This is a genomic window from Acinetobacter sp. NS-4, assembly GCF_037402435.1.
Classification (GTDB): Bacteria; Pseudomonadota; Gammaproteobacteria; order Pseudomonadales; family Moraxellaceae; genus Acinetobacter.
Window position 1 is genome coordinate 57672 of the sequence record NZ_JBBEUE010000006.1, and the last position, 97595, is coordinate 155266.

At 42.2% G+C, this 97595-nt stretch carries 88 protein-coding genes and 7 pseudogenes (1 of these 95 only partly in view); 42 read left to right on the top strand and 53 right to left on the bottom strand.

The annotated features are described in order from the left end of the window. The 14 genes from WAE57_RS06625 to WAE57_RS06690 form a co-directional block, all read right to left on the bottom strand. A protein-coding gene (locus tag WAE57_RS06625) for a TonB-dependent receptor (protein ID WP_337709577.1) crosses the window boundary here: on the bottom strand, positions 1–392 show its beginning. 1660 nt of this gene lie to the left of the window's left edge; 392 of the gene's 2052 nt are visible here — the first part of the coding sequence; it begins with the start codon at positions 390–392; the stop codon falls past the left edge of the window. Between the two features lie 149 nt (positions 393–541). Further along, positions 542–2971, bottom strand: a complete 2430-nt coding sequence (locus WAE57_RS06630; RefSeq protein WP_337709415.1) for a glucose/quinate/shikimate family membrane-bound PQQ-dependent dehydrogenase — start codon at positions 2969–2971, stop codon at positions 542–544. 179 nt (positions 2972–3150) lie between these two features. Further along, the gene (locus tag WAE57_RS06635; protein ID WP_337709417.1) at positions 3151–4467 is read right to left on the bottom strand and encodes a carbohydrate porin; all 1317 of its coding nucleotides are present in this window, start codon (positions 4465–4467) and stop codon (positions 3151–3153) included. 60 nt (positions 4468–4527) lie between these two features. Then, positions 4528–5988 (bottom strand): NosD domain-containing protein, encoded by a 1461-nt coding sequence (locus WAE57_RS06640; RefSeq protein ID WP_337709420.1) that lies wholly within the window; start codon positions 5986–5988, stop codon positions 4528–4530. A gap of 44 nt (positions 5989–6032) precedes the next feature. Continuing rightward, positions 6033–6893 carry a type I 3-dehydroquinate dehydratase gene (aroD, locus tag WAE57_RS06645; protein ID WP_337709422.1) on the bottom strand — a complete coding sequence of 287 codons (861 nt, stop codon included), beginning with the start codon at positions 6891–6893 and terminating at the stop codon, positions 6033–6035. 156 nt (positions 6894–7049) lie between these two features. Continuing rightward, complete coding sequence (pcaG, locus tag WAE57_RS06650; RefSeq protein ID WP_337709424.1) at positions 7050–7679, bottom strand: protocatechuate 3,4-dioxygenase subunit alpha; 630 nt, start codon at positions 7677–7679, stop codon at positions 7050–7052. Positions 7680–7694: 15 nt separating this feature from the next. Further along, on the bottom strand, positions 7695–8420 hold the full coding sequence (pcaH, locus tag WAE57_RS06655; RefSeq protein WP_337709426.1) for a protocatechuate 3,4-dioxygenase subunit beta: 726 nt from the start codon (positions 8418–8420) through the stop codon (positions 7695–7697). A gap of 20 nt (positions 8421–8440) precedes the next feature. Continuing rightward, positions 8441–8875 (bottom strand): 4-carboxymuconolactone decarboxylase, encoded by a 435-nt coding sequence (pcaC, locus tag WAE57_RS06660; RefSeq protein ID WP_219189746.1) that lies wholly within the window; start codon positions 8873–8875, stop codon positions 8441–8443. A gap of 14 nt (positions 8876–8889) precedes the next feature. Then, entirely contained in the window at positions 8890–10245 is a 1356-nt protein-coding gene (locus tag WAE57_RS06665; RefSeq protein WP_337709431.1) for an MFS transporter, read from the bottom strand. Between the two features lie 42 nt (positions 10246–10287). Further along, a complete protein-coding gene (gene pcaD / locus WAE57_RS06670) occupies positions 10288–11076 on the bottom strand; it encodes a 3-oxoadipate enol-lactonase (RefSeq protein ID WP_337709433.1) in 789 nt (262 codons plus the stop codon). Beyond that, on the bottom strand, positions 11073–12428 hold the full coding sequence (locus WAE57_RS06675) for a 3-carboxy-cis,cis-muconate cycloisomerase (RefSeq protein WP_337709435.1): 1356 nt from the start codon (positions 12426–12428) through the stop codon (positions 11073–11075). Before WAE57_RS06675 ends, pcaD (WAE57_RS06670) begins: the two co-directional genes overlap by 4 nt. 22 nt (positions 12429–12450) lie before the next feature. Further along, positions 12451–13656: a 3-oxoadipyl-CoA thiolase gene (gene pcaF / locus WAE57_RS06680; protein WP_337709437.1), complete on the bottom strand. Its 1206-nt coding sequence runs from the start codon at positions 13654–13656 to the stop codon at positions 12451–12453. Positions 13657–13725: 69 nt separating this feature from the next. Next, the gene (locus WAE57_RS06685; RefSeq protein WP_337709439.1) at positions 13726–14379 is read right to left on the bottom strand and encodes a 3-oxoacid CoA-transferase subunit B; all 654 of its coding nucleotides are present in this window, start codon (positions 14377–14379) and stop codon (positions 13726–13728) included. A gap of 13 nt (positions 14380–14392) precedes the next feature. Next, positions 14393–15073, bottom strand: a complete 681-nt coding sequence (locus WAE57_RS06690; RefSeq protein ID WP_337709441.1) for a 3-oxoacid CoA-transferase subunit A — start codon at positions 15071–15073, stop codon at positions 14393–14395. Positions 15074–15362: 289 nt separating this feature from the next. On the opposite strand from WAE57_RS06690, the gene pcaU reads away from it, so the two are divergent. Further along, positions 15363–16175: an IclR family transcriptional regulator PcaU gene (gene pcaU, locus WAE57_RS06695; RefSeq protein ID WP_337709579.1), complete on the top strand. Its 813-nt coding sequence runs from the start codon at positions 15363–15365 to the stop codon at positions 16173–16175. 60 nt (positions 16176–16235) lie between these two features. On the opposite strand, the pseudogene WAE57_RS06700 reads toward pcaU, so the two are convergent. Then, positions 16236–16502: pseudogene (locus tag WAE57_RS06700) on the bottom strand (IS5/IS1182 family transposase); the annotation flags it as partial. A gap of 86 nt (positions 16503–16588) precedes the next feature. On the opposite strand from WAE57_RS06700, the gene WAE57_RS06705 reads away from it, so the two are divergent. Beyond that, on the top strand, positions 16589–16837 hold the full coding sequence (locus WAE57_RS06705) for an ATP-binding domain-containing protein (RefSeq protein WP_330848260.1): 249 nt from the start codon (positions 16589–16591) through the stop codon (positions 16835–16837). A gap of 173 nt (positions 16838–17010) precedes the next feature. On the opposite strand, the gene WAE57_RS06710 is transcribed toward WAE57_RS06705, so the two are convergent. After that, positions 17011–18489, bottom strand: a complete 1479-nt coding sequence (locus WAE57_RS06710; protein WP_337709443.1) for a PLP-dependent aminotransferase family protein — start codon at positions 18487–18489, stop codon at positions 17011–17013. Positions 18490–18605: 116 nt separating this feature from the next. Between WAE57_RS06710 and WAE57_RS06715 the strand changes: the two genes are divergently transcribed. Continuing rightward, a complete protein-coding gene (locus WAE57_RS06715) occupies positions 18606–19250 on the top strand; it encodes an FMN-binding negative transcriptional regulator (RefSeq protein WP_337709446.1) in 645 nt (214 codons plus the stop codon). Positions 19251–19276: 26 nt separating this feature from the next. Further along, on the top strand, positions 19277–19873 hold the full coding sequence (locus tag WAE57_RS06720; RefSeq protein ID WP_337709449.1) for a GNAT family protein: 597 nt from the start codon (positions 19277–19279) through the stop codon (positions 19871–19873). A gap of 515 nt (positions 19874–20388) precedes the next feature. Here WAE57_RS06720 and WAE57_RS06725 read toward each other — a convergent pair. Further along, on the bottom strand, positions 20389–20955 hold the full coding sequence (locus tag WAE57_RS06725) for a recombinase family protein (protein ID WP_337709451.1): 567 nt from the start codon (positions 20953–20955) through the stop codon (positions 20389–20391). A 572-nt stretch (positions 20956–21527) separates the two neighbouring features. Here WAE57_RS06725 and WAE57_RS06730 point away from each other — a divergent pair. After that, on the top strand, positions 21528–21968 hold the full coding sequence (locus WAE57_RS06730; protein ID WP_337709453.1) for a helix-turn-helix domain-containing protein: 441 nt from the start codon (positions 21528–21530) through the stop codon (positions 21966–21968). Positions 21969–22019: 51 nt separating this feature from the next. On the opposite strand, the gene WAE57_RS06735 is transcribed toward WAE57_RS06730, so the two are convergent. Genes WAE57_RS06735 through WAE57_RS06750 form a run of 4 tightly spaced genes read right to left on the bottom strand, consistent with a single transcriptional unit; the run spans position 22020 to position 25626 of the window. Beyond that, the gene (locus WAE57_RS06735; protein WP_337709455.1) at positions 22020–23273 is read right to left on the bottom strand and encodes an NADH:flavin oxidoreductase/NADH oxidase family protein; all 1254 of its coding nucleotides are present in this window, start codon (positions 23271–23273) and stop codon (positions 22020–22022) included. A 9-nt stretch (positions 23274–23282) separates the two neighbouring features. Then, positions 23283–23669, bottom strand: a complete 387-nt coding sequence (locus WAE57_RS06740) for a helicase (RefSeq protein WP_337709456.1) — start codon at positions 23667–23669, stop codon at positions 23283–23285. 52 nt (positions 23670–23721) lie between these two features. Further along, positions 23722–24585, bottom strand: coding sequence for an alpha/beta hydrolase (locus WAE57_RS06745; protein ID WP_337709458.1), 864 nt, complete (start codon positions 24583–24585; stop codon positions 23722–23724). A gap of 24 nt (positions 24586–24609) precedes the next feature. After that, positions 24610–25626, bottom strand: a complete 1017-nt coding sequence (locus tag WAE57_RS06750; RefSeq protein WP_337709460.1) for an alpha/beta hydrolase — start codon at positions 25624–25626, stop codon at positions 24610–24612. A 48-nt stretch (positions 25627–25674) separates the two neighbouring features. On the opposite strand from WAE57_RS06750, the gene WAE57_RS06755 reads away from it, so the two are divergent. The 3 genes from WAE57_RS06755 to WAE57_RS06765 are packed head-to-tail and all read left to right on the top strand — an operon-like array spanning position 25675 to position 27717. Beyond that, the gene (locus WAE57_RS06755; protein WP_337709462.1) at positions 25675–25848 is read left to right on the top strand and encodes a hypothetical protein; all 174 of its coding nucleotides are present in this window, start codon (positions 25675–25677) and stop codon (positions 25846–25848) included. Between the two features lie 14 nt (positions 25849–25862). Further along, positions 25863–26666, top strand: coding sequence for an oxidoreductase (locus WAE57_RS06760; RefSeq protein ID WP_337709464.1), 804 nt, complete (start codon positions 25863–25865; stop codon positions 26664–26666). A 52-nt stretch (positions 26667–26718) separates the two neighbouring features. Further along, a complete protein-coding gene (locus WAE57_RS06765) occupies positions 26719–27717 on the top strand; it encodes an NADP-dependent oxidoreductase (protein ID WP_337709466.1) in 999 nt (332 codons plus the stop codon). Positions 27718–28300: 583 nt separating this feature from the next. On the opposite strand, the gene WAE57_RS06770 is transcribed toward WAE57_RS06765, so the two are convergent. The 3 genes from WAE57_RS06770 to WAE57_RS06780 form a co-directional block, all read right to left on the bottom strand. Next, on the bottom strand, positions 28301–28498 hold the full coding sequence (locus WAE57_RS06770) for a hypothetical protein (RefSeq protein WP_086174675.1): 198 nt from the start codon (positions 28496–28498) through the stop codon (positions 28301–28303). Between the two features lie 67 nt (positions 28499–28565). Beyond that, positions 28566–28793 carry a hypothetical protein gene (locus WAE57_RS06775; protein ID WP_337709469.1) on the bottom strand — a complete coding sequence of 76 codons (228 nt, stop codon included), beginning with the start codon at positions 28791–28793 and terminating at the stop codon, positions 28566–28568. 99 nt (positions 28794–28892) lie between these two features. Continuing rightward, complete coding sequence (locus tag WAE57_RS06780; RefSeq protein WP_337709471.1) at positions 28893–29108, bottom strand: cold-shock protein; 216 nt, start codon at positions 29106–29108, stop codon at positions 28893–28895. A gap of 428 nt (positions 29109–29536) precedes the next feature. On the opposite strand from WAE57_RS06780, the gene WAE57_RS06785 reads away from it, so the two are divergent. Next, positions 29537–30232 carry a DUF1826 domain-containing protein gene (locus tag WAE57_RS06785; RefSeq protein WP_337709473.1) on the top strand — a complete coding sequence of 232 codons (696 nt, stop codon included), beginning with the start codon at positions 29537–29539 and terminating at the stop codon, positions 30230–30232. Positions 30233–30533: 301 nt separating this feature from the next. On the opposite strand, the gene WAE57_RS06790 is transcribed toward WAE57_RS06785, so the two are convergent. The 4 genes from WAE57_RS06790 to WAE57_RS06805 form a co-directional block, all read right to left on the bottom strand. Further along, positions 30534–31334 carry a sulfite exporter TauE/SafE family protein gene (locus WAE57_RS06790; protein ID WP_337709475.1) on the bottom strand — a complete coding sequence of 267 codons (801 nt, stop codon included), beginning with the start codon at positions 31332–31334 and terminating at the stop codon, positions 30534–30536. A gap of 44 nt (positions 31335–31378) precedes the next feature. Continuing rightward, positions 31379–31873: a flavin reductase gene (locus WAE57_RS06795; protein ID WP_337709477.1), complete on the bottom strand. Its 495-nt coding sequence runs from the start codon at positions 31871–31873 to the stop codon at positions 31379–31381. Positions 31874–31975: 102 nt separating this feature from the next. Then, positions 31976–33019: a methionine synthase gene (locus tag WAE57_RS06800; RefSeq protein ID WP_337709479.1), complete on the bottom strand. Its 1044-nt coding sequence runs from the start codon at positions 33017–33019 to the stop codon at positions 31976–31978. A gap of 40 nt (positions 33020–33059) precedes the next feature. Continuing rightward, complete coding sequence (locus WAE57_RS06805) at positions 33060–34058, bottom strand: putative oxygenase MesX (RefSeq protein WP_237787408.1); 999 nt, start codon at positions 34056–34058, stop codon at positions 33060–33062. A gap of 416 nt (positions 34059–34474) precedes the next feature. Between WAE57_RS06805 and WAE57_RS06810 the strand changes: the two are divergent. Then, positions 34475–34873: pseudogene (locus tag WAE57_RS06810) on the top strand (epoxyqueuosine reductase QueH); the annotation flags it as partial. 25 nt (positions 34874–34898) lie between these two features. Here the strand turns inward: WAE57_RS06810 and WAE57_RS06815 are convergent. Then, positions 34899–36293, bottom strand: coding sequence for a methylenetetrahydrofolate reductase C-terminal domain-containing protein (locus WAE57_RS06815; protein WP_337709482.1), 1395 nt, complete (start codon positions 36291–36293; stop codon positions 34899–34901). A gap of 402 nt (positions 36294–36695) precedes the next feature. Between WAE57_RS06815 and WAE57_RS06820 the strand changes: the two genes are divergently transcribed. Next, positions 36696–36881, top strand: a complete 186-nt coding sequence (locus WAE57_RS06820; RefSeq protein WP_301433350.1) for a hypothetical protein — start codon at positions 36696–36698, stop codon at positions 36879–36881. Positions 36882–36938: 57 nt separating this feature from the next. Here WAE57_RS06820 and WAE57_RS06825 read toward each other — a convergent pair whose 3' ends face one another. From WAE57_RS06825 to WAE57_RS06835, 3 genes are read right to left on the bottom strand one after another with little or no spacing between them, the layout of a single operon-like run. Beyond that, positions 36939–37667 (bottom strand): ABC transporter ATP-binding protein, encoded by a 729-nt coding sequence (locus WAE57_RS06825; protein WP_337709484.1) that lies wholly within the window; start codon positions 37665–37667, stop codon positions 36939–36941. Further along, the gene (locus WAE57_RS06830; RefSeq protein ID WP_337709486.1) at positions 37660–38883 is read right to left on the bottom strand and encodes an FtsX-like permease family protein; all 1224 of its coding nucleotides are present in this window, start codon (positions 38881–38883) and stop codon (positions 37660–37662) included. The genes WAE57_RS06825 and WAE57_RS06830 overlap by 8 nt, the downstream gene beginning before the upstream one ends. Next, the gene (locus WAE57_RS06835; RefSeq protein WP_337709488.1) at positions 38880–40103 is read right to left on the bottom strand and encodes an efflux RND transporter periplasmic adaptor subunit; all 1224 of its coding nucleotides are present in this window, start codon (positions 40101–40103) and stop codon (positions 38880–38882) included. The genes WAE57_RS06830 and WAE57_RS06835 overlap by 4 nt, the downstream gene beginning before the upstream one ends. A gap of 513 nt (positions 40104–40616) precedes the next feature. Between WAE57_RS06835 and WAE57_RS06840 the strand changes: the two are divergent. Together WAE57_RS06840 and WAE57_RS06845 are read left to right on the top strand one after the other, a co-directional pair. Then, positions 40617–40826 (top strand): annotated as a pseudogene (locus WAE57_RS06840) (biotin/lipoyl-binding protein); the annotation flags it as partial. Further along, a pseudogene (locus tag WAE57_RS06845) lies at positions 40816–40968 on the top strand (efflux RND transporter permease subunit); the annotation flags it as partial. The pseudogenes WAE57_RS06840 and WAE57_RS06845, both read left to right, overlap by 11 nt. Positions 40969–41111: 143 nt before the next feature. On the opposite strand, the gene WAE57_RS06850 reads toward WAE57_RS06845, so the two are convergent. From WAE57_RS06850 to WAE57_RS06870, 5 genes are all read right to left on the bottom strand, one after another. Beyond that, positions 41112–43310, bottom strand: a complete 2199-nt coding sequence (locus tag WAE57_RS06850; RefSeq protein ID WP_337709490.1) for an OsmC domain/YcaO domain-containing protein — start codon at positions 43308–43310, stop codon at positions 41112–41114. 257 nt (positions 43311–43567) lie between these two features. After that, positions 43568–44683: an ABC transporter permease gene (locus WAE57_RS06855; protein WP_337709491.1), complete on the bottom strand. Its 1116-nt coding sequence runs from the start codon at positions 44681–44683 to the stop codon at positions 43568–43570. Positions 44684–44687: 4 nt separating this feature from the next. Continuing rightward, entirely contained in the window at positions 44688–45815 is a 1128-nt protein-coding gene (locus tag WAE57_RS06860) for an ABC transporter permease (RefSeq protein ID WP_337709493.1), read from the bottom strand. 13 nt (positions 45816–45828) lie between these two features. Further along, entirely contained in the window at positions 45829–47592 is a 1764-nt protein-coding gene (locus WAE57_RS06865) for an ATP-binding cassette domain-containing protein (RefSeq protein ID WP_337709494.1), read from the bottom strand. Beyond that, complete coding sequence (locus WAE57_RS06870; protein WP_337709497.1) at positions 47585–48610, bottom strand: HlyD family efflux transporter periplasmic adaptor subunit; 1026 nt, start codon at positions 48608–48610, stop codon at positions 47585–47587. Before WAE57_RS06870 ends, WAE57_RS06865 begins: the two co-directional genes overlap by 8 nt. A 417-nt stretch (positions 48611–49027) precedes the next feature. On the opposite strand from WAE57_RS06870, the gene WAE57_RS06875 reads away from it, so the two are divergent. After that, entirely contained in the window at positions 49028–49468 is a 441-nt protein-coding gene (locus tag WAE57_RS06875) for a DUF2147 domain-containing protein (RefSeq protein ID WP_337709499.1), read from the top strand. Positions 49469–49541: 73 nt separating this feature from the next. Here WAE57_RS06875 and WAE57_RS06880 read toward each other — a convergent pair whose 3' ends face one another. Further along, complete coding sequence (locus WAE57_RS06880) at positions 49542–49889, bottom strand: hypothetical protein (protein ID WP_337709501.1); 348 nt, start codon at positions 49887–49889, stop codon at positions 49542–49544. Positions 49890–51216: 1327 nt separating this feature from the next. Between WAE57_RS06880 and otsB the strand changes: the two genes are divergently transcribed. Together otsB and WAE57_RS06890 are read left to right on the top strand one after the other, a co-directional pair. Then, positions 51217–52065: a trehalose-phosphatase gene (gene otsB / locus WAE57_RS06885; protein ID WP_337709582.1), complete on the top strand. Its 849-nt coding sequence runs from the start codon at positions 51217–51219 to the stop codon at positions 52063–52065. Then, a complete protein-coding gene (locus tag WAE57_RS06890) occupies positions 52053–53486 on the top strand; it encodes a trehalose-6-phosphate synthase (protein ID WP_337709503.1) in 1434 nt (477 codons plus the stop codon). Before otsB ends, WAE57_RS06890 begins: the two co-directional genes overlap by 13 nt. Positions 53487–53587: 101 nt before the next feature. On the opposite strand, the gene WAE57_RS06895 is transcribed toward WAE57_RS06890, so the two are convergent. The 4 genes from WAE57_RS06895 to WAE57_RS06910 all read right to left on the bottom strand — a co-directional run bounded on the left by WAE57_RS06895 (position 53588) and on the right by WAE57_RS06910 (position 58766). Then, a complete protein-coding gene (locus WAE57_RS06895) occupies positions 53588–54778 on the bottom strand; it encodes an MFS transporter (RefSeq protein ID WP_337709505.1) in 1191 nt (396 codons plus the stop codon). Between the two features lie 709 nt (positions 54779–55487). Further along, positions 55488–55988 carry a pyridoxamine 5'-phosphate oxidase family protein gene (locus WAE57_RS06900; RefSeq protein ID WP_337709507.1) on the bottom strand — a complete coding sequence of 167 codons (501 nt, stop codon included), beginning with the start codon at positions 55986–55988 and terminating at the stop codon, positions 55488–55490. A 353-nt stretch (positions 55989–56341) separates the two neighbouring features. Continuing rightward, entirely contained in the window at positions 56342–58033 is a 1692-nt protein-coding gene (locus WAE57_RS06905; RefSeq protein ID WP_337709510.1) for an AMP-binding protein, read from the bottom strand. Positions 58034–58130: 97 nt separating this feature from the next. Next, entirely contained in the window at positions 58131–58766 is a 636-nt protein-coding gene (locus WAE57_RS06910) for a TetR/AcrR family transcriptional regulator (protein ID WP_086175649.1), read from the bottom strand. Positions 58767–58913: 147 nt separating this feature from the next. Here WAE57_RS06910 and WAE57_RS06915 point away from each other — a divergent pair, with 147 nt between their 5' ends. The 8 genes and pseudogenes from WAE57_RS06915 to WAE57_RS06950 all read left to right on the top strand — a co-directional run. Next, the gene (locus WAE57_RS06915) at positions 58914–60086 is read left to right on the top strand and encodes an isovaleryl-CoA dehydrogenase (RefSeq protein ID WP_337709512.1); all 1173 of its coding nucleotides are present in this window, start codon (positions 58914–58916) and stop codon (positions 60084–60086) included. Between the two features lie 35 nt (positions 60087–60121). Then, on the top strand, positions 60122–61723 hold the full coding sequence (locus tag WAE57_RS06920; protein ID WP_237787392.1) for a carboxyl transferase domain-containing protein: 1602 nt from the start codon (positions 60122–60124) through the stop codon (positions 61721–61723). Positions 61724–61734: 11 nt separating this feature from the next. Continuing rightward, positions 61735–62529: an enoyl-CoA hydratase/isomerase family protein gene (locus tag WAE57_RS06925; RefSeq protein ID WP_337709515.1), complete on the top strand. Its 795-nt coding sequence runs from the start codon at positions 61735–61737 to the stop codon at positions 62527–62529. Between the two features lie 19 nt (positions 62530–62548). Beyond that, positions 62549–64543: an acetyl/propionyl/methylcrotonyl-CoA carboxylase subunit alpha gene (locus WAE57_RS06930; RefSeq protein ID WP_337709517.1), complete on the top strand. Its 1995-nt coding sequence runs from the start codon at positions 62549–62551 to the stop codon at positions 64541–64543. Then, positions 64540–65442, top strand: a complete 903-nt coding sequence (locus WAE57_RS06935) for a hydroxymethylglutaryl-CoA lyase (RefSeq protein ID WP_337709519.1) — start codon at positions 64540–64542, stop codon at positions 65440–65442. The genes WAE57_RS06930 and WAE57_RS06935 overlap by 4 nt, the downstream gene beginning before the upstream one ends. A gap of 101 nt (positions 65443–65543) precedes the next feature. Next, positions 65544–66248 carry a CoA transferase subunit A gene (locus WAE57_RS06940; protein ID WP_337709521.1) on the top strand — a complete coding sequence of 235 codons (705 nt, stop codon included), beginning with the start codon at positions 65544–65546 and terminating at the stop codon, positions 66246–66248. Positions 66249–66250: 2 nt separating this feature from the next. Beyond that, a complete protein-coding gene (locus WAE57_RS06945) occupies positions 66251–66889 on the top strand; it encodes a CoA transferase subunit B (RefSeq protein WP_237787387.1) in 639 nt (212 codons plus the stop codon). Between the two features lie 42 nt (positions 66890–66931). Continuing rightward, positions 66932–67108, top strand: a pseudogene (locus WAE57_RS06950) (DUF4198 domain-containing protein); the annotation flags it as partial. Between the two features lie 91 nt (positions 67109–67199). On the opposite strand, the gene WAE57_RS06955 reads toward WAE57_RS06950, so the two are convergent. From WAE57_RS06955 to WAE57_RS06965, 3 genes are all read right to left on the bottom strand, one after another. Continuing rightward, the gene (locus WAE57_RS06955; RefSeq protein WP_337709524.1) at positions 67200–68528 is read right to left on the bottom strand and encodes a DcaP family trimeric outer membrane transporter; all 1329 of its coding nucleotides are present in this window, start codon (positions 68526–68528) and stop codon (positions 67200–67202) included. 108 nt (positions 68529–68636) lie between these two features. Then, positions 68637–70007, bottom strand: coding sequence for an aromatic acid/H+ symport family MFS transporter (locus tag WAE57_RS06960; protein ID WP_337709526.1), 1371 nt, complete (start codon positions 70005–70007; stop codon positions 68637–68639). 292 nt (positions 70008–70299) lie between these two features. Continuing rightward, the gene (locus WAE57_RS06965; RefSeq protein ID WP_086175659.1) at positions 70300–71214 is read right to left on the bottom strand and encodes a LysR family transcriptional regulator; all 915 of its coding nucleotides are present in this window, start codon (positions 71212–71214) and stop codon (positions 70300–70302) included. Positions 71215–71329: 115 nt separating this feature from the next. On the opposite strand from WAE57_RS06965, the gene WAE57_RS06970 reads away from it, so the two are divergent. The 14 genes and pseudogenes from WAE57_RS06970 to WAE57_RS07035 all read left to right on the top strand — a co-directional run bounded on the left by WAE57_RS06970 (position 71330) and on the right by WAE57_RS07035 (position 84217). Beyond that, positions 71330–72439 (top strand): muconate/chloromuconate family cycloisomerase, encoded by a 1110-nt coding sequence (locus WAE57_RS06970; protein ID WP_337709529.1) that lies wholly within the window; start codon positions 71330–71332, stop codon positions 72437–72439. A 21-nt stretch (positions 72440–72460) separates the two neighbouring features. Further along, positions 72461–72751 carry a muconolactone Delta-isomerase gene (gene catC / locus WAE57_RS06975; RefSeq protein WP_086175661.1) on the top strand — a complete coding sequence of 97 codons (291 nt, stop codon included), beginning with the start codon at positions 72461–72463 and terminating at the stop codon, positions 72749–72751. A gap of 139 nt (positions 72752–72890) precedes the next feature. After that, on the top strand, positions 72891–73811 hold the full coding sequence (gene catA / locus WAE57_RS06980; RefSeq protein ID WP_337709533.1) for a catechol 1,2-dioxygenase: 921 nt from the start codon (positions 72891–72893) through the stop codon (positions 73809–73811). Between the two features lie 81 nt (positions 73812–73892). After that, positions 73893–75281 (top strand): benzoate 1,2-dioxygenase large subunit, encoded by a 1389-nt coding sequence (gene benA, locus WAE57_RS06985; protein WP_337709535.1) that lies wholly within the window; start codon positions 73893–73895, stop codon positions 75279–75281. Further along, positions 75278–75769 (top strand): benzoate 1,2-dioxygenase small subunit, encoded by a 492-nt coding sequence (benB, locus tag WAE57_RS06990; RefSeq protein ID WP_086175664.1) that lies wholly within the window; start codon positions 75278–75280, stop codon positions 75767–75769. Before benA ends, benB begins: the two co-directional genes overlap by 4 nt. Positions 75770–75859: 90 nt before the next feature. Continuing rightward, on the top strand, positions 75860–76876 hold the full coding sequence (gene benC / locus WAE57_RS06995) for a benzoate 1,2-dioxygenase electron transfer component BenC (RefSeq protein ID WP_337709540.1): 1017 nt from the start codon (positions 75860–75862) through the stop codon (positions 76874–76876). 27 nt (positions 76877–76903) lie between these two features. Next, a complete protein-coding gene (gene benD / locus WAE57_RS07000) occupies positions 76904–77689 on the top strand; it encodes a benzoate diol dehydrogenase BenD (protein WP_337709542.1) in 786 nt (261 codons plus the stop codon). Between the two features lie 57 nt (positions 77690–77746). Then, on the top strand, positions 77747–78976 hold the full coding sequence (gene benE, locus WAE57_RS07005) for a benzoate/H(+) symporter BenE (protein ID WP_337709544.1): 1230 nt from the start codon (positions 77747–77749) through the stop codon (positions 78974–78976). Positions 78977–78996: 20 nt separating this feature from the next. Further along, positions 78997–79668 carry a 3-oxoacid CoA-transferase subunit A gene (locus WAE57_RS07010; RefSeq protein WP_300046250.1) on the top strand — a complete coding sequence of 224 codons (672 nt, stop codon included), beginning with the start codon at positions 78997–78999 and terminating at the stop codon, positions 79666–79668. A 19-nt stretch (positions 79669–79687) separates the two neighbouring features. Next, positions 79688–80341 carry a 3-oxoacid CoA-transferase subunit B gene (locus WAE57_RS07015; RefSeq protein ID WP_337709548.1) on the top strand — a complete coding sequence of 218 codons (654 nt, stop codon included), beginning with the start codon at positions 79688–79690 and terminating at the stop codon, positions 80339–80341. Positions 80342–80481: 140 nt separating this feature from the next. After that, positions 80482–81687 (top strand): 3-oxoadipyl-CoA thiolase, encoded by a 1206-nt coding sequence (pcaF, locus tag WAE57_RS07020; RefSeq protein ID WP_337709550.1) that lies wholly within the window; start codon positions 80482–80484, stop codon positions 81685–81687. 93 nt (positions 81688–81780) lie between these two features. Beyond that, the gene (gene pcaD, locus WAE57_RS07025) at positions 81781–82557 is read left to right on the top strand and encodes a 3-oxoadipate enol-lactonase (protein ID WP_337709552.1); all 777 of its coding nucleotides are present in this window, start codon (positions 81781–81783) and stop codon (positions 82555–82557) included. 149 nt (positions 82558–82706) lie between these two features. Continuing rightward, positions 82707–83423 carry an NAD-dependent deacylase gene (locus tag WAE57_RS07030; RefSeq protein ID WP_337709554.1) on the top strand — a complete coding sequence of 239 codons (717 nt, stop codon included), beginning with the start codon at positions 82707–82709 and terminating at the stop codon, positions 83421–83423. 82 nt (positions 83424–83505) lie between these two features. Next, a pseudogene (locus WAE57_RS07035) lies at positions 83506–84217 on the top strand (HAD family phosphatase). Between the two features lie 77 nt (positions 84218–84294). Here WAE57_RS07035 and WAE57_RS07040 read toward each other — a convergent pair. The 4 genes from WAE57_RS07040 to WAE57_RS07055 all read right to left on the bottom strand — a co-directional run bounded on the left by WAE57_RS07040 (position 84295) and on the right by WAE57_RS07055 (position 89538). Continuing rightward, positions 84295–84636 carry a hypothetical protein gene (locus WAE57_RS07040; protein WP_337709556.1) on the bottom strand — a complete coding sequence of 114 codons (342 nt, stop codon included), beginning with the start codon at positions 84634–84636 and terminating at the stop codon, positions 84295–84297. Between the two features lie 224 nt (positions 84637–84860). Beyond that, positions 84861–86360 (bottom strand): acetyl-CoA hydrolase/transferase family protein, encoded by a 1500-nt coding sequence (locus tag WAE57_RS07045; RefSeq protein ID WP_337709558.1) that lies wholly within the window; start codon positions 86358–86360, stop codon positions 84861–84863. Between the two features lie 121 nt (positions 86361–86481). Beyond that, on the bottom strand, positions 86482–87651 hold the full coding sequence (locus WAE57_RS07050) for a thiolase family protein (protein ID WP_337709560.1): 1170 nt from the start codon (positions 87649–87651) through the stop codon (positions 86482–86484). Between the two features lie 105 nt (positions 87652–87756). Beyond that, positions 87757–89538 (bottom strand): acyl-CoA dehydrogenase C-terminal domain-containing protein, encoded by a 1782-nt coding sequence (locus tag WAE57_RS07055; RefSeq protein ID WP_337709562.1) that lies wholly within the window; start codon positions 89536–89538, stop codon positions 87757–87759. A gap of 605 nt (positions 89539–90143) precedes the next feature. Between WAE57_RS07055 and WAE57_RS07060 the strand changes: the two genes are divergently transcribed. Continuing rightward, positions 90144–90743, top strand: a complete 600-nt coding sequence (locus WAE57_RS07060; protein WP_237787369.1) for a TetR/AcrR family transcriptional regulator — start codon at positions 90144–90146, stop codon at positions 90741–90743. Positions 90744–90767: 24 nt separating this feature from the next. Here WAE57_RS07060 and WAE57_RS07065 read toward each other — a convergent pair whose 3' ends face one another. Together WAE57_RS07065 and cysK are read right to left on the bottom strand one after the other, a co-directional pair. Beyond that, entirely contained in the window at positions 90768–91703 is a 936-nt protein-coding gene (locus tag WAE57_RS07065; protein ID WP_337709564.1) for a LysR substrate-binding domain-containing protein, read from the bottom strand. Between the two features lie 346 nt (positions 91704–92049). Then, positions 92050–93048 carry a cysteine synthase A gene (gene cysK / locus WAE57_RS07070; protein WP_337709566.1) on the bottom strand — a complete coding sequence of 333 codons (999 nt, stop codon included), beginning with the start codon at positions 93046–93048 and terminating at the stop codon, positions 92050–92052. Between the two features lie 267 nt (positions 93049–93315). Between cysK and plsB the strand changes: the two genes are divergently transcribed. Next, positions 93316–95817 (top strand): glycerol-3-phosphate 1-O-acyltransferase PlsB, encoded by a 2502-nt coding sequence (gene plsB, locus WAE57_RS07075; protein ID WP_337709567.1) that lies wholly within the window; start codon positions 93316–93318, stop codon positions 95815–95817. A gap of 197 nt (positions 95818–96014) precedes the next feature. After that, the gene (locus tag WAE57_RS07080; protein ID WP_237787366.1) at positions 96015–96332 is read left to right on the top strand and encodes a metalloregulator ArsR/SmtB family transcription factor; all 318 of its coding nucleotides are present in this window, start codon (positions 96015–96017) and stop codon (positions 96330–96332) included. Positions 96333–96380: 48 nt separating this feature from the next. Here the strand turns inward: WAE57_RS07080 and WAE57_RS07085 are convergent. Both WAE57_RS07085 and WAE57_RS07090 read right to left on the bottom strand, forming a co-directional pair. Beyond that, positions 96381–96577 (bottom strand): annotated as a pseudogene (locus tag WAE57_RS07085) (IS5/IS1182 family transposase); the annotation flags it as partial. Beyond that, entirely contained in the window at positions 96516–96707 is a 192-nt protein-coding gene (locus tag WAE57_RS07090; RefSeq protein ID WP_337709570.1) for a hypothetical protein, read from the bottom strand. The gene WAE57_RS07090 and the pseudogene WAE57_RS07085, both read right to left, overlap by 62 nt. 213 nt (positions 96708–96920) lie before the next feature. Between WAE57_RS07090 and WAE57_RS07095 the strand changes: the two genes are divergently transcribed. Then, positions 96921–97595, top strand: a 675-nt coding sequence (locus WAE57_RS07095; protein WP_337709572.1) for a GAF domain-containing protein, incomplete at its 3' end; no start/stop codon positions are given.

Here is a 97595-nt window from a genome sequence, read left to right on the forward strand (position 1 = left end):
CCATAAATGGCAGAAAATGGACCTGTTAAAACTTCAATATTGTCTAAACTGTCTAAATCAATATTGGAGCTTTGTCCCTGACCATCTGGCATGGTTGCAGGAATACCATCGACATACAGTCGTATCCCACGCACACCAAAAGTAGAACGCGCACCAAAGCCACGCATAGAAATTTGCAAATCTTGCGCGTAATTTTCACGGTTATTAATTTGTAAACCGGCTACACCTTGCAATAGTTCAGACACATTCACATGAGTGTTGGATTGCGATTGCGCAACTTCTACTTTCTGTATTGAAGCTGGTGCCTGTAATAATTTACTTTCAGTGCGCACTGCTTGGACTTTAATCACAGGAAGTTGATATTCGGCTATATCTTGAGCATGCAATGCCATCGACTGTAAAATAACCGTTGTCAAAAACGCATAGTTAAAGGGAAATGGATTGCGATTATGTACTTTCACAAGACATCCTTTTCTTATCATCTTGGTAGGAATGTAGAAAGCCCCTCTTTTCAGAAGGACTCTCACAACAATAATATGTTTTAGTTTTCTAAACTGTAAGCAATCACATAATCACCATGATCAGGCGATTGACGCGCGCCACCAGCAGAAATGACCACATATTGCTTACCCGTTTTTGGTGAAATGTAGCTCATTGGTGTACCTTGACTACCAACAGGTAAACGTGCTTTCCACAACTCTTCACCATTGGATGAATTGAAGGCACGTAAATAGTAATCCTGCGTTGCAGCAAAGAACACTAAACCACCCTGTGTTGCCATTGGTCCACCAATGGTTGGCATACCAATTGGTGCTTTTAAGCCCATCTTAATACCCATCGGACCTGTATCTTCGACTGTACCCAAAGGAACCTGCCATGCAATTTGACGAGTTTTCATATCAATTGCGGTCATGGTGCCAAAAGGCGGTTTTTGACAAGGAATACTTAACGCTGACCAGAAACGGTTTTTGTTGACTTTGTATGGTGTACCTTTCATTGGTACTGCGCCCATACCTGTATTTACTTTCTCACCACCATTGGCTTGAATCGCCAAGTCTTCAGGCGTTTGTTTGATCAACTGAATCCACAGCCCTAAACGCATGTCGTTCACAAACATATAACGATGGGTTGGGTCGAATGCAATTGAACCCCAGTTCATGCCACCGAGTGAACCCGGAAAGCTCAATGAAACATCAGTACCCGGTGCAGTGAAAAGCCCCTCATAGCGCATTGATTTGAAATTAATACGACACATCAATTGATCAAATGGTGTAGCACCCCACATGTCTGATTCAGTCAGAGTTTGATTACCAATTTGTGGCATTTCAATAGAACGTGGTTGGGTCAAACTATATTGTTCATTTGGAATATCAGCGGCTTTAACAGGCTGTTCAATGACTTTGGTCAATGGTTTACCTGTAACACGGTCAAGTACAAAGAACTGACCAGACTTGGTGCCAATGACTACAGCAGGTTTAGTCGAACCATCTTTCAGTGGGAAATCCACCAAACTTGGTTGCATAGGTAAATCAAAGTCCCATAAATCATTATGCACTGTTTGATAGACCCACTTTTCTTTACCTGTGGTCGCATCAAGTGCCAATACCGAAGTATTGTATTTATGATCTAAGGGTTGACGATTTGCACCCCAAAGGTCAACTGATGAACTTCCCATCGGTAAGAACACGGTATTCATTTGTGGGTCATAAGACATTGCAGCCCATGAGTTGGCTGAACTACGCTTATAAGTTTCACCTGGTTTAAGTACATAGTTCGGATCTGGATTACGCGGATCGAACGCCCAACGTAGTTTACCTGTAATGACATCGTATGCACGAATTACACCACCCGGCATGTCTGCACCTACGTTATCGGCAATACGGCTGCCAATGACAATCGACGTACCTGCAATGGTCGGTGCTGAAGTCACTTCAAAACGTGGTGCTTTGGTGCCATCACCTAAGCCTTCAAGTAAATTTACCGTACCATCAACACCAAAGTCTTTACAACGCTCACCTGTATCAGCATTGACTGCAATTAAACGACCATCAGGTGTGTTGGTATATACACGACGAGGGCAAGCTGTATTGGTCGCGACTGCGGTTACGGCTGTTGCGCCTACCAAGGTTGGCTGTACCAAGGCTTGCGTTGAGTCGAAATAAGCAACACCACGGCAACGCTCCCAAGCATCGGCTTTAGAGTTGACTTCTGCTTTCCAAATTTGTTTACCTGTGTCCGCATCTAAAGCAATCATGTTGTTATGCGGGGTACATAAAAAGACTTTATTGCCGACCTGTAATGGTGTCATTTGATCTTCTGCACCATTACCCGAACCTGTAGTCATATCGCCCGTTTGGAAGCGCCAAGCTTCTTTAAGTTTAGATACGTTATTTCGGTTAATTTGATCGAGTGCAGCAAAACGGCTACCACCCGCATCACTACCATAATGATCCCAATTGACTTGCTGTTTATTTGGTGCCACTGGGACAAGCGGTAATTCCTGACCAGAAGCTTCCACTGTTGGATGTGGAATAAACATACCGTACATACCACCCAACATACCTAGGACAGTCAGACCACCTACAACATAAGCAGGTGCAGACATTGCAGTTTGTTGCTGATATTTACGAATAGATGGCAAGGTAAATAGCACGGCAGCAAATAAACCTGCGGGGAACATTAAGCGTGAATGCAGTGGCCAAAATTCGAAGCCAGTATCAATCAATGCCCAAATGACAGTGCCTACAAAGACTAAACTGAATAATCCAACCCCAAGGGCTTTTTTTATAAAAATGAAAATCGCTGAAACGATGGTCACTAAGCCTGCAATAAAGAAGTACCAAGAGCCACCTAAACTGATGAGCTTTCCGCCACCAATTAAATAAAATAGGCCTGTTAACAATAAGGCCAAACCAAGGATAAAGCACCATATTTTAAATATGGCTCCTGGCTTAGATTGAGCTTCAGACATACATCTTACTCCAAGTGCCGTGAGTTTAAATGACCACTCCCTCTCTCCTTTGAGTATCATTTATCATCACAAATAAATTCTTATGCTTTCACAGGTTAAACCTGTGAAAGCATCGACTAACGTATTTAAACTAGACAGCAACATTGATTATATTTTAATCATTTTCCATCTAAATACTGTTAAAAATTCACTTTCATGGTTAAACCAGCCACCCATGCATCCTCTACTTCTTTTACCCCTGTCAGTTGGTAGATGTATTGCAAGTTTGGTCTGAGCATGACCGCAGGTGACCATTGATAGGTATAATTCAACTCAACATTGAGTTCGTCATGTTGAATTGGGACATAGTCACTGGCAAGCGCATCGTAACTGTAATAACCACGACCTTCGTTGGTAGCGATTTGCTTGTCCGTCGCACGGTCATTCACGACATAATTGGCTAAACCAAAACCGATGGAATCATTTGGGCGACTATCGAAAGGACCTTTGTACCAAAGTGCGAGTTGTTGTGTACTTTCTACAAATGTTGTGGCCTTATCGTTCACTACACCATTAAAACTAATATATAAACCGCGCTTCGGATCTGCCCCATGTTGTGTGAGTTGTTGTTGTGCATTCAGCCAAAAACTGTATTTTCCATCTTGCATTTCACCACTGCGAATGTCTTTTGCCTCAGCCGTGGAATACAGTGCACCGAGTTTATATTCGCCTGGTAAGCTATTAAATGCGGCTAACTTTGGTTTCCAAGCCAACTCTAAAGGAATGGTTGCCCCCTCAACATTGTCCATGTCAAGGTTAAAACCATCACTATTGGATTGTGTTTTTACATTGTCTGGATTGACTTCATACACGCCCAAACCAAGTGACCATGCAGGTGCAAATTGGTATTTAATATTGGTGCCCCAGAGTCCTACAGGCCAGTTGTACCAGATCGAACCGATGGATTTACCTAACTGACCACCACAAAGCAGCAAGTTCTGGAATTCACATTGTGAGCTGTTAAAGTCATCCGACATGCCCATACGACCAATCTTGAATTGGACGCGGTTATCATCAAATCCCGTTTTGATCCAAGCCTGAGTTAAGCGCCAGATTTTTCCACGCCCGTAAATTTCTTGAGTATTGCCTAAAGTGCTGGCACGCGGGTCTTTAATCCGCTCTAACGTTAATGAGTTACCATCACGTTTGGTAATCATTAAGCCTGCTGTGGTATTTTCCCAACCTGCAATTTTACTTAAATCAAAATTAGCGCCTAAAGTCAGTTGTCCCGCATTTTCCAAAGTGTTGTCATCGTTATAACCACCAGCCAAATTGGTCGCTGCCTGACTCATAATTGCTGCTGTAAATTTATAACCTTGATCTTCCAGTTGCTTCCGTTCACCGTTCCAATCACCGAATAACCATTGACGGTCTGCCGAATAAAATTCATTGGCTGAAGCCAATTGGCAAGTTAAAAGCGCCAAAGATAATGTGCCTAGCTTTAATAGTTGTTGCATACCAAACATCCTTTTTTGTGAGGAAAGCTCAACTCACATGAGCTTTCCATGCGGTTTTTATTATTTAATGCGAACGGCTGGACTCAGTTCAGAAGTTGCACCCAAATGGTCGGTCACATTGGCTGTGACATTGGCCACACCACTTGCCACTTTCCATGTTGCTTGACCTTGACCTTGTGCATTCGTTGTCACAACTTGCATCCCTAAATACTGCTCTGCTTCTTGACTCTTCGCTTGACGATTGGCAAAGAACTCAACCTGATAGCGTTGATTCGGTTGCGCTTGCACTTCTGCCGTGACTTGACCTTTGCTATAACTTAAACGCGGTGCTTGGATATTTTGGTTTGGCATCGCATTACAGCCTTGTTCATTCGGCTGTGTACAGGTTTTTTGCAGTTTCGCCGCTTCAATGACCACGCCACCACCACGAGAACCGACAAAGCCAGCATGTTCAAGCGCAGGCACAGCAAAAACAATTGCGCTTAAACGCTGATTGGGTACACACGAACCACCCGCTTCACAGCGTTTAATATCTTTGCCATTGTCCCAAATGAGGTTTTTGGTCAACGTTGTACGTGCATTGGCATCTTTTTCTGAACGAATGGCAATGCCAAGACGGTTACCATGAACTTTGTTACTGTCAAAAATGTTGCCATCACCGGTGAGGTTAAAGCCTATCGAGTTGTTGGTCAGTTCGTTATAAGCGATGTAATTGCGCTTACCCCAGTTTATTTGCAAACCATCAGAGTAGTTTTCAAATTTGTTCCCCACCACCGCATTGTCATTACCCCACAGGATTTCGATACCTTGCGACGGTTCTGGATTAGCTTTGGTTGAAGTAAATAGATTGTTGGCCACAAGGTTAAATGCCGCGCCACGGGTAAGCTCAAGACCATCGCCGTTATCCACAAACAAGTTGTTCAAAACTTTGTTGTTATTGGTGGTGGTCGAGGTCGGATTGCCCTTACCGTCATCACCCGTCAACATCACGCCTGAACCACCGTAGTTATTACTGATACGGTTATGTTGAATCAAGTTATTGCTTGAACGGTTCACTAATACACCAATACAGAAACGATGAATATCGAGACCTTTTAGCGTCACACCATTCACATCTTGCAGAACTAAACCCGGTAAAGTCGTGGTACGGACATTGGTGCCATACTGTTCAGGGTTTGCCCCCGGGCAGGCTTTCGCGCCTTCACCTTTAATATAGTTTGAACCATCAATCGCAATAAACTCGCCTGTTTTGTCCCATTGCGTCCCAATGATCTTCACTGAAGACTTAATTGGCGGTAAAGCTTGATTCAGTTTAATTACATAGGGTGCTTTACCCACGGCCTGGATTTGAATTTCATTTTCTTGCGTCGCATTGGCATTCGATTGTTCAATCGCCCAACGCAGTGAACCTTTTGCAGTATCGTCCTGATAGCGGTCCACAATATAAGTTTCTGCACTGGCAAAACCTGAAGCCGCTAAACTCAAAACCAGTGTGGTGAAGCGTAAGGTTGATGGTTTCATTTTTTAAATCCTTTTCTATCCTTGAAGATGAATATCGCAGTGCATTAAGGGGTCGGTTGTACTGTTTTCAGCAACTGCTTCAATTGAGTCACATCAATTTGACCTGGGGCAGACGCTTCACCAATCATGCCGAAACTTAGACTGCCGCCCATATTGGCAGTTGCCACACGTGAAATGGTGCCCAACTGCCCCATCGACATGGTCAGCAGTGGTTTTTGACTTTTTTGACTAACTGCCAAAGTGGCATTCATGAGGGTAAAGACATCTTGTTTCGACTTCGGCATTACCGCAATTTTGAGAATGTCTGCGCCCATCTGATCTTGTTTCAATAAGCGGCTTTCTATGTCTTGTTGATCGGGTGTCTTGGTAAAATCATGATTTGACATGATCACCAACACTTTCTTGTCATGTGCCAACTTCGTTAATTTCGCTACACTTCCAGCATTGCGGAACATTTCGATATCCAGCAATTGCATAAATGGCTTTTTCAGGTATTCACGATAAATCTTTTCATAGTCTTGATCAGACACCGTCATTTTTCCGCCTTCGTTGTGGGTACGAATGGTGGCAATCAACGGTTTGTCTTTTAAAATTTGATTCAGCTGCTGACCCAATGCAATTACTTTTTTGGTGTCGGCAGAAAATTCCAATAAGTCGATGCGAAACTCAGCCAAATCTGCATCTGGATTACTCGCAATTACTTTGGCTTGTGCAATGGCTTGCTCTGCTGTTTTTGCTGTGATCGGTACAATGGTTTTGACAGGTAAGTCGCCAATATTGAGGTTTTTCACCATATAGTGTTGTGCGCTTGATTGAGCCGATTCAGCTGCAAATGCAGATGGCATTGCTGCGATAACAGCGCTGCTTAAGCAGAGTTGCATTGCTAATTTTTTGATGGTAATCATTACATTTCCTTGTATTTTCAAACTATTGCCTGACTTTTGTCATCAGCCGCAAACATACGTGGGATGAATGAAATGGGTCATAGCATCACCACGTATAAACTTGGATCATTGCAGCAAGAGCAGCAATCAAATAGCTGCTCTTGCCAATTCTGACAATTAGATGTCTAAGAAGACCGTTTCATCTTCACCTTGAATACGAATGTCAAAGCGATACACCACTTCACCATCACGCTCTTCACATTTTGCAATGAGGGTTTGACGACGAGGTGCCCACTCAATGCCTTTCAGTACAGGATCTTGTGCATTGGCTTCAGCTTCATCTTCGAAATACACACGGGTATTCAAGCCCATGTTAATCCCGCGAGCAAAGATGATCAGTGCAATATGCGGTGCCTGAGTTGTACCTTTACGTCCCGGAACCGAACCCGGTTTAATGGTATTAAAGCTCCAAAAGCCAGTATTGAAATCTGCACCTGTACGGCCCCAGCCCAAGAAATTAGGGTCTACTTGTTTATCCTGAATATCGGCATCACTTGGATAGACACCATTGGCATCAGCCTGCCAGATTTCAATCAATACATCACGTAACGGCAAGCCTAAACCGTCGAACACTTGACCTTCTAAGCGAATACGTTCACCTAAAGTATTTTCTTTAACTAGCTGGTTATTAAAGTTATTTTCAAAGACTTCAATGTTGGCTTGTTGTGGTAACAAGCCAATGTGAACATATGGTCCACCCGTTTGAGATGGCGTTTCATGCAATTCCTGAAAATTCCAATGGTTCATGTTGTTCTCCCTGAATTAAGTCAAATCATTTTCGAAATATGTCGCACGACGACCACGTAAAGTGATGTCAAAACGATAACAACGACTGTCTGCTTCAATAAAGTTGCTCTTATCTTCAAGGGCAATCAGCGCACGACGTTGTTCTTCCGAAGGAATGGTTTTAATAATCGGACAGCTGTCAATTAATGGATCACCTTCAAAATAGAACTGAGAAATAAGGCGTTGCGCCCAACCATCGGCAATCAAAGAGAAATGGATGTGCGCAGGACGCCATTCATTAATACGGTTACGCCATGGGTAAGGACCCGGCTTAATGGTACGGAATACAAAATAGCCGTTAGCATCAGTCATCATACGGCCACAGCCGCCAAAGTTCGGGTCCATCGCACCAATAAACTGATCATTTGGATGACGATAACGACCAGAAGCATTGGCTTGCCACACTTCGAGCAAAGCATTTTTGACTGGACGACCGAACTGATCACGGACAAAACCATGAACCACAATACGCTCACCAATCGGTAAACCGTCTTTGGCATAGTTCAAAATCAAATCGTTGTCTTTTGGACCAAACTGCTCTGCACTAAAATGTGGTGCTGTGACTTCAGTTAAAGTTTCTGCAATTGAGATCAATGCATTTTTTGGCGAGCGTAACACACTGGTTTTATAGCCGGGTGCATATGCTGGCGGGTGATCATCGGTATTGCGTTGTGCATAAGCACCTAAAATAAGTTGCGACATGTGACGTCCCTCTTAATCCATTACTCTTGATTGGTTTGTTCTTGGTTGAGCTGCTGTTCGCTCAGCTTTTGCGGGGCAATGCCCAAATCTGCAAAAACTTCTTCTGCCATGTGCATAGCTGCATTGGCTGCAGGTAAACCGGCATACAGTGAACAGTGCAAAATCAACTCTTTTAAGTCGTCCTTGGTCACACCATTGTTAAAACAAGCACGTAAATGCATACGTAGTTCGTCTTCACGGCCCAGTGCCAATAAAACCGCAATGGTGACTAAGCTACGGGTGTGGCGCGGCATACCTGGTCTAGACCAGACTTCGCCCCACGCAAAACGGCTAATAAAATTTTGAAAGTCGGCATTGAAATCATTCAAGTTCTCAAGTGAACGACCGACATGCTTTTCACCCAGCACTTCGGTGCGTACGGTGATTCCTTGTTCATAACGTTGTTCATCATTCATGGGAGAAACCTCAATTAGATCGCATCGGTATGTGCAACCAGTGATTTAACAAAAATAGCGACTGCTGCTGCTGTTGCTGGAATTAACAGCAGACTTAAAATAGCTGTAAACGACCAGTCATTGCCCAGTAAAACTGCGCCAATCCATGCACCAAATACCGCACCAAAACGTCCAATCCCAGACATCCATGCCACACCTGTTGCACGGCATTGGGTTGGATAAAAACGTGCACTCAGTGCTGGCATTGCTGACTGCGCACCATTAATTGCAACACCTGCACAAAGCACTAAAATGGCAAGTAAGGTTGGATTTGCTAAGCTCTGACCAACGGCAAAGGCAAAGATCCCAGCGACAAAGTAGAAGCCTGCAATAATGCGGTTCGGATTGAAACGGTCCATTGCCCAGCCAATAAATAAAGCACTGAGTACACCGCCAAACTGGAATAAACCACCAATAAATGCAGCGCGTTCCATGGTTGCGCCAGTTTCACGCATTAAGGTTGGTAACCAACTGGTGAGTAGATAAATCATCACCAAACCCATGAAATAGGTCAGCCACAATAAAACCGTACCTTTGACATATTTCTGAGAGAACAGCATGCCAAACACACCTTTCTTCTCTGCACCTTCGGTTTTTTCTTCAGGTACATGAAACTCAGTAACACCCTGTACTTTTTCAGGTGCAATACGCGTCAAAATTTTGCGGACTTTTTCGCTGTCACGACCTTTCACAATCAAGAAACGATAGGATTCTGGCAGGAAGAAAATCACCAAGATCATCAAGATCAGTGGCGACCAACCGCCCAATAAGAATAAGCTGTGCCAACCAAAGGTTGGGATCAACCAACTGCTGATGAAACCACCTGTCGCCATACCCAAGTTGTATCCACAGAACATACAAGTCACGAGTAACGAGCGTGAGCGCTGCGGGCAATATTCAGAAAATAGTGTGGTTGCATTCGGCATCGCAGCACCCAAACCAATACCGGTTAAAAAGCGCAGTATTACCAAGGTATTTAAGTCAGCTGCATATGCCGATGCCAAAGTAAAGCCACCAAAAATCAGCATCGAAACACTTAAAACAATCTTTCGCCCAAAGCGGTCAGCAGTTGGACCAGACACCAAAGCACCAATAATCATGCCGCCTAAAGCCGCACTCATGACTGGACCCAGTTGCGATCGGTCTATTCCCCAGTCTTGTGCCAAGGCTGGAGCAATAAAACCCATTGCTGCAGTATCAATACCGTCAACAAAAACAATGAAGAAACATACAATTGCGATCAACCACTGATATTTGCTAATCGGTGCATCATTAATCAGTGCTTGTGCGTCTATACTCGTTTTTTGAGTAGCGTATTCCTGAGACGCCATACCTGCCTCCTTGGGCTGAAAGTCCTTTTAAAAATCCTTAAACTATTGAATCGATCCAATGAACTGACTGAGGGTTTGGGTAAACAGCTCAGGTTGCTCAATATTGGAAAGATGCGATGCATCAATCACCGCTAATTCACTATTTTGAATCTGTTGTTGCATAAAGACTCCATCTGCCACTGTCGTAACTGGGTCAAATGCGCCTGCAATCACTAAAGTTGGAATCTGAATCTGTTGAATTTGAGTAGATAGATCTGCTTGCGCGAGCGCTCGGCAAGATTCTGCATAGCCCAGTGCTGGCGTAGTGGCTAAAGACTGAATAGTGCGCTGCGCCAAAGCATCGTGTTGATAATCAAACTGCTCACTAAACCAGCGTGTATGCGTAGTCGCGACCAAATCTGCTAAGCCATTGGCTGTCGCAGCATCTGCACGAGTATTCCAACCTTCTTCAGTCCAAATTTTGGCTGCTGAATTCGCCACAGTGATGCTATGAAAACGATCTGCATGGTGAATACCGAGCCACAAAGCCGTCATGCCACCCATTGAAATGCCGCAGAAATGCGCTTTTTCAATGTTTAAACCATTCAGAATATCAATCACATCTTCTGCAAGATTTTGTACAGTGGTCTGCTCAATCACATCACTTTGCCCATGACCACGCGTGTCATAAGTCACCACTTTGAACTGCTGTTCGAAGGCAGCAACTTGTGGCTGCCACATGCCTTGATCGGTACCGAGCGAGTTTGAAAATACAATCACAGGTGCATGGTCTTGCCCACTGATTGCAACAGATAAAGTCTTGCCTTGACGATTGGTCATCGTGATATTCACTTTGCCTCTCCTTTTGCTTCCTGCAAAACCGCATCAATTTGGTCTTGAATATTGCCGAGATATGATGCTGGTTTAAAAATTTCTGAAATCTGAGCTGCGCTAAAATAGGCTTTGACTTGATCGAGTTCAGTAATGACCTCTTTTAAGTGCACGCCTTTTGCAACAGCTGTTTTACACGCGTCCTCTACCAGATGATGAGCCTGTAAGCGTCCCATATGCGGTGCCAAAGCCATCATCACCGCTTCTGCCATGATCAAACCCTGCGTGCAATCTAAATTGCGTTGCATATTTTCAGCATTGACTTGCATGCCTTGTAACACGTCTAAAGTCCGCTCTAAAGCGCCTGCACACAGTTGGAAAATTTCAGGCAATGCCAGCCATTCTGCATGCCATCCACCTAGACTACGCTCATGTTCCTGCACCATGCTTTGGTACAAACTTGACATCAGTACAGGTACACGATTGGCTGCTGCCAAAACGGATGCCGCAGCAACAGGATTACGCTTGTGTGGCATCGTCGATGACCCACCACGCCCTTTCGCTGCCGGCTCAAACACTTCAGCAATTTCAGTTTGCATCATCAAAGACCAGTCACGCGCCATTTTGCCCAGACTACCTGTCACTATTGCTAGAACACTCGCCACTTCGACAATACGGTCTCGTTCACCATGCCAAGTACAGCTTGGAACAGAAAGTTGTAACTGTGCTGCAAATGCTTGTACAACTGCTGTGCCTTGATTCTGCAAAGATGCCAATGAACCCACAGCACCGCCCAACTGAGCAGTAAACACGCGTGATTTCATGGCTTCAATACGGGCCAAATCACGACGAAAGGCCGAAGCCCAACGCGCTAATTTATGACCTAACGTAATGGGTAGGCCTTGCTGCAACCACGTGCGCCCAATCATGACTTGTGAGCGATACTGTTCAGCTTGGGTCAATGCAGTGCGGTAACATTGGTGAATTAAAGCTTCAACATGCGTCATTGCAGCACGACATTGCAAAATACAGGCAGTGTCTAAAATGTCTTGACTGGTTGCGCCCCAATGCACATAACGCGCAGCATCTTCATCACTTTGTTTCACAATCGCAGTCAATTGCTTCACAAAAGGAATCGCGATATTGCCCGCCAAGCCTGTTGCAATAGCTAAAGCATCAAAGTCAATCTGATCAATTGCAGTTGCTGTGATGTTTGAAATTGCTGTTGCCGCAGATTCTGGAATGACACCGACTTGAGCCTGTGCTTGTGCCAAGGCAACTTCCGCCTCAATCATGTAAGACACCAACGCGCGATCACTGAAAATTTCAGTCACCTCGTTTTGGTAAAATAAGCTGGCATATAACTGGCTCATGATCGCTATCCTTAACTCTGCTCTAAACGCGCTGAATAATCATTGCAATACCTTGACCGACACCAATACACATTGAACATAGGGCATACGTGCCACCCGTTTGTTCTAATTGGTTTAAAGCTGTGGTGACTAAACGCGCACCCGATGCACCCAGTGGATGACCAATCGCAATCGCCCCACCATTGGGATTCACTTGTGTCGTGTCATCTGCCAGACCTAAATCACGGGTAACGGCCAGTGCCTGTGCCGCAAAAGCTTCATTCAGTTCAATCACATCCATCTGCTCGATGCTGAGATTGGCTTGTTTGAGTAGCTTTTTGATGGCAGGCGCAGGTGCAAAGCCCATAATGCGCGGTTCTATACCCACTGACGTTGAAGCAATGATTTTGGCACGTGGTTTAAGCTGGTACTGTTCAACCGCTTGTTCTGAGGCAATCAGCACAGCAGCCGCACCGTCATTGATGCCTGACGCATTTCCCGCAGTGACGCTGCCCTCTGCTGTCACGACTGGCTTAAGTTTTGCCAAACCTTCTAAGGTAGTCGATGCACGTGGATGTTCATCGGTATCCACCACAATTGGATCACCCTTACGCTGTGGAATATTCACAGGAGTGATCTCTTGTTTAAAAAAGCCTTGGGCCTGAGCGGCTGCTGTACGCTGTTGACTTGTCAAGGCAAACTGATCTTGATCTGCTCGACCAATATTAAATTGTTGCGCCACGTTTTCAGCCGTCTGCGGCATGGTGTCTACACCATACATCGCTTTAAGCTTTGGATTGATAAAACGCCAGCCCATGGTGGTGTCTTCAATCTTCTGGCTACGGCCATATGCTGTTTCTGATTTACCCATTACAAAGGGTGCACGAGACATGCTTTCTACGCCACCTGCAATGATCAGATCCGCTTCACCCGCTTTAATCGAACGGGCTGCCATCGCAATGGCATCCAGTGATGAACCACATAAACGGTTCACAGTCGTCGCAGGAACTTCAACGGGTAAACCTGCAAGCAGTGCCGACATACGCCCGACATTACGGTTGTCTTCACCCGCCTGGTTAGCACAGCCGTAGATCACGTCATCGACTTGTTTCCAATCTACGCTTGGGTTGCGTTGCATCAGTGCTTGAATCGGCACTGCACCCAAGTCATCTGCACGTATTGGTGCAAGTCCACCGGCATAACGGCCAAATGGGGTACGAATGGCATCGATAATATAAGCGTTTTTCATATTTCATTTTCCCTTTGATCCCCCCTAGATTTCCCCTCTCCTTTTAGGAGAGGTTCAGGGAGGGTTCATTTATCCCTGCGTCGCATCCACCAAAGTGGCACCCGTCATCCCCTGCAATTCTGCAAAACTCAAACCGTCGACTTTTTCAATCACTTTTAACCCTGTCTTAGTAACATCAATCACGCATAGATCGGTGTAGATCCGGTCTACACATTTCAAACCCGTAGCTGGGTAGCTCAGTTCAGCGACGATTTTCGGTTCACCTTGTTTGGTGACATGATCGGTGGTGATGAAGACTTTCTTGGCACCTACGGCTAAATCCATCGCACCACCTACCGCAGGAATCGCATCCGGTGCGCCTGTATGCCAGTTGGCCAAATCACCATTCGCCGCCACTTGAAAGGCACCGAGTACTGCAATATCCAAATGCCCACCACGCATCATGGCAAAAGAATCACCATGATGGAAAAAGCTGCCGCCTTGCAGCATGGTCACATATTCTTTACCTGCATTGATCAGTTCAGGGTCTTCTTGGCCTTTTTCTGGTGGTGGACCAAAAGCCAATAGGCCATTTTCAGAATGCAGGAACACATCCTTGTCTGAAGGGAGATAGCTGGCAATCTTGGTCGGTAAGCCAATGCCTAAATTGACATAAGCCCCATCAGGGATATCTTGTGCCACACGTTCAGCGATTTGGTTACGACTGAGTTTTTGATAGCTCATGATGTTCTCCCGATTACAGAGCAACGGGTTCAGGTTGAACCTGTACCACGTGTTGAACGAAAATGCCTGGGGTGATGATGTGCTCTGGGTCTAAAGCACCTAAGTCCACTACTTCAGAGACTTGTGCAATGGTCACGCCTGCTGCCATTGCCATAATCGGGCCGAAGTTACGTGCCGATTTGCGATAAACCAGATTGCCCCAACGGTCGCCTTGCTGGGCTTTAATCAGAGCAAAGTCCGCTTTGATTGGATATTCAAAAACATAATCTTTACCGTCGATGTGACGGGTTTCTTTGCCTTCAGCCAATAAGGTGCCATAGCCGGTTGGCGTGAACACTGCACCCAGGCCCATACCAGCCGCTTGAATACGACAGGCCAGATTGCCTTGTGGAACCAGCTCTAAATCGATTTTGCCTGCACGATAGAGTTCATCGAAGACCCAAGAATCGGACTGACGCGGGAACGAACAGATGACTTTTTTTACTGCACCAGCTTTGAGTAGCTTCGCGAGACCATAGTCACCATTGCCTGCATTATTGCTGACGATGGTGAGGTCTTTAATACCGAGTTGAATTAAGCCATCAATTAGTTCAGCAGGTTGTCCTGCTGTACCAAAACCACCGATCATGATGGTTGAGCCGTCGGTGATTTGGGAGAGCGCTTCCGTTAAGGTCGCTGCACTTTTATCTATCATTAGATAACTCCATTGTGCATCATGCAAATTTGAAAAGGCGACAAAACCTAACTTATACTGGAGAATGATTCAGCTAAAACAACATTCCCTAGTCTTTTAGTTCGATTTCCTTATACGTTCATTTTTTATCATTTTCTGGCGTTGGACTAGATAGTTATATGTTCTTTTGTTCGATGATCGAACAATTTATCTACATATCGAACAAAACCTGATTAATACAGTCTGATTTCACGCTATAGTAAAAATATGCATGCAATAAAATGGAGAAAGAGACAATATGAGTAAAGCAATACAGCACACTGAAAAGCAGCTGCACAATAAAGACAATAAAAAAAGCATTCGGCACGAAGACTTTGTCGCTGGCATCAGTAAAGGCATGGCGATTCTGGACAGCTTTGGTACTGACCGACATCGTTTAAATATTTCTATGGCAGCAGAACGAACAGGCATGACACGAGCTGCTGCACGACGCCATTTACTCACCCTTGAATATTTAGGTTATTTAGAATCTGATGGTCATTATTTCTACCTAACCCCTAAAATTTTAAAATTTTCAGGTTCTTATCTTGGTGGTGCTCAGCTTCCTAAAATGTCTCAACCCTTACTCAATTTGTTGACCAATCAGACATCTTTGATCTTTTCGGTTATGGTGCTAGATGGATATGAGGCTATTACGATCGCTCGCAGTGCAGCACATCAGCAAACAGATCGCGTTAATCCCTACGGTTTACATTTAGGAAACCGTTTACCTGCACATGCAACCTCTGCAGGAAAGATTTTATTAGCAGATTTAGAACGCAATCAGCAAATAGAATGGTTAGAAAAATACCCTCTGCAACGACTGACTAAATATACTATTGTTGACAATCAGCTCTTTCTAGAACTTCTGTATAAAATAAAAGAGGATGATTGGTGCTATTCATGTGAGGAACATGAATTGGGAGTACATGCCCTTGCTGTACCAATTTATGATCATAAGTTTAAAGTAATTGCTGCATTAAATATTGTTTCTCCAACCATTCGAACAAATAAAGACTACTTAGTTCAAAATATTTTACCTTTACTTCAAGAAACAGCTCGAGAACTGCGTAATATTTTATAATTTATCAAGGCTTTGTTGCACAAAGATTTAAAGATTATAGCTACCTGAATCTACTCAGGTTTAAGTGACAATTTGGGTATGAGATCGGCCTAATTCCGTAAATTTATTTAATACTGTCACACGTGCATGAATCTCATTCACTTGGCTTTGAAAGTTCCTAGCACTGAGTTTATCTCCCAATAATTTGATGCAATGCATCTTAGTTTCTACCAAGCTTCGGCGATGATACCCAGACCACTTTTTCCAAATTGTTCTTCCTAGGAATTTGACCGTTTTCAATAATTAATTTCTCTCTAAAGATCTCAGCTTTTTGTCTTTCCAAGGTTCTCATTTTTTCTTGGTGGAATCACTGGACTGAAAGGTGTCTAGGAGAGTGGTGGCAGTCCATTACCTAACTAAAAGGTGTCTGCAAAATCGGTGGCTATTCACATAAAGCTCAAGGACTTGAATATGACTCAGTGAAGATAGTCATTACTGATGCTAATGAAGATGAAATAACTCATAGTATTTTTTATACAGCTATTACAAGGGCTCGTGAACATTTGAAAATTTATTGGACTCCCGAAACCCAACATAATGTTCTAAGAAAACTTTCTCGCATTTCTAATTCTAAAGATATCTATCTTCTTGCTAGTCGAAAACATTTAAAACCAGTAAATTGAAATGAAGGGCTTATATAAAAGCCCCTATTTCCAAATTTTTAACACTCAACTAAAAATTAGAGTCTGTTGACATTTACTGTTCACAATTAAACCTATAAAGGTAGCCATAAAAATATACAGGCTAAAGTAACAGAACTTTGATAATTTCTTTTGAGCTTGTCATAATTTAATGTTTAGTTTAAACAGGTTTGAATCACTTCAGATAAAATTTGAATTGCTCGTTCTAATTGATTTAAATCAAAGTCACCTAGCCCAAGAATCAGTCCAGGCCGTTTACGCGCTTGAGAAAAGGTAGGTGATACAGCTTTGACTGAAACCCCTGCTTCAAGCGCTATTTTTGCAATTTTTAGATCATCCGCAGAGGCTGTTAACCAGAGCACCATGTGCATGCCTTGATCCCCTGACTCAATAAAAGCATATTGTTTTGGAATATAGCGATCAATCAGTTGAATAATCTGCTGACGATTTTCAGCATAAACATTGCGTATGCGGCGAATATGCCGCTCTAAATAACCTTCTTGAATAAATGCAGCCAACACATGCTGATCTGCTGAGGGGGGATGGCGGTCGATCAGTGCTCTAAGGCCACAAAAGGGTGCCACCAAGACTTTCGGTAATACCGCATAGCCTAGCCGTAACGAAGGAAAAAGGACTTTACTAAATGTACCAAGGTAAATGACTTGATCAGGTGCCATGCCTTGCAGTGCGGGAAATGGTTGACCAGTGTAGCGAAGCTCACTGTCGTAATCATCTTCAACAATCCATGCCCGTTGCTGTTTTGCCCATTCAATCAGTTTGTTTCGTTGAGCCAAACTCATCGGCATACCAAGCGGATATTGATGTGAAGGGGTAACAAAGGCAGCGCGAGCATGAGGTGCGAGTTCAATACCTTTTTGGACTTGAATACCTTCTTCATCAACAGGAACGCGGGTGATTTGAAGATGGTGCAACGAGTTTTCAAGAATGGCTGTTGTGCCACGATATGCAGGGTCTTCAATCCAGACAGAGTCATGGTTGGTAAATAAAATTTGGCCACAAAGATACAGTGCTTGCTGAATACCGCTGGTAATCACAATTTGCTCGGGTTCACATTGGACTGAACGGGAGCATCTGACATAGCCAGCAATCGCTGAACGTAAGGCATAGACACCTTGAGGGTCATCATAACCCGAGGGTGCTGCCACACCTCGTGCACGAAAGCGATTTCCAAATTTTCGCCAAACATCACTGGGTTGCGTACGTCCTGTAGGAACAGAGATGGCAAATGGACGGTGAGCTAAGGGCTTAAATTCTTTGAAAATCTCCGCATAAGTTCGCGCAGTATCGGTAAGAAATTCGGCATCAATCTGGTGAGTTGATGCTGTTTGAGGACTTGAGCACTTTAACGCATGAGAGACAAATGTTCCCTGACGTGATCGAGCTTCTAAAACCCCTTCAGCAATTAGTTGATCATATGCCTCAATAATCGTACCACGGGCGATGCCTAAGGTTTGTGCCAGTTCACGGGAAGAAGGTAATGGGTCGCCAGAATGTAAATCACCTTTTTGTACGGCTTCTCTCAAGATATGAATCAGTTGAGTGGTAATCTGCCCATCTGCTTTATTCAGTTTCATAATCGAGGGAAGGTCGATCACTTTTGCAATTCTTGCCATAATTCTGGTCTACTTAAATTAAAACAAACTGGTTCTTTTAATAATCCAGTGAATAGAGGAAATTTACAACAATGAAATCATTTTTGTTTTAAATCGCAATTAAAAGAGTGTAAGCCATGTATATTCCAGCAGATTTTGAAATCCCACAAATTGACGTTATGCATCAGCTTATCAAACAGTACGCATTAGGCATTTTGTTTACGCATGGCATGAGTGGGTTGGATGCGAATCATCTTCCTTTTGAACTTAGTACTGAGCAGTCCGAACTTGGGGTCTTACATGCGCATGTATCGAGACAGAATCCTATTTGGCAAGACATCAAAGATGGTGATGATGTCTTGGTAGTATTTCGAGCAGGAGATGCCTATATCTCTCCACAATGGTATCCGAGTAAACATGAACATCATCAACAAGTTCCAACTTGGAACTATATGGTGATACATGCCTATGGCAAAGTCAAAATTCATGATGATGAGCGTTATGTCCGAGGTGTGGTGGCTCGTTTAACGCGCACACATGAAGCCACACAAGCTGAACCTTGGAAAATGTCAGATGCACCAAAAGACTATTTAGAACCAATGCTGAAAGAAATTGTGGGAATTGAAATCAAAATTACTAAATTGCAAGGCAAAGCAAAATTAGGTCAAAACAAAGAATACCGAGATGTTTTAGGTGTCGCCAATGCCTTAACGCAAAATGGACAGCATGCTATCGGGGGTGCCATGCATCAGGTTGCTGCATCAAAAAAACATAGTCTATAAAATCACAATGAATTGAGGAATCCGGAATGCAATGGATAGAACCAGTGACATTGGTTGGGCAAAATGTCATTTTAAAACCACTTGATGAATCGCATCATCTTGAATTGATTGAGGCTGTACAAGATGGTGAATTATGGAAACTTTGGTACACCTTTATCCCGACCCCAGAGCGGATGTTGGCTGAAATTCAAAGGCGTTTAGATTCGCAACAGAATGGTCAAATGCTGCCTTTTACGGTATTTGAGCGCCACAGTGGCAAAATTTTAGGCATGACCAGTTTTATGAATATTGATGTTGCTCACTGTCGACTAGAAATTGGCTCAACTTGGTATAGACAGTCAGCCCAGCGTAGTGCGGTCAATACCGAATCTAAAAAACTACTGTTGAGCCATGCATTTGAGGTTTTGAATTGTATTGCAGTTGAGTTTCGTACATCCTCATTTAATTTTAAAAGTCGTGCTGCAATTGAACGATTAGGCGCTAAATTAGATGGTATATTGCGAAGCCATCAAATTGTTAAAGACGACATTTTACGAGACACTTATGTGTACAGTATTTTGCGAAGTGAATGGCCAGCAATAAGACAGAACTTGGAGTTTAAATTACAATTATCTTCAAGTTAAGATGAATCATCAAGCTATATAAAAACATGACACAATATTGAGCTTCTATTGTGCTAAATAATGTGAAATCAGTGAGCTAAATGAGCTCACCGATTTTTTATAGCTAATATAATTTACAGCTCGAATAAGATGTTTAATAACTCAGCATCCCTTACGGCACTGTTGCAAATAGAAATTTGAGTCATTGTATTAGCTCTAAATTAAATCAGACACTTCACAATTATGACCTGGTCATAGCACTAGGGTTAAGTAAGGAGTTTCTTATGGAACATATCAAAATCATTACATCTGTTCGATGTAATTTAGGTCAAGAAAAAGCTCATCTTGTTGCCCTATAGTATGCGAACAGGCTCATCAGCTTCTTTTACTGCCAGACATTTATTTTTTAATAGAAAAAATTATGTAAAATTATGAAAGAAACCTATGATAAACAATGCTTTTTACCCCTCGAATGGGCTTTTTTATGGATTTATCATTTGCATAAGTAAATTATAGAATTACCAATTTAAATTGAGTTAATCATCAGCTTTTAAATACCGATAAACAGCCTGCCGGCTAATTCCAAAAGCCTTCCCCAAAGCAGCCTTCGAACTATATTTCCCTTCTGCCCAAGCCTGACGTAAAGCATTCGCCTGATCAGGTTTGAGTTTATGGACCCGACCTTTATATTTACCTTGAGCCGCTGCCAGTTTAATGCCTTCTTTTTGTCGTTCTAAAATAATTTCACGTTCGAACTGAGCAAAAGCCCCCATCAGTTGCAACATCAGGTTATCCATCGGCGTGGCTTGGGCAGTAAAGGTAATTTTTTCTTTGATAAATTGAATCGCAATACCCCGCTTAACCAATTTGTCTACTTCTTCAACTAGATCTTTTAAGCTACGCGCAAAACGATCCATCGAATGTACCACCACCATGTCCCCTTCTCGAACATAGTTCAGCATTTCCTGAAATTTGGGGCGGTCGGTATTTTTACCCGAAGCTTTGTCTATGAACAGCCGATCAATTTCGATGCCTTCAAGTTGGCGTCCCGTATTTTGCTCGACTGAGCTGACTCGGACATATCCCACCTTATGACCTTTCATCTTGCCCTCTACCAGACGCTTATTTCTGTTTATTGTAAATAATAAATATTATATTTCAAAGTTACATGTAACGTATGGATAAAATTAATTTAATTGATACATAAATTTTGGGGTGTTGTCAGTGTTACTTTAGGGTGTACCCTAGATATTTACCATTCTTCGAATGTTTCTGGATTCATCTCATAAAAATGTGAATGGTGTTGTTCAATTTTAAAAATGTATGTTAAATCAAACACATTTTCTTGTTATTATGAAAAATTTGATTATTTCTAACGGATTCATTAACCAAATTTTTCAGTAAAAATGAAAATTATTTTCAAGCTATTAAATTTTATAAATATATTTATGAACTAGACTTTAGGTGAACATAAGTGCAGTAAATAACACCTGCAACTTAGTTCATTAATATTGATATACGGTAAATTTTATTCTTCTTTATATCAAGTTTTACATGATAAAATTTATGAGAACCTATAAGCAAAAATAGAAGTTATTGATGAATAGCTTTTCTTTAATAAGTCAGAGTATGTTACTATTGTTATAGTAGTTACTTTTCAGTTTGTTAATTCCCTATGAGTACAAATACCAGTCTTGAAATCTGCCCAATTGCCAGAAGTTTGTCTGTTTTAGGTGATGCTTGGAGTATGCTGATATTACGAGATGCACATGCAGGTTTTACTCGATTTGACCAATTTCGTAAAAATTTAGGCATTGCTCCGACAATGTTAACTAAACGGTTGTCTGTTTTAGTTGATGAAGGATTACTTGAAAAAAGACAATATTCAGAACATCCTCCTCGTGAAGAATATGTACTCACTCAAGCTGGTCAGGATTTTCTCCCTGTATTATTTGTGATTGGTGCATGGGGACGTAAATACAAACCTTATGAGCATCCTGAAGAAATGGTAACGTTTCTTGATGCTGAAAAAGGTACTGAAATTAAGCCTATTGTGATTGATCAAGTGACAGGAGCCGAAATTGGTACACGACCTATTCGCCAACAAGGTGAATAAAGCTAAAAAGCACCCAAAATGAGTGCTTTTTTCATAGCTTCAACGAATGGTTTAAGATTTTATCCGGCTACGCTGGGTCGCATACGCTCCCCAACCGCTACGTAAAACAGATTTAATAAATGCCCATAAACCACTTTCTTTAGGTTTTGGTGCTTTACCTTGAGCAATACGGTTAAGTTGTTGGGTGTACCAAAGAACTTCCATAATCCCCAGACGATCAATCTTTTTAATTCCTGTTTTAATCGGTTGAACATTTTGTTTGCTATTGGTTCCTGCTAACAAATATTTTGCTGCATCAGGGTCTATTGCCATCAGTCTTGCAATTCCAACCACATCAAATGCATTGGATTCTAGCGCTTGATTCATTCCCTCTGCACTTCTAAAACCACCTGTCACCATTAATGGTGTTATTACATGCTTTCTCACCTTTTCAGCAAAATCTATAAAAAATGCTTCACGGGCAATGGTTGAATATTTCTCTGGTGCTTTAGCTACACCAGATTCGTAAGTACCACCTGAGATTTCAATCAGATCAATTCCTGCGTCCGCTAATGCCTTAATAACCTCTAAAGAGTCTTCTTCCGTAAATCCACCTTTTTGAAAATCAGCGGAGTTGAGTTTAATTGCGATTGGAAAATCTGTACCGACTTGTTTGCGAATCTCTTTATAAACTTCCATTAGAAATTTACGACGTTTTTCAGGTGTACCACCCCACTCGTCCTTTCTTAAATTATGTAATGGAGATAAAAATTGATTAATCAAATATCCATGTGCAGCATGGATTTCAACACCACTAAATCCAGCCTTTTTACATATCAGTGCACTGCGACCAAAACGTTGAATGATCTCTATGATCTCCTCATGAGTTGCTTCATCTGGAGTCGCAAATAAAGATTGCATTTCAACCCCAAATGGCACAGCCGATGCAGAAATATTACGGACATTTAAGCCTTTCGGGGATTGTTTTCCCGGATGGTTGAGTTGCGCCCACAATTGAGAACCTTGCTCGGTAACGCTTTTTGCCCATTTCTGTAAAATTGCAAAATCACGCTCATCCTCGACCACCACATTGCCAGCCTCACCTAAGGCACGTCGGTCGATCATAATGTTACCCGTGATAATCATACCAATCCCTAATGATGCCCAATGCTGATATAACCGTATATGCTTTTCAGTTGGATTATTGGAATAGGTGGCTAAAGTTTCACTGGTTGCTGCTTTTGCCAACCGATTTGGAATCACCACACCATTAGGTAAAGTTAAAGGCTGATTCAGGAGATTCGTTTTTAATTGCAAATGAGTCATGGGCTTCGCTCACACAGTGGAAGATGATTGAGAATGAGGTTGAATAAAGTCCACTAAACTTTGAAACCACATGACATCTACAAAGTTTCCAGTAATCACAAGATCCTCTGTTCTAAGAGCAGTTAGAAACGTATTGACACTATCTTTAGCTGATAACACCGCAAAACCCTTATTACCTGTTTTAAAGGTAAAGGTAAAACTTGGGGACTGGGTTTGTCCTGCGTGAGAACTTAGCTTGCCATTTTTGACTTCAAAATAACGCCCTTCACCACTTGCCGTTTGAATTTGAAATGTGACATTTTTATCTTTCACGTATGCAGCACATTTTGGATTGGTTTTCACAGCCCGTTGTAACAGCTTGGTCAGCATCCACAGCAATAATTTAAATTTCATCATTTTAGCTCTCAGTTCATCAATATATAAAAAACACTAAGGAAATTTAGATCGATTACTCATCTAAAAACTGTATGGCATGCTTCACGAAGCGTTCTGGATACTGAAACTGTGCGCCATGCCCTGCATCTGGGTAAATGAATAGCTGTGCATTTGGAATATTCAGTGCCATCTGATAGGCATTAATGGTCGGAATCATCACATCATCAACACCATTTAAAATGAAAGTAGGTTGTTTAATCTCACGTAAATGTGCAAATGGATCTTGTTCATCAAGCTTCGGTAAAAAGTGCATATTGGCTTCAATCTGAGCCTGCATCACATCAACTGAACTTGCAGGATCCTGATCTTTACGCTGATGTCGACGTTGCCAAAACTCACGCCCTGCTTGAATTGCTTTTGGTGATCGACCAAAGAATAAAAATAGAAAGTCCTCTTCAGAAGGCACAGCAGTTGTTGCATGTTTCAATACCAATGCAGCCACTTCTGGGTCATCACCACGTGGTTTACCGCCTCTTGGCCCCGTACCTAAAAGCATCAGCTTTCTTACAAGTTCAGGATGACGACGTACTAAATCTTGTGACTGAAACCCGCCGAGTGAAAAGCCTAATAAATCAACTTGTTTTAGACCCAATGCACGAATGACTACGGCTGCATCATCTGCCATATCTTCAATACGGGTACGAGGTTGACCTGTAGATGAAGCAATGCCTCGACCATTAAACAAAATGACTTCACGCCCTTGTGCCAAACCATTGGTAATGATTGGGTCCCAGTTGTCTAAACCACCTCGAAAGTGCTGAAGAAAAAATAGCGGTGGTTGCCCTGTGTTTGAGTTACCCCATCGACGATAGGCAAATTTTGCTCCATCTACTTCAATGAATTGGGTCTCGGCTGTTTGGTGTGTAATTGTTGTCATCGTCATTGTCCTAAATTTAAGTTCTTATTTATTTAAGAATGTAAGTGATTGTTTTACAAAATCTTCATGGAACTGGAAAATTCCACCATGACCAGCATCGGGGTAAATAACAAGAGAGCTATTCGGCAAACATTTTGCCAAATCATAGGTGTTCACGGTTGGGACCATTCGGTCATGATCACCATTAGCAACTAAGACAGGTTGTTGAATCACAGAAAGGTCGGAAGGTTTCTTACTGCCCCATTTTTTGAGTGCTTTAAGCTGAGCACGATAGGCAGAAATGGTGATTTCTTTATCGCGGTTTTCGGTACGTTCGTTAATACGTTGAATAAACTGTTTTGCAGCAGCTTTACCATTTTCTGTACGTGTGAAGAAAAGATAAACCTTAGGGTCTTGACCGGTAGCCATTCCACGGACTAAATCCCAATTAGAAATTCGCCCTACGGTACTAATGCCTGTACCTCCCGCAGGGCCAGTTCCCGACAAAATCATTTTTCGAACTAAATTCGGCTGCTTCAAAGCAATCTCTTGTGAAATCATACCGCCCATCGAGAAGCCAAATAAATCAACTTGCTTAAAGCCTTTTGCTTGAATGAAAGCAATCGCATCGTCTGCCATTTGCTCAATCAACTGGGCTGGTTTACCTGTAGAAGCACCGACCCCACGATTATCAAACACCACCACATGATGTTTAGCGGCAATTCCATCAATAATTCGTGGGTCCCAATTATCTAGAACAGCCGCTAAATGATTTAAGAAAATGACAGGTGTTCCACCGTTCTGTTGACCATATTCTCGGTAAGCGAAGTTAACGTCACCTGCACGAATAAATTGAGTCGGTACATCATTCTTCCAATTTGTATCTTGCTCGGCGTGTTGCCCTGCTTGCAGATTGCTAAAGGCACTTGATGACACTTTATGTGCCTGAATTGATGGTTCATTAAAAGAAACCGATGGCACAACCTCTGCCTGAGTTAAGGGAGCACTAAAAATAGATATCGCCGTCAAACTCATAGCCACTGTATTTAATAAAAACTTCATTTCTCTAATCCTCAAATTTAATTCATTGATCTGATTCATCTGTTTTTTATGAGTGATCTTTTAAAGGGAGAAAAGATAAAAAACAGAGTTGGTATCGATTTAGTACCAACTATACACAGGCAAAAATATATTGTCACTATCTTTTTAGTAGTAACTATTTTATTTTTAGATTATGATGAAAAAATCAAGCCGGAATTGATTGGTTCAGGCGACAAAGTTTAAGTAAGGAACATGATATGACCAGTAAAGTAGTTCTCATTACAGGAGCATCATCGGGTATTGGGTTAGCAACCGCAGACCTTTTACATGAGGCAGGATTTATTGTTTATGGCACAAGCCGACAAGCAAAAAACTCATCAAACTATAAATTTCATCTGATTGAGTTAGATGTAAATCAAGATGATTCGGTCACTCAGGCCATTGAAAAAGTGATTGCCAATGAAGGCAGAATTGATGTCTTAATTAACAATGCTGGGTTTGCAATATCACCCGCTGGTGCTGAAGAAAGTTCAATGCAACAAGCACAAGCTATTTTTGATACTAACTTTTTCGGTGCCATTCGAATGACTCGCGCAGTTATGCCACACATGCGTCAGAAAAACTCAGGACTTATTTTAAATATCAGTTCAATTCTTGGACTTGTGCCTATGCCTTTTGGCGCTCTTTATGCTGCGTCTAAACATGCACTGGAAGGTTATTCTGAATCTTTAGACCACGAGTTAAGATCACAAGGCATTCGTGTATCTCTGATTGAACCTGCTTATACCAATACTTCTTTAGGAGTAAATTTACTGGAAGCAGACAATAAAGTTTCTTTTTACGATGAAGCACGTGAAAAGCTACACAAACAAATGATTCATTCAATTAATAAGTCAGATGACCCAAATGTGGTTGCCCATACCATTTTAAATGTCATTGAGAGTCAACATGTTTTACCACGCTATACAGCAGGTAAAACTGCAAAAAACTTAAAAGCCCTTCGACGCTTTGCTCCTGTAAAAGTCTTTGACAAGTTAATTCAGCGAAGCATGAATGTGTAGTACAGAACCAAAATCTAAAACATTAAAAAGTTCAAAATAATAGAGGTTCCAAATGAAAGCAGCTTATATAACCCGCTACGGCAATATTAATGATGTACAAATTGATGAACAACCGAAACCATCTCTAACCGAAAATGCGGTTCTTGTTAAAGTGCATGCAGCCAGTATTAACCCACTCGACTTAAGAGTTTTAGAAGGTGAATTTAAAGCAATTCTGCCCGTCCCATTTCCTTTCATCTTAGGCAATGACTTTGCAGGTACTGTCGTAGAGGTAGGCTCGAAGGTGTCGCAATTTAAAGTCGGAGATGAAGTCTATGCCAAGACAGATCTAAACGGTGCTTTTGCAGAATATACAGTCGTTCAACAGTCATCACTAGCGCTTAAGCCACAAAATATTTCTATGGAACTCGCTGCTTCTCTCCCTCTTGTTTCATTGACTGCATGGCAAGCTTTGGTCGAAATTGCGAAAGTTCAAGCAGGCCAAAAAGTATTGATTCATGCTGGTTCAGGCGGTGTTGGATCAATTGCTATTCAGCTTGCAAAATACTTAGGTGCAACTGTTGCAACAACCACAAGTGGAAAAAATCTCCACTGGGTCAAAGCATTAGGTGCAGACACGATCATTGATTACAAAACGACAGATTTTGAGCAAGTCCTGAAAGACTATGACGTAGTTTTAGATACGCAAGGTGGAAAAACTTTAGAGAAGTCTCTAAATGTCCTTAAACGTGGTGGTCGTATTATCAGTATCTCAGGTCCACCTGATCGTGAGTTCGCAGAAGCAATCAAAGCCAACTGGTTACTGAAATGTATTATCCCTCTTTTAAGTTGGTCAATCCGCAATAAAGCAAAAAAAAGAGGCATCACCTACTCATTTTTGTTTATGCAGCCGAATGGTCAACAGTTATCTGAAATTTCAAAATTAGTCGAGTCGGGGAAAATAAATCCAGTAGTCGATAAGACTTATGAATTCAGTGAGATTAAAGATGCTTTCAAATATGTGAATACTGGTCGAGCAAAAGGTAAAGTAGTGGTAAAAATTTCAGAATAAATTCAGGGAAAAGAGAAAAAAGGCATCTTTTGATGCCTTTTTCTCAATAAACGAGAGTAGGCTTCAATCGAAGGAAAGAACTTATGATTTTAATTTTAGTTTAAAAAAAAAGCTTAGGTTCATGAACTATGATTATTTAAGTAAATTAATTTATCGAAATAAATTATTGAAAATAAAATATAAATTTTAATAATTTATTGTGAACTAGAATTTAGGTGAACATAAGTTAAATAAGATATTACGTAAAACGCTTACCTCTTATGATGTTGTTCATAAAAATTAATTATGAAATTTTCAGCAGAAATTAAAGCTAATTATGAAAATAAAACCCACTTTGACAAAATTTCATAATTAGCTTTAAAAAATCAATCAGCCCAGTTTATAAGAACTGGGCTGACGGTGGTTCTTGTATAGCCTGCATATAAGAGAAACGCATCTGAAAAGGATTTTTGACTTGTATATTTTACTTGTCTAAAAAATAAGACTGTTCTCCCACTCTGAAACTTGGCAGATCCTTTGCACACACTGGATCATACGCAACATATACTTGTGGTAATAATGATCTAACATAAATTATTATTATCTATAAGATTTTAAAAATTTTTCCACTCAAAGTACTTTGGAAAAACATTTCAAAACCAGGTCGAATATCTTCACCATCAACGGTGATATATTTTATATTCGAATGAGATTGCGTGTTGGCAAACTGATGATCCACTGTTGCTTGAATAGCGTGTTTAACACCAAACTGATCTTTCACGCTGAGACTCTGTTTAAACATATATACCCTTAATAAAATTGTAGTGGGAAAAATAAACTCAAATTATTGATGTTTATTAATTTTATCTCTAAATAACTTTATTATTTAATTTAAATAACTGATTTAGAGAAGTGTAAAATGTACGGCCATCCAAATTTAAATCAACCTCGATTCCCGATGAAAGAAGAACTCTTTTACCGACTTCAATTTGTTTAAAACCTTGACGTGTATTCTGCATTTTATTGAGGGGAATTAATGAAACAATAATTTCAGTACCATTTTTAGATTTTGCAATTAAATCATTTATTTTTAACAACTTATATCCTATTTTTTAGAGATTTTTTCAATTTTGAAAACAAATTTTAAAGTATAAAAAAAGCACTCATGAGTGCTTTTTATTACTTCCTATTATTACTTAGATAGCAACAATATTTACAGCATTCGGTCCTTTTTGACCTTGAGCTATACTGAATTCAACTTGCTGGCCTTCAAGTAAGGTTTTGAAACCTGAACTCGAGATTTCGCTGAAATGAGCAAAAACGTCTGGACCTGATTCTTGTTGAATGAAACCAAAACCTTTAGTTTCGTTGAACCACTTAACAGTACCTTTAACAATATTTGAGTTTGACATAATATATCCTACTAATTTTTAATAATTTTTTAGTCATTTTGTTGACCGATTATAACTTTGAAATAATAAAGAATGAGACTTAAAATCTGAAAAAAACGAAGGATTATGACTAAAACTGCGATACTTAAAGAAGATTTACCGAAACAAGACTTTTTTCTAGTTAAGTTAACTATACACTAAAAATCGATTTAATCAAGTTTTTTTATATGCATATTTATTTTTTTTATAAAAAAGTATTGCCTATCCACTTAGTAAGTTTGATAAGTAATGAATGCGATTTTGTGCCAAATGGCACTTTTATTTTTCACGATCTGAAAAACCGAAAATGCTGTCGTCTATAAAATTGTCCTATGTCCTTAATCATTCTCCATCTCTATAGCGCTGAGTGTATATAATTAGACATGATTAATGAGTAATTTCATTCGGGTATGACGAATACATTTTCTGGCAACAATCAAATTAGTGTGGTTTCAACTTTTTCTGAACTTGTTCATTCAAATTTTCAAGACGATATAAATGCCATTTGCTGGTCTAGAAATTTGGCGGGTGATTTTAAAGAGATTGTCGCTAAACTTTATTTAAAAGAGAACATTACGGAAGTTTCTATTGAAGATCTTTTGGCGCTTCAGCTTTCAGAAAATGGTCATCTGGCTAGAGAAATTATCTTAAAGGATATGCAACTTTTAACCGATTTTGGTGCATCCCCTTCTCTGAATTTGCTTAAAAGTTATGAACGGGATGATGAACTGGATTTTATTTCGACAGATGTCTATTCCTTTCATGTCGATCGCTCACCGATTGGTACAGATACCTTTTTATGTACCTATTACGGTGCTGCAAGCGATATTTTGCCGAATGATCAGGTCGAGCAAAAGATTTTGATTCCTGAAATTAGAGAAAAACTTCAAGCACTATATGACGGCGCAGAAGCAGGATTTGAAAATTTTTTAGAAGAATATTTCTTTGATCTGCATTACCAACCTAAAGCTGATGCAAAACCTGTGAATTTAGGCCTAGGACATCTTTGGCGCTTGGCAGTCGATCATCCAGCACAGCAAGTTTTGCCTTGTGTACATAGAGCGCCTGTAGAAAACAATGTATATCGTCTGCTGTTGATTTGTTAATGATTTATTAGAATTTTTTCTAAAGTCAAAAATGCTCATCAATTGACTTTAAATTAATATTGAAAAGTCCCTTCTCCCACTGGGATGAGCAGCAACGCTGTGCAAGAGGATGAGGGGAATTTCTCATACAAATCCTCTCCCTCTTGCGCGTATTAACGCTCATCCTTTTCAAAGGAGAGGGAATTCTCATTGTGAATCAAATATTTTTCAAAACTCGACTTATGCAAAAAGCCTAATACAAATTTAATTCCTATAAAATAATAAAGCCCAGATATAGTGAGCTTTATTTGCTGATAATGATTTAATTGAAGCCCTTAAACAGGAAAAAGCATCCTACAATAACTAACAATAAGGCAAAACATTTTTTAAGCACTTGTGGTGATAATGCATGCGCTGTTTTTGCACCCAACTTTGCGGTAAAGAAACTCATGAGGCTGATGCCTAAGAATGCATAAGTATGTACATAGCCTATACTATTGGGAACAGCCGCATGCGCTTTCATCCCAAAAATCATAAAGCCCAAAGCACCTGCAATCGCAATTGGTAAACCACAAGCAGCCGATGTTCCGACCGCCTTTTGCATCACCACACCATAACGGGTGAGATATGGCACAGTGACACTACCACCGCCAATCCCAAAAATGGCTGAAGCCACACCAATCACAGAACCTGCAGCAATTTGTTTACCTGTTGAAGGCAAAGACTTTGTTGGATCGACTGCCTTTTTAGCACCAGTAAACATGGTATATGCTACCCAAATCAAGAATAAACCAACAATGAGTTGAAGATGTATTCCTGAAAGCCATCCTGCAATGGCTGCTCCGGCAAAACAGCCGATCGCCATCGGTGGCGCCAGGTTTTTAAATACCGGCCACATCACCGCACCATTTTTATGGTGTGCCATCAATGAGCTAATCGACGTCACCACAATCGTCGCGAGTGAAGTCCCTAACGCCAAATGCATAATGACATCAGGACTGTAATCCATTTGGGTAAAGACGATAAACAAGAGTGGGACGATAATCGTACCACCACCGACACCGAAGAGACCTGCTGCAAATCCAGCAAGTGCCCCGATGATTAAAAAAATAATAAGTTCCACGATATGCTGACTTTTAAAGAATGGAGTATTGAAGCAATGAGTAATTAAGCGAGTTCGAGTTGACTGACTTGATGATAAGCACGGTTAAAATAGACTAGGCTTTCTTCTTGCTGACTTTGTTTAATCGCTACGATACGACATAAAAATATACTATGCGTGCCCACGTTTTGAATCTCTTCAATTTGACAATCAAAACTAACAAGTGCATCTTCGAGAATCGGAGCACCTGTTTTTAGTGTTGTCCAAGCACCTAATTGAAATCGCTGTTCAGAACTGAACTTGCTCGATGCAAATGCATTGGAGATCTGTTCGTGCTGTGTGCTGAGTACATTCACAGACAGAACTTTATTTTCAATAAAATGTGCATGTGAGCGAGATGATTGATTCATGCAAACCAGTAATGTCGGCGGTGTATCGGTCACACTACATACGGCGGATGCGGTAAAACCATGCATCCCGGCCGACCCTTGTGTGGTGATTACATTCACAGCAGTGGTTAACAAGGACATTGCATTTCTAAAGTCGGTTGCTTCAATCATCTCTTCTATCTCAAATGTATATATGGCTTGTCTCTTACTCAAGTCAGGGAAATGGATAATTTGATATATCATCCACCCTGCACTTATTGAGACAGCTTAGAATTAAGCGGTCAGTTCTTGACGAACAATGGCAGCACCTGCGCTTAATGCTTCGAGTTTGCCGCGAGCGACTTGACGAGATAAAGGTGTCATACCACAGTTGGTTGAAGGATAAAGTTTGTCTGCATCGACGAACTGAAGCGCCTTACGTAAAGTATTTGCTACTTCTTCAGGGGTTTCGATTTGGTTGGTCGCCACATCAATCGCCCCAACCATGACTTTTTTGCCACGAATCAGTTCAATCAAATCCATCGGTACACGTGAATTTTGACATTCAAGAGAGATGATATCCAACTTAGATTGTTGCAGCTTAGGGAATGCTTGCTCATATTGACGCCATTCATTGCCTAAAGTCTTTTTCCAATCAGTATTGGCTTTAATCCCATAACCGTAGCAAATGTGTACCGCAGTTTCACATTTCAAACCTTCAAGCGCACGCTCTAAAGTTGCCACGCCCCAATCATTCACTTCATCGAAGAACACGTTGAACGCAGGCTCATCAAACTGAATGATATCTACCCCAGCTGCTTCTAGTTCAAGTGCTTCCTGATTCAATATTTTGGCAAATTCCCACGCCAATTTCTCACGGCTCTTATAGTGACCATCATAAAGCGTGTCAATCATAGTCATCGGACCAGGTAACGCCCATTTGATGGGTTGATTGGTTTGGCTACGCAAGAATTTCGCATCATCAACAAAAACTGCTTTTTTACGGGAAACTTCACCCACCACTGATGGCACGCTAGCATCATAACGGTTACGGATACGCATGGTTTCACGCTTTTCAAAATCCACACCTTCAAGATGTTCGATGAACGTGGTAACAAAATGCTGACGGGTTTGTTCACCATCACTGACAATATCAATGCCAGCATGCACTTGTTCATGCAAAGACAATTTTAATGCATCACGTTTTGCCTCTAAAAGCTCTTCACCTTCAAGTTTCCAAGCTGACCAAAGCTTTTCAGGTTCAGCGAGCCAAGAAGGTTTCGGTAAGCTGCCTGCTGTTGATGTTGGAAGTAACATTTTTGGTTGTACAAGTGCCATGTCTAATCTTCTTTCTCTAAATTTGTTTATATGTGATGTATTAGGCAGCTTGATTTTGCTGAGCATTGGCTACAGTGAAGTTAGCAGCCCACTGTTCAAGAATGTCTTTATAGGGTTTGATGAAGTTTTCTTCTGTCCATTTACCTTGTTTTACCGCCAATTCACTACGTTCAACACGGTCATAGACAATACGAGTCAATGAATAATCCCCATAGCTCAAGCTTGGCTGATACACCACACCTGCAGGTGAATTGGTATTATAAATTTCAGGACGATAGATTTTTTGGAAGCTTTCCATGGTGCTGATCGCACTGATCAATTCGAAATCGGTATAATCACGCAACAAGTCGCCTGCAAAATAGAATGCCAACGGCGCATTACCATTTTCAGGTTTGAAATAACGCACGCTTAAACCCATTTTTGCGAAGTATTCATCGGTACGTGAGTAATCATCGTTGGTATATTCCACACCTAATATCGGGTGAACATTGGCAGTACGGTAATAGGTTTTAGTCGTTGAAACACTTAAACAGATCACAGGTTGTTTGTTAAATTCCGCTTTAAAGACCTCTGAATTCACGAGATGTTGATACAGCTTGCCGTGCAGGTCTCCAAAGTCTTCAGGCTTTTCATTGAACTTGCAACCAAGTGATGGCAATACCACACTAAAGTCATAATCACGCACATAAGATGAAAAGCTGTTGCCAATCATGCCTTCAATACGTTCATTGGTATGATGATCGATAATGGTACTTTTTAAGGTTTCAATGAATGGGAAAGTTTGACCATTGCCTTCGATATCAATTTCTGCAGAGATGATATCGATTTCAAGTGAATAACGATCACCCTTTGGATTATCGACCGTTGCCAAGCTATTGAAACGATTGTTGATCATTGCAAGTGTACGACGAAGATTTTCTTGGCGGCTTTCACCACGTGCCAAATTGGCAAAGTTGGTGGTTAAACGTGTATTGTTTGCTGGCTCGTAGTTCTCATCAAAACGGATTTTTTTAATTGAACATGCAAATTTATTGCTCATGGTATTCACTGCCCTAATTTCTAAAAAACAAAATCAAAATTTCTGTATGGAGCAATTTATACGTGAATTCAAAGATGAATAAAAATGATTTAACCTCAATACAAAGTGAGTAAAATTCATGTTTAGCAGTATGATTCAATGAAATTCATTCAAACAGCTGAAATTAAGAGAGGATTATCCGAGTAATAATCACTACTACAACAAAATACAATTAATTAAATAACAATAACTTATTATACTTTTATCAATAAAACTTAATAGCAGCATCTAAAGCCTACAAACTGAATCCAATACATGTTTATTCAGATTTAAGTTCTAATGAGGAAAGCTTGAATTTCATTCAAAGTGAATCTAGCTCATTTTAAGATGAGAAAAGATCAACCTATTCATTCTTTTTAGACCAAGCAAATCACTAGAAAGGTATGGAGAATGAACCTGAAAAAGGCATCCGCTGTACCATGTGTTTTGATATGCGCTTTGAACGCACTGCCCTGTATGTAGCAGAAAATGGTTTTAGCCTGATCAGTAGCTCATTGGGTATTTCACGCTGGAAAAATATGAAACAGATTAATGATTGTGGTCATCGTTCTGCTTCACATTACCCAGGTATTACTTATTGGGACTATAACTGGCGTAAAAATGGCGGTGCTGTGCGTATGCTAGAAATCAGTAAAAATGGAGAATTTTATCAACAGGAATACTGTGGTTGTGTGTACTCACTTCGTGACACTAACCGCTGGCATATGAGCCAAGGGCGTGATCGTATTAAATTTGGGGGGAAATTCTATTCTAATGCCATGGATGATGAAGATTAACAATGATCCTTTAAGTAATAGTCCTTTAAACCTCTGTCGCTAAATACCAATTCTTCCAAGAACTGGTTCCGCGCACTTCAATCGGTACAGTTGGAATCAGTTTTTCTTTTAACACTTGGGTTTGTTCTACCGCCTTGGCGAGTCTTGCTTTAACCGAATGAATACATTCTCGATCACCAAATTCACAGCGGTCTAAGCTTGTCCCGCCGCACGGCCCATTGGCTAAACCTTTCGGGCAAGTTTCAGGACAGATATATAATGTATCTCCCAAACGACACTGCCCGCAGCTTTCACAGCCGACAATACTATGTTTGCTGATGAATTCAGTTTTCAGCAAGGTTTTTGCAGCAGCCTTGCGTTCCCAAAATGGCGCTTTAAAAATAAAGCGGCCGACACCCTTAGCAATTTTTGAATCAAATAAAGCATCATGCATTAAATGTAATTGATAATATTTAATCATCTGACTAGATGATGGCTGGCGGGAAAAAGAAGATAGTTCCGGTATGAACTCCTTCCCCGTTTTAATTTTCCATAAGGACATCCATAGCGATTCAAGCGCATCTAAACCCAGATGCCGATATTGCTCAATATAGCTTTCTAGCAGCATCTGTTCTTCAGGCTTATGACAGGCAGATAAATCAACACCGGCAAATCCAAGCTGTTTGCACATCAAAATTTGTAAAGCACAGCGCAAATAAACCCGCTCGCTCAGTCCGGCTTGTTTCTCATCTGCCAATACTTTGAGCATATGCGGCGTAATGACAATCCCTGCAACTTTATTTTTTACCATAAAGTTGGCGCGCGCCAAACTGAGCGGCATCACACATGCGAGGATTTTCTGTGCGTAATGGTGGCGTTTTAAAAATGCCTTAACCTGCTTGAGCGCATCAATGTCATAACCCAATTGCGTGATAATAAAATCAGCACCCGCTTTAATCTTCTTATGCAGTTTTAAGTACTGGGCATCGCGTTCTGCTTCAACATATTTAAATGGGTTAAATGCAACGCCAATGCAAAATCCGCCAAATTGTTTGGCCGCCATAACAGCATTCACCGACTCCAGGTATCGGCTACGCTCTGCTCCGTCTTTTCCATCATGATGTTCTTTTAGCTTGTCGCCTGTCAGCAATAAAAGATTGTTGATATTAGCCGCCTTAGCTTGCTGTAGGAATAACTCAAAATCCTGAATATCCCGTCCTTTGCCAGCAAAATGCAGAACCTTTTCCACTGAGTTTGGATATCGCTTACTCGCTTCAAGCGGCGCCATATCATGATCTGAATGAACACGGTCTGCCAAAGTCATTACAGCAGGATAGCCAGCAAATGCCGTTTTTACGGGAAAAATCTCATTTAATGAAGTGAGATATTCCACCAGAATACAAAACTGGTTTTTTTGAAAAAAGGAGGATAATTGGGGCATATACAAAGTAGATCTAAAGGATCAGAAAGAGATTGAACTGAATTATAGGCCAGAAAGATTGAAATACCACTTGTCACTACCAATAAATAGCGGTGGCAGAAGTTATACCTATTAAATGGTAGTTATTCCCAAATCTCTTTTGTTACCTCATTCATCAGCTTGATTTTCTTGCATTGGGTAAAACATTCATCTAAAAAAACTATCAAATGAAAATCAAATTATGCTGAGCTGCGTAGACCAGTCATCCACGAACACCAACATTAACACAAGCCACAATTTATAAAATCAAGCAGCTTATAAACACAACAGTGTAATTACAGCTCTCCAATACAATAACAAGAATATTCAGATAGAGATGCAGCTAAGCGTACCCGGTATCCATATTTTAGAAGGTAAATTCTTATGATTAATCCAGATAAAGAAATCGATGAAGAAGTGAATGAAGAATTTCCAGAAGAGGAATTAGACCCGCAAGAAAAGCAGGATCGGGAGATTCAGCGTGGTCAGTTAGGCGTAGACAAAGACCCACAGATAAAACGAGACCAGATCCGTCAGAGACATGAGGACGAAGAGGATCAGAATTTATAATCCTCGATGAGTTGATTAATCTGAGTCAAAAATGAATGGTTACCTACTCTTCAGCTATTACTCAGATACTTCTTCAACCGGCTGCACTCTCGTATCACTTTGAATCAGGCCATCGACCAAGTTAATGGTTCGATCACACATCGCTGACAGACGCGGATCATGAGTAACCAAAAGTACAGCGCAATCCCGTTCCTGATGCACTTTACGAAATAGTGCAAACATATCTTCAGCGGTTTGCGTATCCAGATTTCCGGTCGGTTCATCTGCCAGCAATAAAGCCGGATTGGTAATTAAAGCCCGGGCAATGGCAACACGTTGTTGTTGTCCACCAGACAACTCATTTGGTTTACGGTCAGCAAACTTTTCCAGTCCGACAGCTGCCAGTAATTCAAGTGCCCGCTCAATCATCTGCTTATCAGGTCTGCCGTGGGTCAACATTAAAGGCATCAAGATATTATGCAGTGCAGTAAAAGCCTGAATCAGGTGATGAAATTGGAATACAAAGCCAATACTGTTACCTCGTAGTGCAGTCCGTTCAGTATCATGCATTTTACTGGTTGGCTGCCCCAGCAAATACAATTCCCCACTACTCGGCTGATCCAACAGCCCCAAAATATTTAATAAGGTACTTTTTCCGGAACCTGAAGGACCAATCAGCGCAGTAAAATCTTGCCGTTCTATACATAGATCAATGCCGTGCAAGACTTCCACCTCATTGGGCTGACCGATGTTATAGGATTTTCGCAGCGCCTCTAAACGCAAGACCTCCTGAAACTGCTCAGACATGACGAATTGCCTCCACTGGATCCAGCGCTGCTGCACGACGAGCAGGAACTGCTGCTGCCAATACCCCCGTCAATGTTGCCAATAACAATGCTAAAAATACCAGTTCAATTGGTACTGGAATATAAAACAGGCCGGGACCAAAATTATTAAATATCCACACAAGTCCATAGCTGGCAGAACTACCAATTGCGGAGCCAATAAGGCCAAAAATCGCGCCCTGAAATAGAAATACTCTTAAAATTTGCGATTGAGTCGCACCAGTCGCACGCAAAATACCAATTTCCCGGGTTCGCTGTACCACGCTCACCGACATGACGCTGGCAATACCAAAAGCCACGGAAACGGCGACGAAGATAATAATCATATTGGTGGAAAGGCTCTGTGATGAAATCGCATTCATCAACTGGGCATTGCTTTCAATCCAGCTTTCAGCCTGTAAGGAGGTTAAGCGCCCTACCTGATCCGCAATCTGATCGGCCTGAAAAAGGTCATTCACTCTCAGATCAATCACGGTCACTCCACCCGGCAAATTCAGCAAGGATTGTGCCTGTTTTAAATCCAGATACACGTAGCGAGCGTCTAGTTCACGTACCCCAAGCTCAAATATCCCGGCAATATTGACCAAGGTACTCTTTTCCTGTCCGGTATCCAGCCGCAACTTGCTACCGACCTGAACACCGAGGTCATTGGCCAATTCACTGCCAATCATCACATCATCCGCACCTACTCGCAGCTGACCACTTTGCAAGTATTCCTTTAAAGGAATAATCTGCTGATAACGTTCTAGATCAATACCGACCAGCGCGACAGATTCTATGGCTTCACCACGCTGCACCAGTGCGGGACCAGAAACCGTCGGGGAAACTGCAGTCAATATTGGCAACTGATCCAGTGTGGTCATGATTTGCTGCCAGTTATTAATCGAACGGAGTCGCTGGGCACGTTTATCTTCCAGTAGAAGCTGGGTCACCCCTTCTTTAGTCGGTGCCACCTGATTGACTTCATCCGGGGACAATAGGCGAATATGCGCCTGCGTACCTAAAGTCCGGTCGACCAGATTGGATTGCAGGCCTTGAATCAAGGCAGTAACAAACACAATCACAGCCACGCCTACTGCAACACCAACAGTAATCATGATGGACTGTGCCCGGCCTTCACGTAAGAAACTGACCGCAATTGTCCATTCGGTCCATAGCCGTCCGAAAAAGTTTTTCAATCGAATTTCACCGGTATTTCGTTTTTGGTACTGCTTTGGTTCGCAGGATTTTTAGTTAAGCTATTTTGTGGCTTTAAACGCACCCGCGTGCCATCTTCCAAAGAAGCATCTGGATTAGCCAATACCTGATCACCTTCCTTTAAGCCAGAAGTGACTTCTGTGCGATCCAGTCCGCGCATCCCCAAAGTCACCTGCTGGCGTTGGACTTTGCCATTGCGTACCAGTAGTACCGTGGCTTTATCTCCTTTTAGTCCAGTTAAAGCATCATTTGGAATGACTAAAGCCCGCTCGCGGCTACCCGTTTCTATATTCACCGATACGGTCATATCCTGACGTAGAAAATCAGGTACTGGATTTACTGTGAGCTTAAGTTCTACTGTACCGCGTTGAGGATCGACACTTGGAGCAATAAAATTAATCCATGCTGGGAAAGTTTGGTCAGGATAGGCATCGGCAATCACCGTGGCTTTTTGCTGTAAAGCCAGGCGGGATAGATTACGTTCATCCAGAGGTACACGGATTTCGGTATTACCATCGAGTGCAATGGTAAATAAGCTCTGGCCGGGCTGCACCAGATCGCCCGGTTCAACATTCCGGGTCAGCACAGTGCCTGCCGCCGTTGCACGGATTTTTGTCTTGTCCAGTTGGGCACGTGCCACAGCGAGCTTCTCGCGTAATGAAGCCTCTTCAACCTGACCCGATGCCAGTGCGGCTGCTTTTAAACGTGCTGTTTCAAAGTTATTACGTGCAACTCTTTCAGCTTCTACCGCCTTTTCAATTTCCTCAGCCGAAAGGATGCCTGCCTCGGCATTTCGTCTACGGTTGGCTTCACGGCTGGCCTGTTCAAGCTGGGCTTTGGCGGATGATAATTCTGCTACTGCCTGCGGATGTCGGCTTGTGGCTAATTCGGTCAACGCAACTTCTGCCTGGCGGACCTGGGCAGCCAATTCATCTGATTTCAGTACTAACAACAGGTCACCCGGCTTAACTTGATCCCCTTCCTGAACGCGTCGCTCTAACACCACACCAGTAATTTCACTGCCGACATCGGCACGCGAAACGGTAGCAACACGTCCTGTCGCCACCACATTTTGTACCAACGGCATAGCGCTTAAGGTATAGCTCGGTAGTTCTGGACCTCTCCACCAGCGGAAAAGTGCAAAACCCACTGCCAGTATCAGCAGAAGAACAATCAAAATTTTATAGCGGGCAGCACGCAAATGGACATCTCCGATAGGATTTTTAACTGCATATTCAATTAAAAAGATGTAGAAGTATTTAGTGTTTTCGTAATATGTAATTTTATTAAAAAAATAGTAATTTTGAAATATTCTTTTTTATCATAAATTTAGATTATTAGAATTTAATGAATAGTAGGTTTTTATATTATTAAAGTCTCGTTTTAAGGATTGTTCAAAGATGTCACCAATATTCTCATAGTCATCTTCAGTCACAAGGATAGTTTTATTTTAGTTGAGAGAAAAATACGGATACATAATAATTTTCCCTCCCAAAACAAAGCATGCTATTAAAATTGCTGTGCTTCTTGCTGTCTCCAGACAATCTGCATAATTTAAACACCACATTTAAACAAACAGAATAATAATTGTAGGTGCTTTTCTCATGGATAAACGAGTGTACTCCCCTTTGCTCTTGTTGCTGTGCATCTGTATGGGCTTGACGGCTTGTCATAACTCAGAAGACTCTTAGCAGCAAACGGCGATAGCACTGCGGCGCAAGTGAGTATTTTCAAAGTACAGCCGCAAAGTGTGAATTTCAGTGAAAACCTACCGGCGCGTGTTCAAGCCTATAAAATTGCAGAAATTCGTCCTTAAGTGGGCGGGATTATTGAAAAAGTATTATTTACTTAAGGCTCTGTAGTTAAAGCAGGCCAAGCTTTATTTAAAATTAATTCAGCCACCTTTCAGGCAAATGAGCATTCCTCAATTACCGATTGCACGTTATCCCTCTGTCGCACCGCTTCAGATCAGTATCACTGCCATATATCCAGGCGCGACACCACAAACGCTGAATGACAGTGTGATTTCTTTAATTGAAGATGAAATTACATCTTTACGAGCTTTATAAGATTTTAAAATTCAAGAATAAACGTTATTCAATCTTCTCATTTTAAACCACGAATTTTTAAAAAGAAAACGGCTTAATCATCATGATTAAGCCATTCTTGGATTTACCTTAGAGGAAAATTTGAGTCATTCTCAATGAGTTCACTCTGATAAAGCTTTACCACGTGCCATATGCAGTTTTTTGTAGCTGTCAATCAGACGTAAATGACGGTCCAAGCCTTCCAGTTGCATGCTGGTTTCAGTTAAACCATAGAAACGGATACTGCCTTCCATAGAACCGATCACCGCATCCATACGTTCATCACCAAACATACGGCGGAAATTGGCTTCATAATCATTCAGGTCCATGTCATCATCAAGTTCTACTTCCAGAACCACATTCATGCACTGATAGAACAAGCCACGCTCAACGGTGTTGGTATTGTACTGAAGGAAGGTTTCCACCAGTTCTTTGGCTTCTTCAAACTCTTGTAAGGCAATATAAATCAGTAGCTTTAACTCGAGAATAGTGAGCTGACCCCAAACGGTGTTGTCGTCAAATTCGATCCCGATCAAAGTGGTGATATCGGTGTAATCATCCACTTCCACTTCTTCTAGACGTTCAACCAGAGCCACCAGCTGGTCTTCATCTAGACGATGCAAGTTCAAGATATCTTCACGAAACAATAAGGCTTTGTTGGTGTTATCCCAAATTAAATCTTCAACCAGATAAATTTCCGAATAATCGGGAACCAAAATACGGCAGGCTGTCGCACCTAAATGCTCATACACTGCCATATACACTTCTTTGCCCATCTCTTCGAGAATACCGAACATCATTGCCGCTTCTTCGGCATTACTGTTTTTGCCTTCATTAGTGAAGTCCCACTCCACAAACTGGTAGTCAGACTTGGAACTAAAGAAACGCCATGACACGACACCGCTAGAATCGATAAAGTGTTCAACAAAATTATTCGGCTCGGTGACAGCATTGCTGCTAAAAGTAGGTTTTGGTAAATCATTTAAACCTTCAAAACTACGACCCTGCAACAATTCAGTGAGGCTACGCTCTAAAGCCACTTCCAGTTTAGGATGCGCACCGAAAGAGGCAAATACACCACCGGTACGTGGGTTCATCAAGGTCACGCACATAACCGGATACTTGCCGCCTAAAGAGGCATCTTTCACCAGTACCGGAAAGCCTTGTTCTTCCAGACCTTTTATGCCTGCCACAATACCCGGATATTTCGCCAAGACTTGTTCAGGTAGATCTGGAAGTGCAATTTCACCTTCTAAAATTTCACGTTTAACGGCACGTTCAAAGATTTCAGATAAACACTGCACTTGTGCTTCCGCCAAGGTATTCCCTGCACTCATCCCATTAGAAAGATACAGGTTTTCAATCAGATTGGATGGAAAATAAACCGTTTCACCATCAGAGTGACGTACAAATGGCAGTGAACAGATCCCGCGCTCAGTATTGCCTGAGTTAGTATCATACAAATGTGTGCCGAGCAGTTCATCTTCAGGGTTATAAATGTCTAAGGTGTATTCATCCAGAATTTCTTTTGGCAATTCACCATTCGGACCCGGCTTGAACCATTTTTCATCCGGGAAATGCACAAATTCTGCATTGGCAATGTCTTCACCCCAGAACTGGTCGTTATAGAAGAAGTTACAGTTTAAGCGTTCAATGAACTCACCCAGGGCAGAAGCCAAAGCACTTTCTTTGGTCGAACCTTTACCATTGGTAAAACACATTGGAGATTGCGCATCACGAATATGCAAAGACCATACATTCGGTACAATGTTGCGCCATGAAGCGATTTCAATCTTCATACCCAAGTTCGCCATAATGCCGGACATATTGGCGATGGTTTGTTCCAATGGCAGGTCTTTACCCGGAATATAGGTACTGCTTTCTGTCGCCAAACTCGGCATAAGCAAGGCTTGTGCATCGGCATCAATGCTTTCTACTTCTTCGATCACAAATTCCGGACCGGTCTGGATCACCTTCTTAACCGTACAGCGATCAATTGAGCGCAAAATGCCTTGACGGTCTTTTTCGGAAATATCGGCTGGCAGCTCAACCTGAATTTTAAAAATCTGCTTGTAACGGTTTTCTGGGTCTACAATATTGTTTTGCGACAAACGGATGTTATCGGTCGGGATATCACGCGCTGCACAGTACACCTTTACAAAGTAGGCAGCACATAATGCAGAGGACGCGAGAAAGTAGTCGAATGGACCCGGCGCTGAACCGTCGCCTTTGTAGCGAATGGGTTGATCGGCGATTACCGTGAAATCATCGAACTTGGCTTCTTGTCGAAGGTTGTCAAGATAATTGACCTTAATTTCCATGCTGGCACCTAAATATTCTTATGTGTCAGTGCAACACATAAAAATCAAAAAAATAAAATATAAGCCGAATCAGGGATGAGAAATTGACTTAAGCAATAGTGTGACTAGTGCCATTCGTGCAGCGTTCCGAACGACTGACCCTAGAAAGATGGACGGTATTATAGAGTGATTTTGCCTGATTGATAACTTTTGTCTGTGTTTCTCACCGATTTATGAGAAATGCTGATACAAAGAGAATTTATTTATTTATTTGTCCTTTATAAACGGTTTCTAAACAGCCAGGCCGCTAAAGGCAAGCTCACTACTCCCATCATTAGCATGGGAATAAAATCCCTTTTCACCTGACTAAATTGTGCCCCTTCTAAATATACGCGTTGCACCAGATCAATAGCGAAGCGTAAAGGATTCACATAGGTCGCTATCTGTAAAAATTGCGGCATGTTTTGCACGGGAGTAAGCAGCCCAGATAGCAACATCAGCGGCATAATCAGCAAGAAGGTAAACAGCATGGCTTGTTGCATATTCACTAAAAGCGCCGATATAGATAAGCCAATTCCCACCACGGCAACATTGAAAACCGCCAAGCCAAAATACAATAATCCCAGTGAACCATTCATGGGAATCTGGAACCAGAACAATATAATCAGCAGAATAATGGTGGATTGCATCATGCCGACAAAAATCGGCGGTAAAGCCTTGCCAATCATAATATGCAACGGCGTATAAGGCGTGACAAGCAGCTGGTCAAAGGTGCCCTGTTCACGTTCACGTGCAACCGATAAGGCCGACAGCAACAAGGTTTGAATCATGCTTAAAGCAGCAATCAGTGAAGGCATCAGTCCCCAGCGTGACTGCTGATTCGGGTTATACCAGGTTCTGGTTTCAATATTAACCGGTGAGACAGAACCCAATTGTTGCTGATTAAATTGATTTACGACCGCATTGATATAAGCCCCCGCAGCCGCAGCGGTGGAAGAATTACGCCCATCCAGAATCAGCTGAATGGCAGAGCTTTGTCCCTGATTCAGTTTAGTTTCAAAATCTTGCGGAATGGAAATTACAGCCAGGGCCGTTCGGTCACTGATCACCTGCTCAATTTGCTGATTATTTTCCAAGGTGGCTGTACGGATAAAAATACCGGAACCATCAAGCTTAGACAGCAATGCTGTAGAAGCCTGTCCTTTGCTCTGATTCAGTACCGCATAATTGACCTGATTGACATCATAACTCGCCGCATAACCAAAAATCAGTGCTTGCATCAGTGCCGGTGCAAACAGAATAATGCGGTTGGCCGGGTCGCTAAAAATGCTGAGAAATTCTTTTTTGACCAGACAGCTTAAGTGGTTTAACCAGGCGACTAGATGAGTAAGCATGATCTTATCTCAGCTGTTTTTTGAGTGATTTACAGGCCACTGTGGTCAGGATCACCACATACAGCATTAAGATTCCGCATTCTTTTAACCACAGCATCCAGTCATCTCCTGCCAAAAATAAAGTTTTAATCAGTGACATAAAGTGGGTCGTAGGTAAAATCTGGCTGATGATCTGTACCAATACCGGTAAGTTTTGAATATCAAAGACAAAACCGGACAACATTAGCGCTGGCATAAAACTGGCCAATAACGCAATTTGACTGGCCTGAAACTGGCTTTGTGCCAGACCTGAAATGGCCAATCCCAGCAACAATGAAACCAGCAAGTACATCAATGATGCGCCCATAATGGCAAGTAAAGAACCACGCATGGGAACTTCAAATAAGTAGTGTGAAGCGAGCAGACACACCACAATATCCAGCATGCCAATAACGAAATAAGGAACCAGTTTGGCAATGACCATTTCCAGCGGGCGTACAGGAGTGACAAATAAGGCTTCTAGAGTCCCGCGCTCACGTTCACGGGCAATCAGCAAGGCCGTTAAAAACGCACCGATTAAAGTCAGAATCAGCACAATCAGCCCGGGAACCAAAAACCAGCTACTATCGCCAGATTCGTTAAACCACATGCGTTGTTCCACCGTGACCATTGCGGTTGAGCCAGCGATATTTTGCCGATCGGCATTAATGGCAAATGCAGTATTGATTGCCCCGCTGACATAGCCCTGTAAAGACGAAGCAATATTGGTGGATCGTCCATTCAGCAATAATTGCAACTTTGCCTGACCATGGGCAATATCTTTTGCAAAGGTCGTGGGTACACGCAAGATGGCATCTATTTCAGTATTTTGAATCGCTTTTTCCGCTTCGGGATAATTAGTATATTGCTGGGTGCTGAGGTATTGGGAGCCATTTAAGCCTGCAATCAGCTGATTACTTTGAGGTGAGGATTGTTCAATAACGACACCCACCCGGCCATGACTCAAATCAAAGGACAGGCCGTAGCCAAATAAAAGAATCAAGATAATCGGCAGCAGTAAGCCAATCGCCAGACTGCTTTTGTCACGCAGTAACTGTTTGCTTTCCTTTTTGAGTAAGGCCCGCAGACGAACAAAAAACAAAGATGGCTTCATATCCTGTTCTCCTTTAAGTTTTCTGCGCTGCACGTGCTTTTTCTACAATAGCAATAAAGGCACTGTTCATGTCTAAAATATCGGAACCTGCAAATTGGCGCACCTGTTGCGGTGAACCTAAAGCCAGTAATTCTCCGGCATCTTGAATTGCAATGCGGTCACAGTATTCGGCTTCCTCCATAAAGTGGGTGGTAATAATCACGGTGATGCCTTGGTCAGCCAGTTCACCAATAATCGACCAGAAAGCTCGCCGTGCAATCGGGTCTATGCCACTGGTGGGCTCATCCAGAAAGATAATTTCCGGTTCATGCAGCAAGGCAGCTGCGATCGCTAAATGCTTTTTGTGGCCTTCGGGCAAGTCGCCACTTTTTGCATGCGGCTTTAAATGAAACTGTGTCAGGGCTTGATCAATGCGGGTTTTAAGCTTATTGCCGCTTAAACCGTAGGCACCACCAAAAAACTGCAGGTTATCCAGTACGGTTAAATTACTGTACAGGGCAAATTTTTGTGAGACATAACCAATCCGGGCACGTGCCTGAGCGCGCGAATTACGCAAATTCATGCCTGCAACTTCAAGCATTCCACTGGTGGCCGGCAATAAGCCGCACAGCATCCGGAAAGTTGTGGTCTTTCCTGCACCATTAGGACCCAGTAAGCCAAAAATTTCACCGCGCTGAACCTGAAAGGAAGTACTGGCTACTGCGGTAAAATCCCCGAACTTGCGCACCACATCTTTGACCATAATGGCCGGGGACTGATCAGGTTCGCTCTTTACAGCAGGATTATCACTGGGCAGATGTACATCATGATCGATAGCTGTTTGATCCTGCTGGTTTTGGATTTGATGCAAGATCAACATGAAAGCATCTTCCAGTTCGGCCTCACGTGCTTGTGCGCTCACCCCTTCAGGAAGTGCAGTCGCTGGTAAAACTGCATGCTGCGGCGTGGTCATAAAGCGCACCGTATTTCCTTTGGGCACGGCGTCAGTAATATATGCAGTATTTCTGAGTAAATGTGCCTGCAAAACCCGGGCTTTCATATCATGCGGCGGTTTTACCTCCCAGCTAAGCCCCCTCACATCTTCACAGAGCTGTTGCGGACTACCCTGTTTTAAAATTTTACCTTCGTACATGATATAGACATGGTCACAACGCTCAGCTTCATCCATATAGGCGGTACTGATGATGACCGTTAAATGCTCTTCATACACCAGCTGTTCAATTACGCCCCATAAATCACGGCGTGATAAGGGATCGACCCCGACACTGGGTTCATCCAGAATCAGCAGTTCCGGAGTACGCACCAAGGCACATGCCAAGCCCAGCTTTTGTTTCATTCCACCCGAAAGTTTACCCGCCGGCCGCTGGGTAAAATGAGTCAGATCGGTAATGGCCAGTAGCCGCTCAAAGCGTTGTTGCCTGATGTCTTGTGGTACAGCATGCAAGTCTGCATACAGATCCAGATTTTCTTGCACGCTTAAATCTTCATACAGACCAAAGCGTTGCGGCATATAGCTAATCCGGTCCTGAACGGATTGAGGATCTTGAGCCACATCGATGCCCAACACTTTCAGCTGCCCAGCGCTCGGTTGATATAAGCCCGCAATTAGCCGCATCAATGTAGTTTTTCCCGCACCATCAGGCCCCACCAGCGCCGTCAGTTCACCAGCCTGAATTTTGAGATTCAGTCCATCCAGAGCACGAATATCTGCTACGCCTTTACTCTTCGATGCAAAGACATGCACGAGATCACATGCACTGATGATGCTATCAGTCATCTTTATTTTTCTCTGCATGGACGGCTGATTTCTGGATTTTGACCGTGACGGGCTGTCCCATTTTTAATTTGTCTTCAATATCCTGAACATAGATACGGACTTCGTAGACCAAGGTGGTCCGAATTTCTTCAGTCTGTACCGATTTCGGGGTAAATTCAGCCACAGAAGAGATATAGCCAATTTTCCCGGATAGCGGATGATTCGGCTGTGAATCCACCCTAATTTGCGCGGTTGAACCCATTTTAATCTGACCCAAATCGGTTTCATTCACATACACACGTATCCATTTCGGATCGGTTAAAGCCAAGGTATAGACGGCTTTTTGCGGTGTGGTCATATCGCCGACTTCCTGCAGGCGTGCACGTACTACTGCATTGGTGGGTGAACGTAACTCGCTTTGTGCAATTCTGTATTGAATCAGCTCCAGATTGGATTGAAGGGCTTCATAGGCAGCTTTGGCGGCAGCACGATCTTCCTGACGTGGCCCTTTTTGTAAAAGTTTCAGATTGGCCTGGCGTTCATTTACTGCCGCAATCGCCGTATTTTCATTACTTTTTGCAGAATCCAGTTCTTGCTGACTGATCGCCTGCCCATTGGTACTGCTGTATAAGGCCTGAAATCTGCTGAGATCTTTACGGGCTTTGTCTAATTGCGCCTGTGCCGATGCCAATTGTGCTTTGGCTTGAGTAATCTGTTCAGGACGTGTTCCGACATCTTGCTCTATCACAGTTTGTTGCTGAACCTTTAATTGGGCTTCTGCCTGTTTTGCCTGAATCTGCAAAGCTTGCGTATCCAGTAATGCCACAATCTGCCCGGTTTTGACCTTATCTCCTTCCTGAACATTTAATGCTTTAATACGTCCGACTTCTTCAAAGGCAAGTGATACCTGACGAATATCAACATTGCCATACAAGGTGAGTTCAGCACTGGAGTCTTTGTTTTTATGAAGCATCCAATAGGTCATGGCTGCCGCAATGACAACAAGGATAACCCCAGCAATAATGACTTTTTTATTCATTATGAAAGCACCTTTATTTCTAAAAGCTGAATAGGTTTTTGGTTCTCACTTTAAACTAGCATAATTTCGGAAATAATAGATTTCATTGAAAAATGCGCTGAATTTAAATGGTTTTTATGAAACGCCATGATAAACAGCCGGTTTTTATGATGGGTAGAAAGAAGTTTTTTGTACATATTTTCGAATACTTGAATAAAGCTCTGTAGAGAAATAGGATAAAAAATGTACCAATACTTATAATTTGGAACATAAATCCATGAAAAATCCACAATAATTACAATATTTTTTAGCATCATTTGGGCTCAACATGGTGCTTTATGGATTTTGTAGCTGTTGAAGTCAGATATCGCAGGTCTGTTAAAAGCCATCTGACTTCAACCAGAATAAAAGTTTACTCAAATCAGTTGAGGTCTAACGATGATAAAAACAATGCTCAGTCTCTTGGCTCTATCGCTAGTGTCTACCCTAGCCCTAGCCTCTGATCCCTTACATGGCAGCAAGTGGAAAACCATAGATGATGAAACCAAAAAACCGTTATCCATTGTGCAATTTATAGAAAGCGCTCCGGGTGTGCTTTCTGCAAAAATTATTAATGTATTAGAAGGTACTGAGGGTGAAAAATGTACCAAGTGCAAGGGTAAATTTTATAATAAACCACTTCAAGGTGTACAAATTGTATCTGGACTAAAAAAGGCCGGTAACAATAGTTATGATGGAGGAAAAATTACCGACCCTAAAAATGGTAAAACTTATAGTTTTAATGCCAAATTATCCGAGGATGGTAAGATTTTAAATGGTCGTGGTTATATTGGAGTTTCGGCTTTAGGCCGCAGTCAGACCTGGATTAGGATCAATTAAACTCAATTGATAACTCATTGATCTCCCAAAAAAGGCGACTGAATGAAGTCGCTTTTTTCAGCAATCAATTTTTTTAATTTTCACTTTTTTGCTTATAGCCCATTTTTTCAGCTTTAATAACCGAATCCTGCTTCACTGTGAAGATCGCTATTTTCCCGTCGTCTGCTCCACATAAGGCAATATGTACCATCTGGTCCGTGCCAATTTCAGCAGAAAAAACTTTAATCTGCTGCTGTTCTAATCCTTGTTGAAGCCTTTGAAGCAGAAGATCCGCATTGGTTTCTGAACATTGTTTGCTACCTAAGGATTTAGAAAGCAAAACCAAATCATTTCTATCGGTGCTATTCCTATCTGTTAGATTGGTTTGGCAACCCAGTAATCCCATGAGTGAAATCATGCCGAGCAATATAAGTTTGTTCATCTTTGTTATCCTTTTATAAATCTGGTGTTCATATATGCTAGCAAACCTGTTTATCTAATCATTCGTTTATCTGATGCATGACCCATTGTAAAAATCGACTTTTATCAAGAAAATCAGGTGAATGGCTAGAGTCTATGAGTTTTTCACGACCATTGAATGTACCAAAAAATGGTAAAAATTTTTCACTTCAAAAAACTACTCTCCATTTCATGGATTTCATAGAAAAATTCTTTTAACTTCTCAAACTGGCTATAATTATGGAAATAGGGACGCATCAGTAAAAAATTATAAATTTGTTCCAAACTACATAACTCATTTTTGGTATTCATATTCTTGGTCCTGTTTAAATATAGATAAGGATTGGTCTAGATTTTATAAAAATTGTGCTGAAACGCTTTAAAGACATATTTTATAAATGCCCGCCATGACTGAATTTCAGGAATTTCTACCACCCAGAACGTGAATTTAACTTAATTGATAATCAGCATGATATTGATATGAGTCTTAACGATTAAATACTCATATCCTTTTGTTTCTACATATTTTATTAGACATTTGGTGAAATACTCTACTTGATCACCAGGCATAGTGTCGGCTTCACACTCAGTGTTAACTCAAGTACAAATTAAACAAGATAAATCCCATAACAATATTTTTTCTAAAGTTGCCATTTTTTTTAACTTTTAAATATATAAAGGTAGAATATCTCTATATTTTTCCATCTCAGATACAGTAATAAGGATGATTAAGTAAAATAACTCCTATTAAATATTATTTAACGTTTCAGACTCATATTTTGAAATAATTATCTTAACAACAATAATGATTAAAAAAATGTCAAATTTTATTTAATTGAATAATTAAATATGTAATTCAATATATTATTTAGCCAAGCGAATATTGCACTGCATTAAACTCAGATCAATATATATTCATGTAACACAGGTTATCTAAAATGTAACTTTGTTAATATTTTCTTTATTAAAAAAATCTTTTAATTTAATTATATTTAACATTAACTTAAATTACATATAATTTGAATTGAATTGAATTTAAAAAATAAATTTTGCAGAGATATTGAGAAAAAAGAAAATGTAAATAAACCATAAAAATGTGATATATCATACATTTTACAGCTTTACCGATGCTTTCATTCTAAATTTTATTAGAATAACAGCATGTTATTCAAAGTAAAAATGTTTCGAATTTGAAATAAGAGTAAAATATGTAAACTTTATTTAATTTATGTAGTTGAAATAATAATTTGTATTCTTCACTCATTTTTTAATGTTATTAATTATTGACCACATAATGAGCAGCATTGAAAATGTATACCCCTAGTTCCTATTATTCAGATGAAAGATATTATTCAAAAAATTTATTACAACTTATTACTTCTTATTTAAACGCAGATAAAAAAATTTGCTTATTTCTGGATATTGATGGCACGCTCTCAGAGTTTCATCCTGATCCCTCCCGCAGTTTTATCCCTAAAACCACATTAAAAACATTGCAGCAAATCAATAATTTTAATGTTACCGTTAGCTTTGTTACAGGACGTTCCGTACAGATTGCTGAACAACTGATTGCCCCGCTTGAAATGCCCATTGCCGGAACGCACGGTCTAGAAATTAAAATTAATCATGAGGTGCAACTTAATACTGCAGCTGAAGAATTTGATTTATCACTCATCCAGCAAGAGATCCAGCAACTTTGCCGCCCTTACCCGCAGCTACTCATTGAAAATAAAACCTATTCCGTTGCCCTTCATTATCGGCAATGTCCCAAATTGGCTGATATTGCCGGACAAATTGCCGAAAATGTGCAGCATAGGTATTCGGGACTAAAAATTAATGAAGGCAAGTTTGTATTTGAACTGCTTCCGTTACAGGCCGATAAAGGCAAAGCCATTGAAAAAATATTAAAACATTTAAATTTCAGTGATGTTTTGCCTATCTTTATTGGCGATGACAGAACCGATGAATCTGGCTTCAAAGTCATCAATCACTATAACGGTATCAGTATAAAAGTTGGCCCAGAATCAACTCACGCTCACTATCGACTGAAGAATGTTTCTGATGTCGCCAATTTTCTCAATCTATTTTCGCAATTTTTAAAAGCACGTTTTTTGGGACTGTCTCAAGTATCAAATGGAGAAAAAGCATGTCTAGATTAATCGTATTATCAAATCGTGTAAGTTTACCCAACCCCGATAAAGTAACGGCGGGCGGTCTTGCTGTGGCATTACAAGATGCACTTACCGATATTGGCGGAGTCTGGTTAGGCTGGAATGGTGAAAAAATTGAAAATCATCAAGAGCCATATTTTAATCAAACCGAATATAAAGGTGTGGAATACGTTACTTGCCCTTTAACCGAGGAACAATACCAAAATTATTATTGTGGCTTTGCAAATAATACTTTATGGCCAGCCATGCATGATCGAGCAGATTTAATTGAATATCAGGCTCAGCAATACAAGACCTATCAACAGGTTAATCACCTATTTGCCCAGCAACTCAAGAAAATTGCTCAGCCCGATGACATCATCTGGGTGCATGATTACCATTTTTTTAGCGTGGCCCGTTACTGTCGTGAAATGGGTATGAAGAATAGAATTGGTTTCTTCTTGCATATTCCCTTTGCCGGTATAAAAATCTGGAATTTAATTCCTACTGTACATTCATTGATTCAAGACCTTTGCCAGTATGATGTGGTGGGTTTGCAAACTGAACATGACCAAAAGAAGTGTATGGAAGTATGTAGTTATTACCTGGCTACAAAACCCGTTCATAGCCAAATGTTGAACTGTAATCATCATCCGGTGACGGTGAAATGTTATCCCATTGGGGTTAACCCGGAACTGATACAAAAAGTCGCGCAACAACAAGATGAAAATGCTTCTGTGGTATTTGAATTCGATGGTTTGGCTGATCAACAAACCATTATCAGTGTCGACCGCATTGATTATTCCAAAGGATTAATCGAACGGTTTAATGCCTTGGAAACATTTTTACAAAACAATCCTGAATATCATAAACACCTGACCGACATACAAATTGCCTGTCCCTGCCGGATGGAGATCGCAGCGTATAAAGATTTATTTGAGCATCTGCAATCCAAGGTGGATTTGATTAATCAAGAATTTTCCCAAGATGACTGGTTGCCGATTAATTGTACCCATGACACCATTTCACATGATCAATTAATGAAAATTTACCGGCAGGCCAATATTTGCTGGGTCAATTCATTACGCGATGGGATGAACCTGGTGGCCAAAGAATTTATCGCGGCACAAAATCCTGAAAATCCTGGTGTACTAATTCTTTCAAAATATACCGGTGCAGCAGCGCAAATGTCTGAAGCGTTAATTGTCGATCCTGAAAGTTGTAGCAGTATGCTTCAGGCGCTGAAAAAGGCCTTAACCATGGCAAAATCAGAACGGTTAGAGCGTTACCAACAATTAATGAATGGCTTAAAACTTTTTGATATCAATGACTGGCGTAATGCATTTTTAGCCGATCTGAAAGGAGCTGAAGAATTCAATATTCTTCCATCACTCACAAAACAAACCTATCATAAAATTGTTAATTATTAAGTACTTATAATTATCTATTTATATTCTTTAACTAAAAAAACAGGCATATCCATTTTTGGATATGCCCGTGTAATTTTAGCAAAGTAACTAGAGAAATTAACTTAACAAGCTTTGACTTGAGTAAAATGATTGAGCAAAGCAATCATGCTCAATAAAGCTGCAATCAAGGTGAAAACCATGGTTAAACCCATCATTTCACTGGTGATCCCGACCAATGCAGGTCCCAATAAAGATCCGGTATAAGCCATAGTTGAAACACATGACAATGCCGCTGCCTTAGACATGACATTTTGACGGCCAACACATGAAAACATCACCGGAACAATGTTTGAACAGCCCAAGCCCAGTAAAGCATATCCTAATAAAACCACGGTCCAATGGGGAGCTGCGACTACAATCAGCAGTCCAAGCGCTGCACAAAGTGCACCGTAAATAATGATATTTTTTTCGCCCAAAGCCTTGATTAAATACTGACCCGCAAAACGCCCCAAAGTCATGGCGATTGCAAAGCAAGTATAAGCCAGCCCAGCAACGGTAGGCTTTACCCCATACTCACTGATTAAATAGATTCCGCTCCAGTCCATAGCAGAACCTTCTGAAAGAAAGGCAATAAAACAAACCACACCCATCAAAATGATTAACGGACTGGGGAATTTTTTAGCTTTGTTTTCAACTTCAGTAGTATCGGTTTTTGGTTCTTTTTCAATGACCGATAAACTGTTAGGCACAGCCATGACGCTCAAAATCACTAATAAAAGACAAATTGCCAAAGCACTCATCAAGGGGCTCACACCTGATGCAAGTAAGGCAGTAACAGTCATGACTCCAGCTAGGCCACCTAAACTGCACATGCCATGAAACTGCGACATCATGCTTTTAGCACTGTATTTTTCTACCATAACCGCTTGAAGGTTAATAGCTACGCCCAAGCTACCGGCTGCAGTGCCGAACAGGAACAAAGCAATCGCCATGATTAATATACTGCTGGTCAAGGCAAAGGTAGGTAACACCATGAGCAATAATAAAACGGCTACAGAAATAATGGCACGACAACCCACTTTCTGAATCAATAAACCTGTTGCAGGCATAGCCAGCATAGAACCTGCACCGATACACAACAATAAAGTACCAAAATCGGCATGATTCAGGTGAAGTCGCTGCTGTGCAAAAGGAATAAGCGGTGCCCACGCTGCTGTACTTAGTCCTAAACTAAAGAAACTGAGTAAGGTGGATAGACGCTGTGCAGAGTGCTGAGTTGCATGATCCAGATGTGTTGTTTTAGATAAAAACATATGTGTGTGCCACCACAATAAATAAGCTGTTTGGCAATCCCTTTCAGGATGATTCCCATAGAAAAACCCCTGCACACTTATAGAAATTTTCTATAAATTCACAAGGGTTTTAATTTGGCGAAATTATACACAAAAAAACATCAAATCAATCCTATTTTTTAGAAATTCTAAAAAATATTTTGTAACTAATACCGGAATGTAATCAGCTTATATTGTTGAGCAATAAATAAATAAAAACTCAAGTTCCAATATTAAAAATCAATACAAAACAGCAATTTATATCTTGTTTTCTTTATTCGAAGTATTATCTTCCTGAAATAATAACGAAATTTTTTTAGGGAATTTGAAAAGCTCCTCTTCCTGAGAATCTTATTCTAATTATTTAGAATAAATATCCACATTAAAGCTGCTATGCATCATTATTTTTTATAAGATATAATAATTATTTAAAAAAGTATTCAAGGATTCAGTGGGTTAATTATTTCCAATATGAATGTTCTTCTGTTGATACATACGGTTCTCGCTATTCTCAAAAACAAGTAAATTTTTTAATTTTTATGAATTGAGTAAACCTCACTAATTTTCCCCTGAAAAGTAGAATGATGATTCAATGAATTTGACTGTTCTATAAAGAGAAAAAGCCCGGTAGTTTTCGCTAGCGGGCTAAAATTTTTAAGTTGCTTCTTATCCATCAGTAGATTTTTAAATTTCATAGATTCATTTTTTTATGCTCTGCATGAGGCACATCCGTTTTACCGGTGAGACTACCTTTCATCACTTTAAACAGTTGGGTCATTTTATTGTCTGTAATGTTCCAATACTCGGCACTGACTGCTTCCGCAACCAGAATTCGTACACTCGGATCATCTCTTCCTTCAAACCAGTTTTCAGCCCATGAATTCCAAAGTTCATCTATCAGCGCCGAGTTTGTACTGATATGTGCATGCGCACTAATCGAAACATAAATACTATCAGAAGGTTTGGCGAAGGATAGGCCAATCTGATTACGGCCAGACTCAATCGCATTGACCAGATCATTGGTATTTCTCAAGATAAAATAAAGATTTTGGCTTTCATTGATCTGTTCAGAGTTGAGCATGGTCATCGGTTGTGCATGGATTTCCTCAGATTCAGTGGTGTGACTGATCATGGAGAATCGTACATCCTTAATCAATTCCCATAATTTTTCACGATTTTGATTATCTATCATAACTGTTCTCCTGAAACTAAACCGAAATAAGAAAAAATGCTCTAATTTTGTGGATTAACTTATTTTCCAGATTAGTTTTAGTTATATTTTCCAGTTTGAATATCCCGCCTCACTGATCTTATACATTTGCACAATAAAAGCTGCTAGCAATACTCATAAGAAATAACGGAAATCAGCTGCTTTTGCCTGATTGAGCGAATGCTCTCTTTTTTGCAGTATTGAATAGCCGTGTTCCCAAAATCGATTAAAAATTCGTAAATAGTGAGCAAAAAAGGAATGCCGGCCATAAAAAAGCACTTGTATCTAGTTTTAAGACTAAAGACAAGTGCATAATGATTAAAATAAATGAATACTTATGAGGCGATATCCTGCAATTGCAGCTCTTGGCGCATCAACTCCTGTAACTTAAATTTTTGTGCTTTGCCTGACGCCGTCATCGGGAATTCATGAAAGAAACGCACATAGCGTGGCACTTTATTGTGAGAAATATGCTCAGCGCAATACTGACGAATCGCTTCTTCGGTACATGGATCATTTTCATGCAGAATGATGCAGGCACAAAGCTCTTCACCATAACGATGATCAGGCACACCAATCACCTGTACATCTGAAACTGCCGGATGGGTATAAAGGAAATCTTCAATTTCTTTCGGGAACAGGTTTTCACCGCCACGAATCACGACATCTTTAATCCGCCCCTTGATTTTGACAAAGCCATTATCGTCCATTTGTGCAATATCGCCAGTATGCATCCAGCGTGCAGCATCGATCACTTCCTGAGTTTTGTCCTGATCTTCCCAATAACCAAGCATCACGGAATAACCACGCACACAGAGTTCGCCCAATTGACCACGTGGAACCACTTTGCCATTCTCATCGACAATTTTAACTTCCAGATGCGGATGAACCCGACCCACGGTACTAACACGTCGCTCGACACTGTCTTCAGTTGAGCTTTGTGCACTCACTGGCGCAGTTTCAGTCATACCATAACAGATGGTAATTTCAGACATATGCATACGTTCAATCACACGCTGCATGATTTCCTGTGGACATGGACTACCCGCCATAATGCCGGTACGCAAGCTGGACAGGTTAAATTCGTCAAATTGCTCATGTTCCAGCATGGCAATAAACATGGTTGGCACACCATAGGCCGCAGTACATTTTTCTTGCTGGATGGCTTTTAAGGTTTCAAGCGGGTTAAACACGGCTGAAGGATAAATCATGGCTGAACCATGCGTGATACAGGCCAGATTGCCCATCACCATGCCAAAGCAGTGGAACAGCGGTACCGATATACAGACCCGGTCTTCCGACCCTAAATGAATCGCTTCACCAACAAAATAGCCATTATTCAGGATATTGTTATGGGTCAGCATGGTGCCTTTCGGATTGCCTGTAGTCCCCGAAGTAAACTGGATATTAATGGTTTCATCGAACTGCAATTCACTCGAAACTTGCTGTAAATTTTCCACGGCTTTTGCGCTCGGCTCAACCAGCAGGTCTTGAAAACGGTGGATACCATTATGCTGCTGGTCATCAATTTTAATCACATGCTTTAAATGCGGCAGACGCTCTGCATTGAGTAATTTACTTTCAGCCTGCTTCAGCTCAGGGGCAATTTTGGTCAGAATTTCCTGATAGTCAGTGGTTTTGAACTGCGCTGCAATCACCAGTCCCTTACAGGAAACCTTGTTCAAGACATATTCCAGCTCATTACTTTTATAGGCTGGATTTAAGTTCACCAGAATAATACCAGCCTTGAACGCTGCAAACTGGGTAATGGTCCATTCCACACAGTTCGGCGACCAGATGGCCAGACGGTCACCTTTTTCCAGGCCCAGTTTCTGCAAACTGCAGGCAAAAGCATTCACTTGCTGTTGCAGCTGCTGATAGGTTAGACGCACATTCTGATGCAAGCTGACGATTGCATCAGAATGTGCATACTGTTCGCATGCCTGATCAAATTTTTCACCAATAGTCATGCCCAATAAGGGTTGACTGCTTGTTCCATAGGCATAGCTTAACCGTACTTGTGTCATTGAATCGATCTCCTTGATTCTTTGTAATTCTGATTTTCAACTTTACTAATTGTTTTATGACCACGACGACCTTGTCTATATGCCTGTTTTTGTGTGCTTATGCTGCTGAATTTCCCTCCTGTCGACGTACTGCGTTAACACAAAAATCGGCAATCTGTGTGACAAAGTGATCCTTATACTTCTGATCAAACATTACATTACGGGATGGATTCAAAGGTTCAATCACCACAAAGGTCATGGCACCCACCACGCCCAAAGCTACGGTATTTAAATCTTCAAATTCGAACTCTCCGTTCACCTTCCCTTCGGCCAGAATCTCCTTAATACTTTGTTTGATCAGCTGTTTACTGCGAAAACGCTCATGTTCCATTTCCGGATCGACCGGCTCGAACATCAGTGAATACGCCAATTGGGGGCTGTTCATGGCACGCTTCACAAAAGTTGTAACAGATTTTTGCAATTTCAGTTTTGGCGACAAATCTGACCCGGCAATATGGTTCAAAATTCCTACTTCATGCTGAATCGCTGCTGATAAAACCTCAATCAAAATCTGGTTTTTGTTTTCGAAATATCGATAGACCAGCCCTGTAGAAACGCCTGAACGTTCTGCAATCGCCTGAATCGATGCCTCCTTAAAGCCCCCTTGAGTAATCAGTTCACGAGCAGACTGTAAAATCGACAAGCGATTTTGTTCCATTCGTTCCTGCATCAGTGATGATCTTTTATAACTCATAAAATTATTCTCAACAAGATAAAATGAATTGTAAATCATTTTGTGAATATAGGTTCACTTTTTTAATTTTTCGTTGTATGTTAAAAAACAAGCACAACAAAAATGCTTTTTTGGACACAACAAATATAACCTCAGGATGGATGAAGAATGAATTTACAAAGCTTGGATTTCGGTTTGGATGAAACTCTTATTGCGCTTCGTGATTCAGTGGCCGCTTTTTGCGCCAAGGAAATTGCCCCTATTGCCCAACAGGTTGACCGTGACAATGAATTCCCTGCTCACCTTTGGAAAAAATTTGGCGAGATGGGCCTGCTCGGCCTCACTGTGAGTGAAGAGTATGGCGGTTCGAATTTCGGTTATCTGGCACACATTATTGCCATGCAAGAGATTTCGCGTGCTTCAGCATCCATTGGTTTGTCCTATGGCGCACATTCTAACCTATGTGTGAATCAAATTAATCGAAATGGTAATGAAGAACAAAAGCAGCGTTATCTGCCAAAACTGATCTCGGGTGAATATGTCGGTGCGCTAGCGATGTCAGAACCAAATGCTGGCTCGGATGTCGTCAGTATGAAGCTTAAAGCTGAAGACAAAGGCGATCATTACCTGCTGAACGGTGCAAAAATGTGGATCACCAACGGTGGTGATGCTGATGTATTGGTGGTGTATGCCAAAACGGATTTGCAGGCTGGCGCAAAAGGCATGACCGCGTTCCTGGTGGAAAAAAATATGCCAGGTTTCAGTCACGGCACGCATTTGGACAAACTGGGCATGCGTGGTTCCAATACCTATCCCCTGTTTTTTGACAATGTTGAAGTACCAAAAGAAAACGTACTCGGTGGTGTCGGCAATGGTACCAAGGTGCTGATGAGCGGCCTGGACTATGAACGCGCAGTTCTAAGTGCGGGTCCACTGGGTATTATGGATGCCTGTATGGATACCGTGATTCCTTATATTCACGACCGTAAACAGTTTGGTCAGGCACTCGGTGAATTCCAGCTGATGCAAGGCAAAATTGCCGACATGTATTCAACCTGGCTGGCATGTAAAGCCTTGGTGTATGCAGTCGGTGCTGAATGTGACAAGGCAGATCATCGCCGTAGCCTGCGTAAAGATGCGGCCAGTGCCATTTTATATGCTGCTGAAAAAGCTACCTGGATGGCCGGTGAAACCATTCAGACTTTGGGTGGTAACGGTTATATCAACGAGTTTGCTGCCGGCCGTTTATGGCGTGATGCCAAACTGTATGAAATTGGTGCCGGCACTTCAGAAATCCGCCGCATGCTGATTGGCCGTGAACTGTTTAATGAAACAGCCTAAACCTTAATAATCAGAATAAAACAAGGATGTTCGTCATGAATCAGTTACAGAGCAAGATCAATATACGTAGCGAAGAGTTTAAGACCAACCAGAATGCCATGCTGCAACTGGTGGATGACCTTAAACAGAAAGTCGAAAAAATTGCCTTGGGTGGTGGAGAAACTGCCCGCCAGAAACATCTGGATCGCGGCAAACTGTTACCGCGTGAACGGATTAACCACCTGATTGATCCAGGGACTGCTTTTCTGGAAATTGGTCAACTGGCTGCCTATCAGGTTTATCAGGATGATGTACCTGCGGCTAGCGTTATTGCTGGTGTGGGTCAGGTCAATGGTGTGACCTGCATGATTTTAGCCAATGATGCCACCGTTAAAGGTGGAACCTATTATCCCCTCACCGTGAAAAAGCATTTACGTGCGCAGGAAATTGCCGAACAGAACCATCTGCCATGTATTTATCTGGTGGATTCTGGCGGTGCTTACCTGCCTTTACAGGATGAAGTTTTCCCAGATCGCGATCACTTTGGCCGTATCTTCTACAATCAGGCACGTATGTCGAGTCAAGGCATTGCCCAGATTGCAGTGGTGATGGGTAGCTGTACTGCCGGTGGTGCGTATGTGCCTGCGATGTCGGATGAAACCATTATTGTACGTAATCAGGGTACGATTTTCCTCGGTGGCCCTCCTCTGGTCAAAGCTGCGACGGGTGAAGTGGTTTCCAGTGAAGATCTGGGTGGCGGTGATGTACATACCCGTCTCTCTGGTGTGGCCGATCATCTGGCGGAAAATGATGAACATGCCATCGCAATTGCCCGCAATATTGTGGCCAATTTAAATAAGAAACCAAACAAGACCGCAGATGAAATAGAAGCGCCGCTGTTTGACAGTTCGGAACTGTACGGCATTGTACCAAGTGATGCCCGCAAGCCTTTTGATATCCGTGAAGTGATTGCCCGTATTGTTGACGGTTCACGTTTTGACGAGTTCAAGGCCCGTTTTGGTACCACACTGGTGACCGGTTTTGCCAAACTTTACGGTATGCCGGTCGGGATTATTGCCAATAACGGGATTCTGTTTTCCGAGTCGGCACAAAAAGGCGCGCATTTTATTGAGCTGTGTACCCAGCGCAATATTCCGCTGATTTTCCTGCAAAACATTACCGGTTTTATGGTCGGTCGCCAGTATGAAAATGAAGGCATTGCTAAAAATGGCGCCAAACTGGTGATGGCAGTAGCCACAGCCAATGTTCCGAAACTGACTTTGGTGATTGGCGGTTCTTTCGGTGCCGGTAACTACGGCATGTGTGGCCGTGCCTACTCGCCGCGCTTTATGTGGACCTGGCCGAACTCGCGTATTTCGGTGATGGGCGGTGAACAGGCCTCCAGCGTATTGTCTACCTTAAAACGTGATCAGATTGAGCAAAAAGGCGGAACCTGGTCAGCTGAAGAAGAAGACCAGTTTAAGCAACCGATTCGTGACCAGTACGAACGCCAAGGACATCCTTACTATGCTTCAGCGCGTTTATGGGATGACGGTGTGATTGATCCTGCTCAATCGCGTGAAGTTTTAGCTTTGAGTTTGGCCGCAGCCCTCAATGCACCAATTCAGCCAACCAAATTCGGCGTGTTCCGCATGTAAGAGGTGACAAAATGGATTATCAATTTTTACAGCTCGAACAGCAGAATCAGGTCGCCACGGTCTGGATTAACCGTGCTGAATTGCACAATGCTTTTAATACTCAAGTAATTGAAGAGCTGCATGCCTGCTTCCAGTCTCTAAATGACCGTGATGATGTACGTGTGGTGATTCTGGCGGGTCGAGGCAAAAGCTTCTCCGCTGGTGCTGACCTGAACTGGATGAAACAGGCCGGTCAGGCTTCACAAGCAGACAACGAAGCAGATGCTCTAAAACTGGCTAAAATGCTGCAAAGCCTGGCAACCTTGAAACAGCCGACCATTGCCCGTGTACATGGTATTGCCTTCGGCGGTGGTATGGGTCTGGCATCGGCTTGTGATATTTGCGTGGCCAGTACCGATGCCAAGTTTGCCACCTCTGAAGTACGCTTAGGTCTGGCTCCTTCAACCATCAGCCCGTATGTGATTCGTGCGATTGGTGCCCGTCAGGCTTCACGTTATTTCCTGACGGCCGAACGAATTTCTGCGGAACAGGCCAAAACCATTGGACTGGCGCATGAAGTCACCACACCAGAACAGCTCGACAGCAAAATTGATGAGATTGTTGAAGCACTTTTACTCGGTGGCCCAGCAGCACAGAACGCCTCAAAACAGCTGATTCAGCTGGTCGATCAGCAAGTCCTGACCGAAGATCTGCTGCTTAAAACAGCACAGCATATTGCCCATGTTCGCCAGGGAGATGAGGCGAAAAATGGACTGAATGCATTTTTAAACAAACAAAGCCCGGCCTGGATCAAGACCACGGCATAACAACAAGAAGGATCGTACGATGTTTGAAAAGATTTTAATTGCCAACCGTGGTGAAATTGCCTGCCGTGTGATTCGTACAGCGAAAAAGCTCGGGATCGCCACCGTTGCCGTATATTCCGATGCTGATGCTCAGGCACAGCATGTCAAACTGGCCGATGAAGCGATCTATATTGGTGAATCGCCAGCAGCTCAAAGCTATTTGCAAATTGAACGTATTATTCAGGCAGCCAAAACGACTGGTGCTCAAGCGATCCATCCGGGCTATGGCTTCCTCTCTGAAAATGACCAGTTTGCCCTGGCCTGTCAGGACAATAATATTGTCTTTATTGGTCCACCCGTCGATGCCATTTTGGCGATGGGTCTGAAAGCGACCTCTAAGGCATTGATGGAAAAAGCCGGTGTACCTTTAACCCCAGGTTATCATGGCACCAATCAGGATGCCGACTTCCTGAAACAGCAGGCAGACAATATTGGTTATCCGGTACTGATTAAAGCCAGTGCCGGCGGTGGAGGTAAAGGCATGCGTCTGGTGGAGCGCAGTGAAGATTTTCTGAGTTCGCTTGCTTCATGTAAAAGTGAAGCACGTTCCAGTTTTGGCAATGAAGATGTGCTGATTGAACGCTATGTGATTCAGCCGCGCCATATTGAAGTACAGGTTTTTGGTGATACCCACGGCAATTATGTGCATCTGTTCGAGCGTGATTGTTCGGTGCAACGCCGTCACCAGAAAGTACTGGAAGAAGCCCCTGCACCAAAAATGCCAGAACATAAACTTGAAGCCATGCGTCAGGCTGCAATCGATGCTGCGCGTGCAGTCAATTATGTCGGTGCCGGTACGGTAGAGTTCATCGTTGAACAGGATGGCACGGCTTATTTCATGGAAATGAATACCCGTTTGCAAGTTGAACATCCGGTGACCGAAATGATCACCGGTCAGGATCTGGTGGAATGGCAACTCCGCGTGGCTTTCGGTGAGCCTTTACCGAAACAGCAACACGAATTGCAGATTCACGGTCATGCACTTGAAGCGCGTGTTTATGCCGAAGAGCCAGAAAAAGGCTTTATTCCTGCGATTGGTCAGATCAGCTATTTACACTATCCAGCGCAAAATGACAGTGTGCGTGTCGATAGCGGCATTGTCGAAGGTGATGAAATCAGCACCTATTATGATCCGATGATTGCCAAACTGATTGTATGGGGTAAAAACCGTGAAGCGGCCTTGACCCAGATGCATCATGCACTGGGCCAGTTCCATGTTGATGGCTTAGGAAATAACATTGCATTTTTAGATCGTCTGGTACTGTGTGACTCATTTAAAAATGCACATTTGGACACAGGCCTGATTCAGCGTGAAGAAGATTTCTTACTCAAGCCTTCTACTGAAATCAGTGCCGAGTTGGTGGCCAGTGCTGCATTGATTGAACTGCTGTCACGCCAAGCGCAAAATCCTGTTCCGAGTAATCCGGTCTGGCAGCAGAAGCCGTTCTGGCGCCTGAACCAGCAAAATGCATATACAGTACAATTGCAACGCAATGGCATTAATCTTAAAGTTCAGTTCAGCACTCAGGATCAAGGCTTTGTGGCCAACTACAATGGTCAGCAGATTCAGCTTCAAGGTCAGTTCATTGATGCGCATACTTTAGCGCTACAACTGGCGGGCAAACAGCAAAAATTGGCCTTTAGCCAGACTGAACATGGCATTACCCTGTTCCACAATGGTCAGACGCATAAATTCGATTACCTCAAGCCTGATTATCATCAGCATGATGATCAAGGGACAGAAAACAACCTGACTGCACCAATGCCGGGTGTGATCACGCAAGTGCTGGTGGCTGCCAATGACAAAGTCAAAAAAGACGATGTGCTGATGACGCTGGAAGCCATGAAGATCGAATATTCGATTCGTGCACCGCATGACGGCATCATCGCAAGTTCATATTTCCAGAAAGGTGATCAGGTTAAAGCGGGTGATGAGCTAGTTGAATTCCAGTCGCTGACGGAGGAAGTTGCATGACTGATTTCGTCAAAATCGTAGAAGTCGGACCACGCGATGGCCTGCAAAACGAAAAAACACCTTTAACGCTGGATGACCGTAAAAACCTGATTCTGGATCTGATGAAGACCGGCTTGCAGGCGATTGAAGTCGGTTCATGTGTTTCGGCGAAATGGGTACCGCAAATGGCAGACAGCGATGCGCTATTTGCCAGCTTGCCCAAAGACCCGAACATTCAGTTCAGTTTGCTCACGCCGAACCTGAAAGGTTTTGAATCGGCGCTGGTTGTCGGTTGCAAGGAGGTTGCGGTTTTTACCGCAGCTTCTGAAAGCTTTACCCGTAAAAATATCAACTGCTCGATTGATGAAAGCTTTGAGAAGTTTTCGGATGTGATGGCAACCGCCAAAGCCAATGATATCAAGGTTCGCGGTTATGTATCCTGTATGGTGGACTGCCCTTATGAAGGCGCAATTGATCCGAAGCAGGTGGTTAAAGTCACGCAGCGCTTACTGGATATGGGCTGTTATGAAGTGTCTTTGGGTGAAACCATTGGCACGGCCACTCCGGATCGGGTAAAAAACGTCTGGGATGCTTGCTTAGCTCAGATAGATGCCAAAGTTTTGGCAGGTCATTTCCATAATACCTATGGCATGGCCATCGCCAATATTTACCAGTCGCTGTTGCAAGGCATTCGGGTATTTGACTCTTCCATTGCTGGTCTCGGTGGCTGTCCCTATGCCAAAGGTGCTTCAGGGAATGTTTCGACTGAAGACCTGTATTACCTGCTCTCCAAGATGGGCTATGAAACCGCTATTCAACTGGATGCCCTGATGCAGGCCAGCCGTAATATCAGTACGGTCTTACAGCGCAATAATCCGTCCAATTATGCCAATGCCTATTGGCAAAAAGCGTGTGCCTAATAATAGAAATACCCGGACACTATACAAGTTCTCAAGGATATAAATCAGCAGCTCTCTCACCTAAAAGAGACCTGCAAGAAAAGAATAAATCGAGGTGACAAATGTCAAATAAAGTTTATGACAGCGCAGAGGCCGCTTTAGACGGCGTGGTTCAGGATGGACATACCCTGGCAGTCGGTGGTTTTGGTTTATGCGGTATTCCGGAAGCCCTGATTGCGGCCTTAAAGGAAACTGGCGCGAAAAACCTGACCTGTATTTCCAACAATGCCGGTGTCGATGGTTTTGGTTTGGGAGTTTTACTGGAAACCAAACAGATTCAAAAAATGATTTCCTCCTATGTCGGTGAAAATAAAGAATTCGAACGTCAATACCTGAGTGGCGAACTGGAAGTTGAACTGACGCCTCAAGGGACTTTGGCTGAAAAATTACGTGCCGGTGGTGCAGGCATTCCGGCTTTTTATACCGCGACTGGTGTAGGTACTGTGATTGCCGAAGGCAAAGATATCCGTGAATTTAAGGGCAAGTCTTATATTTTGGAAGAATCCCTGACTGCCGATGTGGCCTTGGTCAAAGCCTATAAGGCCGATAAAGCCGGCAATCTGATTTTCCGTAAAACTGCACAGAACTTTAATCCGGTCTGTGCCATGGCCGGCAAAGTCACCGTTGCTGAAGTAGAAGAAATTGTCGAGATTGGTGAGCTTAATCCCGATGAAATTCATCTACCCGGTATTTATGTGAACCGAATTGTCTTAAATACCCAACCGGAAAAACGTATTGAACAGATGACCTTAAAGGCGGAGGCTTGATCATGGCTTGGACACGTAACCAAATGGCGCAGCGCGCCGCACAAGAGCTTGAGGATGGTTTCTATGTCAATTTGGGCATCGGCCTGCCAACGCTGGTTGCTAACTATATTCCAGAAAACATCAACGTCTGGCTGCAGTCCGAAAATGGCTTGCTCGGTATTGGTGAATTTCCAACAGCTGATACTGTGGATGCTGACCTGATCAATGCCGGCAAACAGACAGTCACTGCCCGTAAAGGCGCATCTTTCTTTTCCAGTGCCGACTCCTTTGCCATGATCCGTGGCGGTCATGTCAATATCGCCATTTTGGGGGCCATGGAAGTGTCTGAAAATGGCGATCTGGCCAACTGGATGATTCCGGGTAAAAAAGTCAAAGGCATGGGCGGTGCCATGGATCTGGTCGCAGGCGTGCAAAAAGTCGTGGTCTTGATGGAACACTGTGCCAAAGATGGCACAGCTAAAATTGTTGCGCAATGTAGCCTGCCGCTCACCGGCCAAGCTGTGGTCAACCGGATTATTACTGATCTCGGTGTACTGGATGTCACCCCCAATGGTATTCAACTGATTGAACTGGCACCGGATGTGAGTTTTGAGGAAATCCAGAAAGTCACCGGTGTGCCTTTGCTCCGAAACGCAGCCTGATTTTCCCAGCCCTTAAAATAAAAATTTTAAGGGTTTCTTTATGCCAAACGTGAACAACCGCAAGCCAAAGCCAATACTAAAGGTGAAGTCGAAATTAAATTCGAAAAAGCCGGTATCTATTTAATGACTGCGTCTTATCTGGAAGCAAATCCGGATGACACGAAAAAACCGGCAACGGATAGTTTTACTTATGGCTTGACTGTTGAAGTCACTGAATAATGTTTATAGGTAGATAAAATCTAAAAATGATTCATATAAGAAAGCCCCTATTTGAGAATAGAGGCTTTCTTATATGAATCGCTATAGAAGATTAAAAGTTATAGATCGCTACAACATTCAGGCGGTTATCTTCACCGGTTTTACTGCCGTTTGGTGCGGCACCAAAGGCTTCACGTTCACCATAGACGTATTCAAGGCCAAAACTTAAAGGCTTGGTTGGGCTATAGAAAACATTTGCCCATGCCTGCCAAAGTTCTTTGTTGGCTTTGGTTTTGTCTGCAAGAGCGGCAATATAGTTTTTATCTTCTTCAAAACTCATATAACCATAACCTAGTGTACCGTGCAGTTTGTCACTGAATTTTTGAGTCACACCGACCATAATTGAATCAAATTCACTTTGAACGAGACTACCATCTGTCCGGGCAACTACACCGCTATTGGTAAATGATACGAAGCTGCTGTCCCCTTTCACATGGTAGTAATCAGCTTTTAGGGTTGTTCCCGGCACCACATCATATTTGGCACCCAAACCTACGCCCCATGCCATTTCTTCTGCAGAATTGATACGCTTTTCATGGCCCATCGCACGTGCGCTGACGTTCAAGCTATCGGTAAACTGGTGATTTAAACGTGCAGTGAGTGCAGGTAAACGCTGGCTCACGGTACTGTCTTTAGGATCTTCTGCTGCAACAACTAAATTGGTTTGTGGATTAAATTTAGCGGTATAACGAACTTGCGGTGTACGTTTTACAGCACCACCAACAAAAGCTAAAGCATCAATCGTTTCTGGCATATAATCTGGAATGGCAAAGTTTGACCATGTTTGACCCATTAACCAGTTTCCATAATTTAAGTAGGCATGACGAATGCGTAAATTATCAAAGTTAGATCCGCCTAAGAAATCCACTTCAATTTTACCCTTCACTTCCTGCTCAGCAGCCTGGGTTTTAAAATCCAGGCCTAAACGCGTGGCGGATAAAGTTGATCGTAAACGGTCACTGTTTTCACTATTTCCCTTCAATGCAACAGCATTAATGTGGTTATAGGGCAAATCTCTGCTCGTGCCTTCCACTTGATAGGATGCATCTAAACGCACATTACCATATAGATTAAACTCGGCACCTTTGGCAGTTTTTAGTACAGGGTTCGCTGGTGCGGCTGCAGCACTACGTTGTACGTTAGCAATTGCAGTTGCAGTTTGTGTATTTTGTACTTTTTGCTGCTCAACCAAACTGCGTAAAGCTTGAACTTCTTGTTTAAGTTGTTCAATTTCATTTTTCTGCTGGGTTTGTGCTTGAGCTGCAACACTCATGCCACCCATACTTAATGCAATCATGCTCATCATGAGCGTACGCTGCATTGTTGGTCGAACTGTTGTAACTTGTAAATCAGTTGTTTGGGTTAATGTTTTCACGTTCATCCTAAACTCGCTTGTTATTGTGCGATCAAATTTTAGCAACAGCTCACCATCGCTTACGATAGCGAGCTATATCATTGATGACAGTAGGTTAATAAAAAGGTAAAGAAATTATTGAGTTGCTTTTTGCGCAACTGGATTGTTGTTCGCAATAGACTCTGTAAGATTTTTCGCATCTACAGAAGCTTTTAAGTTCACCATGAAGATTGCTAACGCCGCAATTACACCTGGAATCGCAATAGCCAAGAAGTTCATTTGGTGCGGTAAATTCATGGTTAATAATGCACCTGTTAATACTGGTCCAACGATTGCACCAATACGACCAATACCTGACGCCCAGCCCATACCTGTAGAACGTACAGTTGTTGGGTAGTACTGTGCTACAAAAGTATATAACAAGATTTGTGAACCAATGGTTGCTGCACCTGCTACTGCAATTAAGGTATACAACACGATTTGTGGGCTATTGAAACCAAGTAAAATTAACGCCGCTGAACCGCATACAAACATAATCGTGAGTACTTTTTTGATATGGAAACGGTCAGCCAATGCACCCCCACCAATCGCGCCAATCATGCCGCCAATGTTCAAGGCAAACAGGAAGATCATACTTGCACCAAGTGAGTAACCTGCTTGGATCATCAATTTTGGTAACCAGCTGCCTAATGCATACACCATCAGTAAGCACATGAAGAATGCAATCCAGAACATGAAGGTACTGAAACTACGGCCTTGCTGGAATAACGCTTTGAGTGGAGCTTCGTCGCCTTTTAACACATCATTCAGGACAAATTGCGTATCTTTTTGAATGCTGAGTTGAGGCGCAATTTTCTGGATAATGCCATGCGATTTTACGGTCTGATTTTTCGCAGTTAAATACATCAACGATTCAGGCAGGAATATCCAGATCACCGGCAAAAGTAATAATGGCGCACCGGCAAGAAGGAACATGATTTTCCAGCCAAACTGCGGTACCAACCATGCACCCAATAATGCAGAGGACATTCCACCAATCGCATAACCACTAAACATCAGCGCAACGAGCGTGCTGCGGATACGTTTTGGTGCATATTCGGTCATGAGGGCGACCACGTTTGGCATCACGCCACCAATTCCCAAACCTGCCAAGAAGCGAAGAATACCGAACTCAGTAGGGTTGCTGGCAAAAGAACCTAAAAAGGTAAAGCCACTGAAAAGTGTTACACAGATCATAATGGTTTTTTTACGGCCAATTTTATCGGACAGGGTTCCGAAACTCATGGCACCAAACATCATGCCAAATAATGCGGTACTGGCCAGTAAACCCGCCTGTACTGTATTGAGTGCCCATTCCTGCATTAACAATGGTAGCGCTACTCCGTAAATCACCAGATCATAACCGTCAAAGATAATGATCATCAGGCACCAGAATAATACGCCCCAATGAAATGGTGTAAATTTTGCTTCATCAATCAATGTATTGATATTTATCTTATTGGACATGTTTCACCTCCTAATTGTGAAATCCTGTGAATGACATCACAATGCAGAAAATGCGAAAAAATGTCCAAAACCGATTGCATATATATTCATACCTTAAAAGTTGTCTGAAAGCGGTGCAATACTTTAAAGATATCTGCAAAGGGCATTAATCAAGCTAAGTTCTTTTTTTATCATTCTTTTTATAAAAAAAAATGCAGCGCATTACACCGGGTAGGATGAGCCTGCATAATGAAATGAGATGCCGCTGATTTTTTCAGCCAGTCAAAAAATTGCGATGAATGGCGCTCGAAATTCAGATTATGCTACGGTCATAGGCAATGGCTTCCAGGTCATAGACCTGATAAATACAGTCAAATAGTGAACGGATATGCTCACTTTCATCCATGCTGCGAATGGCCAGAAAAATGGGGCTAACCGCGGCATCATCCAGTAAGGGAATATAATGCAGATGCGGTAACTGAATGGTTTTGGCACTTTCCGGGACAATGCAAATCCCTTCCCCTGCAGCTACCAGACCCAGAGCCAGCTGGATTTCACGCACTTCCTTCAAACTTTTTGGATCTAGACTATATTCTGAAAACAGCGATCTGACCTGGGTGGAAAAATTCGGTTTGGGATGGCTGGGATACAGGAACAGGTTTTCATCCACAATATCAGTCAGGAAAACTCCCTTTTTATGTTGCACGAGCGGATGGCTGGCATGCATGGCGACCATTAGCGGTTCTTCACGTAAAAGGATCCGTCTCACCGCAGGATCAGAAATTCGTAGTCGACCAAAGCCTACATCTATCCGCCCTTCTTTAAGTGCTTGAATTTGATCTTTGGTGCTCATTTCAATCAGTTCAATTTTTAAATGGGGTTGTTGCTGACGAAATAAATACACTATTTTCGGCAATAAGCCATAAAGCAGCGAACCGACAAAACCCATGGTTACGGTTTTTTCGACCATCCCCACCCGTTTGGTCATGGCTTTAATTTCTTCTGCATTAGACAAAAGTTTAACCGCATGCTGATAAAAGAATTGCCCGGCTTCAGTGGTTAATAATGGTCGGCTACCCCGCTCAAAAAGCTGAATTCCCAGCTCTGCTTCAAGGTTCTGTATCTGCCGGCTTAAAGGTGGTTGAGCAATAAACAGTTTTTCCGCCGCCTTGGTGAAACTCTGCTCTTCTACGACGGCCACAAAGTAGCGTAAATGTCTCAGTTCCATGATCTTCCATACCTTTAAAGCATATTAAAATGCAAAATTGATCTTAGACAGTGAATATCTATTCTTTTAAGGTATATCACAAGAGATACACAAAGCAAGATTGAGAAGCTCAAAGATGTATAAATCCATAGAAACGTTGCTTGTCGAAATTCCAACCATTCGCCCACACAAGATGGCGGTAGCGACGATGCAGACCCAAACACTGGTACTGGTAAAAATCAGCACAGAAGATGGTTTTGTGGGTTGGGGTGAAGCGACAACCATTGGTGGACTAGGCTACGGTGACGAAAGCCCGGAGAGCATCAAGACAAATATCGATACCTATTTTGCGCCTCTATTGAAAAGCTTAACAGGGCTAAACGTTGCGCAAACTGTACAGACTTTAAAAAAGCATATCAATGGCAACCGTTTTGCAAAATGTGCCATTCAAACAGCCTTACTGGATATTCAGGCACAGCGTCTCGGTATTCCTGTAAGTGAACTGCTTGGCGGTCGTTTACGTGACAGCGTGCCGGTACTTTGGGTATTGGCTTCTGGCGATACCGAAAAAGATATTGCTGAAGCGAAGAAAATGATTGAGGCCAAACGCCATAACATTTTCAAGTTGAAAATCGGTTCACGTGCAGTCGAAGCCGACGTTGAGCATGTACTGGCCATTAAAAAGGCGCTAGGTAAAGACATTTCTATTCGCGTCGACGTTAACCGTGCATGGTCAGAGTTACAGGCCGTTAAAGGCATTCAGCTGTTGCAAGATGGCGGCGTGGACCTGATCGAGCAACCCTGCGCAATTGACAACATTGATGCCATGCAGCGTCTGACCCGTAAATTTGACATTGCCATTATGGCTGATGAGTCGTTGATGGGACCACAAACTGCATACCAGCTTGCCAAGTGCAACGCGGCATCAGTATTTGCAGTCAAAGTCGCGCAGTCTGGTGGACTGATGGAAGGCTGTGTGGTTGGCAAAATCGCCCAACTGGCTGGAATTGACCTGTATGGCGGCACCATGCTGGAAGGTCCTGTGGGCACGATTGCATCTGCGCACGTGTTCTCGACTTTTGAAAACTTGGCGTATGGCACAGAGCTGTTTGGCCCTCTGCTACTCACTGAACAAATTTTAAAAACCCCGCTTCAATACCAGAATTTTGAACTTGCCCTTCCAAAAGGTACTGGTTTGGGTATAGAGCTGGATGAAGACAAGATTGACAACTTACGTCGTCACTAATTGAAGATCAAGGAGTTTCAAATGCTTTTCCAGGTACGTATGGACGTGAACATTCCACTGGATATGCCAGCGGAAAAGGCCAATGAAATTAAAGCAGTTGAAAAGGCTTATTCACAGGATTTACAGCGCCAGGGTAAATGGCGACATATCTGGCGCATTACCGGTCAGTATTCCAACATCAGTATTTTTGATGTGGAGAGCAATGAAGAACTGCACAACATTTTGCAGGGTCTTCCGCTTTATCCATACATGAATATCGAAGTGATGGCTTTAAATCGTCACCCTTCTTCAGTTCGTGACGATGACAGCTGATCAATAAACTGGAAAGGGAACTAAATATTCCTTTTCTGTAAACAAAACGTAGTTCAAACAAGGAATGTGGCAGCCAGTGCTCTCAAAACAAACACTGAGAAACTAGCCACCCAAAGGTATACTTCCAAGGAGTAGTAAAATGGATCGTCAAACCATTGAAAATGTAGTTAAAGCTTGTAACGTGGACACTTCTGAAGGTCCAGTAGATGCGCGTTTACAACAAGTTGTTGTTCGTCTAGTAACTGACTTCTACCAAGCAATCGAAGATCTTGATCTTAGCCAGTCTGAAGTTTGGAAAGGCGTTGAAGCACTTATCGATATGGCTAAGGCTGATGAGTTTGCCCTTTTAGGTTCTGCAATCGGCCTGGAACACTTCCTGGATCTTCGTGCTGATGAAGCTGACGCGAAAGCAGGCTTGACCGGCGGTACTCCTCGTACCATCGAAGGTCCTTTATATGTAGCTGGCGCACCTGAATCTGTAGGTTTCGCTCGTATGGACGATGGTACTGAAGAAGGCAAAATCGCAACACTCATCATCGAAGGTAAAGTAACTGACACTGATGGTGAAGTGCTTTCTGGTGCTAAAGTTGAAATGTGGCATGCGAACAGTAATGGTAACTACTCTTACTTCGACAAGACTCAATCACACTTCAACCTTCGTCGTACCATCCTTTCTGATGAAAATGGTCACTACACTGCGCAAACCACTATGCCTGTAGGTTACGGTTTGAACCCGGAAGGTCCGTTACAACACATGTTGAACAAACTTTCTCGTCATGGCCAACGCCCTGCACACGTTCACTACTTTATTTCTGCTCCTGGTCACCGTAAGTTGACAACTCAGTTCAACATCGAAGGCGACAAGTACCTTTGGGACGACTTCGCATTCGGTACACGTGAAGGCCTGGTTGCAACTGCTGCAGACGTTACTGATGAAGCTGAAATCGCACGTCGCGGTTTGAAAGGTCCTTTCAAACACATCCAGTTTGACGTTGTACTTCAAAAAGACAAAGAAGGTGCTCCTTCTACTGAAGTTGAACGTCGCCGCGCAAGCGCTTAATGACCTCATGATAGGAAATCGAGATGTCAGTTTAATGACATCTCGGTGACTTGCCCAAAGTTGGACAGTCGGAGAACGGACATGCCTCGTATCCCAGTAATTAACACCAGCCATCTTGATCGTATTGATGAACTTTTAGTTGACGATTTTGAAAGTGGCGAATTTAAGCTTCACCGTTCTGTATTTACAGATCAAGCCCTGTTTGACCTAGAGATGAAATACATCTTTGAAGGCAACTGGGTTTATTTGGCTCATGAAAGCCAGATTCCAAACAACAACGACTTCTATACTACTTACATTGGTCGTCAGCCAATCATCATTGCACGTAACCGTCAAGGTGAACTGAATGCAATGATCAATGCCTGTTCTCACCGTGGTGCACAATTGTGCCGCAACAAGAAAGGCAACAAAGCGACTTATACTTGTCCATTCCACGGTTGGACTTTTAATAACTCTGGTAAGTTGTTAAAAGTTAAAGATCCGGCAGATGCAGGCTATTCAGACTGCTTCAACAAAGACGGTTCGCATGACTTGAAAAAAGTAGCCCGTTTTGAAAGCTATAAAGGTTTCTTGTTTGGTAGCTTAAACCCGGACGTTCCTTCACTGGAAGAATACCTGGGCGAAGCGACTAAAATCATTGACATGATCGTGGGTCAGTCTGATGAAGGTCTGGAAGTGTTACGTGGTTCTTCGACTTATACCTATGAAGGTAACTGGAAGTTGACTGCTGAAAACGGTGCCGATGGTTACCACGTGTCTGCTGTACACTGGAACTACGCTGCAACAACTCAGCAACGTAAAGAAAAAGAAGCGGGTGACAATATCCGTGCGATGAGCGCAGGCTCATGGGGCAAACAAGGCGGTGGTTCTTACGGCTTTGAACACGGTCACATGCTGCTTTGGACTCAATGGGCCAACCCGGAAGACCGTCCAAACTTTGCCAAGAAAGATGAATATACCGAGCAATACGGTGAAGCGATGGCGAAGTGGATGATCGAACGTTCACGTAACCTATGCCTCTATCCAAACGTGTATTTCATGGATCAGTTTGGTTCACAAATTCGTGTATTACGTCCTCTTTCTGTCGATAAGACTGAAGTGACCATTTACTGTATCGCACCTAAAGGTGAAGCACCGGAAGCACGTGCACGCCGTATCCGTCAGTACGAAGACTTCTTTAATGCATCAGGTATGGCAACCCCAGACGATCTTGAAGAATTCCGTGCATGTCAGGCGGGCTATGCGGGTATCGCACTGGAATGGAACGATATGTGCCGTGGTTCTAAACACTGGATCCAAGGTCCGGATGATGCTGCGAATGAAATCGGTTTAAAACCAAAACTGTCTGGTATTAAAACTGAAGACGAAGGTTTATACCTGGCTCAGCACCAGTACTGGTTACAACTGATGAAAAAAGGTATCGCAACTGAAAAAGAAATTGCAGCATCAACTGAAGGAGAAAACGCATGAGCGACATCACTTTAGAAAAAGTTGCGCAGTTCCTGTATCAGGAAGCCCGCTTTTTAGATGATGAGCAATGGGATGACTGGTTAAAGTGCTACGCCCCTACTGCATCTTTCTGGATGCCGTCATGGGATGATGATGACAAGCTGACCACAGACCCACAGTCTGAAATCTCTTTGATTTATTACCCGGATCGTCAAGGTTTGGAAGACCGTGTGTTCCGTATTAAAACTGAACGCTCGTCTGCAACCATGCCAGACACACGTACTAGCCACAACCTCAGCAACATTGAAATTGTTGAACGTGATGGCGACAAGGTAACGGTTCGTTTTAACTGGAATACTTTGAGTTTCCGTTACAAAACCAACTACAGCTACTTCGGTATGTCACGTTATGTGATCGATTTTTCAGGCGACAAACCACAAATTTTAAGCAAGTACGTGGTGCTGAAAAACGATTACATCAATCAGGTCATTGATATTTATCACCTCTAAGACTGTTGATACAGCAAGGTAAACCCTTTCAGCTATATGGAAATTTGGCTGAAAGGTTCAGTTTTAAAGATTAATATAGGATATTCAGCCATGTCAAACTTAAATGTTGCTCTTCAATTTGAAGATGGCGTTACACGTTTTATCAGTGTCGTTCAAGGCGAAACTTTGTCTGATGCAGCATACCGTCAAAAGATCAATATTCCTTTGGACTGCCGTGATGGTGCTTGTGGAACGTGCCGTGCGTTTTGTGAATCAGGTTCGTATGACATGCCTGAAGAAACTTATATTGAAGATGCATTAACCCCTGAAGAAGCAGCTGAAGGCTACATTCTTGCATGTCAGTGTAAACCGACTTCAGATGCAGTATTTCAGATTCAGGCCACTTCAGATGTCTGCAAAACCGAAATTCACGCCTTCGAAGGTACTTTGGCTCGCGTCGAAAACCTGTCTGACTCGACCATTACTTTTGACATTCAGCTCGATGAAGGTCAGCCAGACATACACTTCCTTGCCGGTCAATATGTCAATGTCGGTATTCCGGGCACCACTGAAACCCGCTCTTACTCATTCAGCTCTAAACCGGGTAACCGTTTAACCAGCTTTGTGGTACGTAACGTTCCTAACGGCAAAATGAGTGAATTCTTAAGCCAAAATGCCAAAGCAGGCGACAAAATGACCTTCACCGGTCCATTTGGCAGCTTCTACCTGCGTAATGTCGCTCGCCCTGTATTGATGTTGGCAGGCGGTACGGGTATTGCGCCGTTTATGTCGATGCTGCAAGTGCTGGAAGAAAAAGGTTCAGAACAGCCAGTGCGTCTGGTGTTTGGTGTCACCAATGACTTCGATCTGGTTGCACTTGAAAAACTGAATGAACTGCAAGAAAAATTCCCGTGGTTTGAATACCGCACCGTGGTGGCAAATCCGGAATCTGCACATGAGCGTAAGGGTTATGTGACTGGTCATATAGAAAACGAATGGCTGAATGGTGGTGATGTCGATATCTACCTGTGTGGTCCAGTCCTTATGGTCGAAGCGGTTCGAGGCTGGTTAGAAGCCGGTAGTGTTAAACCTGCAAGCTTCCTGTTTGAAAAATTCTCTGCCAACTAAGTTTGAGCTACTGAGCCGGAGAATCAAATGAATCATGTACAAAGATTTGAAAATAAAGTTGTTATCGTAACCGGTGCCGCACAAGGCATCGGCCGTGGCGTGGCATTGCAAGTAACCAGCGAAGGCGCTCAGGTTGTGCTAGCCGATATATCCGATTATGTAGAAGAAACATTAGCAGAAATTGAAGCACAAGATGGTGATGCAATTATCGTCAAAGCCAACCTGGAAACCTTTGCAGGCGCAGAATCGGTAGTTGCCAAAGCGATTGAGACCTATGGTCGTGTTGATGTGCTCATCAACAACGTCGGTGGTGCGATCTGGATGAAACCCTTTGAAGAATTTTCTGAAGAAGAAATTATCAAGGAAGTGAATCGTTCACTGTTCCCAACCATGTGGTGCTGCCGTGCGGTGTTGCCTGAAATGATCAAGAATCAGCAAGGTACCATTGTCAACGTATCTTCAATTGCCACACGTGGCATTAACCGTGTGCCGTATTCAGCATCTAAAGGTGGTGTGAATGGTTTAACCGCTTCCCTCGCCTTTGAACATGCCAAAGACGGGATTCGTGTCAACGCTGTTGCGACAGGTGGAACAGAAGCCCCTCCACGCAAGGTGCCACGCAATGCCAATCCACTTTCTGAATCTGAAAAAGACTGGATGCAGCAAGTGGTTGATCAAACCATTGACCGTACCTTCCTGGGACGCTATGGCACGATTCAGGAACAAGTCAATGCCATCACTTTCCTGGCATCTGACGAATCGTCTTATATGACAGGAACAGTGGTTCCAGTTGGTGGTGGTGATCAGGGCTAACCCCCGATCATAAACGTGGTACAGGATCATTGATTTATCAGCATGGAGGCAGTAGCAATGACGACCCTGTTTAAAAGCTTAAAAGATGACTGGTCTATGTCAGCAACGGTTGCAGGATTTCTAGCCGTGCTGATTTCCTATTCCGGGCCGTTGATCATCTTTTTCCAGGCGGCACAAAAAGCCAATGTTGACCCCAGCATGATGATTTCATGGATCTGGGGAATCTCCATTGGTGCAGCAGTTGCTGGGATTTTTTTATCAATCAAGTACAAAGTCCCGGTCATCACCGCCTGGTCAGCGCCCGGCACGGCACTGCTGGTCACGCTCTTCCCCAATATTTCTTTAAATGAAGCGGTCGCTGCCTATATCACGGCCGCTTTGGTAATTCTTTTTATTGGTTTGACAGGCTATTTCGACAAGCTTTTGAAATGGATTCCCCAATCCATTGCAGCGGGCATGATGGCCGGGATTTTATTTCAATTTGGCTTGGGACTGTTCACCGCTACAAACAGCATGCCCCTGATCGTGTTTGGCATGCTACTGGTTTTTTTAGTATCCAAGCGCGTAAGTCCACGCTACAGCATGGTTTGGGTACTGCTTGCAGGGGTTTTACTCAGTTTAGTCCTCGGCAAAATGAATCCAGTCACTGTTGATTTCAGCCTTGCCATTCCGCAGTGGATTAGCCCTGAATGGTCAATCAATGGCATGCTCAATCTGGCGATTCCACTGATCTTGGTCAGTCTTAGCGGGCAGTTTTTACCAGGTATGGCCATCATGAAGCTTAGTGGTTATGACACCCCGGCCAAACCGATCATTACAGTCACCAGTATTGCTTCATTAGCGGTCGCCTGTGTCGGCGGGATTACCATTGTTTTGGCATCCATTACCGCAGCCTTGTGTATGGGTAAGGATGCACATGAACTTAAAGAAAAACGCTATATCGCCGGGATTGCCAACGGCATTTTTTACATTCTAGGCGGTTTATTTGCCGGTAGCATCGTGATGTTGTTCAGCTTGCTGCCGAAAGAGCTGGTCGCAGCATTGGCCGGCTTGGCTTTGCTGGGTGCAATTGGCATCAATATCACAACCGCCATGAAAGATGAAAGCGAACGTGATGCAGCCTTAATCACTTTTTTAGCTACGGCATCCGGTATGCATTTCCTCGGATTGAGTTCGGTGTTTTGGGGCATTTGTATCGGTCTCGTCGCCCATCTTTTATTAAGCAAACCCAAAACAGGTCCGACAGTGTCCAACACTGTTTCCCTCTCCCAAACTGAAACTAAATAATTTTAGCGTTAGGAACGATTATGATCGATAAAAGCGTGGCTTCATTAACGGAAGTCCTCTCTCAAATTAAAGATGGTTCGACCATTATGATTGGCGGTTTTGGTACAGCGGGTCAGCCGGCAGAGCTGATTGATGGCCTGATTGAGCTTGGCATCAAGGATCTGGTTATTGTGAATAACAACGCTGGTAATGGCGATTACGGCCTGGCCAAACTTTTAAAGACGGGTGCTGTGCGCAAGATCATCTGTTCTTTCCCGCGTCAGTCTGACTCTTGGGTGTTTGACGAACTTTACCGTGCCGGCAAAATCGAACTGGAACTGGTTCCTCAAGGTAACCTGGCTTGCCGTATTCAGGCTGCTGGTATGGGCTTGGGTCCAATCTACACGCCTACAGGTTTCGGAACATTGCTAGCTGAAGGTAAACCGACCCTGAACTATGAAGGCAAAGACTTCGTTTTAGAAAACCCGATCAAGGCGGATTTTGCCTTAATCAAGGCCCATAAAGGCGACCGTTGGGGCAACCTGGTGTACCGTAAATCTGCGCGTAACTTCGGTCCGATTATGGCGATGGCAGCAGACGTGACCATTGCTCAGGTATCTGAAGTGGTTGAACTGGGTGCACTGGATCCTGAACACATCATCACCCCGGGAATTTTTGTTCAACACGTTGTTCAAGCTAAACCTGCACAATAATTGGTATCGGAGAGAAACAATGAGCTATAGCAAACTGACCCGTGACCAGATCGCTGAACGTGTAGCACAAGATATTCCTGATGGCGCCTATGTCAACCTCGGCATTGGCTTACCCACCAAAATTTCCAGCTACCTGCCTTCAGACAAAGACGTATTCTTGCACTCTGAAAATGGCCTGTTGGCTTTCGGTCCTCCTCCTGCTGAAGAAGACCGTGATCCTGAGCTGATCAATGCCGGTAAAGAATTTGTGACCTTACTTGAAGGTGGTGCCTTCTTCCATCACGGTGATTCATTCGCCATGATGCGCGGCGGTCACCTGGACATCGCGGTATTGGGTGCTTTCCAGGTCGCTGAAAATGGTGACTTGGCCAACTGGCATACTGGTGCACCGGACGCGATTCCTGCAGTTGGTGGTGCAATGGACTTGGCCGTTGGTGCGAAAAAAGTCTTTATTACGACTGATCACGTGACTAAAAAAGGCAAGCCAAAAATTGTCGCTGAGTTGGCTTATCCAGCAACTGGCCTGAAATGTGTAGATCGTATCTATACCGACCTCTGCGTGATTGATGTCACCCCTGAAGGCATGAAAGTGATTGAGAAAGTTGAAGGTCTGTCATTTGAAGAATTGCAGTCAATGACCGGTGCCAAACTGATTGATGCAACTCAGGGTTAATCGTCTTTAAACATAATTTTAAATCCCCCCTAAATCCCCCTTTTTCAAAGGGGGACTTCCACCTCGTAATTTTAGGTAGGAATCTCCTCCCTTTTTTAAAGGGAGGTTGGGAGGGATTAAAAGATTTGGAAAAATAAAACATGAAAAATGCATATATCGTTGATGCCATCCGTACTCCATTTGGCCGTTATGCTGGTGGCCTTGCTCCTGTACGTACCGATGATCTGGGTGCACTTCCAATCAAAGCTTTAATGGAACGCAATCCCTCGGTGAACTGGGAACAGGTTGATGACGTGATTTATGGCTGTGCCAACCAGGCCGGTGAAGATAACCGTAACGTTGGTCGTATGTCTGCACTTTTAGCGGGTTTACCGTACCAAGTACCAGCAACGACAATTAACCGTCTTTGTGGTTCATCACTGGATGCCATTGCCATGGCTGCGCGTACCATTAAAGCAGGCGAAGCTGAACTGATTATTGCCGGTGGTGTGGAATCCATGTCTCGTGCCCCATTTGTCATGGGTAAATCTGAATCTGCCTATGGTCGTAGTCAAAAAATTGAAGACACCACCATGGGCTGGCGTTTCATTAACCCGAAACTAAAAGAAATGTATGGTGTCGAAACCATGCCGCAAACCGCTGAAAACCTTGCGGAACAGTTCAACATCAACCGTGCCGATCAGGACCAGTTTGCTTTAACCAGCCAGCAACGTACAGCTGCTGCACAAGCACGTGGTTTCTTTGATAAAGAAATTATTCCTGTGGTGATTCCACAACGTAAAGGCGAGCCAGTTGTAGTGGATACCGATGAACATCCACGTGCTTCGACCACTCTTGAAGCCCTCACCAAGCTAAAACCTGTGGTCAAAGCCGAAGGTACGGTAACGGCAGGTAATGCTTCTGGGATTAACGATGGTGCAGCAGCCCTGCTGATTGCTTCGGATGATGCTGTAGCACAGTATGGCTTAAAACCACGGGCCAAAATTATTGGCGCAACGGTGATGGGCGTTGAACCTCGCATCATGGGCTTTGGTCCTGCACCAGCGATTAAAAAGCTGTTGAAACAAACTGGTTTGACTTTAGAGCAGATGGACGTGATTGAACTGAATGAGGCTTTTGCAGCACAAGCTTTGGCCTGTACTCGTGACTTAGGCATTGAAGATGGTTCAGAGAAAGTCAATCCAAACGGTGGTGCAATTGCTTTGGGTCATCCACTCGGTGCATCTGGCGCGCGTCTGGTGACGACTGCACTCAACCAGCTTGAACAGACTGGCGGTAAATACGGTTTGTGTTCAATGTGTATTGGTGTCGGTCAAGGCATCGCTTTGATTATTGAACGTGTCTAACAGATTATTAAAAATATAAACCTCCTCCCTGAATGTAGATTCAAAGTACTACTTTGAATCAAATGCAAGAAAGGGAGGTCGGGAGGGATTTTAATGCCAACATTTACATCGAATGATGCTCAAATCAATTACCAGACTTTTGGTGATGCAGCCAACCCAGCCTTGATTTTTTCTAATTCACTCGGCACCAATTATGGGATGTGGCAAAAACAATTTAATCACTTCAAACAGGATTATTTTGTGATTTGCTATGATACCCGTGGTCATGGGGCTTCATCTGCGCCACAAGGTCCGTATAGCCTTGATCAACTGGGTCAAGATGTTATCAACCTGCTTGATCATTTAAAAATTGAAAAAGCTGCGTTCTGTGGTATTTCAATGGGTGGTTTAACCGGTCAATGGTTAGCGATTAATAAACCCGAACGTTTTAGCCACGTGATTGTCTGCAACACGGCTGCCAAAATTGGTCAGGAACAGGCCTGGAATGAGCGTGCCGCACTGGTACGTCAGCAAGGTCTACAACCAATTGCCTCTACTGCAGCATCACGCTGGTTTACCGAACCCTTTATCCAAAGCAACCCAACAGTAGTTGAAAATCTTCAAAACGACTTGGAAGCTGGCAGCACCGAAGGTTATGCAAGCTGTTGTGAAGCTTTGGCTAAAGCGGATTTACGTGAACAGCTTAAAGAGATTACTGTACCGGTATTGGTGATTGCAGGTGCACAAGACCCAGTGACCACGGTAGCCGATGGTCAGTTTATGATTGATCGTATTAAAAATAGCGCTTTGTTTGAAATTAATGCTTCGCATATTTCAAATATTGAGTGCCCAGATGAATTCAATCAGGCTGTTCAGCAATTTATTGCTTAATGTGAAAATTAAATTCCTAAGCCCTGCTAATGAGTGGGGCGTAGTTTTATGGTTGCTCAAAAAAATTAAGGTGCTGTATAAAACCTATAAAAAAACATCAATATTTTATGATAAGTTGATTAAAAATTTAAAATAGTGAATCGATAGAAATGCCAAAAATCGTGATCTTTTCCGGTGCAGGAATGAGTGCAGAAAGTGGAATAAATACCTTTCGTGATCATGATGGACTCTGGGGAAACCACAAGATTGAAGAAGTCGCGACACCTGAAGCCTGGCAAAAAAATCCTCAACTGGTACAAGATTTTTATAATGCACGGCGTAAAAATGTACTGGCAGCACAGCCCAATTTAGCCCATCAACTGATTGCCAAAATCCAAGAATTTTCAGATTGTCATGTAATTACTCAAAATATAGACGACTTGCATGAACGTGCAGGAAATCGTCATGTTTTACATTTACATGGCAATATTCGCTTGGCTAAAAGCTCTGCACCGGGGGCACAGTATTCTGAGACCTTCTACCCTATTCAAGGCTGGGAACTAAACCTGCAACGCGATAAATGTCCGCAAGGCTATCCGCTACGTCCGCATGTGGTCTGGTTTGGCGAAGCCGTCCCCGCTTATGAACAGGCCATTCAACTGGTTCAAGATGCCGACATTTTTATTGTGATCGGCTCCAGTTTAGTGGTTTACCCAGTTGCAGGACTGATTCATGAAATACCTGCAACATGTGAAGCCTATTATATCGATCCTAAAGCCGACCATCTTCGTGTCCCCACGCAATATCATTTGATTCCTCAAACCGCGACTCAAGGCATGAAAATGCTATTTGACCAGCTTGAAAAACGATTTTCCAATCAGCGTTGAAACTGGAATTTTTGTACTTTAACCAATCTGCTTATTCAAACCAGATATATTTCGGCTCATTCAAACCAGATGTAAGATAAAAATGTTTCAAGGGAAAAAATTAATTTGTTTTGATTTGGATGGAACGCTTATTGATTCAGTCGGAATCTGGAATCAAGTCGATGCAACCCTGATACAACAATTATCGAATATTGAGATGGATCTCAACGTAATTCAGCAACAACGGGATCTTCAGCTGAAAATTTTTAGACAATCTGCTGATCCATATTTGGAATACTGTGCTTATTTAAATGAGCTTTATGGTTTTGATTTGGGCAAAGAAGAGGTAAAAACCCGCCGTTATACTATTTCACGCCATTTTCTGGATCACGTGGTGGAGCTTAAACCGCAAGCGGAACTTTTGATTCAAGCCCTGAAACAGCAAGGTATGCAACTGGCACTTACCACCACTACCAGTGTGTACAATATTCAGCGTTATCAGGACAATAATCAGAATATTAATCAAAAGATCAGTTTTAATGATGATTTTGACATCATGTTAACGCGTGAAAATGTCGAGAACATCAAGCCGCATCCAGAAATGTATTTAAAAGCACTTCCGCATTTTGATGTTTAAGCTAAGGACTGCCTGATTATTGAAGATTCTTTGATTGGGGTTGGAAGCCGCCAACAATGCAGGCATTGATGTAGTGGCGATCTATGATCAATATTCAGTGCATGAAATTGAAGAAATTAAAGCCAAAGCAGATTATTTTGTAGAAGATTTTGCAGCCTTATTAAGTTTCATAAAATAAAAAGCTTCATAAACTAAAAAAGATGCCCTGAATCATCCGCTTTCATGACATCTTCTGTAGATACATGACTTGAATGATTATTTTGCTTTTTTATAGATTGAGCCTGAACCCACCAGATTTCCGGTTTTTTCGTCAATCGCAAAATCAACCACACCGGCACCTGCATTCACCTCAAGTAAACCACTCTTGCCCACTGAGGCAGGCACCGGATTTTTCTTTTCTGTTTTACCGGTGGCTTTGTCTTTTAAGGTATTGGTAATGAAATAATTATCACCATTTTTGGCAATCACCAGTGAATTTTCAAGCTGTGGATTTTCTAAGGTATTCTTCCAGATGCCCTGATAATCCGGTGCTTCAGTAGTACAAGCAGTTAACAGCAGTAATAATGAGATTCCTGAAAAATATTGAAGATATTTCAAAACTGAGACCTTGAGTGTTGCGATGCGGCCATTATAGGAACAACACGCTGCTGATGAAGTGGCTTGTTGTAGGCAAAGCGTTTCAGCAGTAACAAATCTGTCTTGTCTTGGTCATTTTTTGAAAATTCTCTCCACATTTCATTCATAAAAACTTAGGTTAGAATTAAATTAGAAATTAAAAAACCCATCATGAGATGGGTTTTGTTTTATGCATTCAGCTATCTTTATGCAGTTTTATGCATGTTTCCAGTCTCTTCAAATGTTGCATGCCAGGACAAGGCTTCTTCAAGCAGATGCGGCGTTTGCCCACCACGCTGACAAGCGCGTTCAAAATAATCATTCAGTTCATCGCGATAATCAGGATGCGCACATAAATCGATAATCTTACGGGCACGCTCACGCGGAGCCAGACCGCGTAAATCTGCCAGACCATTTTCTGTCACCAAAATATCAACATCATGATCGGTATGGTCAGTATGACTGACCATTGGAACTACAGATGAAATAGCCCCACCTTTGGCGACCGATTTGGTCACAAAAATTGCTATATGGGCATGCCGGGTAAAATCACCTGAACCGCCAATCCCGTTCATCATTTTGGTGCCGGTGACATGGGTAGAATTGACGTTGCCGTAAATATCGAACTCCAGTGCGGTATTGATGGCAATAATCCCCAAACGGCGGATGATTTCAGGATGATTGGAAATCTCCTGCGGACGCAGCACAATCTTATCTTTGTATTGTTCAAAATTCTGCATCACATGTTGTGCACAAGAATCTGACAAGGTCATTGAACAGCCTGAAGCAAAGGTCATTTTGCCTGAATCAATCAACTCAAAGGTACAGTCCTGTAAAACTTCGGAATACATTTCCAAGTCATGAAAATTGGAATGTTCAAAACCTGAAAAAACCGCATTGGCAATCGAACCGACTCCAGACTGTAATGGGCCCAGATTTTCCGGTAAACGCCCGGCTGCCACTTCGCCTTCAAAAAATTGAATCAGGTGCTTGGCAATGGCCAAAGTATCCTGATCCGGTTCATCCATGTTGAAGGAAGTATCGGGAATATCATTCAGGACAATGGCTGCTATCTTTTCCGGACTCACCTGAATGCCCACCGTTCCTATCCGGTCTCCCGCATGAATCAAGGGAATCGGTGAACGGTTTGGACGGGCTTTGGGTACATAAATATCGTGTACCCCTTCCAGAATAGGATTAATGGTATTGTCAATTTCAATAATGACCTGATCTGCCATTTCCACAAAGTTGGCTGAGTTACCACAAGAACCAGTTGGAATAATCTGGCCATCTTCAGTAATGGCTGTGGCTGCAATAATTGCTACATTAATCGACGGCAAGTTGTGATGACGAATATTATCTGCCATTTCAGACAAATGCTGATCGATATACATCACCTCACCAGCATTGATGGATTTACGCAGGCCAGGATCGGCCTGATAAGGATAACGGCGCGCAATCGCATGGGCTTCATTTAGACGGCCGTCAATTCTATTGCCTAAGCTTGCACCTGTAGCGAGGGTAATTTTTAAGGGATGTTGTTTGGCATGTTCCGCCAAAGCCAAAGGTACAGTTTTTGCTTCACCTGCACCGCCAAAACCACTTAAACCCACTACAGCACCGTCTTGAATCAATTCAATCGCTTGTTCGGCTGACATAACTTTGTCGCGAAGGGAGACTAAGCGAATGCAATCTAAACCATTCATAATAAAAATCTCAAAAATAAACGTATTTTTTTTTGCCACTATCCCAGCGTGCTGGAATGGTGGCTTTTATTGCTTATCGAATTTCACATTCGTAACTCATAGCTTTACTTAATCAATATTTTTAAATCAGTTCAATGGCCACAGCTGTTGCTTCACCACCGCCGATACATAAGCTGGCAATTCCTTTTTTGCCACCAGTACGTTTTAAGGCATGCAGTAAAGTCACAATAATGCGCGAACCTGATGAACCCAATGGATGGCCGAGTGCACAGGCACCACCGTTAATGTTCACTTTTGCTGGATCCAGATTAAAGGCATCCATAGCCGCCATGGTGACCATGGCAAACGCTTCATTGATTTCCCAAAGGTCAACCTCTTGAGCGTCCCAACCGGCTTTTTTCAAAACCTTTTCTATCGCGCCGACTGGTGCAATGCTGAACTCTGTTGGGTGCTGTGAATTTGAAGCATAAGCCACAATTTTCGCCACAGGAGCCAAACCGCGCTCTGCAGCAATTTCGTCAGAAGTAATGACTAAAGCAGATGCACCATCTGAAATGGAGCTGGAATTGGCAGCGGTAATGGTGCCATCTTTTTTAAATGCCGGACGCAAAGTTGGAATTTTATCGGCCTTGGCATTGAGCGGCTGTTCATCTTGCTCAACAACCACATCACCCTTACGTGAAGACACGGTTACAGGCACGATTTCTTCTTTAAAATAACCATTGTTGATGGCAGTGACCGCTTTGTTCAACGAGCTGATTGCAAAGGCATCTTGCTGTTCGCGGGTGTAACCTTTTTTATCGGCCATTTCCTGTGCAAGTACACCCATGGAAAGGCCAGTTTCTGCATCTTCCAGACCTTCCTGGAACATATGATCGGTAATTTTGCCATGCCCCATTCGATAACCAGAACGTGCCTTGTCGAGTAAATAAGGTGCATTACTCATTGACTCCATACCGCCTGCGACCACAATCTCTGCTGAGCCAGCTTTTACGGCATCCGCAGCCTGCATCACCGCTTTCATGCCTGAACCACAAATTTTATTAATGGTGGTTGCACCTGTGGTGTCAGGTAAACCTGCCTGACGCATGGCCTGACGCGCTGGTCCCTGTTTTAAACCGGCCGGAAGTACGCAACCAAAAATCACTTCATCAATATCTGTAGGTTGTAAACCAGATCGTGCAACAGCTTCTTTAATCGCTGCTGCACCTAAATCTGGTGCTGTACATGAAGAAAGCACACCTTGGAAGCCACCCATTGCTGTACGAACACCATTTACGATAACAATCATTTTTTCCATCCTAATTTATAAATTTTGTTGTGTGACATGAGCTGTACACTCAGCCCATGTCATTTCCATTTTTGTTAAACCCTGTATTAAAGCGTAGTACCAAATTTAAGATTGAGCAGTAAAGTATTCCTCTGGCAACTGCATCACCACATCGGCACCGGCTTGAATACGTTGTACTCGTGCTGCCAGATCCGGTAAAACTTTAGCAACATAGTATTGCGCCAACACCAGCTTGTTCTGGAAGAAAGCTTCAGCTTTCGGTTGAGCAGCCTGACTAATACGCGCATACATATAAACAAAGCTGAGTAATCCCACAACATGCAAGTAATCCACTGCCACGGCATTGGAAAAATCTGGCGCTGTTTTCGCCTGATTCACAATAAAGGCGGTAATGTCTTCAACTTGTGTGCAGACATCCAATACGGCAGATTTAATTGTCAATGCATCATCCAGACCTTGCGCAAATTCACGAATTTCTGCGATGTATTCAGCAACATATGCACCACCACATTTGATGGTCTTACGGCCAATCAGGTCAATCGCCTGAACGCCGTTGGTGCCTTCGTAAATTTGTGAAATACGCAGGTCACGAATACACTGTTCCATGCCCCATTCACGAATATAACCATGACCACCAAACACCATTTGTGCTTCCAGGCTTGAATCAAGCGCCTTGTCGGTTAAGTAAGCTTTTGCAATTGGGGTGAGCAGTGCAACACGATCATTGGCTTTACGGACTGCTTCAGCGTCGGTTGAGTATTTGGTAATGTCGAGCTGTTGACCTACATAGACCGCAAAGGCACGTGATGCTTCGTTATTAGCACGTACATTCAACAACATACGGCGCACATCACCATGGACCAAAATGGAATCGGCCGGTTTTTCAGGCGATTTCGCACCGGTTGCTGCACGGCCTTGCAGACGGTCAGTCGCATATTGTGCGGCGTTCTGGTAAGCATATTCTGCTGCGCCAATCCCTTGAATGCCCATCGATAAACGTTCGTAGTTCATCATCACGAACATGGCTGCCAAGCCTTCGTTTTCTTTACCAACGATATAACCTTTAGCACCGTCAAAGTTCATCACGCAAGTCGAAGATCCTTTGATCCCCATCTTGTGTTCGATCGAACCGGCTGCCACCGCATTACGTTCACCCACCGACCCATCAGCATTGACATGGAATTTCGGCACGATGAACAAGGAAATACCACGTGAGCCAGCTGGTGCATTCGGGGTTTTTGCCAGAACCAAGTGAATGATGTTTTCACACAGGTCGTGTTCACCACTGGTAATAAAGATTTTTGTACCGGTAATATTGAAGGAACCATCTTCATTCGGTTCCGCTTTGGTTTTGATCAGTCCGAGATCTGTACCAGAATGCGGTTCTGTCAGGCACATGGTACCTGACCATTCACCGGTGTAGAATTTTGGCAGATAAGTCTCTTTTTGTTCTTGGGAAGCACGGTCATTAATGGCCATACCTGCACCCACAGTCAGTAATGGGTAGAGCATGAATGAGGGGTTAGTACTCCAGATCATTTCATCAGCCAGTACCGTCAGCATTTTAGGCATGCCCTGACCGCCCCATTCTTCAGGTGCCCCCAGACCAACCCAGCCACCTTCGGCAAACTGTTTAAATGCTTCTTTAAAACCTTTAGGTGTAGTCACTACCCCATTATTGAACTGTGCGCCGCCTTCTTCATCACTGCTGCGGTTTAAATCAAGGATGACGTTTTTAGAAAACTTTGCCATTTCCTCTAAAATCGCATTAGCCGTTGCCATATCTAAATGAGCGAGGTTTTCATTACCCTGCCAGAATTCATCTGCCTTAAATACATCATTTAAAATAAATTCCATGTCTTTAAGGGGTGCGTTATAAATAGGCATATTGCTTTCCTTGTGTGAAGACTTCGCATCAAAATATTGAAGTTCTTTTTAAAATTTTTAGGAACCTATACTGAAATTACGGGTTTATTCCAACGAACATCTATCCAAATAAAATCTGGGCATTCACGCGGGTTTTCAACATTCATGAGGAGAAATGCATGGTGCGAAAAACCTGGGTTGAATGCTTTGTCCATCAGCTTAAGTGTAAGCATATCTTCATAATTTTATCATCACGCTTATGAATAACGAATAAAACATGGTTTCTGTAAATCACTTTCAACTGAAGGTTTTATCCTCAAGCGAAAACTCAAATGTACGAATGGAATACTGTTCAATCAGCATACCTGCGCTTTGCATTTTATGGGTTAATCCCTTTTGGCAACGCAAAAAGACAATAGAATAATTACGCTGCAATTGGAATTTTATTGATGATTATTGACCTCAATGGTTCTCATTCATTGACTTTTATTTTGTGCTATGCCTTTGAGAATATGAATTAAATTACACAGTAATTTGCTACTCACATCAGACATTAGTTGAGTTGCCATATTTATTTTATCGGTATATGTTGAATTGGCTTTTTATGTCTTTCCGGGACTTATGTGATGAATACCGTACGCCAACAAAATTTTCTACTCCGTAAAGAGAAAATTTTAGCCATGGCAGAAACCCTGTTGCTGGATAATCATCAAGATATTACCCTTGCAGAACTGGCTTCAGAGCTGGATATTGCCAAAGGCACCATTTACAAGCATTTTAAAAGCAAGAATCAGCTCTATTTAGAACTCATCATCTTAAATGAAAAACGACTATTAGAAATTTCAAAAAAATATAAAAATAATATTAAAACTTATGTATCACAGTACATGCTCTATAACATGTTAAATTCCAACCGAACCATTTTATTGCATGTGATTGAAGAACGATTAACCAACAATGAGCGTAAACTGAAAGAATTATTTGAAGAATTATATCAAGTCCGTGAAGAACGGATTATTGAAATTAAGGACATGACCGATGAATATCTGAAATCCTTTAATAGTGCCATGTCGATTCGCGATTATTTATCCTATATCTGGACCGTCACTTACGGTGCTTCCCTGTTGCTCAATTCAACCCATTACCAGAAATCGATAGGTTCACGTGAACGCCTGATTAAACTGTATATCAACCAGGCCTTAATGACGCCAGATAAAATTTCTTAAGTCCATTCAGCTTATATGATTCAGTTATGGATGAATGACTTTATGCACTGAATCTTCTATATCATTCATTTGACTAAATAATTCATAACACATCTGCCGCAGCCACTGATGGCTGGTTTTATGATGGCAGGACATATGCCAATATTGCTTGACTGCATAGGTGGGAAAAGTAATCGGTGCATCAAAAATCTGTAAATTGCCGCGCGACAATAATACTTCACTTAAATAATAGGGTACGGTTGCAATCGCATCGGTTTCCTGAACCACCAACCCCACCCCTAAATAGCTGGGCAGTCGCATTAAAAAATTACGCTTGAGTTCTAAATTTAACAGCTCGTTCTCAATATGGTAATGCCCCATCCCGGCATCAATATCAATATGGGTTTCGGCAATATATTGTTCGGTGCTTAAGCTGTTTTCACTGAGCCTTGGATGGTTTTTGGATGCAATCACCACATAATATTGCTCAAACAGTTTTTGCTGATAAAAACCGTTTTCCAGATTGGGCAGAAAACCAATCGCCAGATCAATTTCACCATTGGCCATTTGATAACTGGTTTCAGAAGTAATAGGACGAACATTTAAACGGATATGTGAAGCATGCTGTTTTAAATACTGCGAAATTTTAGGCAATAATACCAAATGCGACACATCGGTCATGGCAATGGTAAATTTTTGCTGTGAAGTAGTCTGGTCAAAATCCACGGTGAAATTATTAATAATTTCGACTTTACTTAAAGCTTCACTGACCAGTGGAAACAGCTGTTTTGACAATTCAGTCGGCACCATTTCATTGCCAATTCTGAGAAAAAGCGGGTCATTATAATGCTGGCGGATTTTATTCAGAATATTACTGACGGTAGGCTGGCTCATGGCCAAATATTCAGCCGCGACAGAAACACTTTTATATTTATAAATATAAAGAAAAACACTGAGTAATTTACAGTCGAGCTCAAACACCGATTCAAATCCCTAAATCTTCTATTGGTAGAGGCAGTACATCTTCTGCCTTTTTAGTGCTATTTCCAATGTCCATTTATACCGAAATAGCATGCCATGCGCATAAACTGCCTGAAGCTTATAAAATAAATTCTATCAGTAAAAATCAAAATAACATAACAGACTGCTTTCACTATTGTTGATACCCTCTTTATTTTTCTCCCTGAGCAGAATTGAAATGTATTTCAAGTCTGCGTAAGAGAGATAAAAGGGATGGATGAAAAAAGTCTAAAGAAACAAATCACTCAAACGGTTTGACTTAAACCTGAACCTCTCAAATTTAAGTCAAACCTTAACGTGTGAGCAATTAGTCTGCTGAAATATCTTCAAACAATACCGACGACAAATATCGTTCACCGGCATCCGGTAAAATCACCACAATGTTTTTACCGGCATTTTCAGGACGTTCTGCCAATTGAGCCGCTGCTGCCATGGCTGCACCACTTGAAATACCCACCAGAATACCGTCATGGGTTGCTGTTTTGCGTGCCCATTCAATAGCTGTAGCACTTTCAATGGCAATCACTTCATCCACTAAATCCAGATCCAGGTTTTTAGGAATAAAGTTGGCGCCAATGCCCTGAATTTTATGCGGTCCCGGAGTCAATGGCTCGCCACGTTTCGCCTGACCAATAATCGGTGATTCCGCGGGTTCCACAGCAACCGAATAAAGCGGCTGATTTTTTACCTGTTCAAAATAACGTGAAATACCGGAAATGGTGCCACCCGTACCGACGCCAGACACCAAAATATCGACCTTTCCGCCAGTAGCTTCCCAGATTTCAGGCCCTGTGGTTTGTTCATGGATTTTCGGGTTGGCCGGATTTTCAAACTGTTGCGGTAAAAAATACACATCCGGTTGTTCAGTCGCTAAACGTACCGCTTCATCCACCGCACCTTTCATGCCTTTAGCCGGTTCGGTCAACACCAGATTTGCACCAAAAGCCTTCAATACCTTACGGCGTTCAACACTCATACTAGCCGGCATGGTTAAGGTAATCTCATAACCTTTTGCGGCAGCAACAAAGGCCAGTGCAATCCCAGTATTGCCACTGGTTGGCTCTACAATATGCATGCCGGGTTTAAGCAAACCTTTTTCTTCAGCATCTGCAATTAAAGCGGCACCTACCCGGCATTTCACCGAGAATGCCGGATTACGGCTTTCAACTTTTGCCAATACGGTTGCATCGGATGAAATGGCACGATTAATACGAATTAAAGGCGTATTGCCAATCGCTTCAGCATTATCGCTATAAACCGCTATACCTAAATTCTTCGGTGTTGGAAAAGCAGAATCAGTACTCATTTGAACTCCTTGAGCTGTCTTTTGATTTTAAAGTCATGACTTCATCATAAGCCATTTAGACTGTTAAGATAAGTTTTTCTATGCCTTGTCTTATAAGACTGAGGTGTATTTTTAAGATTAAAAGTCAAGATTTTTTAAACAAATACACCGCTATTTTTAATCAAATCGTTACAACTTAAATGACTTATTTGTCATCAATAAGATTTGTATTTATTCATGCAATTGCACACAATATCAAGCAAATGAAAAACAGATTTAGGGAATCAAATGTCTAATAAGGGTTATAGCCGGTTCTATCGTCAATTTACGCAGAAAATTCTAGATAAAATCGTGACTCCTCAAGTCTTAGGCAATACTGAAGAATTAAAAAAAACCATACAAGATCAAACAGATAAAAAAATCATTTGCTATGTATTACAGGATGCCTCACTCAGTAATACGGTTTTAATTGATACTGAAGCAAAAGCCCGTCAGCTGCCTTCCGTGTTTGCACCTTTGAGCATTCATGAATATCAGGAAGATGATTCTATTCTGGCCTTAAATGTACCGAACTCAACCCATGAGGCCTATCATTATTCAGCGAAATTGATTCGCCTGATTGAAGCCCTGGAAAAATATCCCGAATGCGATATTGAACTGGTTCCGGTTACAGTTTTATGGGGACGTTCACCTGCCTATGAAGATTCTTGGTTTAAAGCTTTATTTGCTGATGCATGGGCAACGCCTTCCAAATTAAAACAGGCCTTGAATATTTCTTTATACAGTCGTGAAAATTACATTGAATTTCACAAACCGATTTCACTTAAATTGGCTATAGAACAATCCAAGATTGAATATCCCAATTTTTCTCCGGCACATTCTGTGGTGAAGGAACTCAATAGCAATTTTAATAAATACAAAGAAGCCATTTTAGGCCCCGACTTATCTGACCGCCGTAATCTCATTAACAAGTTAATGAAAACCGAAACGGTGCAAGATGCGATTCGTAAAGAAAGCATTGATAACAAAATCAGTATGTTTGAGGCGGAGAACCGTGCCAAGGGCTATTTAACCGAAGTGGTTTCGGACTTTTCCTATTCCACCCTGCGTTTTGCCGAACTAGCGCTGACCAAACTCTGGACACAACTTTACGATGGTATTGAGGTGCATAATTTTGATACCGTGCGGGAATTGGCCAAGGATTACGAAATTGTGTATACCCCTTGCCATCGCAGTCATATTGACTATTTACTACTTTCTTATGTGATTTTTAATCGTGGCTTGATGGTTCCGCATATTGCCGCCGGCATTAACCTTAACTTGCCCGTAGTCGGTCAGATCATGCGTGGTGCTGGCGCTTATTTTATCCGTCGTACCTTCAGCGGCAATGAACTCTATACTTCTGTGTTTAAAGAATATTTACACAGCCTGTTATCTCGAAATACGCCTTTGGAATACTTTATTGAAGGTGGGCGTTCCCGTACTGGTCTGCTGTTACCACCGAAAAAAGGCATGCTGTCGATGACGATACAAAGTCATTTACGGGGTGCAACCAAGCCAATTGCCTTTATTCCAACCTACTTTGGTTATGAAAAACTGATTGAAGGCACCTCTTATTTAAATGAACTGAATGGCAAGCCCAAAGAAGCCGAATCGATCTGGGGCATCTTGAGTTCAGTGCGTAAAATTGAAAAAGTCTTTGGACAGGTACACGTCAATTTTGGTGAACCGGTGTTTCTGGATCAGGTTCTGGCTGAGCATCAGGCCAAGCAAATCAAACTCAACATTCATGATGAATTGCCCCAACCGGTCATTCAAACGGTCAATCAGGTGGCCAATTCAATCCAGGAAAATATTAATAAAGCAGTAGTGATTAATCCTATTTCTTTAATTTCACTTATTTTACTGAATGCAGATGATCATGCTTTAACCGAAAAGCATTTAATTTCACAGATTAGCCAGTATCGTGATTTATTAAAAATGACTCAATATGATTCGCGAATGATAATGAGCGAATTATCTAGCGCTGAAATGATTCAATATGCTGAAAAATTAAAACAAGTTGAAACAGTTAACCAAAATAATGAAAAATGGGTACAAGTTGCTGAAAGTCAAAAAATTCTGTTAAGTTATTTTAGCAACAATATTTTGCATTGTTTTATTATACCGGCATTAATTGCCATGCTCATTCATTCCTATAAAAAAATCTCCACCCATTATTTAAGTGATACCCTTAAAAATATCTATCCTTATTTTAAGGAAGAATTTTTCTTAAAATGGTCTATGGATGAATTAGAAAAAGAAATAGTATTAATTATAGACAAATTAGAACATTTAGGCTGGATTGTTCGCCAGGATGCTACCCTTTCTATTCCAGTAAATGAACAACTGCAAAAGCAGCTTTTAACTTTGGCGCATTTGTCTGCTTCTAGCCTGAATAACATGAGCATGATTGCTGCATTGCTGCAGCAATATGCTCCGCTGCAAGCACTTAGCCTGAAAGAACTGGAAAAAATGGGTAAAGCGGTACTGAACAAGCTGTCGCAAACGAAAAAGATTCAGGCAGGATATTATTTTGACAGTGCAACCTTAAAAAGCTTTATTGCCATTCTTAAACAAAATAAATTACTCTGTATTCAAGAAGATCGTTTTATTATCAGCGATGATTTTGAAGAAAAAATGTCAGCCATTTTTAATTGGTATAATTCGGAAACACGGCAAGCTATTATTGAAGCCCTGCAATTTAATGAAAAAGAATTAAAAGGATTTAAACAGGCCAAAAAAATATAATCAGCATTTTTGCACTCATACTTGCACCAAGATAAGGCATTTAATAAAAATTAATTAAATGCCTCGTTTTATTTATATAAGAATATCTGATAATTACTTTCATTAAAAACCATTGAAATGGCATTTTATATAATGTATTGGATTATTCAGGCATTATATACTGCGTACATTACTGATGTGTAGTATGGAAATGCTGTATGAATACCGATCTTGAAATTGCTTCTATGCATGATTCTATTGATACCGTGGTCATGGTATTAAAATCATTAGCCAATCCAGATCGTTTACTTATTTTATGTTATCTCGCAAAACAAGAATTGAATGTTTCACAAATAGAAGAACTGACTCAAATTAATCAGCCCACCTTATCCCAACAGCTGATGATGTTACGTAAAAGTGATGTGGTGAGCACGCGTCGTGACGGCAAACAGATTTTTTATTCCATTAAAGATCAAAAACTGGTTCAGGTACTGAATACCCTCTATCAACTGTATTGTCCTAAAAATCTAATTTAATCATACTTATAAAAGAAAATTGGGAAGATATTAAAATCTTTTGACATTTCATAGTGATAACCAGATAAAGATACAAGCTAAGACAACAGTACTTTTATAGTTTTGCTTTAGCTTGTCATATTGAGTTGCAACAGCTCAAACTGTTTTAATCTTGCAAATGCATTTCCCTCTAAATGTCTGATTTTATATAAATACCCCTCTATCTGGATATGACTTGATTTTATATTTAATTTCTTTGCAATATTGACTATTCCCGTTTAAAAATAAGTACGGATTTTTCATGGCTCTGAACAGAATGCCTGGTACAGTAGGTTTGTTTTCCGGTTTTAAGAAGGTCAGATCGCTTTTGTTTTTAAAAAATAGTTCTACTTTCATGGCTATTATCTTTAGAGAAATGACTATTGATGCAAGTTGTTTAAGTCAACGCTTGATATTCATTAAGATTTTCAAATAATTATATGTAAGGAGAATCACATTTTTGTTATATTGTTTATACAAAATTAATAATCAGTATATTGATCTGATTTAAAGATTTTTGATTGAGAATTTATTAAAAATACGCGATACAATTTAAGGAGGGGATGCGATATGAGTCAAACAGCGAATTATTTAGATACTCAATCTATCTTTAATTTAATTGGACATCGCGCTGACTTAACCCTCATATTTCAGACCGTCAGTGAATGGTTAGAAGCCCGGATACCTGATTCAATGGTATCCATTATGTTGTACTCAGAGACAGAACAAACTTTGAGCCTGATTAGTGGTACCAAACATTTTTCAACCCGGTATCAAGAAGCGATCAATGGTATAAAAATAGGCCCAAATGTCGGTGCTTGTGGTGCAGCAGCTTTTCACCGAGAACTCGTGATTTGTGAAAATTTAGTCACTGATCAGAACTGGAAGAATTTCAAGACCCTGATTCAAGAAGATAATCTAAACGCGTGCTGGTCTACACCTATTATTAACGCGCAAGGAAAACTCTATGGTACCTTTGGGACATATTATCGTTCGCCTAAATGTCCAACCCCCACTCATATTAAATTACTTCGTCATGCAGCCTCTTTAATTGCCTTAAGTATGGATCTGCATGCAGAATGGCAACAAAAACTGGCTCTTCATGATAAATATCGCTCTTTCTTCACCTACCATCCGGACGCGATTTTTGAACATAATCTAGAAGGCATCGTGATTGATGTTAATCTTGTCTGCGAAGATATCACTAAATTCAATCTTGAACAGGCGCGGGGCTTACATTACTCG

What these genes read in the sequence shown, in the direction of transcription:
- WAE57_RS06630 (WP_337709415.1), bottom strand. Translation starts at nt 2,971, where the DNA reads ATGTCTGAAGCTCAATCTAAGCCAGGAGCCATATTTAAAATATGGTGC.
- WAE57_RS06635 (WP_337709417.1), bottom strand. Translation starts at nt 4,467, where the DNA reads ATGCAACAACTATTAAAGCTAGGCACATTATCTTTGGCGCTTTTAACT.
- WAE57_RS06640 (WP_337709420.1), bottom strand. Translation starts at nt 5,988, where the DNA reads ATGAAACCATCAACCTTACGCTTCACCACACTGGTTTTGAGTTTAGCG.
- aroD (WP_337709422.1), bottom strand. Translation starts at nt 6,893, where the DNA reads ATGATTACCATCAAAAAATTAGCAATGCAACTCTGCTTAAGCAGCGCT.
- pcaG (WP_337709424.1), bottom strand. Translation starts at nt 7,679, where the DNA reads ATGAACCATTGGAATTTTCAGGAATTGCATGAAACGCCATCTCAAACG.
- pcaH (WP_337709426.1), bottom strand. Translation starts at nt 8,420, where the DNA reads ATGTCGCAACTTATTTTAGGTGCTTATGCACAACGCAATACCGATGAT.
- pcaC (WP_219189746.1), bottom strand. Translation starts at nt 8,875, where the DNA reads ATGAATGATGAACAACGTTATGAACAAGGAATCACCGTACGCACCGAA.
- WAE57_RS06665 (WP_337709431.1), bottom strand. Translation starts at nt 10,245, where the DNA reads ATGGCGTCTCAGGAATACGCTACTCAAAAAACGAGTATAGACGCACAA.
- WAE57_RS06675 (WP_337709435.1), bottom strand. Translation starts at nt 12,428, where the DNA reads ATGAGCCAGTTATATGCCAGCTTATTTTACCAAAACGAGGTGACTGAA.
- pcaF (WP_337709437.1), bottom strand. Translation starts at nt 13,656, where the DNA reads ATGAAAAACGCTTATATTATCGATGCCATTCGTACCCCATTTGGCCGT.
- WAE57_RS06685 (WP_337709439.1), bottom strand. Translation starts at nt 14,379, where the DNA reads ATGAGCTATCAAAAACTCAGTCGTAACCAAATCGCTGAACGTGTGGCA.
- WAE57_RS06690 (WP_337709441.1), bottom strand. Translation starts at nt 15,073, where the DNA reads ATGATAGATAAAAGTGCAGCGACCTTAACGGAAGCGCTCTCCCAAATC.
- WAE57_RS06710 (WP_337709443.1), bottom strand. Translation starts at nt 18,489, where the DNA reads ATGGCAAGAATTGCAAAAGTGATCGACCTTCCCTCGATTATGAAACTG.
- WAE57_RS06715 (WP_337709446.1), top strand. Translation starts at nt 18,606, where the DNA reads ATGTATATTCCAGCAGATTTTGAAATCCCACAAATTGACGTTATGCAT.
- WAE57_RS06720 (WP_337709449.1), top strand. Translation starts at nt 19,277, where the DNA reads ATGCAATGGATAGAACCAGTGACATTGGTTGGGCAAAATGTCATTTTA.
- WAE57_RS06725 (WP_337709451.1), bottom strand. Translation starts at nt 20,955, where the DNA reads ATGAAAGGTCATAAGGTGGGATATGTCCGAGTCAGCTCAGTCGAGCAA.
- WAE57_RS06730 (WP_337709453.1), top strand. Translation starts at nt 21,528, where the DNA reads ATGAGTACAAATACCAGTCTTGAAATCTGCCCAATTGCCAGAAGTTTG.
- WAE57_RS06735 (WP_337709455.1), bottom strand. Translation starts at nt 23,273, where the DNA reads ATGACTCATTTGCAATTAAAAACGAATCTCCTGAATCAGCCTTTAACT.
- WAE57_RS06740 (WP_337709456.1), bottom strand. Translation starts at nt 23,669, where the DNA reads ATGATGAAATTTAAATTATTGCTGTGGATGCTGACCAAGCTGTTACAA.
- WAE57_RS06745 (WP_337709458.1), bottom strand. Translation starts at nt 24,585, where the DNA reads ATGACAACAATTACACACCAAACAGCCGAGACCCAATTCATTGAAGTA.
- WAE57_RS06750 (WP_337709460.1), bottom strand. Translation starts at nt 25,626, where the DNA reads ATGAAGTTTTTATTAAATACAGTGGCTATGAGTTTGACGGCGATATCT.
- WAE57_RS06755 (WP_337709462.1), top strand. Translation starts at nt 25,675, where the DNA reads ATGAGTGATCTTTTAAAGGGAGAAAAGATAAAAAACAGAGTTGGTATC.
- WAE57_RS06760 (WP_337709464.1), top strand. Translation starts at nt 25,863, where the DNA reads ATGACCAGTAAAGTAGTTCTCATTACAGGAGCATCATCGGGTATTGGG.
- WAE57_RS06765 (WP_337709466.1), top strand. Translation starts at nt 26,719, where the DNA reads ATGAAAGCAGCTTATATAACCCGCTACGGCAATATTAATGATGTACAA.
- WAE57_RS06770 (WP_086174675.1), bottom strand. Translation starts at nt 28,498, where the DNA reads ATGTTTAAACAGAGTCTCAGCGTGAAAGATCAGTTTGGTGTTAAACAC.
- WAE57_RS06780 (WP_337709471.1), bottom strand. Translation starts at nt 29,108, where the DNA reads ATGTCAAACTCAAATATTGTTAAAGGTACTGTTAAGTGGTTCAACGAA.
- WAE57_RS06785 (WP_337709473.1), top strand. Translation starts at nt 29,537, where the DNA reads ATGACGAATACATTTTCTGGCAACAATCAAATTAGTGTGGTTTCAACT.
- WAE57_RS06795 (WP_337709477.1), bottom strand. Translation starts at nt 31,873, where the DNA reads ATGATTGAAGCAACCGACTTTAGAAATGCAATGTCCTTGTTAACCACT.
- WAE57_RS06800 (WP_337709479.1), bottom strand. Translation starts at nt 33,019, where the DNA reads ATGGCACTTGTACAACCAAAAATGTTACTTCCAACATCAACAGCAGGC.
- WAE57_RS06805 (WP_237787408.1), bottom strand. Translation starts at nt 34,058, where the DNA reads ATGAGCAATAAATTTGCATGTTCAATTAAAAAAATCCGTTTTGATGAG.
- WAE57_RS06815 (WP_337709482.1), bottom strand. Translation starts at nt 36,293, where the DNA reads ATGCCCCAATTATCCTCCTTTTTTCAAAAAAACCAGTTTTGTATTCTG.
- WAE57_RS06820 (WP_301433350.1), top strand. Translation starts at nt 36,696, where the DNA reads ATGATTAATCCAGATAAAGAAATCGATGAAGAAGTGAATGAAGAATTT.
- WAE57_RS06825 (WP_337709484.1), bottom strand. Translation starts at nt 37,667, where the DNA reads ATGTCTGAGCAGTTTCAGGAGGTCTTGCGTTTAGAGGCGCTGCGAAAA.
- WAE57_RS06850 (WP_337709490.1), bottom strand. Translation starts at nt 43,310, where the DNA reads ATGGAAATTAAGGTCAATTATCTTGACAACCTTCGACAAGAAGCCAAG.
- WAE57_RS06855 (WP_337709491.1), bottom strand. Translation starts at nt 44,683, where the DNA reads ATGCTTACTCATCTAGTCGCCTGGTTAAACCACTTAAGCTGTCTGGTC.
- WAE57_RS06860 (WP_337709493.1), bottom strand. Translation starts at nt 45,815, where the DNA reads ATGAAGCCATCTTTGTTTTTTGTTCGTCTGCGGGCCTTACTCAAAAAG.
- WAE57_RS06865 (WP_337709494.1), bottom strand. Translation starts at nt 47,592, where the DNA reads ATGACTGATAGCATCATCAGTGCATGTGATCTCGTGCATGTCTTTGCA.
- WAE57_RS06870 (WP_337709497.1), bottom strand. Translation starts at nt 48,610, where the DNA reads ATGAATAAAAAAGTCATTATTGCTGGGGTTATCCTTGTTGTCATTGCG.
- WAE57_RS06875 (WP_337709499.1), top strand. Translation starts at nt 49,028, where the DNA reads ATGATAAAAACAATGCTCAGTCTCTTGGCTCTATCGCTAGTGTCTACC.
- WAE57_RS06880 (WP_337709501.1), bottom strand. Translation starts at nt 49,889, where the DNA reads ATGAACAAACTTATATTGCTCGGCATGATTTCACTCATGGGATTACTG.
- otsB (WP_337709582.1), top strand. Translation starts at nt 51,217, where the DNA reads ATGTATACCCCTAGTTCCTATTATTCAGATGAAAGATATTATTCAAAA.
- WAE57_RS06890 (WP_337709503.1), top strand. Translation starts at nt 52,053, where the DNA reads ATGTCTAGATTAATCGTATTATCAAATCGTGTAAGTTTACCCAACCCC.
- WAE57_RS06895 (WP_337709505.1), bottom strand. Translation starts at nt 54,778, where the DNA reads ATGTTTTTATCTAAAACAACACATCTGGATCATGCAACTCAGCACTCT.
- WAE57_RS06900 (WP_337709507.1), bottom strand. Translation starts at nt 55,988, where the DNA reads ATGATAGATAATCAAAATCGTGAAAAATTATGGGAATTGATTAAGGAT.
- WAE57_RS06905 (WP_337709510.1), bottom strand. Translation starts at nt 58,033, where the DNA reads ATGACACAAGTACGGTTAAGCTATGCCTATGGAACAAGCAGTCAACCC.
- WAE57_RS06910 (WP_086175649.1), bottom strand. Translation starts at nt 58,766, where the DNA reads ATGAGTTATAAAAGATCATCACTGATGCAGGAACGAATGGAACAAAAT.
- WAE57_RS06915 (WP_337709512.1), top strand. Translation starts at nt 58,914, where the DNA reads ATGAATTTACAAAGCTTGGATTTCGGTTTGGATGAAACTCTTATTGCG.
- WAE57_RS06920 (WP_237787392.1), top strand. Translation starts at nt 60,122, where the DNA reads ATGAATCAGTTACAGAGCAAGATCAATATACGTAGCGAAGAGTTTAAG.
- WAE57_RS06925 (WP_337709515.1), top strand. Translation starts at nt 61,735, where the DNA reads ATGGATTATCAATTTTTACAGCTCGAACAGCAGAATCAGGTCGCCACG.
- WAE57_RS06930 (WP_337709517.1), top strand. Translation starts at nt 62,549, where the DNA reads ATGTTTGAAAAGATTTTAATTGCCAACCGTGGTGAAATTGCCTGCCGT.
- WAE57_RS06935 (WP_337709519.1), top strand. Translation starts at nt 64,540, where the DNA reads ATGACTGATTTCGTCAAAATCGTAGAAGTCGGACCACGCGATGGCCTG.
- WAE57_RS06940 (WP_337709521.1), top strand. Translation starts at nt 65,544, where the DNA reads ATGTCAAATAAAGTTTATGACAGCGCAGAGGCCGCTTTAGACGGCGTG.
- WAE57_RS06945 (WP_237787387.1), top strand. Translation starts at nt 66,251, where the DNA reads ATGGCTTGGACACGTAACCAAATGGCGCAGCGCGCCGCACAAGAGCTT.
- WAE57_RS06955 (WP_337709524.1), bottom strand. Translation starts at nt 68,528, where the DNA reads ATGAACGTGAAAACATTAACCCAAACAACTGATTTACAAGTTACAACA.
- WAE57_RS06960 (WP_337709526.1), bottom strand. Translation starts at nt 70,007, where the DNA reads ATGTCCAATAAGATAAATATCAATACATTGATTGATGAAGCAAAATTT.
- WAE57_RS06965 (WP_086175659.1), bottom strand. Translation starts at nt 71,214, where the DNA reads ATGGAACTGAGACATTTACGCTACTTTGTGGCCGTCGTAGAAGAGCAG.
- WAE57_RS06970 (WP_337709529.1), top strand. Translation starts at nt 71,330, where the DNA reads ATGTATAAATCCATAGAAACGTTGCTTGTCGAAATTCCAACCATTCGC.
- catC (WP_086175661.1), top strand. Translation starts at nt 72,461, where the DNA reads ATGCTTTTCCAGGTACGTATGGACGTGAACATTCCACTGGATATGCCA.
- catA (WP_337709533.1), top strand. Translation starts at nt 72,891, where the DNA reads ATGGATCGTCAAACCATTGAAAATGTAGTTAAAGCTTGTAACGTGGAC.
- benA (WP_337709535.1), top strand. Translation starts at nt 73,893, where the DNA reads ATGCCTCGTATCCCAGTAATTAACACCAGCCATCTTGATCGTATTGAT.
- benB (WP_086175664.1), top strand. Translation starts at nt 75,278, where the DNA reads ATGAGCGACATCACTTTAGAAAAAGTTGCGCAGTTCCTGTATCAGGAA.
- benC (WP_337709540.1), top strand. Translation starts at nt 75,860, where the DNA reads ATGTCAAACTTAAATGTTGCTCTTCAATTTGAAGATGGCGTTACACGT.
- benD (WP_337709542.1), top strand. Translation starts at nt 76,904, where the DNA reads ATGAATCATGTACAAAGATTTGAAAATAAAGTTGTTATCGTAACCGGT.
- benE (WP_337709544.1), top strand. Translation starts at nt 77,747, where the DNA reads ATGACGACCCTGTTTAAAAGCTTAAAAGATGACTGGTCTATGTCAGCA.
- WAE57_RS07010 (WP_300046250.1), top strand. Translation starts at nt 78,997, where the DNA reads ATGATCGATAAAAGCGTGGCTTCATTAACGGAAGTCCTCTCTCAAATT.
- WAE57_RS07015 (WP_337709548.1), top strand. Translation starts at nt 79,688, where the DNA reads ATGAGCTATAGCAAACTGACCCGTGACCAGATCGCTGAACGTGTAGCA.
- pcaF (WP_337709550.1), top strand. Translation starts at nt 80,482, where the DNA reads ATGAAAAATGCATATATCGTTGATGCCATCCGTACTCCATTTGGCCGT.
- pcaD (WP_337709552.1), top strand. Translation starts at nt 81,781, where the DNA reads ATGCCAACATTTACATCGAATGATGCTCAAATCAATTACCAGACTTTT.
- WAE57_RS07030 (WP_337709554.1), top strand. Translation starts at nt 82,707, where the DNA reads ATGCCAAAAATCGTGATCTTTTCCGGTGCAGGAATGAGTGCAGAAAGT.
- WAE57_RS07045 (WP_337709558.1), bottom strand. Translation starts at nt 86,360, where the DNA reads ATGAATGGTTTAGATTGCATTCGCTTAGTCTCCCTTCGCGACAAAGTT.
- WAE57_RS07050 (WP_337709560.1), bottom strand. Translation starts at nt 87,651, where the DNA reads ATGATTGTTATCGTAAATGGTGTTCGTACAGCAATGGGTGGCTTCCAA.
- WAE57_RS07055 (WP_337709562.1), bottom strand. Translation starts at nt 89,538, where the DNA reads ATGCCTATTTATAACGCACCCCTTAAAGACATGGAATTTATTTTAAAT.
- WAE57_RS07060 (WP_237787369.1), top strand. Translation starts at nt 90,144, where the DNA reads ATGAATACCGTACGCCAACAAAATTTTCTACTCCGTAAAGAGAAAATT.
- cysK (WP_337709566.1), bottom strand. Translation starts at nt 93,048, where the DNA reads ATGAGTACTGATTCTGCTTTTCCAACACCGAAGAATTTAGGTATAGCG.
- plsB (WP_337709567.1), top strand. Translation starts at nt 93,316, where the DNA reads ATGTCTAATAAGGGTTATAGCCGGTTCTATCGTCAATTTACGCAGAAA.
- WAE57_RS07080 (WP_237787366.1), top strand. Translation starts at nt 96,015, where the DNA reads ATGAATACCGATCTTGAAATTGCTTCTATGCATGATTCTATTGATACC.
- WAE57_RS07090 (WP_337709570.1), bottom strand. Translation starts at nt 96,707, where the DNA reads ATGAAAGTAGAACTATTTTTTAAAAACAAAAGCGATCTGACCTTCTTA.